This is a genomic window from Natronoarchaeum sp. GCM10025321 (genome assembly GCF_042663585.1).
Lineage (GTDB): Archaea > Halobacteriota > Halobacteria > Halobacteriales > Natronoarchaeaceae > Natranaeroarchaeum.
The window spans coordinates 2,946,885-3,035,204 of record NZ_JBHTAN010000006.1 but is presented as its reverse complement, the minus strand read 5'-3'; the positions used below and the strand labels follow the sequence as shown (position 1 = coordinate 3,035,204).

The following is an 88,320-nucleotide window of genomic DNA, read 5'->3' as shown; positions in this document are numbered from 1 at the left end:
GTCTCGTCCAAGATAGATTGTTTCAGCTGCACGTCCTCGCTATGTTCCTCGATTCGGTCTTCGACCCTGTACTTGATGTCTTTCGGGTCGTCAGTGTTTCGCGGGTTGTATGGGGCGACTGGCACGACCCCTGCGGCCAGCAGGTGGTCGTGCCAGTCGAGGATGTCGTAGGCGCTGTCTCCAAGCATCCAGACCGCGTACGTGACGCGCATCGCCGTCTCTTTATCTGCTTGTTTGGCCTGTGTGAACTCCGCTGCTATCGGGATCTTTGCGCCGGTCGAGATGATCGTACAGCCGAAGCCGTAGTAGTACTCCTCAGCCGTTGGATCGTAGTTCCATGACGCCGCGTCGTTGTATTGAATCGCTTCAACGTGTGTCGAATCGATGGAGTACGTGGAGTCGAGCAGGCCGCGGGCGGCGGCCTGCTCGACGAGTCTGTCGAAGACATCGTCGATAACTTGTTCGAGGTCAGTGAGAAAGCGGTCAATGGTGTCTCTGGATGGCGGTTTGTCGAGTCCGCAGTAGTACCAGACAAGGCCGTTCTGAAGTTCTCGTGTAACCGGGCGTGTACCGTACACATCCTCGTAGTAGCAGTGCAGAAAGCCGCGAAAGAGATCTGGTGGCTGGTAAACTCGTGTTCGCCCCCTCGAAGCGGGGGCGAACACGTCGTACTCCAGCAGAAACTCGAACTCAAGATGTTCAAACAGCGGCACTGTCTCGATAGCCGCGACATTCAAGAAGTCGTCTACCGAAGCTACATCTTGCAGGGTTGCGCTTGTGTTGGACACACTTCGCGCACCCTGCTGCTTCGTACGTGACGCTTTCTATGACACGCTCAATTCAGTCTAATAGTCTCTTTCGTGAACGACGCCGCTGATACCACCGAACTGGAATGACAATAAGAAAACCAGCGGCGAGAATCGGAAAGATAGCCTCTACAAATCCTTCTTGAGTTGCTGGGGTTCCTACCCACATTGCATACGGAACTGTACAGGCGAAACTCACGAGAAGTAATAAACCAACTGTTGAAAGACTAAAGAAAGACTGTTGATGCGCAGGCGTTTTCGATGTATTACTTTCCTCCGCCCGTTCTTCAGTTTCCTTGGATTGGGACTGGATAAGTGATCCGTCTGATGCGACATCTGGAGACCGGTCATCAATGATTTCTTCACTCTCCGGGGTTGTTCCCATCACCTGTGCATCAACCGTTTCAAACTCTTCTCGAATCCGTTCGCGTGTGGAGATGCGTTCAAATGGGGCCTCATCTCTCTCTGTCTGGATTTGGCCGTCGTTCTTAGACTGAGTTTCCTGTTCTTCTTGAATTGGCTCCCATCCGTTTTCCAACCCGATACACTCGTGTTTTTCGGGCAGGCGATGATCTATACAGAATGGGTCTTTACAGTATTTACATTGGAATGGCATGTCCACCTCAGTTGAACAAATCGCACACTCTACAGGCATTACTAAGCGCAAGACATAGCGATTAGTTAAAAATTCGGTAAATTAGAGCCAGTCTACCTTCCCTCTTTCTCGCTGCTGGGCTTCCGGCGAGTACGTCCCGCGGTAGTGCTCCAGAAACGTCTCCAGATCGTTCCAGCCGCCCCAGTCGCAGACGAGCAGTGCGTCGACGTCGGCGCTGGCGAGCGCGGTCGCCCAGGTGCGCCGGAGATCGTGAAAGCCGAGGTGGTCCCACCCTTCGTCGCCGGTTTCGTCCTGGAGGCGATCGGCGGCGTTCTGGATCCAGCGCCGAAGTGACCGAGTGCTGGTCACGTCGAGCAGCGACGAGTTGGCGCTGGCGTCGCGAACGTCGTCGATCGTGCGGATGGTCGTCGCAAGATCCCGCGGAACCGGCGTTTCGCGGTACTGGTCGCCTTTCCCGTGCCAGACCCGGAGCACGGTCCCGGCGTCGGTGTCGACGACATCCTCGGGAGCCACGTCGAGGACCTCATGGGATCGGAGCCCGCAGCGAGCGCCGAGCCAAAAGGCGATCCGCTGCTGGGTGCCGTCCGCCTGAGCGATTAGTTGATCAACTTCGGTCTGACTGAGCCAGACCTTCATGTCGTCTCTGTGAGCGTGGGCTTTCAGGTTCATGTCCGAGTAGCCTGTAACCCGGACGGCCACACGGGAGGTAAAGGGGTTTTCGGTGGGGGTGGGAAGGGTGATCGGGGCCGAATACGTCCGACTTTCAGAACGTTTCCGGACGCTATTTTCGGGTCGTTTAGACTGAAATACGCGGTAAGTAGGTTTGCGAAGCCATCAAGAAGATCCTCGGTCTCTTATCGTCTTTTATATAGTAGACACTTTTATGCTCTCATCCCAAAAGACCGATAATGGTAGAACGACCCGAGGCGCAGTTTGCCGCAGACACGACGCGCCAAGCGACTACCGCAGATCTCCGTACTGAACTCGGGTCTCATAATCTCACACGCCACCTCGCGCTCTTCTATCGGTCAAACGAAGCCCAGTTGGCTGCTACCACAGCCTTCCTCGTCGAGGGCCTCCAGTCTGGCCACCGCTGCATCTACCTGCTTGATGTCAATACCGCTGCCGACATCAAATCTGCACTCCGGAGAGCCAATATCGATGTCGAGCAACGCATCGACGCTGGCGATCTCGTCATTCGAGATGCCGAGGAAGTCTACCTCGAATCCGGCTTCGACCCTACAAAGATGATCAAGACCCTCGAAACCGAAGCCAACGTCAGCGTCGAAGACGGCTACGACGGGTTGTGGCTCGCCGGCGAGAACTCGTGGTGTTTCCACACCGAGCAGTCATTCGACCATGTCCTCGATTTTGAAGCGGACTTCGATGCCGCCTGCCCGAATCTCCCGGTCACCGCACTCTGCCAGTACGACCTCAAACGGTTCAATGAGACATCGGCCGCAAAAGCTCTCCGAACGCACGAACAAATCATCTACCGCAACCAGCTCTGTAAGAACCCCTTCTACATCCCACCCGAGGACTATCGCTCAACCGGTAGCCCGGAGTTGAATGCGCAACTAATGCTGGAGCAAGCGTACTCGCTGACGAGCGCACGCCGCGACATCAACGAACGCGAACAACGGTTAGGTATCGTCAACCGCGTCCTCCGGCATAACATCCGCAACGATCTGAACCTCGTAAGGGGGACGCTCAAACTGATAGACGAGGAGGAGTCGTTGTCCGGCGAGAGTCACCAGCAACTTGCAACTGCCATCGAGCATGCTGAGTCGGTCGTCGAGATGGCGGAGAAAGCCCGCTACATTCAACAAACAACAGGCGATACGACGGTCGAGCCACAGCAGCTTGGCCCCCACATCAAGACAGCCATCGAAGAAGCGACAGCCGAATATTCGGCTGCCGACGTCCAGTTTTCCGGAGCGAATGAAGTGACTGTGCTTGCTGATGAGAATCTCGACATCGCGTTGCGTGAAGCCATCGAGAATGGGATTGTCCATCAGGACACGGACTCCCAAACTGTTGTTGTCTCTGTCTCGACACCAAGCGAAGACACGGCCCAAATCGAGATTCAGAATGAAGGGGCAATTCCGGACGTGGAACGGTATTCGTTGGAGAAGGGTGAAGAGACCCCACCAGAACATTCGAGCGGGCTTGGCCTCTGGCTAATCAAATGGGTCGTCGAGAACGCGCACGGGTCAATCGAATTCCCAGACTCAAGCGCAGGCGAAGCACGCCTACAGATCGAATTATACCGGGTTCCCTCATAGGGGAAGCCGTTACGGGATAGTCCGGACACACGTGAGGACGAAGTCCAAAGTAGCGTTTCGTCAAGAGCGTGGATTACTACGCTGTCCGTTCAGTCGGTCGTCTGTACGTACCGAAGCCAAATTCTCGACTTTCCCTCTCTTTCCGGACACCTCACAACGACCGGAACTTTCCGTACAGCGCGTCGGCGGCCTCACTGGAGAGGTAGATATTCTTCTCGCTGGCGGTGACCGACTCGCCTGCGACGTCTTCGATCAGGTTTGCTAACTCCTGGAGGTATGCCTCGGATCGTTCCTCACGAAAGCCCATCACGAAACGCTCGCCTTGGGGTGTCTGGCGGTTCCGAATGTAGACGTCGACGAACTCGTACCGGAGTTCGTCCGAGACGTCGTCGAGATACTCCGGCAGCGAAAACGCCGATTGGTCGCTCTTTTCGCCCTGTGGCGCACCGAGTACGACGAGTGCTCGCCCGAGGACGCTGGCGTGGTCCGTGGGCACGATCTCGGTTGCTCTGTCGGATTCGTCCGCTCGCTCGCGTCGCCAGTCGATATCGAGCGTGTCCAGCGCGTCGGTCACGCGCGGTTCGGTCGCGTCGTCGACGGCGAAATGCGGGACGAAGGTCTCTCTGGAGATCGAGCCGCCCGAGAAAATCCACGCGACGAGCTGGTTCAGCGCCGCGAACTCCTCGGAGTCGACGCCCTCGAACCACCCGCGCTGCTCGGCGACTTCGACGGCGCGGGCGGGATCGGGCTTTGCGCCGTTCTGCCACGCGCGGATTCGACCGCGCGGCATCTCCCATTCGACGCGAGCGCGCTCGATCCGCTGTCGGGATGCCGGGCGGCGACGTCGAGATACACCTGATAGTCTTCGACGGCGTCCCAGGGCTCCGCCCGTTTCTGCACGTTATAGGTCCGCGCAAGCGATTTCGGCGTTAATTTAGTTGTTATTATTTACTTATAATTTACATGCTGTCTGGGTTACAACTGTGATGTAATATTTCATATCTGGCTTAAGTTTTATTACGGATGAATGTATTCTCTTGTGTAACGCCGACAGCACGCGAAAGGACAGGCGAGGAGGGGTGTCAGATCCCATGAACCCCTTGCCTCATCATATCACACGGACGTGTCTGATATGAATCCTTTGGCGGAAATCGGCGCAAACAACCTACAAAGTACACACAATGGATTTCAAGAAACTACTCGAAACGGACGACGACGAACGCGCGGTCTCGCCGGTTATCGGCGTGATTCTAATGGTTGCAATCACAGTAATTCTCGCGGCCGTTATCGGTGCGTTCGTGATTGGTATCGGTGATGATCAGCAAGAAGTCCCACAGGCTGTTGGGATTGGGATCAGACCGGCGAGACAGGCTCCGATTCAGTAACGCTATCACATCAGACCGGTGATACAATATCTAACAGCAATCTTGAGCTCCAGTTCTCCGGTACTGCAACTGACGTATTCGACAATAGCGGCGACATCGACACAGGACCGTTTGGTAATAGTGATGTGAGTGCTGGGTCTTCTGTTGAACTCAACTTTAGCTTCACCAATGACTACGCCACTGATGCTGAGAATGAAACACTAACGCTCTCTTGGGAGTCTGATTCGGGTGGAGATTCCTCAGTGCTGACTTCCTGGGATCTATAAATATGGATATGAAAAATATGCAATATTCTGATGAGGACCGAGCAGTATCTCCTGTGATAGGAGTTATACTAATGGTCGCTATCACTGTAATTCTTGCCGCTGTTATTGGTGCATTCGTGATTGGTATTGGTGACGATCAACAACAAGTTCCGCAAGCCAGCTGGGACTTCGATCAAAGTACGGAAAATTTCACTGACGCAGCACCGCACTCCTCGAATTTAACTGTTGTTGATATTTCACATCAAACTGGTACTACAATTGACGAAAGTAACATCGACGTCACGGTGAATGGTGATACAGCATACGGTATTACGCCTCAGACAGGTCCTTCTGATGATGATGTCAAAGAAGTCTGGTCCAGTAGTGGAGATATCAGTGCTGGAAATAGTGTACAGGTAGTCTTTGCATCCGGAGAAGACTTGGATGATACGTTCGCTGTCGACTACGAAGACGGACCTGACCAAATTAATCAAGTAACCGACGGGACAGACACGTACAATGAGGAAGGGCTCTCATCAGGAGATACCATCCGAATTGTTTGGGAATCTGACGACGGGGCAGACTCGTCCGTCCTTCAGGACTACACCGTCAGCTAACCGGACCCACCACAGTCCGTTCACACGCAAATGACTCACTTTTTTTCAGACGCCGACGCCCAGTCGAGCGCAATCGGCACCATCCTGCTCGTCGCGATAGTCGTCATCCTCGCCTCAGTCCTCGGCATCTTCGCCATCGATCTGTACCAGAGCGCTGGAGACGTCGAAGAGACGCCGAATGTGCGCTTCGACGTCGAGCAGTACGGCGATGGCGACCAGCAGGTCCGCCTGTACCATATGACTGGGAACACGGTCGAGGATGTCGAGACGCTCTCGGTCGTCGTCGACGGCGAGACGGTAAGCGACAGCGGCGCGGACTGGTCGGACTCAGCCGACGGCTTGCGCTCACAGAGTTCGCTATACATCGCCGCCGACGGCAGTGGGAGCTACCTGACTGACGACAGAGCGTCGATCAGCGGTAGTCCCGAAGCCCTCACCGCGGGCACCGAAATCTCGGTGATCTGGAACAGCGCCGACACCAACTCGTCGGCAACGCTGTTCGAGTACGAAGTCGAAAAACGATAGCGCTCTCTACTCTCTCAAAATCCGCAAGCTACAGCTATACTCGCCGAGGACGCGGTTGATGTTCGGCGTCGAGGTCGCCACACGATGTCCGAAGCGGTGCGATTACAGCGCACCTGCTGGAGGACATTCCGGTGGAGATCGTGAGCGAGCGGTGTGACGTGAGCCGCGACGTGCTCGACCGCCACTACGACCGCCGGACTGAGCGCGAGAAGATGGAACAGCGCCGAAACCACCTTTCGACGAACTAACAACCATGATAGCACATAGTTCCCCCACGGAGTACGGCGATTCTGAGGACTATAGGACCCGAGCGGGCCCATGTTTTTGCGACGTCATTGCGAACAGCGTGAGCAACGGTTCGGAGCGGCTTCCCGCTTCGGTGAGCAAATCGGTCATCTCGATCGGATTGAGTTCAGACTGTGAGCGCTGCCAGACCGGTTAGATCGTTCCTCTTCCAGTCGATATACTACAATCAGTTTTTGAGCCAAGGGGGATATTAAGTATCAAGCAACAGTACCGATAGACATGTTGTCGAACCTGACTGACGATCAAAAGTTCGATCTGACCATTGCCGCTGGGGCCTTCATCGCGCTGTACTGGGTTTTGTACGTCAATCCGTTGACTGGGGAACTGCTGGGTCTGGTGCTCGGGACGCTGCCAGTCCTCGGTGGCGTGTATCTGTACGTCGAACCGGAGCAGTATATCGTCCAGAGTCTGGCTGGGATAGCGGCAGTTGCACTCGGCGGTGCTGCCCCGGCAACGGTCCTCTATCAAACGCCTGCTGGCGACTGGCTAGTCGGGAGCCAGCCACTCCCGCTGGCGCTCGGAATCATGCTGCTGGTGGTCATCACGACACTCGTCGGTCGGCGATACGTGCAACTGGCCGTTAGTTCACGCGACACCTCTCCTGCCTGAATCGGAACTCGAACTCCGGTAGCCCCGGACGAACTCCTGACGATCCAGCAGACCAGTTGCTACTGACCGATCAAACGGGGCGGCAGGACGTGCCCGCCCGCGAGAGGTGGCGTGCCCGATGCCCACAGTACTGCCGAACGCGAGGATACACGTTAGATCTGACAAGCAAGCAACCACTGACACGGTACGTCAGTAAATCGTAAAGAACCGTTGCTGGATCCGGTCGCGAGCGCACCAGTAGAACAGACTCACGGTCACAAGCGAAGCGACGATCCCCAAATTGGGAGCACTCGTGTTCGGCAAAAAGTAATCGTTATACGGTATGCGTTCCACCTCCCGAGTATGCAACGACGAGCAGCGGCCGGCTATGTTGCCCTCTTTCTCGTCATCGCGGTCGGAGCGTATGGACTCGCCGCGACAGCCGAGAGTCCCGAGATATCGCTTGAAGACCCAGAATATGACGCGACAGTGGGCGACCAGTTCGAGGCCGAAGGCCAGACGTACACGCTTGCCGAAGTAACGATTGAAGAAGGTGCCCCCGTTGGGACGCTGGAGTGGAACATCACCGAGGACCAGAGCGAAACCTGGGCCGATGGAGATGAGATAGAGTATCAGGGAGGGGATTACGAGGTGCTCGTCTCGAACGAGACCGATGCCTCCGAGTTCACGCTCCGTGAGGTACCCGGTGACGATGTCGAAGTGACCGGTGAGGGTGACGACCGCATCATCCGCGTCCAGGAGGACGGGGAAGAACAACTGATTCCCATCGACGAGTACGAACCACTCGACCGCCAGACGTTCGCCGAAGGCGACGGTATCGAGTATCAGGAGTTCAACGCTACCGTCGGCGAAGTGGCAGAGGAGGAAGTAGTGATAGAGTGGAGCGAGCAGGTCACCGAGGATCTCACTGTCCGGGAGGGGCTAGAGGTCGTCCAGGTTTCGGAGAACCAGACGTACATGGCCCACTTCACCGCCGAGGACCGACTACAGCTAACGTCGAACAAAGAGTTGTACAACGAAGAGGCCGACAGAGTCGCCTACTTCGAGGAGCGGACGAACGGAATGACCGTCGCGACGATCATCTCCGGACTCGCCGCCCTCCTGCTCGTCGCGATGGCGTACCTGCCGCGCAAGGAGTAACCGCGTAGAGCGTCGAAATCGTTTTTATCTTCCGGAGTCCGGGACCGGCATGTCGGTGCAGTAGCTTCTTGCGCAACCGTCGACGATCCAGTACGCACAGTCTCCAAATGCAACTATTGGTCGAGTATACACTTGACCGGGCATTGGAATGAACGGCGGTCGGGGAACGAGAGAGGATAGGAGATATTGAATCCGGTACCAGATCTCACACCGTACGGTCCGATGTGGTTCAACTGCTTCCTGCCGGTTCACTCACCCCTTGTTGTCACTCGGCGGTTCGTTGCACGGGCCGGGAGGGAGTTGAACCCTCGACCGTCTGGTTAAAAGCCAGACGCTCTCCCTAACTGAGCTACCGGCCCTACACAAACCGGTTGGGGGAGGGGCAATTAAACCCTTATGATGCACGGCGGGGATCAGCGTTCCCTGAATTCGCGGTCGAGGGCACGATGGGCGAGGTGATCGGGTGAGATCCCCTCGTTTGCGGCACGCCGTCGAAGTTCGCGGTAGACGTGCGGCGGCAGTAACAGCGAGACTTCGCCGAGCTGGATTCCGTGCCCGTCAAGTGCTTCCTTCACGCTCTGGCCGTCATTGACGTCGCTGGCGAGCGTGCGGATCTCACGGACTGTGAGGTCGTTGTCGAGCGCCGCCCACGCGAGGTCGAAGCGGGCGGTGCCGCTCACCCGTGCAATGTGTTTCGCGGCTGTCGGCGCGATATGACCCATCGCGACGTGTCGCCGGATCGACTGTGGGAGGTCGTGGACGCGTGCCCACTTGCGAATAAACGCGACCGTCGCCTCGCCGCCGGCGCGTTCGGCGGCGATCTTGTAAGAGCCTTCGCCTCTGACGAGTGCCGCACACGCCGCTGCACCGCGGAGCATGTAGACGTTGTCGGCCGCGCCGGCCGTGTTTCCGGCGAACGCGGCGACAGTCTCGGCCGCACGGTCGAGGCTCTCGGGATCGTCGGGATCGAAATGGACCGCCTCGTCCGCGTGCTCTCCAGTGACTTTCGCATCGCCCCGAACCACAGGGTTACCAACTGGCTCCTCGCGGTCTGCCGGTGGCGCGTGGGGACCGCTCTCGGAGCGATAACGTTCGTTTCGCTGGTCTTCCGACCAGTCAGCAGTCATTGTAACACTGTAACGTCGGCACCGCAAAAAACCCTCCTACTCGGGCAACCCGACAGGTGTCAGACTAGAGGGAGACGCTACTCCTCACGCTGCTCGGAGAGGTGCTCCCAGATCTCCGTACAGCCAGCCCCTTCCTCGACGTCCGCGAGGTGATCGTCGTCCGATTCTTCCTCAGTATCGTCTCCATCTTGCGCTTTGAGTTCGCTCATTGGGAGACCACCGAGTCTCGTTCGTAGAGTTCCGGCGCAACGTCTGCTGACGTATGCTGTTGGTTCGATACTCGATCAACGCACGAGTCGTCTGTCATCGTCTATGCTTTGTAACGGTATCTCCTTAAAAGAGCGCTCAGCAACAAACCCTACCCGAACTCCCGATTAGCAGAAATCCTTTCCGGTATCACGGACGAAGCGATCCGGGTCAAATGCGGCCCCTGCTGTCGGTTTTTCGGTATTTGTATCGTCACAGCTCCGGTAAGCATTGTTGTCGGCGAGGGCCTAAGGTAGACGGGTGATCTGTAGGCACCTATGGTAGTCTCCGTGCGGACGCTCGACGACGGTGCCTGGATCAGCATCAACGATTCGCGAGCCGTCGGTGTGAGCCAGATCTGGCCGATCGCCCGCCACGATTTCTGTGGGTGCGAGACCGCACACCTGCTTCTGGAAGCGTTCTACGATGTCGGGGTCGACGGCCGTCGCATCGTCGCGGGCGTCGTCGGCCAGTGTATCGACTGTGGAACCGAAGGGTCGATCGATACGTTACCGGTCGGCCGGGTCGTCGAGGGCGAGTTCTCCGCGTACGAACCCGGACAGGTGCAGTCACTGCTCGAACCAGTCGAGGGAGTCACCGAGGACGAGCATCGCCTCTCGGGGCGATTCTAGCACGGATCGGGACCCCAGGCCGTGACACGTGACGCCACAACAGGCAATCCTTTCTGGTACACTGTAGATGGGGGGAGAACTGACGCGAGGCAGTGGCGTATATGAAGAGGGGTCTTACTGAGCCCATATGCCAACTGACGTCGAAAAATGGAAAAGCGAGGTCTATGGAAACGAGATCAGGGAACATCTGGAGCAGTTCGCGGAAGACGGGTGGGAGTCGATCCCCGACGAGGAACACGACGCGTGGTTCGAGCGGTTCAAATGGTGGGGCCTGTATCACCAGCGGTCCGGGCAGGAAAGCTTCTTCATGATGCGAATCGGGACGCCGAACGGCGTACTCGAACCCGGCCAGACGGAAGTCGTCGCCGAGATCGCAAACGAGTACGCGACCGGCCCGGCATCGAATCCCGAGTTCGGCAACGCCTACGTCGACTGGACGACGCGCCAGTCGATCCAGCTCCACTGGATCAAACTCGAGGACGTCCCGGAGATATTCGAGAAACTCGAATCTGTCGGGCTCTCGACCCAGCAGGCCTGTGGTGACTCCTGGCGGAACATCGTCGGTAACCCGATGGCCGGCAAGGCCCCCGAGTTCGTCGACGCGCTGCCGGTCATCATGGAGCTCAACGAGCGGTTCAAGGGCAACGAGGACCACTCGAATCTGCCGCGCAAGTGGAAGGTGTCGGTCACCGGCGCACCGGACGGCTCCGGACAGGGTGACATCAACGACCTCGCACTCGAACCGGCGTTCAAAGAGGTCGACGGCGATGAGGTCCGCGGGTTCAACATCCGCGTCGGTGGCGGCCTCTCGCGAAACGAACCGCGCCTGGCCCGCGAACTCGACGTGTTCACGCGACCGGAGAACGCTGCGGACGTCGCCGGCGGCATCTCGTCGCTCTTCCGCGAGCACGGCGACCGAGAGAACCGCTACAACGCTCGCGTCAAGTTCCTCATGGACGAGTGGGGCCCGGAGAAGTTCCGCAACGTGCTCCAGGACGAGTTCGTCGACTTCGAGCTAGAGACCGCAGGAACGGACCTCCGCGAGCAGTACACCTACAACGCCGGCGGCGACGAGCACGGTGACCTGATCGGTGTCCACGAACAGCGCGACGATAACTACTACGTTGGACTCAACGTCCTCGTCGGGCGGATGGGTGCCGACGACACCGCTGAGTTGGCCCGTGTCGCCGAAGAGTACGGTTCGGGCGAGGTGCGGGTCTCCCAGCGACAGAACGTCATCATTCCGGACGTCGCCGAGGAAGACCTCGACGCGCTCCTCGAAGAGGACCTGCTCGAACGTTACTCGCCGGACCCCCATCCGTTCATGCGCGGTTCGGTCGCCTGTACGGGCACCGAGTTCTGTTCGCTCTCGATCGTCGAGACGAAGAACCGCCAGGTGCGGTTCGCCCGCTGGCTGAAGCAAAACGTCGAACTGCCCGAGGGCGTCGAGGATTTCCACATCCACCTCTCGGGCTGTACGGCGTCGTGCGCCCAGCCCCAGATCGCCGACATCTCCCTGCGCGGCATGAAGACGCGCAAGGACGGCGAACCGGTCGAAGCACTCGACATCGGCCTCGGCGGCGGCCTCGGCGAGAACCCGCAGTTCGCACAGTGGGTCGCCGAGCGCATCCCGGCCGACGAGGTTCCGGGCGCTATCGAGAACCTGCTCGATACGTTCGAGTCCCAGCGCGAGGGCGGCGAGACGTTCCGCGACTTCATCGCGCGACTGGACGAGGACGCCCTCGACGACATCGTCGAACCCGAGGAGACGAGTTACGAGGATCCGTACATGCACAACACGAAACGGACCTGGTACCCGTACGCAGAAGACGACAGTCTCGATTCGAGTCCGGCACCGGCCGACGATTAGAGCGAGATCCGGGCGGAGCGAGGATCTCGTTACGGCGAGCGGGGAGGAACGACCCGCGAGAAGCAAGGTCTGAGCGTAGCGAAGACCTCGTTGTAGCGAGCGGGGCTATGCCCCGCGAGCAGCGCGGTCTGACCGGACCGAGACGGCGACCAAACGGGACGGCTCAGCGTCGGCCGCCAATCACTTTCGCGGCCGTCAGGACGGGGTCCCACGTGGTGTTGAACGGCGGCGCGTAGGCAAGGTCGTAGTCGGCGAGGTCGTCGACGGAGAGTCCCTCGGTCACTGCCCCGACGAGCGCGTGGCTTCGGTGGACCGCACCCTCGCCGTACTCGGAGGCGAGGCTGCCGCCCAGCACGCGTCCGGACGGCCGGTCGATGGTGAGCGTCACGCGGACCGTCCCACCGTCGGGGTAGTAGCCGGCCCGGGATTTCGCTTTGATCGTCTCGGTCATCGGATCGAAGCCGGCCGCACGGGCCCGGTCGTGGTCGAGGATACCCGTCCGTGCCGCCTCCATCTCGAACGCTTTGACCGCTGCCGTGCCTGCGACGCCGCCGCCCTCGGTCGGATCTCCTGCGACCGTCTTCCCGATTGCTCGACCGTGTCGGTTGGCAGTGAGCGCCAGCGGAACGTACACCGGGTCGCCGGTGATAACGTGCTCGGCTTCCGCACAGTCGCCCGCGGCGTAGACGTCGTCGAGGTTCGTCTCGCGGTAGGCATCTGTTTCGATGGCTCCCGTCTCGCCGAGTTGGATACCGGCGGCCTCGGCGAGGTCAGTGCGCGGTCTGACGCCCGTCCCGACGAGCACCATGTCGACCGGAACCCGCTCGTCGTCGGTGACGACTGCCTCGACCCTGTCGTCGCCGGCAAGCGTCTCGACTTCCGCTCCGAGATAGACCGCGACGTCCTGCTCGACGAGATGGTCGAGTACGGCCTCGCTCGTCGCTTCGCTGAACTGTTTGAGGATCCGGTCGCCGCGCTGGAAGAGGTGGACCTCGAACTCGTTTGCGGCGAGCGCTTCGGCCATCTCGACGCCGATGTATCCGCCGCCGACGATACCGACCGGCCCGCTACAGGTCTCCAGGAACTGACAGGCCGGGCCGCTATCCGGCTGTTGGAGGTCCCCCTCAGCGCGTGCCCGGCCGACGTACTCCCTGAGTTCCGTCCCGTCGGACATCGAACCCAGCGTGAAGACGCCGGGGGACTCAAGCCCGTCGATCGGCGGTGTGACCGCTTCGGAACCGGTCGCGACGAGGAGGTGGTCGAAGGGCTGGACCACGTCTCCGCCCTCGCTACGTGCCGTGACGACGCGCTCGTCCCGATCGATATCGACGACCTCGTGACCGATGCGAAGATCGATATCCCGCTCCTCACAGAACTCTTCGGGGGTGACCGAGACGAGGTCGTCGAGCGACTGAATTTCGCCCTTGATGTAGTATGGGAGCCCACAGGCGCCGTACGAGACCCACTGGCCCTTCTCGAAGACGACGACATCTATCTCCGGGTCGTCGCGTTTCGCTTTACTGGCTGCTGACATGCCGGCGGCGTCCCCGCCGACGACAACGAACGTTGACACGGAGAACATATCGCAGAGCCAGCATATAAACGAACCGTGAGTGTGCGATACGAGTACCAACTCGGCCGCAGGGGGCCCGTCGAAGTTGCATCCGAGAGGCACATCGGCCACAGCTATTTGCCATCCGCAGTCATCGATCCGAAACATGGGGGAGACAACAGAGAGCTACGAGGTTATCGTCGTCGGCGGGGGGCCTGCCGGGATGACGGCGGCGCTGTACAGCACACGACTCGGACACGACACTGCCGTCGTCAGCCGCGGCGGCGGTCGCGCAGCGATGATGCAGGAGGTCCATAATCTGCTGGGCGTGACCGAAGAGACCAGCGGGGCGGAGTTCCTCGGCATCGGCCAGGAGCAACTCGAAGGCTACGGCTGTGATATCCACCGTGACATGGTGACCACCTGTTCACGGACCGAGGAGGACCGAATCTATCTTTCGGGAAACACTGGGACGTACGCCGCAGAGCAGGTCGTACTGGCGACCGGATTCAACGACGTCCGTCCCGAACCGCCGCTTCCGCGCACCGGCCGCGGTCTTCATTACTGTCTCCACTGTGACGCACACATGTTCGTCGACAGGTCGGTGTACGTGATGGGACACGGCGAAAGCGCCGCTCACGTCGCCGCGCTCATGCTGAACTTCACCGACGAAGTCGACCTGCTTACCCGCGGGAACGATCCCGAGTGGAGCGAGGAGACAGCCGAAATGCTGGAGGGCCACCCGATCGACATCGTCCACGAGGACGTTACCGGCATCCAGAACGGCGAGGACGGCTGGCTGAAAGCCATAGAGTTCGAGGACACCGTGGGACCACGTCCCACGAGCAGCCGGACGGAGTCCGACGACGGAACCGTCCGGGAGTACAGGGGCGGATTCGCGATGTACGGGGCAGAGTACAACAACGGTCTCGCCCGGGAACTCGGCTGTGAGATCAACGAGGACGGAACGATCGAGGTCGGCGATCACGGCCAGACCTCAGTCGAAGACGTCTACGCCGTCGGCGACTGCACGCCCGGACACAACCAGATCCCGGTAGCGCTCGGCCAGGGTGCGAAAGCCGGTATCGACATCCACTTTCAGCTCCGGGATTTCCCGCGGGACCCGGAAACCATCGAGGAGCAGGGACCGGTGCGCTCCGAGGAAGTGCCGGGCATCCCCGACGAACTGCTCGAACAGGCCGTCGATTTCCATACGTACGGGGAGTGAGACGGGGCGGATCGTGGAGTAGCGTCGACGGCCCACTCAGGCAACTGGTAGTCGGGCAAAGCAGTAGGTCCTGCAGTCCAACGCTCTATATATGTCAGCTCTCTCGCAGTCGGCAGTGCTGGAACGGACAGCCTTCTCACGTTCTCGGCTCGACGCGCTTGCCGGCCAAGTCCGAACGGTCGGCGACCGATCCTCGCTCGACGTCAGAACGCCCGCAACCGACGAGGTGGTGGGCACAGTCCCGGCCTGCGAGGCGGCGGATGTCGCCGCCACGGTCGAACGGGCACGGGAGGCCCAGACCGCCTGGGCGGAGCAGTCCGCCGAGGAGCGAGCGGCAGTGCTCTATCGGTTTGCGGACCTCGTGCTCGACCACCGCGAGGAACTGCTCGATGCGATTCAGATAGAGACGGCAAAAGCACGCGAGGACGCCTTCGAGGAGGTGTTAGACGTCGTCAACACCTGCGCGTACTACGGGAAGGAGGGACCGGAAATGCTCGAGGATCAGGATCGCTCCGGTCCCGCACCAGGGCTTACGAGCGCGATAGAGACCTTCGAGCCGCTCGGCGTGGTCGGCGTGATCAGCCCGTGGAACTACCCGATCACGCTCTCGACGACTGACGTGTTGCCCGCTCTGGTCGCTGGCAACGCCGTCGTCTGCAAACCCGACGAACGGACGCCCTATGCGACGCTCATGCTGGCCGAACTCCTCGAGGAGGCTGGACTCCCCGGAGACGTGCTTTCGGTGGTGACCGGCGAGGGGAGCGTCGTCGGCCCGGCGCTGATCGACCGCGTGGACTACGTCGCGTTCACCGGCGGGACCGAGACGGGCCGGACGGTCGCCGAGCAGGCCGGGCGGAACCTGATCGACTGCTCGCTGGAGCTAGGGGGAAAGAACCCGATGCTCGTTCTCGACGACGCCGATATCGACGACGCGGCACGGGGCGCAGCGAACGGCGCGTTCACGAACGCCGGCCAACTCTGTCTCGCGCCCGAGCGGATCTACGTCGACCAGTCGGTCTACGACGAGTTCCTCGACGCCTTCGTCGGCGAGACGCGGAAACTCTCGCTCGGCGTCGAGGTCGGCTACGACGGTGACGTCGGGTCGCTGATCGACGGCCGACAGCTAGAGCGAGTCCAGCAACACGTCGAGGGGGCCGTCGAAGACGGCGCGTCGGAGCTCACCGGCGGCCGCCACCGGCCCGACGTCGGGCCGTTCTGTTACGAACCGACGATCCTCGAAGGCGTAGCTCCGGACTCGCAGGTGGCCTGCGAGGAAACGTTCGGGCCGGTCGTCTCGGTCCATCCCGTCTCCGGCGTCGACGAGGCGGTCTCGGCCGCCAACGACACCGAGTACGGTCTGAACGCGAGCGTCTACTCGGCGGATACTGACCGCGGCCGGGATGTCGCCCGCCGGATCGACTCCGGGACCGTCTGCGTCAACGATCCCTACACCGTCGGCTGGGCGTCGATGGACTCGCCCATGGGCGGGTTCGGTGACTCGGGATTGGGGCGGCGACACGGCCTCCCGGGGCTCCGGCGGTACGTCGAGTCGCGGACGATAGCGACCTCCGGCGTCGGCCCGCTCGAACCGCCCGCGCGACTCCCGAAGCGCTGGTTCGTCCGACTGACCGCCAGCGCGATGCGCCTGCGGACCCGAATCGGGCGGTGGTTGCCGTGAGCGATCCACGCGTTCTGCTCACCGGCTTTCCGGGCTTTCTGGGCTCGGCACTCGTCGAGCGCCTGCTGGAGCGCGGTGACGGCCCGGTCGCCTGCCTCATCCAGTCAAAATACCGCGAGACTGCGGAGCGACGGGCCGCAAACCTCGCCGAGAGAAGCGACGAGGACGAGCCGATCCGGCTCTACGAGGGTGACATCACGGAGCAGGAGATAGGTCTGGAAGACCCCGCTGAGACGTTCGAGAGCGTCGAGGAACTGTATCACCTCGCGGCGGTCTACGACCTCGCCGTCGATGCCGACCTCGCCGAGCGCGTGAACGTTCAGGGGACCGAGAACGTCCTCGACGTCGCCGAGATGCTCGACCTCGAACGGTTCCACTACGTGAGCACCTGCTACGTCAGCGGGCGCTACGACGGCGTGTTTACCGAGGCGCACCTGCAGGAGGGCCAGTCGTTCAACAACCACTACGAAGAGACGAAGTACCGGGCGGAGGTCGCCGTCCAGGAGCGAATGGCGGCGGGCCTCCCGGCGACGGTCTACCGGCCCGCAATCGTGGTCGGAGACAGCGAGACTGGTGAGACCGAAAAGTACGACGGCCCCTACTACCTGCTCTCTTTGCTACTCGCTCAACCGGAGTGGCTATCGCTATCGTTCGCAGTGCCGGGGTCGGCCGACGCCGAGTTGAACGTCGTCCCGCGGGACTTTGTCGTCGACGCCATCGCCACCATCGGGACGCAAGACGGCGCTATCGGCGAGGTCTACCATCTCTGTGATCCCGCGCCGCTCCCCGTTACCGAGTTCGTCGATGCGCTCTCGGCGGCTGCCGGCCACCGTACCGTCACGGTTCCCACGATCAAGCCGGTCGCACGGTCAGCCGCGCGGTGGCTCGACTCGCGGGGGATCTCGATAGAGCCCGCGACCCTCGAATATCTCGACCATCCGACCCGGTATAGCTGTCCCAACACTCGGCGGGCACTGGCGGGGACCGGGATCGAAGCGCCCCCGTTCGAGTCGTACGTCGACCACCTCGTCGCGTTCGTGAAGACGCATCCAGAACTCGGCGACGACGCGATGGTCTGATCGCCACCCGGAGTACCTCGTCACGGGAACCGCTCACAATGTTTATAACAACTGGCAAAGAGTATTGAAACGAACCAGGTGTGAGCGTGTGTCACGAGTAAAAACGGTCGACGAGATTCGCGCGGCGTTCCCCGAAGACGCCAGTATACTGATTACTGGCGCGTGTCCCGAAACCATCGGGTCGCTCCCCCGGGAACTCCTCTCCAGTGCTGTCGGAGATGACCAGGGCGCTGTCGTCATCACCACGAAAGACGCCGCAGAGCACGTCCACCGACAGTTCGAGCGGGCAAGCGAGTTCGCCTCGACGTCGAAGCTTGCAGTCGTCGACGCCACGCCGAAAGACCGGCGACACGCTGAACCGGACGAGAACGTCTGGAAGACGAGCTCTCCGGTCGACTTCGGCGGCGCAATGCTCGGTCTGCGGCGCGGCTACGAGTCGCTCGCGCTGGAACACGATACGATCCATCTGCTGTTCGACAGTCTAACCACTCCACTACTCTCCGCAGATTCGATGACTGTGCTTCGGTACGCCCATCAGGTGATGCTCGAGGAGGCTCCAGATCCGGACTTCAGCTATTCCCGGTCTGCACGAACGTCACGGGCGAGCGCGACGTCAGCAAACTCAAGCATCTCTCCGAGAGGATGATCGAGGTCAGAAAGCGTGGCGGGGAACGACAGGTCCGACTTCATGGACTGCGCGAGGCTTCCGACGAGTGGTTCACCCTGCCGGAGCACGATACCAACGCAGGTGTCGCTGGGCTGGTCTGAGCGGCAGTCGTTCCCAGGAATCGAGGAGTCGCCGAATGTTTTTCCCCACCCGAAGCCACCGTCAGGTATGGACGAATCGGAACGTGAGCAGTTGCTCAAGCAAATCAACAGACAGAGCGCGACCATCGGCGCGAAGACGCCGGACACGATCACGGTAAACGGCGAGGAACTCGACCTCCAGGAGTTCATGATGGAGACGCGCCGCGTCGAGGGGGTCCCGGACGAAGCGAAAGAACTGGTTCTCGACACGAAGCGCGCGCTGAAAGCAGAGCGAATGGAACTCGTCGACCGACTGGAGACCGAGGAGATGTCCTACGAGCACGGCAAGGAGATAGCGGACACCATCGTCGGCATCGACCGTGCGCTGAACGCGCTCAACAGCCTGCGCGGCCGTCGGTACGGCCAGCGCTCCCGGTCGGTGAACGTGAACGATCACAAGCAGTGGCTCGATTTCCTGAAGTCGGTGTCCAGTTGACGCCCGGAGGACTAGCCGGAGCCCCAGGGAAACACGTTCCTGAGGTCTCTGAGGAACGGTCCCGGATCGTCGAGACAGAGGTAGTCGAAGTTGGGCTGGTCGTACACCGACTGTGCGACATCACGGGCGGCCTGCCGAAACCGCGGCGGGTCGACGAGCGGAAACTCGTCCCGGAGGACACTGTGAAGATGGACGAGTTCCCCGCGGAGCAGGTGTGTCGCGACGCCGTCCTCGTACGATGTCGACCCGTTTACTGATTCACCACCCGCGATCTGCCAGAACAGATGGGGAAAGTCCAGTCCGGCAGCGATCGGACAGGCGAGCGACAACCAGAACCGAGGGTTGACCTCGAGCAGCGTGAACTCCCCGGTGCGCTCGTCCTTGACGAACTGCACGGATGCTGGGCCGTTCCAGTCGAGCGCGTCGAGGACCGCCGTGCCAGCAGTCTCCAGGTCCGGGATCGAGACCGTCTCGCGGCAGACGCTGGTGCCGCCGCTGTACTTGTAGGCCCGGAGCTGATGTTTCCCGCAGGTCGCGACTGGCTCGCCGTCGTCGTAAAGCGCCCAGAGCGCATACTCCGATCCTGGAACGTACTCCTGGACGATGGGCTCGTGGCCCATCCGTTTGCGGATGCTCTCCCGATCCGGCTCGACGCCTGGCTGGAGCAGCGTCGCCGATCCGGTACTTTCGAGCCGATCCGGACTCGTCGTTCCCTCGTACTCGTCGGCCAGTAACACCAACCGCGGCTTGACGATCTGGTGTCGCTCCCAGTCGTCGACCTCGCCGAGCAGTCGCGTCTCCGGCACAGCCACACCTGCGTCGGCGGCTGTCTCCACCAACCGGGACCGGTCGTGGACGGTCCGCAGCATCTCGAAAGAGGGGAAGGTGGGCAGCATCTGCGCCTCGAACGCCGATTCGTTCCGTGCGAGCGTGAACACGTCGACTTCCCGCATCGGCGCGACAGCCCTGACGTCTGCTCGCTCCGCGAGCGCAAGGAGGGCATCGCGATACCCCGCACGATCTTCCATCGGATCGGGCACGATCCGGCGTTCCGTGGCGTACTGTGAAGCGAGCGCGGGTGCGGTTTCTGACTCGGAGATCGCGATGGTACGGATTCCCCGCTTGCCGAGCGCGCGGAGACAGGCAACCGAGCTTGCACCCCCCTCAGGCACGACTACCGTGTCTCCGAACCTGCGTTCATCTTGCATCTGATTACTGCTGTTTTGATATTTGTTGCTTGAGGGTAGTTTGTTGGTACCGGATAGTTGCAGGTTACTCACAGGCCGCGTAGTCGTGGCAAACCACTCACGAAAAAATCTCGGCAAAAAAGCCGCGACTCCCTCGGGACGACTCACACCGTTCGTCGCCCACCGCTCGCCGCGGTGCTACTCCTCGAAGACGAACCGCCCGTCCTCTTGCACCGTTTCGCCGTCGACTTCGATCCGCGAATCCTCGCTCATGTCGACGATCATATCGACGTGGACCGCGCTGTCGTTCTGCTCGTTGTCCTCGCCGACAGTGTCCTCGTAGGCGCGTCCGACCGCCATGTGGACGGTGTCGCCCATCTTCTCGTCGAACAGCATGTTGTCGGTGAATCGGTCGATGTCGCGGTTCATGCCGATGCCGAGTTCGCCGAGATAGCGTGCGCCCTCGTCGGTTTCGAGGACCTCCGTCAGGACCTCCTCGTTCTTTTCGGCGGCGTGGTCGACGACTTCGCCGTCCTCGAACTCCAGATAGACGCCCTCGACCTCGCGGCCCTGATGGTAGAGCGGTTTGTCGAACAGCACTTCGCCCTCGACGCTGTCGGCGACCGGCGCGGTGAAGACCTCGCCGCCGGGGAGGTTCTTTTCGGCGTAGTCGTTGAGGACGGGGTTGCCGGCGATAGACATCGTGACGTCGGTGGTGTCACCGCTGACGATCCGGACCTCGTCGGCCGGTTCGAGCAGGTCGACCATGTTGGCCTGGAACTCCCGCTGTTCGTCCCAGTCCTTGTTGACAGCGTCCCAGACGAAGTTCTCGTAGCCCTCGGTGGAGAGTTCCGCGAGTTGGGCGTTCGAGGGGGCGGGGTACTGGGTGAGACACCAGCGCTTGGACAGTCGCTCGGCGGTGATCGGCTTCTGTGCGCGCCGGTAGGCGGCGTTGGTTTCGGCGTCGACGTCGCTGGTCTCGGTGGCGTTCTCGTTCGCCCGGATCGAGATGTAGACGTCGGTCTCGTCGATCAGGGCCTCGGTGTGGCCCGGCGTCTCGAAGTCGTCTACCTCGCTCGCACGGAGGTATGCGCGCTGGGCGCGGTCGTTGCTGGAGAGGCTGATCGGGTTCGCACCGATGTCGCCGATCACTTCGTGGAGGGCGACGACCAGGTCCGAGGCGACCGGCGGGGCGACGATGACGACGTCGTCGCCTTCCTGCAGGTCGACCGAGTGGTGTGCGATGACCTCTGCGTGTTCACGGATTCGCGGATCCATACAACGAACTCGCGGGCGAGGTGAAAAACCGTTTACGTTTTCGGCGATGGACTTCGAGTATGATCGATCTCCGCAGCGATACGGTGACGACACCGGACGACTCGATGCGAGCGGCCGCCGCAGATGCCGAGGTCGGCGACGACGTCTACGAGGAGGATCCGACCGTCGCCGAACTGGAGTCCCGGGCCGCCGATATCACTGGGTTCGAGGCCGCGCTGTTCGTGCCGAGCGGGACAATGGGGAACCAGATTGCTGTGCGCGTCCACACCGAACGCGGCCAGGAGGTGCTCATCGAGGGACAGAGCCACGTCTACAAGTGGGAACTGGGTGGACTGGCCCAGCACTCGCAGGTCCAGACGCGGACGATAGACGGCGGCGAGCGGGGGATTCCCTCGCCCGATGCGATCCGCGCCGGCTACGTCGAGAAGGACCTCCACCGGCCCGGCACCGGACTGCTGACGCTAGAAAACTCCCACAACAGCAGAGGCGGCATTGCCATCGCGCCCGAGGCCATCGACGCCGCCGCCGAAACCGCAGAAGAACTCGGTGTCCCGGTCCACCTCGACGGCGCGCGACTGTTCAATGCCGCGACCCACCACGATGTCCCGGCCGAACGGATCACCCGGAACGTCGATTCGGTGATGTTCTGTCTCTCGAAAGGGCTTGGCGCACCGATCGGTTCGATGCTCGCCGGAAGCGAGTCGTTCATCGCCGAGGCACGCAGGGTGCGAAAGTTGTTCGGCGGCGGCATGCGACAGGCCGGGATCATCGCCGCCCCGGGACTCGAGGCACTGGCGAACCGGGAGCGACTCCACGAGGATCACGAGAACGCCCGCCTGCTCGCCGAGGAACTGGCGGGAATCGAGGGCCTCGACGTTCAAATGCCCGAGACCAACATCGTCCTGGTCGGGACGGGCGCGCTCGGACTGAGCGCCGCGGCGTTCTGTTCGGCACTCGAAGAGCGTGGCGTCCGGGCGAGCGAGTTCGGCGAGACGACTGTCCGGTTCTGTACGCATCTGGATATCGACCGCGAAGCTATCGAGACGGCCGTCGGCGTCGTAGAGGACGTCACCACGGCGACCTGAGAGAGCAGCGATTCAACGACGCGAATCGTCGATGCCGTCTTTGAACGACATCACAGTCTTACGGAAAAGCAGGAAAAAGAACAGGAAGAGGCCGACGAAGACCCCGACGAGGCCGAGGAAAAACGGATCTGTGTACATACTATCGGATTCAGGAGGCGCGGACAAATGCGTTTCGGCCCGTACTGCACAAAGTTCTTTCCGTTCGACTGTTGACACGGTAGTATGGCTGATCTACTACCCTCCATCCCCGACACCTCGTCCGTCGATGACGGCGAACCCAGAGTGGTTGGGATCGACAGCGAGGAGGCCGACGATGTTCTCGCTGCGCTCTCCTCGAACACGGCCCGACAACTTCTGACGGCGCTCCACGACGACCCCGGCACCCCCTCCGATCTGGCCGACCGGATCGATACCTCCCTACAGAACGCCCAGTACCACCTCGGCAATCTGGAGGACGCGAACGTCGTCCGAGTGATCGATACAGCCTACTCCGAGAAGGGCCGCGAGATGAACGTCTACGGGCCGACCGACCAACCGCTCGTCGTCTTCGCCGGCGACGAGTCGAAAGAGACCGGACTCCGCGCGGCGCTCAAGCGACTGATCGGCGGCATTGCTGCCGTCGCGGGTGCAAGCCTGCTCATCCAGGCGATTGCTGGCAGTGGGCTGTTCGACTCGGCGGCCAACGACGGCCAGCAGTCAGGAACTGATGGAGAAGCGACCGAAGACTCCGGACAGATCGGTACCGCGAGCGAAGAGGATTCGGGCGCGGCCGACGCCGATCCGACGGCCGCCGACGGCGACAGTCTGGATATCCCCCTGATCGAGGACGATTTCGGGCTCCTCGATGGAGCAGGACTTCCGCCGGGCGCGCTCTTTTCGCCGGCGGCGCGACGGTGATGCTCGCGTGGTTCGTGATCTGGTACGTCCGAATTCACCGGGTGTAGGCCATATCCGGCCGAAAGCGGTGGGGATTTGGACGCGATTACGATAACTAAAGCCGTTGTTTGACTCTACGATGGCTATTTTTCCCCGGTACTCGTAGCCGTAAGTGCGTCCGTTCCAGAGGACGTAGATGCCTGCCAACCGAACCGCAATGCGGTCGGTCCGATCGGTCTGCCCCTGCCATCGATGGACCGCCCGCGGCCGCCCGTCTGCCCCGCCGCCCGCAGCCCTCCACTTTGCGGCTCGCGCCCTGTGCCGCGACCCTCTCTCGGCGCGATGTTCGCGAGGCCGTCGCGGTCATGCATCTGTGGTCCGTCCCCGCTGGCGCTTCTACGGCTCGATCCTGAACTCCTCGAAGACGGTTCCGTCCGGCTGGCAGAGTCGACCAGCCAGCTCCGCATGGCCCGGCCGATTACCGCGAGGGTCGGCGTGACTCCCGGGGTTGAGCAGTGTCAGTCCATCGGCGTCGACGACCGACGGCTGGTGTGAGTGCCCCGAGACGACCACGTCGGCCTCGCGCTGGCGGCCGAACAGCGAGAGCGCGGTCGGGCCGCCGTCGCGGCGATGGGTCACTGCAAAGCGAACCCCCTGATACTCGACGGTGCGGGCCGTCGGAAGCCGGTCCCGCACTGCCATGCTGTCGGCGTTCCCGTGGACTGCGTCTAGACGTCGTGCCTCCTCCTGAAACGCCTCGAGCGCGCTCGGCGACGTGAAATCGCCCGCGTGAATCACGCGGTCGGCCTCCCGAACCGCCTCCAGCGTGCGGCCAGTCAACGCGTGCCCGTCGTGGCTGTGTGTATCCGAACAGATAGTGAGCATACCCCGGTAGACGGACGGGACCGAAACCTGTCTTTCGACTCGGCGCGACGAGAATGAGAAGGTCCATCACCCCCGGCCAAAAACGGGCGCGTATGCCGACCGAGGGCGAGGGCAGTCCGCTCGACCATGCCGACGAGGTGCTCGCTACCTTCGGCGACGCGACGCCGAAGACTGCCGAGACAGTCGCCGAAGAGACCGGGCTAGATGTCGAGACGGTGCGGGCGACGCTCTCGGCGCTGGTCGAGCGCGACGCGCTGTCACACAAAGCGGTCCACGGGAACGACGATGCCGAGCGACGGCTTACGAGCGAGGAGCTTTCGGACCTCGCCGTCGACCTGTGGTATCTGCCCGCCGACCGGGTCGCCGGCGGCACCGTCGTCGTTACCATGGAGGACGAGGAGGCGGTCGAAGCCGCACTCGACGAACTGTCGTTCCCGGGCGCGAGCGACCTGATGCGCGAGTGGCGGCGAGACGCCGTGCGGGCCGCCTACGAGTATCTGCACGATCGTCACTCGGCCACTGATGCGGACTTCGTCGAGGAGGTCTACCCGACTCAGCCGGCGGGCTACGCTACCGGCGAGGCGTGGTGGGACTGCGTCGCTCCGCGACTTGCCGAACTCCCGGACGTCGAATCCGACGACGGGGAGTGGCGCGTCGACACCTAGAACTCTACTGCACCGATCCAGCGCTCCTGGCTCGCTTCACAGTCGAAATCGACGTGATACTCCCGGCAGGACGAGTGGAGACGGTCGCCACAGACGCATTTGGCCGACTCTGTACGTCGGAGGTGCCCGCCACACGCGGTACAACGAGGCATAACGTGTTATCGTATACCACACAGTATAGTAAACGCTTGCAAAAGACGGGTTAGAGACACATAGTCGTGGTTTCAAATCGGGCCGACTGCGTGCTGAACAGGGAACGGGCTCTCCCGAACGGCGGTTGCGGAACTGTTTTACTCTCCGCGGAGCGACGTGCGAGTAATGAGTCAACTGGAGGAGGCGTACCGCCTCGAGTATTTCGAGGAGGAAGACTTCGTCCGCAAGCAGTGTCCGGAGTGTGGCGTTCACTTCTGGACGCGCGATCACGACCGCGAGACGTGTGGCGAACCCCCGTGTGGCGAGTACTCTTTCATGGAGGACACTGGCTTCGACGAGGAGTTCAGTCTGACCGAGATGCGCGAGACGTTCCTCTCGTACTTCGAGGAGCACGATCACGAGCGGGTCGAACCGTACCCCGTCGCAGCGAACCGCTGGCGGGACGACGTTTTGCTCACGCAGGCGTCGATTTACGACTTCCAGCCGCTGGTAACCAGCGGTGAGACGCCGCCGCCGGCGAACCCGCTCTGTATCAGCCAGCCCTGCATCCGAATGCAGGATATCGACAACGTGGGCAAGACGGGCCGGCACACGATGGCCTTCGAGATGATGGCCCATCACGCGTTCAACACGAAAGAGGAGGTCGACGAGGACGAGTACGCCTATCACGGTGAGGTCTACTGGAAGGACGAGACCGTCGAGTACTGCGACGGCCTCTTCGAGGCGGTCGGCGTCGATCTGGACGAGGTCGTCTACATCGAGGACCCGTGGGTCGGCGGCGGTAACGCCGGGCCGGCAATCGAGGTCATCTACCGCGGCGTCGAACTCGCGACGCTCGTCTTCATGTCGCTCGAACAGGACCCCGACGGCGAGTACGAGATGAAAGACGGTAACACCTACTCGGAGATGGACACCTACGTCGTCGACACCGGCTACGGGCTGGAACGCTGGACGTGGGTCAGTCAGGGGACTCCGACCGTCTACGAGGCGGTCTACCCCGAGACGATCGAGTTCCTCAAAGAGAACGCGGGGATCGACCACACCGACAAAGAGGAATCGATCGTACAGGAAGCCTCGAAACTCTCGGGCAAGATGGACATCGACGAGGCCGAGGACGTCGAGGCCGCGCGCGGCGAGATCGCCGAGTCCGTCGGCGTCGACGTCGCGGAACTGGAGTCCTTGCTCGAACCGCTCGAAGACATCTACGCTATCGCCGATCACTCGCGGACGCTGGCGTACATGCTGGGTGACGGAATCGTCCCCTCGAACGTCGGCACCGGCTATCTGGCACGGATGGTGCTTCGCCGAACGAAACGACTGGTCGACAGCGTGGGCGTCGACGCCCCCTGACGAACTGGTCGACATGCAGGCCGAGCGACTCGACTACGAGAACCGCGATACGATCCGGGACATCGTCCGGACCGAGGTCGAAAAGTACCGCGAGACGCTCGACCGGGGCTCCCGACGCGTCGAACAGCTCGCCGAGGAGTACAGCGAGAAGGGCGAGCCAGTCCCGACCGAGGAGCTGATCGAACTGTACGACTCTCACGGCATCCAGCCGGACATGGTCCAGGAGATCGCCGACGAGAAGGGTGCGACTGTCGAGGTACCCGACGACTTCTACAGCCTCGTCGCCGAGCGACACGACGACGAGAGCGCGGGCGATCTCGACGCCGAGAGTATCGACGACCGGTTCGAGGACCTCCCCGAGACCGAGAAGCTCTACTACGACGACCAGCAGGGCACCGAGTTCGAGGCGGTCGTGCTCGACGTCTTCGAGCGCGAGGAGGGCTACGACATCGTGCTCGATCAGACGATGTTCTACCCTGAAGGCGGTGGCCAGCCGGGCGATGTCGGGACGCTGTCGACCGACGACGCGACGGTGACGGTGACCGACACCCAGAGCGAGAACGGCGTGATCCGCCACCGGACCGACGACCCGCTCAACCGGGGCGCGATGGTGCGAGGACAGATCGACGGGGCACGCCGCCGACAGCTAATGCGTAACCACACGGCGACCCACATCGTCATCCACAGCGCGCGACAGGTGCTCGGCGAGCACATCCGGCAGGCCGGCGCACAGAAAGGCGTCGACTCCTCGCGAATCGACCTGCGCCACTACGATCGGATCGACCGCGAGGACGTCAAAGAGATCGAACGGGTCGCCAACCGACTGGTGATGGAAAACCACTCCGTCACCGAGGAGTGGCCCCATCGCAACGACGCACAGGAAGAGTACGGTTTCGACCTCTATCAGGGCGGGATCCCGCCGGGAGAGCAGATCCGGCTGATCCACGTCGAGGACGACGTACAGGCCTGTGGAGGCACTCACGTCTCCCGGACCGGCGAGATCGGTTCGATCAAGATCCGCAATGCAGAACCCGTGCAGGACGGCGTCGAGCGACTCGTCTTCTCGGCCGGCGGGGCAGCGATCGAGGCCACACAGGAGACCGAAGACGCGCTCTACGAGGCCGCCGAAATCCTCGACGTGACGCCGACCGAGGTGCCGGAGACGGCGGAGCGCTTCTTCACCGAGTGGAAAGAGCGCGGCAAGCGCATCGAAGCGCTGCAGGAGGAACTCGCCGAGGTGCGCGCCAGCGGTGGGTCGGACGCCTCCGAGTTCGAGTTCGACGACGTGACGGCGGTCGTTCAGCGTCTCGACGGCGGCGTCGACGAACTCCGGGCGACGGCCAACGCCATCGTCGACGAGGGGAAAGTCGCAGTGATCGGCAGTAGCGCGGACGGTGCACAGTTCGTCGTCGCCGTCCCCGACGACGTCGCAGTCAACGCGGGCGAAGTCGTCAGCCAGCTAGCCAGTGAGGTCGGCGGCGGCGGTGGCGGCCCACCGGACTTCGCACAGGGTGGCGGCCCCGACACGGAGGCCCTCGACGACGCGCTGGCCAGTGCACCGGACATCCTCCAGCAGGTCCAGGACGCCTGAGATGGAGCTAGAGACGAGAGCCGAATACGACGCGCTGGTCGACGAGATCGCAGCCAACGCCGAGGACCAGGCCACCCCACCGACCAACGAGGACGTCTGGGCGAGTGTGAGCGACGTGGTGCCGAAGCTAACCGGGGCAGTCTGTGATCGCGTGCTCGACCTCTCGACGAGGGTGCCGGACGACGAACTCGTCGACGAGGTGACCGCCGCCCGCGACTCGACCGCGGCGGAGACGAAGCGCGCGGAGGCGGTGACAGTGCTCGTCCAGGACGTCGAGACGCGCCTCCGCTGCGGAGCGGCTGAGCGGCCGGCAAGCCGCCTTCCGGTTGGGATTCGAGACGCCGGTTTTTAAGACCGTCCGGCGAACAGCCATGGCCATGAACCGGTTTCGTCTGCGAGGGCTCGTCGTCACCATCATCGCAATGGTGCTTGCGTCGCTGTCGTACGCGGCCATCTCGGCGAGTCTTCCTTACGGAATCACGCCCGCGACAGCGGACGCTATCGGACTCTCGCTGATCGTCGTCCCGGTCGTCTTTTTCGGCGCGCTGGCAACTGGCGGGTTCCCGTTCAGGGAGTATCAGGAAACAAAGGGGATCGGCGGGATGCTCGCAGACGGAGCCATCATCTTCGCCGTCTGTCTGCTCGCAACTGGGCTAACCGCACAGACTGTGGGCCTGGTCGGTCTCGGCAGTACCGGCCGACTGGTCGTGCTGGGTGGGATCGGCTACCTGACGGCCTTCGGCGTCTTCAGTGCACGCAATCTGGAGTTCTACGACCCCAACAGGTGACTGTATGAGACGACGGCGGCCGGTGATATTTCCGGCTTCACACCCAATCGAGAGACGATGGGAGTCAAGGTCAGACCGGCGCGACGGGAGGATCTGCGTGCGGTCCAGCGGCTCGTCAGCGACTCGTGGCGCGTCGCCTACGGCGACCTCCTTCCGCCGGACGCGCTCGCCTTCATCGCCGACGAGGAGCGGTTCCAGCCGATCGAGTCGCTGGAGTACGCACTCGAAAGCGACGATATGGACTTTCTGGTCGCGCTCGTCGACGGCGAGGTAGTCGGCGAGGGCCAGTTCGCTACCGGCTCCGAGACGCACGCCTTCGTCTCGCCCGAAGACGACGAGGTCCAGTTACAGTCACTGTACGTTGCGCCCAATCACTGGCGCGGGGGGATGGGGTCACGGCTTGTCGAGGCAGGCTTCGATACCGTTCGCGACGATGCCGACGCAGTGCTCGTCGAGGCGCTTGCCGAAAACGACGACGCCAGACGGTTCTACCGGTCGATGGGCTTCGAGAAGACGGGCGACCGCATCATCAGCCTGTTCGGACTGCCCTACCGCGCGACGATCATGCGCCGACCGTTCAGGACGGCGTAACCGTGATCTGCTGTTTGCGGTCGATTGCCAACTCCAGCTCCTCCGCAATGGCGCTTCCCCGCGAGACCTGCACTTCGCCGCCGCGGCCTACCGTCGCGGTGAAGAGGTACTCGCCGTCCGCTTCGACTTCGACCGTCTCGCCGGCCTCGCCGTCGACCGGAATCACGATGTGGCGCGAGGTGATCTCGGGCTTGACGATCTGTCCTGATCGGTCCGAGGCGGCGGGTGTGGTGCCGCCCGCGTCGCCGCTTTCGTTGGGGCTACTGTTTGGCTTCTCGTCGTGGGTGCGCACGTCGATATCGATTCCCAGGCGGTTCTCGACGTCCTGGATGCGGCCACCACCTTTGCCGATGACCGTGGAGATGTCCTGATCCTCGACGTAGACGACCGCCGTGTTGGGGCTCTTGAGGTCGACGTCGACGTGGCCCTGTGCGATCGAGCGGATCTCCCGTTCGATCTCCTGGCGTGCGATCCGGTCGACGCCGGTGGACTCTTCTTCCTCCTCGTCGTTGAGCGGGACCGTGACGACCTGCCGATTGAAGGTGTAGATCTCGTAGGCGGGTTCGCCCGTCTCGAAGTCGTTGATGACGATGACCGGCCGCGCGAGGTCTTCCTCCATCAGGCCGTGAGGGACCTTGACTTCGGTCGTCACGTCGTAGACGGTGTGGACCTCGCCGGCCTCGATGTAGACGACGGTGTCGACGACCTGCGGGATCATCCCGAGTTCGACCCGGCCGACGAGTCGCTGGAGCGCGTCGATGGCGCGGGTCGCGTGGACGACGCCGATCATGCCGACGCCGGCCAGTCGCATGTCCGCGAACACCTCGAAGTCGTCGGTTTTGCGGACCTCGTCGTAGATGGTGTAGTCGGGGCGGACCATCAGCAGTGAGTCGGCCGTCAACGACATCTGGTCGTTGAGTTCGGTGTACTGGGTGATCTCCGGGCCGACCTGCAGGTCCCGCGGTTTCTCCATCGTCTTGACCGAGTAGTCGCTGCCCGAGAGGAACCGGGCCACCGCCTGCGCGAAGGTGGACTTCCCCGCGCCGGGCGAACCGGAGATCAGGACGCCGCGCTGTTGTTCGAGTAGCCGGTTACGCAGTTCGTCGTCGTACTCGTAGTCGTCCAGATCGGTCTGGACGATGGGGCGCACGGCGGTAATCTCGATCCCGTCCGAGAACGGCGGCCGGGCAAGGGAGATCCGGTAATCCCGGAACTGGACGATCGTCATCCCCGGTTCGGAGAGTTCGATGAAGCCCTCGGGCGACTCCTTGGCCGAGTTTTCGATCTCGTCGACGTACTCTTTCATTCGCGCCTCGGAGAGAACCTCGTCGCGGATCTCCTCGTAGTGCATCTCGCCGATCTCACCGCGTTTGGCCATCGGCACGACGCCCGTCTTGAGGTGGACGCTCATCGTCAGATCGTCGAAATACTCCTCGATCGTGAGTTCGCCGACGTCCTCGACGCGCGGGGCGATATACTCGACGTCGAGCCCTTTCGCCTCGGCGACTTCGCTCTGGACGATATCGCTGGTGACGAAGGTCGCACCCATGTCGTCGGCCAGATCGCGGATCAGCGCGTCGATTTCGCCCTCGGTGGCGTGACCGCGCTCGACCGCGTCCGGCCGCTCGCCGACGTATTCGAGCGTTATCTCGCCCTCGTCGGCGAACTCGGCGAGACGCTGGAGCTCAGAAAGCCCGTCCCAGCCGCTTTCGACGCCGTCGTTAGCCTGTGCTTCTAGCTCCGCGACGACTGCTTCGGGTATCGAAATCGTCGCCCCGGCGAACTTCCCGTCTTCGACGTGGTCGGACACGCGGCCGTCGATGACCACGCTTGTGTCCGGTACAACGTTCATAGGGTCGCTTTGCTCCCCGTGGTGAAAAGGGTTTCAAGGAGCGGCCGGGATCGCTCAGAGTCGGTGGGCGGGCGGCATGCTCTGTTCGCGCTCCGTGCGTTTGCCGCTGCCGAGCGCCGTCCGGGTCATCCCGCCCAGTCCAACGATTGTGATCAAGAGTACGACCGGTGCGCCGGCGTAGGGAACCAACGCCAGCACCGCCGCCAGCGCCACGCCCACGAGCAGGCCGACCCAGTCGTGGTCGACGCCAAAGCGGGCAACGATGGCGTTCCCGAAGGCAATAAAGCCGATTGCCTGGGCGATGAAGGTCGTGCCGAGGACGAGCAGTGCAAGCGGATAGGCGGCTAGCCAACCCAGCATGATCTGCGAGAAGACCCATGCCGAGGCCCCGAGCAGCGCCAGCAGTACCGCGACAGCGATACCGAACAGCGAGGAGACGAACACGCTCGAACGGGCAGTCCTGATGGCAGGTGAACACCAGTGTGGCAAGAGGGCGAGGACGGCGACACCCATGAACGTGACGACGCTCGTCTGGATGGCGACTCGCTCGAACAGCGTCAGTTCGACGACCGAATCGGTCGGTACACCCTGCGCAGCAGCCACTGAAGGAAGCAACGCCAGCACCGCTACAAGCGCGAATCCCCCCACTCGCCGGTTCATGTTTACCACTTACTGTCCCATTGTAAATAAAGACTTGCTTATGAAAGAAAAGCAGAGAGGTCTGTGACGTGAATGTGCACCCGTGATCGGTCTATAACTGCCTCGCAATCTGAGAGCATGCCGGAGAACTCATGTCGTATCGCGCTCGGCGTACGTCAGTTGCCAGTATGCTGCCTCGTCGAGGGGCGGTCGCCGATGGACCACGAGACCCCGTCGGCCGGTCGCGCGACCAGCGTACAGCGGTGGCCAGAGACCAGCGAGATCGGGAGTCGGTCGTCCGGAAGAAACCCGTAGGTGAGCAACAGATCGTACGGGATCACCGTCCCCGAGATGGCGACGACGTCCGAACTCAGGTGATCGGCCAGTACGGCTTCGAGCGTCGCCGAGAGGCCGCTTCGCCACCGCATCCCGCCGGTCATCGGCACCACTTCGCCAATCTGCGTGATCGTTACGGCATCGTTCGTCCGCCGTGTTCGTGCGATGAGGGCAACTACTGGCTCCCCATCGACGGTCGCCACGTACGTCGACCGAACCCAGACCGGACTGGCAAACCGCCACTCGTAGAACCGTCGCGTCCGGTAGGCGTGAAATCCCGCTGGCTGCCGGCGTTCGTACAGTCGGACGAGTTTGTCGACGTCGAGGCCGGGCCGCGACTCGACGGTGATATCGTCCAGTCTGTCGTCGGCCCCACTGCGGCGGTCATAGTACCGTCTGAGCAGCGGCCCGACAAGCACGGCACCTGCCCTCGCCGGCGGGCTATCGATGTACTCGGTTGCGAGCGACTCGGGGTGTTGCACGCGATAGTGCGTCCGTTTCCGGTCGATCCGTCGCCAGCCGAGGCGCTCGTATCCCGGACGAGAGATCCCGTTCGGGAAATTGAAGTACAGGTCGACATCGGTGTCCTCGTAGTACTCGATGGCGCGTTCGGTCATCCGGGTGAACAGGCCCTGACGACGGTGGTCCGGATGGACCATCGTATCCGTCGGCTGTAGCGCCAGTACAGTGTGATCGTCGACCCGGATCTCGAACGGCATGAAGGGGCGCGCGCCGACGACATCGCCGTCTTTCCGGACGACAAACAGGGGAGTGTGATCGACGTACGGGTTCTGCTGGTACTTCCAGTCGAACCACTCGCCCCCACGGTCACGGTCCCACACCAGAGAGTCGAGGGCAAGGACGCCGTCGCGGTCGGCCGGACGATACTGACGGATCTGGTACTCTGTAACGGCGTCGCTCTCCATTAATAAGTTCCAATCCAGTGAGCCACATAGTAATCCTCGGCATAGTCGACGGGCGGAGACGATGATCGATGGATGGGAGCGGGTATAGCCTGAGCTATTGGTACGGAAAACTCTCCTACCAGCAGAGATCCGAGGGTAATCAATACGTTTTAGAGACAAACCGGTTAGAGCGAACCGCCGGTAGCAGGAGATTGATAGGCGATGACACGAATAAACGGGTATGGCAACGGATGCAGCCTCCGAGACTGAGCCGGCAGAGTACGAGGCGTTTCTCGAACGGGTCCAACGGTACACCAACGTGGGGAACGCCGCAGGCGTCCTCGGGTGGGATCAGGAGGTCATGATGCCCGAAGGCGGGACACCCGCTCGCTCGCAACAGCTATCCGCACTTTCGGCGGTCAGCCACGAACTACTGACCGACGAGGAGACCGCCGATCATCTGGATGCGCTCGAAGACGCCGAACTCGACGACGAGCAGGCCGCGGTGATACGCGAGGTCCGCCGGGAGCACGACCGGGCGACGAGCGTCCCCACCGAACTGGTCGAGGAGATATCCCGGACGACCAGCGAGGCCCATCCCAAGTGGAAGCAAGCGAAGGAGGAAAACGACTTCTCTATCTTCGCGCCGACGCTCGAAACGTTGGTCGAACTCAAGCGCGAGTACGCCGAACACGTCGACCCCGACGCTGACCCCTACGCCGTCCTCTTCGCGGAGTACGAGCCATATCTCGACCTGGACACGGCCGACCGCGTCCTGACGCGTCTCAAAGAGGAGCTAGTGCCCCTGATCGACGACATCGCCGACTCCGAGGCCGACCTGGCGACGGACGCGTTTGCGGGGGAGTTCCCCGAAGACGAACAGGAGTCGTTCGTCCGCGACGTGCTCGACGAACTGGGCTACGACTGGGACCGCGGACGCCTCGACACCGCGCCCCATCCGTTTTCCTCGGGGACGCAGTTCGACGCGCGCGTCACGACGCGCTTCAACGAGACCGACCCGCTCGGCGCACTAACGAGCACGATCCACGAGTTCGGCCACGCCACCTACACGCAGGGACTGCCTGACGAGCACTACGGGACGCCGCTGGGCCAGTCGCGTGACCTCTCGGTCCACGAGTCCCAGTCTCGATTCTGGGAGAACCACGTCGGCCGCACGAAAGCGTTCTGGGAGCTGATCCTTCCGGATATGAAGGCCCAGTTCCCTCAGCTAGAGGACGTCACTGTGGAGGACGCCTACGAGGCCGCGAATCAGGTGTACGACGACAACCTGATCCGGGTCGAAGCGGACGAACTGACCTACCACATGCACATCATCATCCGCTACGAGGTCGAGCAGGCGCTGATCAGCGGCGACCTCGCAGTGGAGGACGTCCCCGAGGTCTGGAACGACAAGTACGAGGAGTATCTCGGGATCCGGCCCGAAACCGACGCCGAGGGCTGTCTGCAGGATATCCACTGGAGCCACGGCAGTTTCGGCTATTTCCCGACCTACTCGCTGGGGAGCGTGCTGGCCGCCCAGATAGACGCGACGATGCGCGACGAACTGGATGTCGACGCGCTGGTTCGTGACGGCGAGTTCGACGAGATCATGACGTATCTCAACGAGAACGTCCACGGCCATGGCTCGCTGTACACCACCGACGACCTGATCGAGGAAGCGACCGGCGAGGCGTTCACCGCCGATTACTTCGTCGAGTACGCCGAGGAGAAGTTCGGCGAGCTATACGACGTCTGAGCAGGGGACCTGTCCGGCGTCAGCGTTTAGCCGTCCGACCCCATACGTGGATTCGATGAACGTCGTCTCCTTGCTTCCCTCCGCGACGGAGATCTGTTACGCCCTCGGTATCGAGCCAGTCGGCGTCTCCCACGAGTGTGACGTGCCGCCCGAGGCGGCCGAGCAGCCATCGATCAACTACGCACACGTCGATCCGGAGGCGAGCAGCGGAGAGATAGACGCGCAGGTACTCGAAGCCGAGCGCGAACACGGCGGCGTCTACGGCATCGACGTCGAGGCGCTGGAGCAGGCCGACCCGGACCTCATCGTCACGCAGGGGATCTGTGACGTCTGTGCGGTCGACGAGGTGCTCGTCGAGGACGCGGTGGCGGATATCGACGCCAACTCCGAGATACTGACGACCGACCCCCACAGCGTCGGCGACGTGCTCGACGACATCGAGACGGTTGGCGAGGCGACTGGACGCGGCGAGCGGGCCGCCGAACTGGTCGCCGATCTGGAGGCCCGAATCGAGCGCGTCCGGACCGCAACGGCCGAGGTCGAGGAGCGCCCCGAAGTCGCCATCCTCGACTGGCTCGACCCGGTGATGGTTGCGGGCCACTGGGTACCCGAAATAATCGAGTGGGCCGGCGGCGAGTACGGCCTCGCCGATCCGGGCGACCGGTCGACGCCGCGCGAGTGGCGACAGATCCGCGAGTACGATCCGGACGTCCTGATCGCGGCCCCCTGTGGCTTCGAACTCGACCAGACAGCCGAGAACCGAACCGACCTGACAGAGCGGCCCGGCTGGGAGGACCTCCGTGCAGTGAGGCAGGGTCGCGTCCACGCGATGGACGGCCACAACTACGTCAACAGGCCGGGCCCGCGTCTCGTCGACACGCTCGAAGCCCTCGCGGGCGTGCTTCACCCGGACATCGTCGATATGCCCTCGGACGACGTCGTCTCGTCTTTCGAACGGCTCCACGACGCCACCCCAAGAGAGCCGTGATCGAACTCGAACGGTCGGTCTACGACGGACTGATCGACCACGCGCGAGCGGCTGCACCGAACGAGGCCTGCGGCATCCTCGGCGGACACGTCGACGAGGACCGTGCTCGGGTGACGTCCCGGCATCCGACCGAAAACGTCGCGGAGCAGCCACGAGCCGAGTATTTGATCGATCCCGAACAACAGTTGGCGCTGTTCGAGCGGATCGAAGCGGCCGGCAAGTCCATCGTCGGGTTCTACCACTCGCATCCGAGGGGCCCGACGGCTCCGAGCGAGACGGATCGGAAACACGCTGCCTGGCCGGGAAAATCGTACGTTATCGTCGCCATGGACGGCGGGCCGTTCGTGGGCTCCTGGCGGTGGCGAGCCACGGCGGAGCGGTTCGAGGCGGAACCGGTGCAGGTGGACTAACCTCGGCATACCCGACCCGTTCTCGGGGGCGACTACAAGCCTTTTTGACGCCGACGCCCCTCCAAAGAGGTATGAGCGATCTGACTGCGACGATCCACACGAACCGCGGCGACATCGAAGTCGAACTGTACGACGAGAAAAAACCGAACACGGTCGAGAACTTCGTTGGCCTCGCCACCGGCGAGAAGGAGTGGGAAGACCCCGAAAGCGGCGAGACGGTCGAGGACGAACCGCTGTACGACGACGTGGAGTTCCACCGCGTCATCGACGACTTCATGGTCCAGACCGGCGACCCGACCGGGACAGGCCGAGGCGGCCCCGGCTACACCTTCGACGACGAGTTCGACGACGACCTCTCGCACGACGGTGCGGGCGTGCTCTCCATGGCGAACCGTGGCCCCGACACCAACGGCTCACAGTTCTTCATTACGCTGGATGCCCAGCCACACCTCGACGGGAAACACTCCGTCTTCGGCCGCGTCGTCGACGGGATGGACGTCGTCGAGGAGATCGCCGACCTGCCGACCGACCGCAACGACAAGCCACAGGGCGAAGCCGTCATGGAATCCGTCACGATCGAAGAGTAGCACCGCACACTACGACACTGATCGGCGGATTCCGAGCATCGCCCACCACGAGAAGACGACGCAGGCGATAGCAAAGCCCCACCAGATCGGCGGGGGCGTCACCGTCTGGTAGGTCGCCACGCCGACCAGTGCGACGAAGCCACCGAGGGCCGTCGACCACGCGCCGAGGAATCGCCCTGACTCCGCCGCGTTCTCACGTCGCTCAGTCCCGAGTCCGTCGAGCAACCGGAACCGGTCGCCGAAGCCGAGCGCACAGCCGAGCACTACCATCGAGACGCCCGTAAATGTGAACACGCCGGCGGCAACCGTTTTCGGTGCCCAGTCGTAGGCGTCGCCGAGCACGACGCCAAGAATAAAGCTCACACCGCTGATCGCACTCACGACCCCCGCCATGGGTATCTCGGATACCCACGCGAAGGCGCTACCGGCGAGGAGGAGGGCCGCACCGACCGTCAGCAGGGTCATCGACATACTACGGGAAGTATACTGTCAGCGATTAAACGTTTTGGGGTATTCATTAGGGATCGGGCGCGGGCTACGGGGCCGCGCGGACCGTAAGCCGAAAGACGATCCAGTTCGTTCGAGTGAGTAATGAGCGATCTGGATGCCGAACTGCAGGATCCGACGTCGTTCGGTGACAGCAACGCACCCCCGACGGAGGAGAAGCCCTACAAGATCATCTTCGACGCCAGCGCGTGTTTCGGCGCGGGCAAATGCGCCGAGGTAGCGAGTAACTGGGAGATGGACATCAAAAGCGGAATGGCAAGCCCCCGATCCTACTACATCGGCGAGGACGACCTCGACGAGAACGTCAGCGCGGCGGAGGCCTGCCCGGCGAACAAGGGCGATGGCTGTATCTACGTCATCGACCGGCGCACCAGCGAAGAGGTCGCACCCGATCCCCACGGCGACGGCACCCTCAGCCTGGAGCGGTGACCAACCGCAAGACTGTAAACCGCCGGGCCAGTTAGCTACGAGCGCAGCGAGGGAGTAGCCAAGCAGGCCAACGGCGCGGGTCTTAAGAACCCGTCTCGTAGGAGTTCCTGGGTTCAAATCCCAGCTCCCTCATTTCCGTATTTTCATTTGTACGAGAGAACTGCGGACAGATCGCTACGAGAGAGCGATCAGAACTCGATGAGCGCACTCACTGGTGCGTCGGTCCGCTCCCGAGCGCGCTCGATACCGTCGTCGCCGACCGCGATCAGGGTGAAGACGCCGCCGATCTCAGCGCCGGCGCGTTCGGCGATATCGAGCAGGAGTTCCTGGGTCTCGCCCGAGCGGATGAGGTCGTCGACGACCAGCACGGTGTCGCCCTCGTTGATCGAGCATGCCGGCAGGTAGTAGGTCAGTTCGATCCCGGACTGAAGCCGCTGGCGGGACTCGATGAAGTCCTCGACCGCGGTCTCTTTGGACTGTTTCGCGTAGGCCGAGCGCCCGCCGTAGTAACTCGCGATGGCGGCCGCAAGCGTGATGCCGTCGGTGGCCGCCGTGAGCACGACGTCCGGCCGGTCGAACTCGAAGGACTCGGCCGCGACCGGGGCCGCGAGATCCAGAAAAGACTGATCGAAGACGATAGAGGAGTTGTCGACGTAGCCCTCCTCGTCCGTTTTAACGCGGTCTTCGAGTTCCGCCGCCAGCGCGTCGCGGCCGACGCCGGAGACGACCTCTCGGGCACGGTCGTCGCTCGGCAGGACGTGACCGTTGACGTACCGGTTGAGATCGCCGGCCGGGAGTCCGGTGAGTTCGGCGAGTTCGTCGTACGTGCGCGTCTCCTTGAGCATACGGAGAACCGAAACCGCGCGCAACTGGAGGGCCGCCTTCTCTGCTCTGTTCATACGACCTATGCACGGTTCCACAAGTATGGTGGTTACGATACTGACGGGGGGGCTGATGTCCACGAACGTGGATCTCTCAGCGTGCATACCTGTAAACTGACCGCGAGAAAGGCTCGCCGAAAAGCGTCAGTCCGCGAGGAAGTCCGGTTCGATCCGCTTTTCGTCGCGTTCGGAGCGCAGGTGATCGCGGAACGTCTCGATTTCGACGTCGTACTCCTGGTCCTCGAAGCGGTCACGAACCGAGATGTTGCCGTCTTCCTCCTCGTTGTCGCCGACGATGATCATGTAGGGCACGCGGTCGTCGTGGGCCGCGCGGATCTTGCGCTCGATGGTGCTGTCGCGGTCGTCGACCTCGGCGCGGAACTCGTCGAACTCGTTTTTGACGCGGTGGGCGTAGCCGAGGTTCGCGTCGCTGATCGGCAGGACGCGGACCTGCTCGGGGGCGAGCCACAGCGGGAAGTTGCCCGCGAAGTGCTCGATGAGCACCATGAAAAAGCGCTCGTAGCTACCGTAGAGCGCGCGGTGGATCATCACCGGCTTGTGGTCCTCGTTGTCCTCGCCGACGTAGGACAGGTCGAAGCGCTCGGGCATGTTGAAGTCGAGTTGGACGGTCGGGCCGTCCCAGCGGCGACCGATCGCATCCTCAAACCCGAAGTCGATCTTCGGGCCGTAGAACGCGCCGTCGCCCTCTTCGACGTCGTACTCGATCGATCGGCTTTCGAGGACGCTCTCGAGTTGTGACTCGGCGCGGTCCCAGATCTCGTCGCTTCCGACGCTCTTCTCGGGCCGGGTCGCGAGCGCCACGTCGTACTCCAGATCGAAGGTGGTGAGCACGTCGTCGATCATGTCCATGATCTGTTCGACCTCCTGACGGATGTCGTCGGGCCGGACGAACAGGTGACCGTCGTCGATGGTGAACGCCCAGACTCGTGAGAGGCCGGAGAGTTCGCCACGCTGTTCTTTCCGATACACTTTGCCGTTCTCGGCGTACTTGATCGGCATGTCCCGGTAGGACCACGAGCTATCGTCGTAGATTGCGGCGTGGCCCGGGCAGTTCATCGGCTTGAGACCGTACTCGTCCTCGCCGACGTCAAAGACGAACATGTCGTCCTGATAGTTCTCGTAGTGGCCGCTCTTCTCCCAGAGGTCGGTCTTGAACAGGTGTGGCGTCTCGACGTACTCGTAGCCGGCGTCGAGGTTCAGATCGGCGACGAAGGACTCCAGTTCGCGCAGGATCGTCTTCCCCGGTGGGTGATAGAGCGGCAGGCCGGGGCCGGTGACCTCCTGGATCGAGAACAGGTCCATCTCCGCACCGATCTTGCGGTGGTCACGGCGTTCGGCCTCGCGCTGGCGCTCGTGGTACTCCTCCAGTTCCGCTTCGCTCTCGAAGGCGGTGCCGTAGACGCGAGTCTGCATGGGGTTCTCCTCGTCGCCCCGCCAGTAGGCGGCGGCGATCTCCAGCAGGTCGACCGCCCCGATCTCGCCGGTCGACTCGACGTGCGGGCCGGCACAGAGGTCTTCCCACTCGCCCTGGCTGTAGAACGTGACCGTGTCGTTCTCGTCGGCGAACTCCTCGAGGAGTTCGAGTTTGTAGCGCTGGTCCGCGAGTCGCTCGCGAGCCTCCTCGATCGAGACTTCCTCTCGCTCGATGTCGTAGTCGGCCTCGATGATCTCCTCCATCTCGGCTTTGATCTCGTCCAGGTCCTCCTCGTCGAGGTCGATATCGTCGAAGTCGTAATAGAAGCCCTCGTCGGTTGGCGGACCGATCGCTAGCTGGACGTCGTCGTAGAGCCGTTCGACGGCCTGTGCGAGGCAGTGCGAGGCCGAGTGGCGCATCACGCGCAGCGCCTCGTCGGAGTCCTCGGTGACGATCTCGATCTCGACGCCGTCGTCGTGGATCGGCTCGTGCTTGGAGACGAGTTCCCCGTCGATCCGACCGGCGACAGTGTCGCGGCCGAGGCCGGGCCCGATCTCGTAGGCGACGTCCTCGACGGTCGCGCCACGCTCGACGCTAAGTTCGGAACCGTCGGGCAGTACTACCGATATTTCGTCCGCTGAATCTACATCCTGAGACATTGGTGCACCTCCGGCTGGTCGGTGGTGACCAGCGAGAGAATCGGCAGGCGGGAGTTGTAGTTAGTTACGGGCGAGCGCCCGGCCTGTAAAGCAGCCACCTGCCATCTGTATCCTGTGCTACTGCGGGATCCAGTAAAAGGGTTGTGATACAGTAGTTCGACGTATCCGGTAGTCGCGCCCTCATCCGGTCGTGTCCGGCAGTTCGACTTCGTCGGGATGTGGCATCCAGAGCAGATCAATCGCGATACCGAGCGTGAGCGGGATGCCGATAACGACGACCAGAGCGGTCGTCCGATCGCCCGCCGCGGTACCGATACCGAACGGGCCGCTCAGCAGCATCGTCGACACGACCAGCAGTAACGGGATGAGAAGCGCCGCGTACAGCGCTGCCCCCACCGAGTCGTCAACCGGATGCGGAAAAAGCGCGTGGCTATCGCCGCAATCGCCGTGTGGACGGTCAGGAGAATGCCGTAGCCGATCACCGTGCTCACTGCGACCATACCCGGGGTAGTCGCTGCTCGGTCTTTGTCCTGTCGGATACCGGCGAGCGATCCCGGGACCGGGGTAACGGTTTTGCCGGGAGCGAGCAACTGTGAGGTATGCACCGGGCTATCGGCGAGCGGGACGTCGCGGAGACAGCGGTGACCGAAGCCGAGGCGGTCGACCTCTACCGAGAGATGGTTCGCGCGCGCCAGTTCGACGACCGGGCGCTCGCGCTCCAGCGCCGTGGCTGGATGAGCGGCTATCCACCGTTCCGTGGGCAGGAAGCGACACAGGTGGGCGTCGCCCACGCCATGGAAGCGACGGACTGGCTCGTCCCGACGTACCGCTCGAACGCTACCCAGATAGCTCGCGGCGTCCCGATGAGCGACCTGTTCGCGTTCCGAAAGGGCTACGCGGAGTTCCAGTCCGGGCATGAGGTTCCGGTCTTCCCGCAGGCCGTCCCCATCGCGACCCAGTTACCCCACGCCGTGGGCCTCGGGATGGCCACCCAGTACCGCGACGACGACCACGCCATCCTGACGCTCTTCGGCGACGGCGCGACGAGCGAGGGCGATTTCCACGAGGCGATGAACGTCGCGGGCGTCTTCGACGCGCCGGTCGTCTTCTGCTGTGAGAACAACGGCTGGGCCATCTCGTTGCCCCGCGAGCGCCAGACGGCAAGCGAGACCATCGCACAGAAGGCGACCGCCTACGGCTTCGAGGGCGTCCGCGTCGACGGGATAGATCCTATCGCAGTCGCCGAGACCGTCGCGGACGCGCTGGCGACGGCGCACGACACCGGCCCCGTTCTGATCGAGAGCCTGACCTACCGCCTCGGCGCGCACACGACCAGCGACGACCCGTCGCGATATCGCGACGACGAAGGGGATCTCCCCGAGTGGCGCACGACGGATCCGCTGGAGCGCTACGAGACGTATCTCCGCGAGCAGGGGCTTCTCGACGACGAGACGGACGAGGAGATCCGTGCGGACGCCGAAGCGGCTGTCGACGACGCCATCGAGCGCGTCGAGGCGATGCCAGACTCGGAGCCAGACGAGATATTTGACTCCGTCTACGAGCGGCTTCCGGCCGAGCTACAGCGCCAGCGCTCGGCGGTGGTGTCGGCCGCAGACACTGAAGGAGAATAACTAGACACTCACTCGACGAACTGCGCTAGCTGCGTTCGCCGCCGTTCGAGGTCGACTGCTGGCTCCAGCGAGGGATCAGTAGCGAGGCGGTCGATCACCAAGAAGACGTCCGTCCCCTGCGTTTCGAGCCAGTCGACGAGCGACTGGATCGAGTCGCGGTTGTGCACCAGCGAGTCGAGCAGGTGAACGAGCACGGCGACGCCGACCGCGCTCTCGGCGTCGGCAGGGAACGCACCGCTGATCGAGGTGAAGTCGGGACTGTCGGTCGCGTATGCGTCTGTTGGGGCGATCGAGAGACAGGTAGAACAGATCGCGATCCGGTCCGCATCGTCGGGGGCATGCTGACGGACGGTCTGGGGGACGGCAACGACGACCGTCGATTCGCCACACGCCGAACAGGCCATATCAGTCGCTTGCCTGTGCTTCTTCGAGCGCCGCGGCCTCGGCTTCGGCTTCCGCCTTCTCTTCGGCTTCTGCCTCTTCCTTTTTCTCCTTGATCTTCTTCATGCGGAAGATCTCTTCGCGCTCCTGCTCTTCGAGTTTCTGCTCGATATACTCCTGATTGGTGTACAGGTCGGGCAGGAGCTTGAACTCCAGGGCGTTGACGCGGCGTTTCGTCGTCTCGATTTCGTCGAGCATCTTCTTCATCGCCGTCTCGACCTCCGCCGCGAGGATGATCGATTCGAGCAGTTCCTCGTAGGACTCCGCGACCTCGTCGATGCGCGAAGACGTGCCGAGAACGCCGTAGCCACGCTGGTCGAGGCTCTTTTTGACGCGCGTCGACTCGATCTGCGGGACGACGACGCCCATGATGTTTTTCGACTCCGTGGTGATCTCGGGGTGTTCCTGGAGCGCGGCTGCAGCGCCGCGAACGGCCACGTCGCCTTCCATCGCGCGAGCCATGTTGATCGTCTTCTGGGCCGCCTCGTAGTCCGCTTCCATATCCTCTCGGACGTCCTGGGCCTGGTCGAGGATGTCCATGAACTCCATAATGAGCCCGTCACGCTTCTTTTCGAGCGTGTCGTGGCCCCGTTCGGAGAGCTCGATGCGATCCTCGATCGCCATCAGGTTCTTCCGAGTGGGCTTGACGTCTTTGGCCATTTGCTCCCTTCTAACGAACCCAGCCGGATAACTGTTACCAGATTCGACGGCGTCACCCGGCAATGCGGTAGCTCCGAGCGAAACCGTTTTGTCCCGAGAGCGGGAGCGCACAGTCGATGAGTAGCCGATTCGGGGCCGACGAAGCCGGACGCGGACCGGTGCTGGGATCGATGTTCGCCGGTGCCGTCGCAGTCGACGAGCCGGACGACCTGTCGGCGGGCGTCGCCGACTCCAAACGGCTCACGCGGGAGCGCCGCGAAGAACTGTTCGAGCGGATGGCGGCAGACGACCGCGTCCGGACTGCCGCCGCGGAGGTCCCGACCGAACGGATCGACGACCCCGGGACGGACATGAACACGCTGACCGTCGAGGCACAGGTCGAGGCGATTCAGGAAGTCGCGCGAGCGGGTGACAGCGGCATCGTCGACGCCTGTGACACTTCCGAAACGCGGTTCCAGGGACGCATCGAGGACGCGCTCCCGTTCCGCGCGGACGTGCTGGCCGAACACGGCGCCGACGACGAGTACGCCATCGTCGCCGCGGCGAGCATCGTCGCCAAGGTCGCCCGCGACCGGCACGTCGACGCGCTCGCGGAGCGATACGGCCCGGTCGGGAGCGGCTACCCGAGCGATCCGACCACTCGCGAGTTCCTCGACGCCCACGTCGCCGAGCACGGAACCCTCCCGGAGTGTGCGCGGGAAAGCTGGCAGACGTGTGCGGATCTGCTCGCCGAGGCCGAGCAGACCGGACTGGACGGGTTCTGAGCTACCGGTAAAACGGCTGTCGCGACCGATCACCACTGTGCTCGCCGATCCCCGGCATTGGCGGGAGAGTGCGCTTGTGCGCGGAGTCGAGATACATCTCCGCGACGTCCTGGGCGGTCTCGACGGGAACGTCGACCCTGTCGGCAGCCGTCTCGACGTCGCACTCGCGGTCGATCAGCAGTCTGAGCAGGCGATCCAGCGTCCCGTAGCCCGCGCCGATCTCCGATTCGTCGGTCTGGCCCGACCAGAGGCCGCCAGTCGGCGGCTTGCTGATAATCCGCCGCGGCACGCCGACGTGCGCGGCCAGCGAGCGGACCTCCGTCTTGTACAGATCCCCGAGCGGGAACAGATCGGCCGCACCGTCGCCGTACTTGGTGTAGTAGCCCAGCAGTAGCTCCGAGCGGTTCGACGTGCCCAACACCAGCAAGGATCGGGTGTTCGCCGCGTAGTACGCGGAGAGCATCCGTAGTCTGGCGAGGACGTTGCCGGTCGCCACACGATCGGCGTCGGCCTCGAAATCGGCTCCGACAGTCTCCTCGAACGCCTTGAGCAGGGGTCTCAGCTGTATCTCCTGAAACTCGATCCCGAGGCCGTCCGCAACCGTCCTGGCCTCGGTGGCGTGGACGCTATCGGTCTTGCTGGCCGGCAGTCCGAGGCCGAGTACCCGGTCACTTCCCAGTGCCTCGACGGCGAGCGTCGCGGTCAGCGTGGAGTCGATCCCGCCGCTCATCGCGACGACGACTCCCTCCGTGTTCGCGTCGACGACGGTCCGGCGGACGAACTCGACGACCTCGCTGCGCGCCGCTTCAAGCCCGTCACTGTCCGACAGAAACATCGGCCCGTCGCTATCCCCCAGATACCGCTCGAACGTGGTGTCGTCGCCAACTAACATGGATGTATGGTCACCTGTTCTCAAGAGAAGCCAACAATCTAGAGATATTTAGACCCAACGCTTGAACAACTAGTAGAATAAGGAGAGATGGGTGTGTGGATCAGAACCGAAGGTAGACTGCGGCGGCTACCGCTCCGTCTTGACCCGTCGGAGGATGCTCCCGTAGGCCGGGCGGGTGACGAACACCCCGATCAGCACACCGATGATGGTGATGATCGCGAAGCCGCGCAGGTCCCCAAGCGAGAGGAACGCGAGCGGACTCATCGCGATGATGGTCGTCGCGGCGGCCGCGCCGATGACCCAGAACGCTTTCCGGAACCGGGTATCGAACACGCGCTGGGAGGAGACATCGCCCTCGGCCATCACTTCGTCGGCGATGATGATCAGGTCGTCCACCCCGGTCCCCACGACGGCGATAAACCCGGCGACGTGAGAGAGGTCGAGCGGTAACTGGATCGCTGCTGCGAACCCGAGGAGGAGGAGCACCTCAGAGAGCGCGGTGAGCGACATCGGTGCGGCGACACGCGGATCACCGTAGCGGAGGAACACCATCAGCACCACCGTCAGCACGGCGAGCACGCCGGCAAGCAGGGCGTAGCTTTTGAACTGACTGGCCCGGTCCGAGGTGATGGTCTGACTGGTCCCCTCGTCGAGATCCAGCGTCGTCGGCAGGCTCCCGGCTTCCAGGCTGACCTTGATGTCCTCGGCAGTCTGGCGGTCCGGCGACGTCGCGACGAACGTCGGGTTGTTCACCCACGTCCCGTCGTTGAACTGCTGGGCGAGACCCGGCTGCATCCCGAGACCGCTGATCGTCTCCCCGTCGAGGTCGATCAACTGACAGTAGCCGTACGGCGGGTCGGTCTGGTCGACCGGAGCACAGCCTGCCTGGACGCCCTGATCGGACGTGATCCCGGTCTCGACCAGCGTATTCATGTACTCCGGCGCGGCGTCGTCCGTCACGACGACCGGAACCCGAAACTGGGTCCGGCCACCGGCCTGTTCCTCTTCGATGGTCGACACCGACCTGATGTCCTCGGGTGTGAGCACGACCTGTTCCTCGTAGCCCGCCTCGTTGTCGGCGGGGTAGTGAGCGACGATTTCGACGAGGTTCTGATCGCGGATCAGTTCGCGCAGTTCGGCGGTCGACGTCCCGGGCGACTGCACGACGATGTAGTTCTGGCCGCCAGCGTTGTCCTGGCGAACAGTCCCACCGTCGAAGCCGGACTCGCCCATCCGACTGTCGAGGATATCGATCATCGACTGGCGCGTTTCGGCCGTTACGCCGTTTCTAACTTCCGTGTCCTCGCCAGCATAGCCGGCGTTCTCGACTGCGAGTACCAGATCATCCTCGCTGACGTCCGGGTGGAACACCTCGACGGTCCGGTCCTGAACGCTGTCGCCGCTGACGCTCGCAGAGACTTCTCGCTGTGCGAGGTCTAGACTCTCGTTATTGGCGACGAGTTCCTCGTGCACCGCCGATTCGACCTCGCCGTTGAGTTCCGAAGTCGTCTGTCCCCCACCGGCGTCGATACTAATGCCTTCGGCGGTCATCCCGATCACCGGCGCACGAACGCGTGCACCGCCGGAGAGTTCGATACCGTACTGGATGTTCGACCAGCTAGCGGTCGTCTCGCCCTGTTCGCTCTCCCCGAGCGAGTCGCCGAAACCCGCCCCGGGGACGAACAGGAAGAAACACGATATCCCGATCAGCGAGGCGAGCATCAGGACCCGCCAGTTGTTGCGGATCTTGTCGCGCACGCTCATCGGTTGATCCCCTCGAACTTGTACCAGCGAAGTAGACTCAGATTGAGCATGTACGTGTTCATCAGATCAGCCAGCAGTCCGACCACGAGCACGAGGCCAATCTGCCACAGGATTCCGATCCCGAAGATGTAGGCGACGACGGTGAGGACCGCCATCGCGGACATCGACGTCACGGTCATCGTCACGCCGGTCTGCATGGCGCGGTAGGTGCTCTCGTAGAAGTCGCCGCTCCGGCGCAGGACGTGGTTGTTCAACAGGATGTCCGAGTCGACGCTGTACCCGATCAGCATCAGCAGGCCAGCGACGGTTCCCAGCGACAGCGGTATCCCGAGCACGTTCATGACTGCGACCGGGATCACGATGTCCGAAAAGGCGGAGATGACGATGGCGATGCTCGGAACGAACGTCCGGAACAGGGCGAACGCCAGCGTACCCATCCCGACGAAGGCGATGACGATACCGTACAGCGCTGTCCGCTGATTGTCGCCCCCGAAGCTAGCCGAGAACGTGCTCGCCTCCTGGACGACATCATCGTTCCCGTTAGCCGGGGTCAGGTCTGCTTCGGCCTGTTGTTCGATCCCCTCCGCATCGTCGGACCTGAACTCCAGGATATACTGATTGGAGGTCCCCGTCGTTCTAATGTTCTCTACCTCTTCGTTGAACGCCCCCTCGATAGTACTCCGGTCGTCAGTCGTCTCGATTGTAAGTTCCGTTCCACCAGCGAAATCAATACCTAACGTGGCGGGTGCGCCGGTAAACACCCACCAACCGATAACGACTGCAAGCGCGACCGCCAACACGGCCAACGGAACGGCCGCCAGTTGGCGATTCGTGTACCGGTCATAATCGATCTCCGGTACATCGAACTGTCTCATATGCCCGTGTCTCTGCGTGGCCCCCGAATAAGTTTTCTCATCTCGTCCCGGGCCCGTCTCCGGAATACGCCGTCGTTAAGCAGTCTAGGGCGGGTCTCACGCCTGAACGTACGGTAGTTCGACGGTCGGCATCGAGAGCAGCCAGAGCGAAATCATCGTGTACAGCACCATCACGGCGACGAAGGGGATCTGGCTTCGGATCGCCTGGAGACGGCCGGGGAACAGGTCGAACGACGTCGCGTGAGCGACCCAGACAGCGAGGACGTGCCCCGCGAGGACGAAGGCGACTTCGAGCAGGTCGACCCACGCCGGAAGCACGACCTGAGTGAACGCGGGCGGGGCAGGCGGTGAGAGGGGGTTCGTGACCGCGGTCCACAGCGACGGACTCAGCGCGATAAAGAAATTGAAGTAGTGAGCGAGATGGTAGCCCGCCGCGATGGCGAGCAGCGGCGGCGCGAACCGAAGGCCGAGCGTCCGGACGGACAGGTACGTCTCCGCGCGGCGACGCGCGAGGCGGGACGCGAGTCTGTACAGGCCGAGAAAGAGTCCATACCCTGCCACGAGCAGGAGTAGGTAGGCCGCAAGCGGTGGTACCCCCGCTTCGACGAGCGACTCGACCGTCGAGACGCCCGGGGAAGTGACGACCAGCCCGCTGAACGTCAGTTCCCAGACGAGCAGGACGACGAAGGCGACGCCGGAGCGGTCGGCGAGCAGTTCCGACTCGCCCAACCGAGCGCCCGGCAGGCGCAGCGACCAGCCCTCCTCGCCGCGCTGGAGCGGCCCGACAGCACCGTAAAAGCGGAACCACAGCGAGAGCGGATCGGCATGCCGGAACCAGGTCTCGGGCGAGAACAGCACTGCACCGGCCAGCGTGTACAGGCTGTAGCCGAGGACACCCCACGCCAGTACCGCGGGCGCTTCGGTGACCGGGGCGATCACCTCGACCCAGATCAGGGCGAGCAACGCAGCGACCGCGGGCCACTGGCCCACGTCGGGATACTCGACAAACCCGTTGGGCAATCGTTCGGCGACGCGCCGCCAGGGGTTGATCGTCGGCCAGGGGTTGCCGACGAGATACGCGACCATCGTCAGCCCCGACCGGATGCCGACGAAGACGAACAGGACGGCGAAACTCGCGCTTCCGAACGGTGGCCCGGTGAAGCCGGTGTAGACGACGAGGACGAGCGCGAGCGCCGAGAGGACCGCGCCGGCAGCGCCGACAGCCGCGAGCACCGTGTCACTGTACGGAACTATGGGGCGTTTCGACCACGTGTGATAGGAGCCGACGAACTGCCGGTCGGTCATCAGCATCGAGAGCATCGCGGAGGCGGCAATCACCGCCCCGCCCGTGAGCAAGAACAGCCACGTCGGCACTGCGACGTCGCCGCGCTGGCCCTCCAGTCCCGCGACGACGTTCGAGGCAGCGACGACGTCGACCAGGGCCAGCAGAACCAGCCCTAGCCCACCGAGAGCGACTGTAAGCCGGACTCGTCTGGACGGAGCGGGGAGAGACATCTGTGGAAAACGTGTGATTCGACCGGTATTTAGCTGTCGTCTCGACGTGACGGATGCTGACGGGTTACTCCAGCATCGACTCGCTGTGGCCGTAGGTCGCCAGCACGAGCACGGTCGTATACTCCTCGTGGGCGGCCTCGGCCTCGACGACCCGCGTTTCGGGCTCGCCGAACGTCCAGTCGCGGAGCGTCTGGCCCGCATCGAGTCCGTCGAGAACGCGCTTGCTCGTCATCTCGGCGGGGACGCGGTCCGCGGCCTCGTAGAACAGGCCCGGTCCCTCGGCTGATCGCACCCAGCCGAGGCCGGCGCTGATCGACTCGCCCGCGGTTGCGGTCGCCCGACCCTGGACGACCGTCAGGCGGTTGCCCGGCGGACCGAGGTAGGGCGCAGTATCTGCGACTTCGATTTCGGCCTCGGCGGGAATCATCGAGGAGACGGTGACGAGATTGTAGTTGTGAACGCCGGCATCGGCCAGCGCGGCGTCGTACGACGCCATCTCGGTGGGGCCGTCACCGACGCCCCAGACGATCCGAATCGTGTCCATACCGGAACGAGGTGACCGGGCCGATAAGGCGTTACGATCCCTGCCCGGCGTCGTCCTCGCTCACACTGTTCTGTGCGACGCTGACGCTGCGAGTCCCCTCCCGGCCGCGCTCGGTCATCGAGACCGTCGTGGGAGTGCTCCCGGCGAATTCGATCGTCAGCCGGTAGTCGTCGACCGACTCGTCGGCAGTACACGCCCCGTCGGCGTCATCGACCTCGACGTCTTCCACGGTGAGATCGAGTTCCGAAGCGTCGGCGTCGTAGGAGAGGTCAGTGACGCCAGTCGTCTTGCAACTGCTTGAGCCGACGACGAGCGTCCCTTCGATGGTGACCGCGTCCTCGATGCTGATCTCGGGCGACTCGCCGACCGCCGCCAGGCTTCCACGGTCGACCTCGAGGGAGGTATCGTCGATTCCCTCCGGCGGCGACTCGACGGTGGTGGGTCCATCCCTGGATCGGTCCCGAACGCCGTCACGACCGACAATGATCTCGCGGCGCGCATCCCGGAGGTCTTCGACCGCCCGGACGGTCTCGGGGACGCTCTCGTCGAACCGGGCGGTGAGTTCGTACGACTCGCTCGAGATGTCGTCCGTGCAGTTGCGAGGTTCGTCCTCCGGCGAGTCGTCCTCGGCCTCGGCGTCCTCGAGGACCACGTCGAGACGCGCCGCGTCGGCGTCGTAGTCGACCGTCGTCGCGGCAATCGTCTTACAGCTACTGGAGCCGATCAGCATCCGCCCGGTGACGGTAACGGCGTCCTCGCCGAACTCGACACTGGGATACTCGTCCGGTTCGGCGGAACTGTCCACGCCGACTGCCAGATCCCAGTCGGCGAGTGCCCCCGCGACAGCGTCTTCATCGCCATCGGATCCGTTCTCCGGTTCGGGGTCGCCGTTTTCGTCGCCGACGGGGGTACGGTCCTCGATACAGCCAGCGGTCGTCGCCAGCGCACAGCCGACCACTGACAGCAGTCTCCGTCGTTGCATACCCGAGACAAGACGCCGACTACTTCTAAAGCCGTTGATAAATGAAACGCGCGTTTGAGCTATCGACGATTCAGTCCTGGGAGAGGAGCTGAGGGCGTGCTGCCTCCTCGTCGGCGGGGCCACCGAGTTCGATCCGGTCGCAGTCGTGACAGACCCCAAGCCCCTGAACGTTCGTGAGCAGCGCGCCACACTCCGAACACCGTTCCGGTACCTGTGTGGCGCGGTCGGCATCGAACGAGAACAGATCGATATCGCCAGTTCTGAGGGCCGCAATTGCGTCAGTGACGCTGTACTGTTCCTCACTGCGCGAGTGCGGGAAGACGTTTGCAAGCCGGTTGTCGGCGTACACTGCGAGACACATGATCGGCGTCCGAAGGATCGTTTTCGTCTCGTTCGTGAACGAGGACGTGGTGGTGCGAACGTCGAAGGGCGGGCGAATGCTCACGTCTTGCTCGTCGGCCCAGGCCTCCATCTTTCGGAACTCCTCGATTGCCTCTGCGTACGGCGTCTTTTCGGAGAGCGTTATCTTGTCGGGCCACGCATGTATCGAAAGTGAATCGACCTTCCCGGCCGATTCGAGCTGCTGGACGGTATCGATCTTTGCATCTATCGGATCCAGTAGCTGTGCGGGACGAACGTAGACTGTGACTGATAGTGGTTCAGTTACATCTTTCATCGGATAGTCCCCACGGGGTGTAAAATTCGACCGAAGCCGGTATAACGGTAGTTATGAAATAGTCCGGATTCGCCTTCCGTAGAGGTTCGTATGTGAGTAGAGTACCTCCCCGTGCGTCCCAGACGGGCAACAGACAGTTGCCGATCAGGCAGTCAGAAACAGGGGGAGATGACCCGACGCGGGGGCGTCAGTACGCGTAGTCGACGTAGCCCGGCGACGTGATAGCCTCGCCCGCGCCGTCGTCGTCCGCAAGCTTGTCGATAGCGGCCTCGAAGTCCGCCATTCGGACCTCCGTACGGTCCTCGCGGATGGCGAACATGCCCGCCTCCGTCGCGAGGCTGGCCATCTCGGCACCGCTGTGGCCTTCGGTGTCGCCCGCCAGTTCGGTGAAGTCGACGTCATCTGCAAGGTTCATCCCACGGGTGTGGATCTGCAGGATCTGCTCGCGGCCCTCGAAGTCCGGTTCGGGCACCTCGATGAGGCGGTCGAACCGGCCGGGGCGCAGAATCGCCCGGTCGAGCATGTCGAAGCGGTTCGTCGCGGCGATAATCCGGACCTCGCCGCGGGCCTCGAAGCCGTCCATCTCGCTCAGGAGCTGCATCATCGTCCGCTGGACCTCGGCGTCGCCGGAGGTCTTCGATTCGGTGCGTTTGGCCGCGATGGAGTCTATCTCGTCGATAAAGATGATGGCGGGTTCGCGCTCGGTCGCCAGCTCGAAGAGATCACGGACCAGTCGCGAGCCCTCGCCGATGAACTTCCGGACGAGTTCGGAGCCAGCCATCTTGATGAAGGTGGCGTCGGTCTCGTTGGCCACCGCTTTGGCGAGCATCGTCTTGCCGGTCCCCGGCGGACCGTAGAGCAGGACGCCGCTCGGCGGCTCGATCCCGGCTTCGCGGAACTTCTCGGGGTTGATGAGCGGCTCCTCGACGGCCTCGCGCACCTCTCGGATCTGCTCGTCGATGCCGCCGATGTCGCCGTAGGTCACGTCGGGAGACTCGTCGACCTCCATCGCCTGTGCACGCGCGTCGGTCTCGCCGTCGAGGATCGTCTGGATCCCGAAGGAGTCGTTGACCGCGACGCGGTCGCCGGCGGCCAGGTCGTCCTCCATACTCGGGGGGAGTTCGGTGAGAACCTCCTGGTTATTGCCGTGCTGTTTGACGATCGCTTCGCCGTCCGAGAGCTCTTCGACCGTCGCGATGTACAGCGACGACGTCTTGAGCGCCTCGTTCTCACGTTCGAGGTGGTCCGCTTCCGTGCGGAGTTCCTCGCGCCGTTCGTCGGCCGAGTCGAGCTGTTCCGTCAGCTCATCGTTCACCTGCAGTATTTCGACGAAATGCTCCCGTAACGCCTCGAGACGCTCGGAATCGGACATGTCGGGGTCTAAATCGAGCCGGGGGCGATCCGGAAGAGAGGGGCTGTGCGCCATTAGTATGAACGTTTGTCGCCCACGTTAAAAGTGCCTTTTGGGTCCGGTAGCACTGTCCAGAACCGAAGGGCTGGAGCCGTCGCCTTCACGGAGATTGCGACAACCGTACGCGGACAGCAAAAGGAATGGACCGAGAGAGCGAGCCGTCTATCCTTCCATACCGCCGAAGGACAGTCCGCTCTCGACGTACCGCTGGCTGAAGAAGTAGATCGTCGCCACCGGGAGCGCATAGATCAGTGCGAACGCCGAGAACTGCCCCCATGGCGTGCTGAACTCGTCGACCAGGGAGTACAGCCCCACCGAGAGCGGGTGTTTGTCCGCGCTCAGCAGGATCTGTGCCAGGATGAACTCGTTCCAGCCCGCCAGGAAGACGAAGATGAACACGACTGCGAGGCCTGGCTTCGCTAGCGGGAGGATGATCTCCCAGACAACGCGCCACCGCGAGGCGCCGTCCATGATCGCCGCCTCCTCGTAGGATTCGGGGATGTTGTCCATGAACGTCTTCAGCAGCCACGTGTTGAACGGGATCGCTCCCGCCGCGTACAGCGCGGCAACCGCGAGGTAGCTATTCAGAAGCCCAAGCTGGTTGAACACAACGTAGATCGCGATCAGCGCCGCAATCGAGATCCCGCCGCCAACCTGTGTCAACAGCACGTAGCCGTACAGTAGCGGCTTCCGTCCCATGAACTCCCGCCGCGAGAACGCGTATGCGGCAGGGATGATCAGAAGCATCGAGAACACGACTGTCGGGACGACCAACTGGATACTGTTGGCCAGATACGAACTCATGAAGCCTTCCCACCAGCCGACCGTTGGTGCGGAACCGGGGTACGGGTCAAAGAAGAACCCGGACTCCTGGACCAGCCACTCGAACGCGCCGAGGTTCCACTCGGACGGCGAGGCGAAAAAGCCCTCCTGGTACAGGCTCGCCGCGCCCGTGCCAGCCGCCAGCGCTACGTTGATCATGTAGTACAGCGGGAACAGCAACACGACCAGCAGCAAGACTGCACCGAGGGTCGCGCCCGCGGTCAGTCCGACTTCGCGATAGGACGCCCGGCCGTCGCGGAGCGCCCGCACCGTATCGACGAGTTCGCGCGCCGCCCTAATCGGTGCCTTTGCGCCGTGAACCACGTCATCCTTGATATCACCAAGGATGTTTTTACTCATGCTCATTGTTCCGAGAGTCCCTCCGCGAGTTGACCTTTTCTAACGTTGATCCACATGAAGACCCCGATGAAGATCAGGGCGATCACCATGATCGCCGCACCGATCCCCATTCGTGGGGGCGACTGGAACGCTTCCCGGTAGCCGTAGAGCAGAATGAACTCGTTAGTACGCGAGGGGCCACCGTTGTTGAAGATGAAGGGCACGAGGAACTGCTGGAACGAGGTCGCACCCGTCAGGATCGACGCGAACCAGACCGGCCGTTTGATCGCCGGCAGTGTCACGTGGACGAACCGCTGCAGATAGCCTGCGCCGTCGACTTTCGCCGCGTCGTGAAGTTCGCCCGAGACGTCCTGCAGCGCGCTCACGATGATGATCAGCATGAACGCGTACGCCAGCCACAGTTCGGTGACGACGTAGGACATGAACGCCAGCCACCGATCGAAGAAGAAGCCGATCGGTTCGGGGTTCCGGCCGAGGAACCCGGCGACGCTGATGTACACCTCGTTGGCGATACCGTAGCGGGCCGGACTGAACATCTGTCGCCAGACAGTGATGGTGAAGACTGGCGGTAGACCCAGTGGGATAATCGCCAGCGCTCGCATGTAGCGCTTGCCGCGGACACGGTCGTGTGTGAACACAAGCGCCAGCGAGACACTGAAGATGATCTTCAGCACGACGCTGACGAAGACGAACAGCCAGGTGACACCCATCGATGTCCAGAACTGGCCGTCCTGCACGAGTTGCGAGTAGTTACTGAGCGCGATGAAGTCGTACGTGCCCCGGATCAGATCCTCCGCACCGCCTGCGTTGGTGAACGAGAGGAAGACCAGGTACATGATCGGGTAGAGCATGAAGATCCCGTAGGCAAGCAAGCCTGGAAGGACCAACAGCCCCGCCTGATCCTCTTTCGAGGGCAGACGCTGTGCTAACCAGGACCGGTCGGCGTTTTCACTGGAAAAACTCATAAAGAAATGTGGTGTTGAGGGTTACTCTTCGGATTCGGACCAGCTGTCTCGGATCGCGTCGGCCGCCTCCGAGAACTCGGTCTCGATGTCTCCATCCGCAGTGAGGACTTCCGTCATTGCGTCCTCAAGCGGGCCCCAGACCTGGTTCATGCGGGCGTCGATCGGCATCGGGATACCCTGGTCGAAGGCGCTCTTGAACGTGGCGACTTGCGCCGGAAGGGCGTCCTGATCGATGGAGTCAAGCACAGGAATGTAGGAGTGTTCCTCGGCGTAGTGCTTGACGACCTCCTCGTTCGTGGTGAACCATTCGGCGAACTCGATCGCCGTGGCCTTTCGATCCTCGTTCTCGGACACAATATCCGAGAAGAACCAGACGTCGATCCCGTTGAACGGGGTGAACTCGCCGCCCTCGACGGACGGAAGCTCTGCAATCTCGAAGCTAGCTCCCTGGTTGTTGAAGTCACCGACAGCCCAGGGACCGTTGAAGTGAAGCGGCGCGTTGCCGTTCACGAACGGCGGGATCTGTGATTCGTACGTGGTATCGGCCGGCATGTACTGATACAGCTCGCGGGCGAGTTCCATTCCCCGGATCATACCGTCCTCTTCGAGGCCGAGATTGGCCTCGCCGTTCTCGTCGACTTCGAGAACGCGGGACCCGAATGCCTGAAGCGCGTAGCTGAACGTGTATACGTTGATATCCTGCGTGAACCCGTACTGGCCGTTCTGTGGGTTGTGATGCTCCTCGGCAATGGAGACCATCTCGGAGTAGGTCTCCGGCGGCTCGTCGATGAGATCCGGGTTGTAGAACATCGTCATGGTCTCGCCTGAACCCGGCAGACCGACGACGGCGTCCTCTCCCGGCGGGTGGATCGCTTCCACGGCCGGATCCGAGAACGTCTCCTCGACGTTAATGCTGAGGTCGTCCGAGACGTCCGTCAGGAAGCCACGGTTCCAGTGGGAGCCTACCCAGTCGTGTGCCCAGGGCCACATTTCGGGTCCGTCGCCCGACGCGACGGCCGTCTCGATACGATCCTGAAGTGAGCCCTGAGCCTCGGTGGAGATTACCTTATCGTTTTCCTCCTCGAAAGTGCTGATCCACTGGTCCAGCGACTGCTCCTCTCCCTCGGAGAGATCGTACCACATACTCATGTCGTCCGCAGATCCCTCGTCACCGCCGAGACAGCCCGCGAGTGCACTTGTCGCAACGATTCCGCTCGCTCCTTTGAGTACCGTTCGTCGGTCCATATCCATGGATGAATCAATGATGAATTATAACTTCCTTTATTTAATAGTTGGGATTCGGCTCTCCAGTAAAGATCAGTTAACCATCACGACCGGACGAGGAGGTTCCAAGAACAGACAAGCATTGGGGAGATATTACTAATCATAATAAGATATCAAAAGATTAAAACGGCAGCCAGCAATCCGTATCGAGGGATAGCGGGTTATGAGCGTGGCGAAAAATCCGTTTCCAACATGGATGACCTATTTCGTCACATCTTACGACGTTTGAGTAAGAGTTATACGTTCACACACCGGCACAAATAATAATGGCAAGTATTACAGTGAGGAACCTTCGGAAGGAGTACGATAAAGGGACCGTCGTTGCCGTAGAAGGCCTCGACCTGAACATCAAAGACGGGGAGTTCATCACCGTCGTCGGACCATCGGGCTGTGGTAAAACCACCACCCTGCGCATGATCGCGGGGCTGGAGCCCGCCACGGACGGAACGATCCATATCGGCGACGATGACGTTACCGATCTCCACGCGAAGAACCGGGACGTCGCAATGGTGTTCCAGAACTACGCACTGTATCCGCACAAGACCGTCTTCGAGAACATGGAGTTCGGTCTCCGGATGAGTACCGACCTCTCACCCGAAGAGCGTCGCGACCGCGTCCGTAACGCCGCGGAGATGATGGGTATCGAGAGCATGCTCGGCGACAAGCCCGACCAGCTCTCCGGTGGCCAGAAACAGCGCGTCGCGCTTGGCCGCTGTATCGTGCGGGAACCGGGAGTGTTCCTGTTCGACGAGCCGCTCAGCAACCTCGACGCCAAACTCCGCACCTCCATGCGTACCGAGATCCAGCGGCTCCAGGACGAACTCGGCGTCACCTCCGTCTACGTCACCCACGACCAGGAGGAAGCGATGACCATGGGTGACCGAATCGTCATTCTCAACGAAGGCGAACTCCAGCAGGTCGGCCAGCCCAAGGAGGTCTACCAGAACCCGATCAACGAGTTCGTTGGTGGCTTTATCGGCTCGCCATCCATGAACTTCATCGATGTCGAGGCCACCGCAGTGGGCGACGGCATCCAGCTCTCCGAGATCAATGGCCCGTTCCAGTACAAACTCTCGGGCGAGTACGCCGGCGACCTCAACAGCAGCCTCAGCGGACAGCGGTTCAGGCTCGGCATCCGCCCGGAGAGCGTCAAACCGACCCAGTCAGCAGGCGATCAGTCAGTTACCACTACCGTCGAAGTCGTCGAACCGATCGGCTCGGACAACTATCTCCATCTCGATATCGGCGATGACTTCATCGCACGCGTCGAGGCCGACTTCGAACCGGAGATGGGCGATCAGATCGAGATTACGTTCAAAGAGGATCACATCCATCTGTTCTCACCCGACAATGGTCTCGACGTCCTCGCCACCGACGAACAGAAGGAGAAGGCTACTGCGGCCTAAGTCAGCACTCGACTGATCGGGGATCTAACCCACTGTTTTCTGCCGTTTTTTGCCAGGTGAACGGCTCGCACACACAGTACTTGCTATCGGTTTGCCAGTATAAATCCCGAGTCACAACCACAGTACGAACGTAAGATCGGCTTTTGATCTGCAGGCAGTTCGAGAATGTGCACGACTGCGCCACGCACGACGGGGGCCGAGTCAGTCGTCCGCGGCCATTGTCTGCTGAGCCTCGTTCAGTTCCATGGCGGCGAGTTCGGTCTCGGTCGCGAGTCGAAGCGCGTGAGGCCACCCGAGCGGCGTTGCACTGTCGGGCGTCCCGTCGTCGAACACCTGCTCGGGGAGATACGTGGAGTCGAGACAGAGCGAGCCACCCGGGCGGATCGTCGTCATGAGATCCAGCGCACAGTCGGCCATCTCGGAGGCTGCCGCGCGGTCGTGCTCGTCCAGCAGTCGCGCGAGCTTGGTCGCAGAGTTCGCGCCCCAGGCGGTCGAGACCGTCCAGATCTTCTCGTGGGACTGCTCGCGCATCCGCCATTCGTCGCCCTCGAACCGGATGAGGCCGCGGACATCGCTCCCTTCGGGGTCCCGATAGAGCCCTTCAATCGTCGTCGAGAGATGCGAGACGAGGCGGTCGAGGCGTTGATCGTCGACCTGCCCGACCGCCGCGTAATCGTGGTGGGCCCCGGCGAGGGCCAGGGCGCTAGAGTCCAGTCGCTCGTCGAGTTCGCCGTCTTCGAGACGGATCGCGTAGGCCCCGCGGTCGGGCATCCAGAGGTCGTCGATTCCGTCGTACACCGCGTCGGCCTGCTCGGCCGCGTGATCCGCCAGTTCGTCTTTGACGGGCGAGCGAGCAACGGCGGCGTAGGCGTGGAGAAACGTCGCCGCGGTGTGAGCGAACTGGCCGGTCATGTTCTCCCACGCGTTCTGTGCGGTCTGGGGGAGGCCGGTCCCTTCGAGGGTGTCGTCGAGCCCCTCGACTGCGTCCGCGAGCACCGACTCGATTGCCTCGGGATCCTCCGGGTCGCCGATGCGGAGATACGTCCCGAGGAAGGCAGCGACGCTACCGGTCTGGTCGGCCTGATAGTCGGTGCCCTCCCCGCGGTCGGCGGTGGCCGCGGTGCTGTCGCGGTTCTCGCCAGCCTCGATCCGTCCGTGGGCCCAGCCTGGCGCGAGCGAACCGTCGGACGGCCAGACGCGGTGGGGCCACGTCCCGTCCGGACGCTGGGTGTCAGCGTAGAACTGCGCGCTGGCCTCGTGCCAGGCGGAGAGATCCAGGTCGGTCCGCTGGTCGGTCTCCAGCAGGAAGCGGGAGATTTCGGCGTCGTCGCGGAACCAGGTGTAGCCGTAGCCGCCCGAGTAGGTGTAGGTCGGATCGAAATCCGGCCCTGCGATGCGTGCGCCGGTGTTCGCCGAGAGCAGAGAGAGCACTCGTAGGTCGTCGGTCGATCCGGTCTCGTCATCGAGTCCGGACGTCCAGTCGGGCATCTGTGCCTCGCCCGCCTCGAGCACGGAGTCGGCCGCCGCATACTGCTCGGCGAGGGCGGTCACTTCGTCGAGAGCGGCGTGCTGGCTCGTCTCGGCTATCTCGGTCAGTAGCGAGACGACGGTGACCGATCCGGAGTCGTCGAACGGCACGGTGGCGAAGGCAGTCCCGCCGAGTTTATTCTGCTCGTACCGGCCGCCGTCGACTGCTCGGGGGAACTCGACTGGCCCTGCGCTGTCGAGCACCTCTTCGATCCCCTCGGGGACCTGTCCGAGCAACGTTCCGAAGTCGGTCGAGGCCGCGAGGTAGTCATGCTCGCGGCGGTGATAGACTTCGAGGGCGTCCTGATGAGCGAGTTGGCCGACCCGGGAGGCGGCCGTCTCGGGCGCAAACGTCACCGAGATACAGAGTTCGCCATCCTCGACTCCCTGTGCCTCGACGTTGGTAACGTGCGCGCTATCGAGCGTCAGATCCCGCTGAACGATCGTCACGGTTCCGTCGGTATGCTCGGTTTCGACGACTGCGGTATCCGCCGCGTACTCCTGTCGACGCGTCTCGAACTCGTCGAACCAGGTGATTTCGTCGTCGGCATAGAGCCCGAACTGGAGGGATTCGATCCCCGCGAGTCCGGTCAGTGGATAGGAGAAGTCACGAAGTGAGCCGTCAGGATCGACGTGTACCAGTCGTCCGTCGATACCCGAAAACATTCCCGTCGTCGATCGGCGTTCACCCGGAAACTCTGTCTCGCTGCCGAGTGTCTGTTTGTAATCCCGAAGCGCAGTCCGGAGTTTCATTGCTGGATCAAAAGCCACCCACAAATATAAACATTGTTGAAAAAGTAATTCACATATGCAGCTCCTAAACGGCCCGTACACGAGGTTTTAACAGTTTTAATGGCCCTACTCCGGCGCATCGTCCCCATCACGATCAATTTAGGTAGGTCGAGTGATACCGCCAGCACATGACCAGCGGACCGCCACGAACGACCACGGTCGGAACGGCGATTCAACTCGCGCCACGGGATCCCCAGCCGGACGAGCAGTATGGGTGGACTATCGAGCGCGCGCCGGACGGGAGCATCGCGACCGTCGGTGAGACGCCGGTCGTGGCGTTCGAACCGGACGTCGCCGGCGTCTACGAACTCTCGTTGGCAACTCCCGGCACGCGGACACAGACGGTCCGCGTCTTCGAGGACGACAGACGGCCCGCCAGGTTCGAGCTTCCGATCGAGGAGGCGCCCGTTTCCCCCGATGACGATGCGGACCTCGTGATCCACGGGCCGTTCAACGACCACATGGTCGGCCCCGACCGCCCTCGGCTCGACGGTGACAGCTACGTCTACGAGACCGAACTTCCGCCGGGCGATCATATGCACTTCTTTGGCGAACTCGAGGGCGATGTCCGGGCGGTCCGGGACAAACTTACCGTGCCGGGGCCGGGCCGTCCGCAGGTGCGTCTCGACGCCGAACTCGACGGCAACGAGGCAGTCATCACCGCGACGGCGCGCGCGCCGCCGTCCGACGACTACGGCGACGGTGACGTGACAGTCGAGTTCTACCTGGACGACCGGGACGATGTCGACCGCGAGTCGCTCTCGGTCGAGGGCCACGAGGCACGCATCCCACGGTCGGCCATCGATGGGGAGCTACGGGTTCACGCGATTCCGGTCGCAGAGCGCCACGGCGTCGCCGACTGCGTGCGGATCGATACGGACGAGGGGAGCGTGGCGCGGCCGAACGATCCGCCGGAGTGGGCCCGGTCGTCGACGATCTACGAGATTTTCGTCCGGGAGTTCGCCGGTGGACGACTCGACACTACCTTCGAGCAGATCGAGGACAGACTCCCGTACCTCGACTGGCTTGGCGTCGACTGCCTCTGGTTGACGCCGGTGTTGGAAGGCCCAACCCACCACGGCTACCATATCACCGATTACTTCGATACCGCGAGCGACCTGGGACGCCGCGAGGAGTTCGCGGCGCTGGTCGATGCCTGTCACGAGCGCGGGATCCGCGTCGTCTTCGACCTCGTCATCAACCACACCGGGGCCGATCACCCGCACTTCCAGCTGAGCGCCGCGGGCGTCGACGAGTACCGCGAGTGGTACGACTGGGAGGACGGCGAGGCGGCTCATTACTTCAACTGGTCGTCGATCCCGAACCTCAACTTCGAGTCGCTGGCCGTTCGTCGCCACCTGCTCGACGTGGTCGACGAGTGGGCCCCGCTCGTCGACGGCTTCCGGACGGACGTGGCCTGGGGCGTTCCCCACGGCTTCTGGCGGGAGGTCCGCGAGCGAGTGAAAGAAGAAGACTCCGAGTTCCTCCTGCTCGACGAGAAGATTCCCCACGAACCCGAGTACCACGAGCAGGAGTTCGACCTGCATTACGACACGACGCTGTACCAGCAGTTGCTCGACGTGGGCCGCGGCGACGCGCCCGCGGGGTCACTGCTCGACGTCCCGGATCGGATCGCGGATATCGGCTTTCCCGATCACGCCCTCCAGATGCGCTACGTCGAGAACCACGACGAGGACCGCTACATCGCCCAGTGTGGGGAGGCTGGGCTTCGTGCGGCCGCGGCCGCGACCCTGACGTTCCCGGGCGTCCCGATGCTCTACTACGGCCAGGAGCGCGGGATGGCGGGGCGGCGTGATCCGATGGCGTGGGTCGACGGCGACGACGCGCTGACTGCGTTCCACCGGTCGCTACTCCGAACACGAAACGACGAACGCGCACTTCGTGAGGGCGACCTGACGCGGGTGTCGTGGGATGTCGTCGAGGGGCCGACCGACCGAGTGGTGGCTTTCGGCCGCGAGGCAGGCGTGGACGCTGGCAGTCCCGAAACAGACACTGACGCCCTCACCGTCGTCCTCAACTTCGGAACGAAGCCGGCTATCGTGGAACTCCCGGGCGTCGAGTCGACCGATCTACTCACCGACGAGGACGTCGCCGTGCCCCACGAGGCGGTCTCGGCGTCCGAGACCGGTACACGGGTCCGGGTCGAAGACGCCGTCGTCTGTCGACGAACTGACTAAACGCTGGCCAGACTGCCGGGCAGAGCGGGAGTGTTCGGCCGTTCGAGCGAGGCTCACATCTTTAAGTTGATTGATGAGCAAACACTTCACAGTTAATATGGATGAGAGGGGCCTCGGAGATCTGTTGGAACAGTTCGGTCTGTCCGAAAAGGAGATAGATACGTATCTCGCGATCCTCGAACGCGGTGAGGCGAAGGCGAGCGAGATCGCTGCCGAAGCGGACGTCTCGAAGCGATACGTCTACAGTATCAGCGAAGAGCTCGACGAACGCGGGTTCGTCGAAGTGAAAGACCACGAAGTACCGACGAAGATACGAGCAGTCCCGCCAGAGGACGTTATCGAGAAGCTCTCGGGGACGCTGGAGACGATGGAGCCCGAACTCGAACAGCGGTTCACGAGCACTGAAGAGGACATCAAGCAGTTCGAGGTGATCAAATCGCGCTCGACCGTGCTGAAACGGATCGAGACGCTACTCGAACGCGCTGAGGAGGAGGTGACGCTGATCCTCCCGCCGTCGCTGCTCTCGGCACTCCGATCCAAACTCGTCGAGACGGTCGACCGCAACGTGATGGTGTTGCTCCTGCTGAGCGGTCCCGAAGCCGAGGAGACGCCGGTCGAAGAGCTCGACGGCGTTGCCAGCGCGGTGCGGTCCTGGCAGGCGCGTGCACCCGCGATCATCACCGTCGACGCGCAGTTCGGGCTGATCGCGCCCAACGAGATGCTGACGGCGTCGAACAGCGACGCCAACGCCATCTCGCTCGTCCAGCGCCAGTTGGTGCCGGTCATCGTCGGCTCCTTCCTCGGCAACTACTGGCCGATCGCCAAGGAGCTCTACGTGGGCCAAGAGACCGAACTCCCGCGGACGTTCACGAGCTTCCGCCACGCCGTTCTGCAGGCCGCACTCCGGATGAATCAGGGCGAAGAACTCACGGCAACGGTCAAAGGCCGGACGGTGAGTTCGGAGGACGGACTCGAAACGCTGGAGGGGGAGGTGGTCTCGGTGCGCCAGGGACTGGTCAAACCGGCGACAAACTCCTTCCCGGTCGAGAGCGCGTTCACCGTCGACGCCGACGGCGAACCCGTCTCCGTGGGCGGTAGCGGGGCGTTCATCGAGGACTTCGAGGCCGAAACGGTTCGCCTCTCGGTGGAGTCCTAGAGCAGCGCCTCGAACTCGTCGAGATGCTCGTCGTAGGTCGAGAGCGCCGCCTCGATCGGTTCGGATGAGGACATGTCGACGCCAGCATCGGCGAGCAGTTCGAGCGGGTACTCCCGGGAGCCACGTTCGAGGAACCCGTGATACCGGTCGACCGCTGGCTGACCCTCCTCGAGGATGTCGTTGGCGAGCGCGACGGCCGCGCTGATGCCCGTACTGTACTGGTAGACGTAGTACGCCCGGTAGAAGTGGGGGATCCGCATCCACTCGCGGCCGATCCGATCGTCGATCGCCGCTGGCTCGTAGAACTCCGCTTTGAGGTCGCCGTACAGGCTGTCGAGTCGGTCGGGGGTGAGCGCGCCGCCGTCCTCGACGATCTCGTGGGCCTGATGCTCGAAGTCGGCGAACATGGTCTGTCGGTACAGCGTCGAGCGGAACCGTTCGAGATACTCGTTGAGGATATGTCGACGGAACTGCGGGTCCTCGACCGTATCGAGCAGGTGGCGGGTGAGCAGTGACTCGTTGACCGTGCTCGCCACTTCCGCAGTAAAGATCTCGTAGCTACTGTAGACGTAGGGCTGGTTCTCGCTGGTAAACTGCGAGTGCATCGAGTGGCCGAGTTCGTGGGCCAGCGTGAACATCGAGGAGACGTCGTCCTGATAGTTCATCAGGATGAACGGCTGGGTGTCGTAGGTGCCGCCCGAGTAGGCACCGCTCTGTTTCCCGCGGTTCTCGTAGACGTCGACCCAGCGCGAGTCGAGCCCCTCCGCGACGCGGGACTGGTACTCCTCGCCCAGCGCGCCGAGTGCCTCGACGACGTGCTCGCGGGCGTCTTCGTACTCCAGCGTTGGGCTCTCTGTTTCCGTCATCGGCATGTACAGATCCCACATCTGGAGTTCGTCGACGTCCAGCGCGCGACGTTTGAGGTCGGCGTGGCGGTGGAGTTTGTCGAGGTTCTCGCGGACGGTGTCGACGAGGTTGTCGTACACGTCGACCGGAACGTTCGGGCCGTTCATCGCCGCCTCGCGGGCAGTCTCGTAGTTGCGTGCGCGAGCCAGTTTCACGTCGGCTTTCACGCTGTTGCGGTAGGACGTCGCCACCGTATTGCGGATCCCCTCCCACTCGTCGTAGAACTGCTCGTAGACCTCCCGACGGAACGCGCGGTCGGGGTCTTTCTGCAGGTTCGTGAAGTTCGCCAGCGAGATTTCGACGGCCTCCCCCTCGGGATCTTCGACGGTCGGGAACTCCACATCGGCGTTCGTGAGGATGTTGTAGATCTCGCCGGACGCGCCGGTGACCTCGGAGAGATCGGCGAGCAGTCCCTCGATCTCGGCCGAGCGGGTGTGCTCGCGCATCCGCACCACGTCGTCGACGTAGTGCTCGTAGACCTCCAGATCGGGTTCGGACTCCAGCAGGGCATCGAGTTCGTCGTCGTCGAGCGACTGGAGTTCGGGTTCGAGAAAGCTCGACGCGCTCGACGCGTCGGCCGCAAGGGACTGCGAGCGAGTCGTCATCGCCTGATACTCCTGATCCCGGGTGTCCTCGTCGCGGCGCATTCGGGCGTACGCGGCGATCTGCTGAACCGCCCGCATCACCGACTCGTACAGTTCCAGAAACTCGAGTAACGTCTCCCCGTCCTCGGTGGCCTCACCCTCGTAGCTCGCCAGTTCGTCGACGCGCTCTTCGACTTCCTCGTAGGCTTCCTCCCAGTCCTCGTCGGTCGTATAGATGCTCTCCAGATCCCACTTGTACTCTGCATCGATCTCCGAGCGCTCCGGTACGGAACTCATTCTGGCCCGTAGTTCGGTGTGGGAGGGCAAAATCCTGTTGCCGAATCGGGGCTTTCAGATCGGTTCAGCGCCTCGTCCCCGCCGCCGTCTCGATAACTCGCGCCAGCCCGAGAACGGCGAGATACGTCGCGACGGCGAGCACGAGCGAGAACAGCAGCCAGCCGAACAGCGTCGTCCCGAGGCCCGGATCGAGAAAGAGTGGCTGGGCCAGCCGATAGCCGCCCATTGCGGCCAGCACGCCCGCCGTGATCCGGAGCGACCCGCGCCAGTACCGGCCGAACTCCTCGGGAGAGCGGTCCATGCCCCGGCCGAGGGCGCGGGGTCACTAAGACGTTCCCCTCCGGCGTTACTGTGGCCCGCCTCGACTCTCGCCACCGTCGGGCGCCGACCCGACCCCGCTTGCGAGGTGGCCGGCGACGCGCGCTCCGGTGGCCTGTTCGATGCGGGTCGCCTCGAACACCGTCCGGGCGCTCTCGACCGCATCGGCGTCGACGTCGAGAGAGAGGCCGTCCGGGACCGCCTCGCTCCCCGCGTACGAGACGTCTGTGAGCACCAGCGCCTGGGCCGGTGCGGGCGCGACGCCGTCAGGGCCATCGAGCGGCTCCTCGTCGAGCACGCGTTCGACGTCCGAAAGCGGGCGCTCGCCGGCCGCCACGGACGCGACGAGCGAGACGACCCGGCGGACGAGTTGTCGGCAGAAGCCGCTTGCAGTGAGCGTGAGGACGACGAAGGGGCCGTCGACGGTGAGTTCGGTGTCGAGGTCGCGGACCGTGCCGTCCGCGTCGGGCGTCAGGTTGTGGAAGTCGTGCCGGCCCGAGAGGGCGTCGAGAGCGTCCCGTGCCATCTCGACGTCGGACTCGGGCGCGTGCAGATGGTAGGTGTAGCGGCGCTCTGTCGCGTGATGAGTGGCGTGAAACCCCTCGGGGGTCGACGCACTCGCCCACGCCCGGACCTCGGCCGGGAGTTCGCTGTTGAACGCTCTCGGGGAGAGCCAACCGGGAGCCTCGAACGCGATGGTCTGGGCGAGCGCAGAGACGCCCGCGTCGGTGCGCCCGGCCGCGGCGTATCCCGGCGGTTTCTCGCCCGAGAAGGCGTCGAGCGTGCGCAGGGCGTCGAAGAGGTCGTCCTCGACGGTCGGCACGTCAGGCTGGCGTTGAAAGCCGTAGTAGGGCCGGCCATCGTAGGCGATCCGGTAGGCTCGCATGGAGTGACCGTTGGCGTGGCCGGGATTTACGCGCTGGGATTACCGACCCGCCAACTCGACGTGATCGACCGCTTCCGCGGGCGTCTCGACTGCCTCGACGCCGTCGACGTCGTGCGTGTCGAGTCCCGCGACTGGCCGCCCCGTATCCAGCGCGTGGGCGATCTCCGAGAGCGTCCCCGTGCTCCCGTCGACCGCGACCGCGGCGTCACCGTTCAGGACGACCAGGACGTTTCGGGCGTTCCCCAGCCCCGTCGCAATCGGCGTCGTGACGTACTGGTTGGCTTCCCCGCGGTCCTCGCCCGGCAGGATCCCGATGGTCTCGCCGCCCTCGTCGTGTGCGCCGCGACAGGCCGCCTCCATGACGCCACCCAGGCCGCCACAGACGACCGTGTGTCCCCGCTTGGCGATGACTCTCCCGAGCCGTCTGGCCGTCTCGTACTCCGCATCTTCGACCGTCCCGCCGCCGATGACGCTGACTCGCATAGCTGTCGCTTTCCGGCGGAGACGGAAACCTTCTCTCCCGGAGTCGAACGCTACGACTCCTCGCGCTCGTAGGCCCCTTGCTGCTGTAACTCGCCGTGTCGCCGCAGTATCTCGGGCGTCCGGCAGACGCCGGGCGCGCCGGTGGCCTGCGGAACGGTGCAGTTGTTACAGCTCTCACAGAGTACGCGCGAGGACGCATCGGCGTCGAGCAGACGCGCAGCGAGTCGCGGTTCGGCGTAAAACGGGCGGGCCATCCCGACGGCGTCACAGGCTGGTTGGCCCCCGTTCGCGCCGAGCAACCGATCCATCTGTCCGCGCTCGCGGATACCCCCCTCGGCGAGGACGGGGCTGTCGACACGCTCGCGGACGCGCCGGCAGAACGTCTCGTTCCAGGCCGGTTCGAACTCGAAGCGGCGGGCCTGCAAGCGATTGAGCGCGGCGACGGCGCGGGCCCGATACCGGCTTCCGAACGCCTCGGCGTAGCCGTCCTGGAACCCCTCCATCCCCCACGCGCGGTCGGGATACTCCCCGCGGACGATGCTCATGTCCCAGAACGTCGACGTGACGACGGGGACGAACGCGTCGAAGCCGATGGCGTCGAGGCGGGCCGCGATATCGACGCCGTCGTCGAGCGAGAGATGGCGGCGGACCGCGCGGGGCGCGGCGGTCTCGGCCGGGACTTTGGTGAGAATCGGCACGTCTCCGGCGCGCTCGCGGATCTCGTCGTAGACGAGTTCGAGAAAGCGCGTCCGCGCGGCGAGCGAGCCACCGAACTCGTCGTCCCGCCGGTTGTAAAACGGCGAGAGGAATTGCTGGATGATCCCCATGTTCGCACCGGCGAGATGGATCGCATCGTAGCCGGCATCGACCGCGTAGCCGGCCGAACGGCCGAAGTCCGCCGCGAGGTCGTAGACCTGCTCGGTCGTCATCAGATCGGGGTCGTAAGCGACCACGCCCAGCCGGTCGAGCGCGCGGAGTTGCCAGGGCGGCCGCGAGACGGCCAGTTGGGTGAGGTCCGGGTTGGCGGCCCGGTAGCCCGCGTGCCAGGTCTCCATGCTCCGCAGACCGCCGTACTCTAGCTGGATGGCGATGGTCGCGCCGTGGTCGTGGATCCGCTCGGTGAGCGCGGAGAGGTCGTCGACGAACGCCGGGTCGTGGACCCGGGTCATCCCCGGCGCGGCACACCCCCCCTCCGGCCGGACGATAGTCGCTCCCTGACAGAGCAGGCCGAGACCCGAGGCCGCGCCGGGTTCGAGATCCGCGATCAGCGTTTCGACGGCATCGGGACCGTTGCCCGCACATTCGAGCAAGGGCGCTCGGTACAGCCGGTTCGGGACGGTGAGGTCGCCGATTTGTAGTGGATCCTCGAGCCGCGACATGAGCCGTACTATCGGCGCGGAGGGCTTCAACCCACGGGCAGATCGCCCGGCGAAGTCGACGCCGACTCGGACGGCGAGGAGCGATGCAGAGGGCCAACCGCCAAACGGCGACGGTTGGCAAACCCCTTAACGACGCCGTCCTAACGCCCGCATATGGACACGCGAGAACCGCCACAGACCGACGAGGGCTGGTACGTACTGCACGATCTGCGGACGATCGACTGGGACGCCTGGAACGAGGCCGCGCCGGGCGAGCGCGACCGCGCACTCGAAGCGGGCATCGAGTATCTGGAAGCGGCAGAAGCCGTCGACGACGCCGACGAGGGAGCCTCGGCAGTGTTCACTATTCTCGGCCACGAGGCCGACCTCATGCTGCTCCATCTGCGCCCGACACTGGCCGACCTCGACACTCTGGAGCGCACGTTCGAGTCGACGGCATTCGCCCGCTTTACCGAGCACACTGGCTCGTATCTCTCCGTCACGGAGGCCTCCGGCTACACCGGCGCGGAGGCGTACTTCGACCCCGACCAGGAGGCCGATCCGGGCATCAAAAACTACATTCAGTCGCGTCTGCACCCGGACCTGCCGGACGCCGAGTTCGTCAGTTTCTATCCGATGGACAAACGCCGCGATCCGGAGTACAACTGGTACGATCTGTCCTTCGAGGACCGTTCGGAGCTGATGTCCGGCCACGGCGACATCGGCCGCAGTTACGCGGGCAAAGTGAGCCAGATCATCTCCGGCAGCGTCGGCCTCGACGACTTCGAGTGGGGCGTCACGCTGTTTGCCGACGATCCGACGGACGTCAAGGACCTGCTCTACGAGATGCGTTTCGACCCCTCCACCTCGCGGTACGCCGAGTTCGGCCAGTTCTACTCTGGGCGGCGGTTCAGCCCGGCCGACCTCGACGCCGTACTGGCCGGAGAGCCCGTAAGCGTGGACGACGACGGCGAGACTGCAGTGAGCGACGACCGGGCCGCGACCCCCGAGGATGCCGAGACGGACCATGCCAACGGGTCGACTGACGACCACCTGCCCGCCGAACTCGACCGACTCGGCGTCACCTTCGACGAATCGGAGGGTACCGTACTGGTCGTCTACTCGGACGCACCGACCGACGAGATCCAGTCGGAGGTCGACGGCCTTCGCAGTAACTTCGAGCATTACGACTCGCATCTCGGCACCGAGGTCGTGGATGATGGCGAGGAGACGGCCGTCGTCAGCGGCTGGGAGACCGATCGGGCCGCCGGCATCGCCAGCGGCTTCCTCGAAGAGCTACCGGACGCCACCGGCTATCTGCAGGGTACTCTCGACGGGAGCGAAAACGAGTTCCACCAGATCGGCGAGGCCAGTGAGGGAGACGACCACGGCGAGACCGGGGAGGCTGACGACGAGAACGCCGCCGGCATCCGCGACGAACTCGATGACCACGGCATCTACGCCGGACAGCCCCACGGCGAGGACGTCTATGCGCTGGTGCTTTACTCCGCGGCCGGCGTCGATGAACTCCGCGAGGAAGTCCAGAGCCTGAGCGACGGCTTCGACCGCTACGACACGCACATCAAGACGGCAGTCTACACCAGCGAGGGCGTGAACCCGGCGGTCGTCAGCATCTGGGAGACCGAAGACGCGGCCGATACCGCGAGCGACTACCTTTCCGACCTCCCCGAAATCGTCCGGCAGGCTGGCGACGATGCCGAGACGTTCGGGACGATGGGGATGTTCTACACCGTAAAGCCGGACTACAAAGAGGACTTCGTCGAGAAGTTCGATACCGTCGGCGACCTGCTCGCAGAGATGGAGGGCCACCGCCAGACGGACCTCTATGCGAACGTCGAGGACGACTGTGACATGTTCATCGCTAGCAGGTGGGACTCGAAAGACGACTGCATGGAGTTCTTCCGGAGCGACGCCTTCAGCGACACCGTCGACTGGGGCCGTGACGTGCTGGTCGACCGGCCACGCCACGTCTTCCTGGCGTAGACCGACCCAGTGCGTTTTTGATCGAATCGGGTGGGCGATCCGAATGCTCCGGGCAGCATCTCTGGATATCCTCGGATCGCAGGGCTCAGCACACCGGATCGACGTAACTGTCGCCACTCGATGGTCAAGAACAACCCATTTGTATACAGGAACCGAACTTCCCCCGATGACTGACGATTCTGATGACCGGAAATACTACGTCATCAGTGACCTCCACATCGGCGGCGACGAGCAGCTAGAGGAGGTCGATTATCTCGACGAGCTACTCGCGTTTTTGAAGCGACTAGAGCAGGCCGACGAGGACGCCGAACTGATAATCAACGGCGACGCGTTCGGGCTCTGGGAGATCACGGGCGTCGACGGCATCGAGAAGTTCGACGTGCTCGAAACGAACTACCCCGACCTGTTCGAGCAGTTGCGAGCGACCGGCGAGACGATGCCGATCACGCTGCTTCCGGGGAACCACGATCACGAACTCGCCGCCCACGAGGAGTACGTCGACCGGTTGGCCGAGTACAACGTCACGCTCGAACAGACGCTCTCGACGACGCGGCCGGTGGGCGACCGCACCATCTACTTCGAGCACGGCCACCAGCAGGACCCGAACAACCGGATCGAGGACTTCGGCAACCCACACGCTACGCCGCTCGGGTACTTCTACAACACCCACGTCACAAGCCGGGCCGGCAAGCTTTCGAACCGCGGCCGGTTCAACTGGCTCAAGGACGTCCAGGCGGTGACGCCGACCGAACGGATGCCCAACTGGCTCGTCTCGAAGTACTTCTATCGCGAGATGAACCCCTTCCTGCGGTACGCCGTCATCCCATTCCTGTTGCTGTTCAACATCAGTGCGATCCTCGCGGTGCTTGCGGGACTCGATCTGGCCGGTATCTGGTCGTTCCCCGTCGACTGGAGCCAGGCGATGCTCGGCCAGTTCGGGCAGGCCGGGACCGCAGTCTACCTCCTGCTCTGGGTGAATGCAGTGGTCGCCGGACTCCTGTTGCTGGTCGGTATCCCGCTGTATATCTTCGTCCGGGACGCCAGACAGACAGTCGATCGCTTCGGCGTCTTCGAGACGCCGCTTACCGTCGATCCCGAGAAGCCGTACAAAAGCGCCGCACGGGAGGTTTTCGAGGAAAAGCCGGAGACAGCCGTCTACTGTTACGGGCACACCCACCGCCCGAAGGCCAACGAGGTGGACGGACGCCTGCTCGTCAACACCGGTACCTGGCTCAAGCGCCTCCATCGCCGTGACGTCGTCGCGGGGATCCTCCCACCCGTCTTCGCACCGAGCTATCAGCTCTGTGTCGTCGAGATCGAGGCCACTGAGGAAGGGGTCACCGTCGAGTACGAGGAGATCGAAAAGCCCGATCCGACGAAGGAAGAACTCACCTTCACCGAGCGATTACTCACCTGGAGCAGAGAACCGAACCCGGAACTTCCGGACCCGCCCGTCGTAACCGAGGAGGTGGCGACGCACTCCGAACCCGCCGAGCAACCGACGAGCGACGTACGCTAATCCGACTCTTCGCGCACCATCTCCGGAGACCGGACGCGGATCTCACCACTCGTAGTGACGCTAACAACCAAGTCTGCGGCGACCTGTCGCCCCGTCACCGCCTCCCCTGCGGCGTCGCTGACCGCCTTCATCAGGTCCGGTGCGGAGTCGGTGACTTTGACGCCAGCCTCGTCACAGGCCTCGTAAACGCGGTCTGGCACGTCGTACAGATCCGTCCCGGCGTCGATCTGTACTCGCACCGGTGCGCGGAGCGCCTCGGCGAACGCGATGGTTTCACGGGCCTTGCTGATGTTCTCGCGGCCGCTCGACTCGATACTGGAGACGTTCGCCCGCGAGGTACCCAGTCGGTCAGCGATCTCGGACTGTGAGAGGCCCCGCTCGCGGAGCGCGAGCACCTCTGCCTGCCGGCGCGTGAGTACGCTCGTGTCCTCGTCGAACCCGATGCTATCGAGCAGTTGCTCGCGCTCGCTCATCGCACTGGCTCGCCTCCTCTACCGCGTCCGTTGGTTGCGGGTGGACCGCTGTACGGCGCCATCGTCCGTGCTTCGACCCGCAGTCGCAAAAAAGCACCTCCACGAGTGAGCGGTGTCAACCGCCTCGGGGTCAAGTCGTTCGAGAATCTCCGATTCTCGTGATCACGGAAATCTTCGATTTCCGGACGACCCCGTGGCATCCGCCTCGTACCGCCTGTGAACTGCCGTAGGGGCCACGTTTAGGAGTTCTCACTCCTAACGGCAGATATGGACGAATCCACCGTAGTAGTGACCGGAGCGACGAGCGGAATCGGTAACGCAGTCGCCACTGCCTGTGGCGAGAACGGGGCCTACGTCGTGGCGTGCGCTCGCGACGGCGACGATGTCGCCGAGGTCGTCGGCGAAATCGAGGCCACAGGCGGTACGGCGACTGGCGTCCGGGCCGACGTCCGCGATGAGTTCGACGTCGAGCGATTGCTAGAGACGGCCGCGCGAGTCGGAGAGGACGGCGTCGACTACGTCTTTCCGATCGCCGGAGTCTTCCACGGAGAACCCGGTGAGACACCGATCGACGAGGAGGCCTACTCGACCTACGACGACCATCTCCGGACGAACGCCCGCGGCGTCTTTGCAACGATTACGGAAGCACTCCCGCACCTGACCGACGATGCCCGGATGATCGTCCCCACGGGATCGGTTGCCCGCGAGGCGACGGAGGGCATCGGTTCGTACGCCGTATCGAAGGCGACGGCGGAAGCCATCGCCCGGGCGTTTTCGGTCGATATCGAGCAGACCGTCGGCTGTGTCGATCCGGGACAGGTCGCAACCGATCTGTCGGGGCCCGGCGGCCGCGACCCGGAAGACGTCGCGCCGATGTTTCTGTGGGCGGCGACCGACGCCGATCCGGAGGAACTGAACGGTGCGGTCCTCGGTCTCCGCGAGTGGAAAATGGCGACCCGGTGAGCCGGTTCGGCGACGGGCCAAGAGTGTGGTGACCGTAGTTCAGACCAACAAAACGAACGCGTCGGATGGAGAGTGTTCCACCCGGCGAAAGCGGCCCACCGGCGAGCAATCAGGCACCCCCAGTAAGCAGTTACATCACCAGTGAGCAATCGGCACCGATCAACTACAGCTCTCGCTCGCTGTCGGGGTTATCGAGTTCCCAGAGATACTCCGGCAGGAACGCGTCGAGTTCCTCGATCACACGGCGCTCGCTGACGTTCAGGCCCTCACAGTGTTCGTGAGCGGAGTCGCGGATATCCACGTAGAGGTCGCCGTCTTCGAGCGTGACGGAGAGGGGGAACACCGAACAGCGCGCCGGCTTCCAGTCGTGTTCGTCGTGGAGCGCACAGAGACCGTCCTCGCGCAGGAAGTAACAGGCCGCGCCGTCGTCGGCGACGTGCTCGTCACGGTCTTTCTCCTCGCGCCGGACGAAGTCGTGGCCCTGAAACTGGGTCGTCGACTCGTTGAGACTCTCGCGCTCGGCGAGTTCGAGGAAGTCCTTGTCGTACAGGAGGACGCCGTGCTGACAGCACCAGGTACACTCGTCGACGCACTCGAAGGTGAGGTCGGGGTCGAACTCGACGATCACCTCTCGGTCGGGATATACTTCGACACGCTCGCCCGCTTGGTCGGTCGACACTGACACAGCGTTCGGGCGGCGCGTGTAAAAGCGCGACGCCTCGGGTGGTATGAGAGCCTTTCCCTGTTGTGACCCCTGTCTGTATCCAGCCAGTACTCCCCATACGTAAAGAATTACACTGGTAATTATACACGTACTAGGTCAACCTATTCATATTATACATTCAGACCTAAGTTTATATTCGAGTTTCCCGTCAGCAGTAGATAGACATGAGCCAGACCGCCACCACAACGTGGACTGACCCCTCGTGCTGTCCGTTCTGCGATTCGGATTTGGCCGACCCCGGAGCGGGATTCATCGACCACATCCACACCAGCCCCGAGTGCCAGACCGAGTTCGAAATGTGGCGCTCGAATATCGCCGGCGATATGGGAGGCGAGTGGAGCGGATGAGTCTCCAGCGCCCAGCGGCGAGAAACCAGACGCCCGAAGCCGAGCCACTCCCGGCGGAGCTCGAGACTCCAACGGCCAAACTCGTCTATATGACGCTCGACGGCGACGTTCCCTACACCGTCGACGAACTGAGCGAGCGACTCGGCATGCAAAAACTCGTCCTGTTCGAGACGCTTCGGACGCTCGAATCGAAAGGGCTCGTCGACACTGACGACGGGTGCTGTACGGCGCTGTAGCCGAGAGAACCCCTTCGAGCGGTCGGTGCATCACCGTCTTTTCACAGGTACGTTCCGATCAAGCAAGAACAAAAATCAGCGACTGCGTCGGAGCGCTATCCGGTGTTTTTCATCCCTGCCGCGATCCCCTTGACCGTCAGGCGCAGGGTTCGTTCCTCCAGATCCGTGCGGTGGGTCTGGGAGAGCAGGTGCGTCTGGAGCAGGTTGAGCGGATCGACGTAGGGGTTACGCCGGTCCAGACTCTTGCGGAGCCAGTCGCGATCGATCGTGTGACTGCGGCCGGCGATCTCCAGCACGAGGTCGGAAACACGCTCGTACTCCTCGGTGATGCGGGGGAAGAACTGCTCTTTGAGTTCGGGATCCGCGAGGTCGGCGTACTCGGCGGCGATGTTCATGTCGGTCCGGCCGACCGCCATCGCAGCGTTGTCGAGCATCGTCTGGAAGAACGGCCACTCGTCGTACATCTCCTGAAGCGTCTCGATGTCGCCGCCATCTTCGAGGTAGGCGTCGATCGCGGTCGCAAGCGAGTACCATCCCGGCAGGATACAGCGGGCCTGCGTCCACGAGAACACCCACGGGATCGCCCGCAGGTCCTCGACCTTGCGCTCGCCCGAACGGGAGGCCGGGCGAGAGCCGAGGTTCAGGTTCTCGATGACGCCGATGGGGGTCGCCTGTCCGAAGTACTCGACGAAGCCGTCGGTATCGAGGAGGTCGCGATACTCCTCACGGGCAGCGTTGGCCATCAGCCCCATCGCCTCGATCCACTCCTCTTCGACGTCCTCTCGGGGCTGCTGGAGGGATCGCTTGCGGGCACGCAGTTGCGCGTTGAGCATCTGCTCGATGTTCCGCTCGGCGATGCGCGGGTTGGAGTACTTCTCGGCGATCGCTTCGCCCTGCTCGGTGAACTTGACCTGCCCCGTCACGGTACTGTTTGGTAGCGCGAGCAACGCGTCGTTCATCGGTCCGCCACCACGGGAGATCGAACCGCCGCGGCCGTGGAACAGCCGCATCGTAACATCGAAGTCGTCACAGATCTCGCCGAGGTGGATCTGGTTCTCGTACAGCAACCAGTTCGCGGCGAGGAAGCCGTTCTCCTTGTTCGAGTCGGAGTAGGCCAGCATGATCTCCTGGGTGTGGTTCCGAGCCTCCAGCACCTGCGTGTAGGCCTCGTTCTCGAACAACGTCCCCATTATGTCCCGAGCGCCCGAAAGCGCGCTCTCGGTTTCGAGCAGCGGGACGATATCGAGTCCACAGTGACCGGGCAGTTCGATGACATCGGCCTGATCGGCGAGGAACAGCACTTCGAGCACGTGGCTCGGCTCCTCGGTCATCGAGATGGCGTAGGTGTCGATTGCCTGGATCCCGAACTCCTCCTGCCAGTCAGCCAGACAGTCGAACCGTTCGAGGACGCGCGCCGCAGTGTCCGAGACGCCCTCCTGGTTCGACACGTCGACGACGCGTTCGTCCTGCAGGACGGACTCGGTGAGCACCTCGAGGCGCTCGCCTTCGTCCATCGACTCGTAGTCGATACCTTCGCGGGCGAGCGCCTCGGTGACGGTCTCGGTGTGCTGTTGCTGGTGGTCTCGCAGATCCAGGCTGGCCAGCGTGAAGCCGAACGTATCGACCTGTCGCGCCAGCGGGTCGATGTAGGCTTCGGCGACGGAGTTGGCACCGTTCGCGCGCAGGCTCTCGGCGATGACTGCCAGGTCCTCTTCGAGTTCGGAGACGTCATCGTAGCCGCCGGGTCGGACGTCGCCGACACGGTTGAGTCGCTCGCGCATGAGCTTTAGCTTCTGGCGGTACGGCTCGTTCGGATAGCGCTCCTCGACCTCTTCGGTGATGCCGGGGAGACGTTCGCGGTCGACCGCGAGGGACTTCTCGAAGCGTTCGCCGACGGCGATCCGGGTGCCGTCCTGGCTGAGCACGCGCGAGAGACTCTTTAGCTGGTCGCGGTACCGGCCCAGTACGACCCGGCGCTGGCGCTCTAGGGTGTTCGTCGTGACCTCGGGCGTCACGAAGGGGTTGCCGTCGCGGTCGCTCCCGGCCCACGAGCGGAACTCCACGAGTTTCGGGACGTCTATCTCCTCACCGAGTTCGGCCTCGAAGGCGTCTTCGAGTTCGTCGTACACTTCGCCGACGATGTCGAACAAGGTGTTCTCGAGATACCACTGGACGTTGCGAGCCTCGTCCTCGGGTTCGGGCCGCCGGTCGCGGACCTGCGGCGTCTGCCAGAGGCTGGTCACCTCGGCGTCGATGTCGCGTTCGACCTGGCCTTTCTCCTTGTTGGTGAGTCGGCGCTCGTCGAGCGTTTCGAGGTGGTTCGAGACCGATCGAAGCTTCGATTTGACGGTCTTTCGCCGGGCCTCGGTCGGGTGAGCGGTGAACGTCGGCTCGATGAGCACGTCGTCGAGGACCTGTTGCATCATCTCGTCGTCTAGCTCGTCTAGCTCCTCGGCGGCCGTTTCCAGGCTGTCTTCGAGGTCCTCCTCGTGAGAGCCGGTACGGATCGCCCGGACGCGTTCCCGCTCCTCGGCGAGGTTGATCAGCTCGAAGTAGGTCGTGAAGGCTCGGGCGACGATGCTCTCGCGTTCGGGGGTCAACCCGTTGAGCTCCTCGTGAAGCGTTTCGCGCGAGTCTAACTCACCATCTCGGTAATCGATAGCGGACGTACGGAGCGTCTCTACAGTCTCGAAGGCTTCCCGGGACGTCTGGTTCTCCAGAACGTCGCCGAGCAGTGCACCGAGTTCCCGCACGTCCTGTCGGACGTCCCTGTCGTGCAATCGCATATCTCACGCATATCCCCCCGCTGATTAAAACGCTCCGGAACTCACCAACGATTTGATGGATATGCAACTAGTTGCCGAATAAGCAACAAAAAAAGATACTAGTCGTGAGACGCAGTCAGGCTTCGAGGATGTAGCGGTTCAGCAGAGCGTTGAGTTTCTCCTCGCGGCCGGACTCGGGATGGGGAACGTCGTTGTCGAGGGTGTACTCCTCGAGGTCGGCGAGGTCGACGTCGCCGTCGACGATCCGCTGGCCGATGCCTTCGTCGTAGCTGCTGTAGCGGTCCTCGACGAACTCTTCGAGTTCTCCGCTCTCTTTGAGTGCGTGGGCCGCTTCGAGCGCACGAGCGTAGGTGTCCATGCCGGTGATGTGGCCGTGGACGAGGTCGACAGGCTCGAAGGACTCACGTCGTAGCTTCGCATCGAAGTTGATTCCGCCCGGCGAGATGCCGCCGTCCTGCAGGAGCTCGTACATCGCGAGCGTGTGATCGCGGAGGCTGAATGGGAACTCGTCGGTGTCCCAGCCGACCAGTTTGTCGCCCTGATTGGCGTCGATGCTGCCGAGGATGTCGTTGGTTCGCGCGTAGCGCAGTTCGTGGGCGAACGGTCGGTCGGCGAGCGTCGCGTGGTTGGTCTCGATGTTGAGCGTGAACCGATCGTCCAGATCGTACTTCTGGAGGAACGCGTGGATCGTCGCCGCGTCGTGGTCGTACTGGAACTTCATCGGCTCTTTGGGCTTGGGTTCGAGCATCAGCTGACCCTCGAAGCCGATGTCGTCGGCGTGGTCCGCGACCATCGTCAGGAAGCGAGCGACGTTGTCCTGTTCGAGGCCCATATCGGTGTTCAGGAGCGTCTTGTAGCCTTCACGGCCGCCCCAGAGGCAGAACCCTTCGCCACCCAGCTCGTTGGTGACTTCTAGCGCCTTCTTGACCTGTGCGCCGGCGTGGGCGAAGACGTCCGCGCTCGGCGAACTCGCCGCACCGACTGCGTACTTGGGTTCGGCGAACAGCTCTGCGGAGCCGAAGAGGACGCCGATGCCCGTCTCGTCGATCTTCTCTTTGATCAGCGGGACGATCTCGTCGAGGTACTCGTTGGACTCCTCGATGCTGTCACCGCGCGGGGCGAGGTCCCGGTCGTGGTAACAGAAGTACTCGATGCCGAGCTTGTCGAGAAGCTCGAAGTTGGCCTCGATCCGTGCACGGGACTTCTCCATCGGATCTTCGATATCATCCCAGGGCCGCTGCATGGTCGGCGCACCGAACGGGTCCGAGCCGTCGCCGGTAAACGCGTGCCAGAAGGAGACTGCAAATCGCAGGTGTTCCTTCATCGTCTTGTCGCCGACATGTTTGTCGGGGTCGTAGTAATCGAACGCAAGCTCCTCGTCGGAGTCGGGGCCCTGATACTCGATATCCGGGACCTCCGGGAAGTATTCGGTCATACAATTACACAAATTCGTCGTCCGCCCTTATAAGATGTGGTAATTTTACTTCAAAATGAGAATGGGGGTTGTGAGGGCACTCAGTTGTACTCACGCCAGCGATGGCCGCATTCCTTGCACTTGAAAAAGCGCGTCGGCGGTTCGTCCGCGGAGCCGGTCTGTTTGATCGTGTACCAGGCCACGTTGTGGCCGCACTCGTCACAGTGGACGTCAGACCGGGTCGGTTTTCCCTCGAACTCCGCACCCTCCTCGGTCTCGATCAGTTCGTCGCCGCTCTGCTCGGTCGTCGAGACGAACTCCGCCGCCAGTTCCGCGTCCTGCTCGTCGGTCGCGCCGCAGTCGTCGTTCGAGCAGACCATCCGGTCGCCCGTAGAGCGCATCATCGAACCGCACTCGTCACAGAACTGCATACCAGAGACTACGGCGAGCGCCCGGAAAAGCTACTCGCCTTCGGGATCGAACTCGCCGACTGCGATGTCTTCGGCGACTTTCGGGCAGTTCCGGACCGTGAACTGCTCGACGTCGACCATGTCGACGATGTCGGTGCCCTCGTGGGCGCAGGCCACCTCCGGTGGTTCGGAGAAGTACTCACAGCGTTCGCAGTACGTCGACGTCGCGACGACGTGCTCTACGGTTTCGAGATCACGCTCGATCGAGATCCCGCCGGTTTCTAACTCCTCCCAGACGAGGTCACTGTCGAGGTCGCCGACGTTCTCGGAGACGAACAGGTCGTCGTACTCGCCCTCGTCGTGGTCGTCGCTTCGTCGCCCGACCTTCGCGGCGAGTTCCCCGAGTGGTGCCTCACTGTCGGTGTCGCCAGTACTGTGATCGGTCCCCTCCTCGCTGTCCGGCCGAGTTACGGGCAGGTCGTCGTGGGGTTCGGGCGGCAGGTCGTCTCTGGACTCGGGCGGCAGGTCCTCGTTGGATTCCTCCGACTCCTCGTCGCTCTCAGTCGAGTCACGCATCGGCGTCACCTGGCGGTTCCCACTCCGGGGCGGCCCGCTCGCTCTCGGTCTCGAAGGCGTCGTCTATCTCCTCGGCGAGTTCGTCCGAGACGCCGACGGCTTCGGTGAGTGCGGGAGGATCGCCGGTTTCGAGGGTGTTCGCGTTGAAAAACCGCTTGCCCGGTGAGACGTCGACGAACCGCTCCATACACTGCGGACAGTTCGGTCGCGTCAGCAGGCCGAGATCGACCGACGCCGAGCAGGCCGCACAGTCGGCCGTCCGGATCCCCTGCTGGTTGGCGGCGCGTTTCAGTTCGTCGACACCGTCGCGTCTTGCTCGCTCGGCCGCGACCGCCTCGACCTCGGAGCGGAGTTCGATCACTGCCCGCGCGAGCACGTCGAGACGGCGCTCGGCGGTCTCGGTCTCCTCGGTAAGATAGGTGAGAATCTCCTCGTAGTTCTCGAAGCCGGTCGAAAGCGAGTTCTCGACCTCGTCGATGCGCTCGCCAGCCGACTGGGCCCGGCGCTCGGCCGCCACGACGCGCTGTTCGGCTTCGTCGAGCCGACTCAGAAGCTCCCCGTGGTCGTGATCATCGGCTGCCTTCGCGTCGGTTTCGCGTTTGAGTTGGATCACACGCTTGCGAACGTCCTCGATCAGGTCGCGGACCGTGTCGTCGAGCGTGTCGAGTCGCGTATCCAGTTCACCCTCGGTGACTGCTCGCCCCTCACCCGACGCATCCGCCGGGTCGACTGGGGTGTCGCCTGCCGAGAGCTGTCGGTGTGCGGCGAGGAGTCGTCGGGCGACGGTGTCGGCGTCGTCGTCGGTCCCGGCTGCTACCTCCTCTAGCCAGTCGTACACGTCCCCGGAGAGGTCGATCGTCGCCTTCTCGCCTCTCGAATCCTCGCTCGCCATTCACCTCCACTTGTTAAAGCAGCGTCTTAATAGTTCGGTGGCGCGATACGAATAGTTCAGCGATATGTCGTTTCGGGATTATCGGATCTTCCGCACGTCGCTGATGTCGAACCCACTGTCGCCGATATCGGTCTCGAACCGGACGATGTTCTCGTCTTCGAGGCGGGAGAGCACGCCCCGGAACTGCTTGACGACCATCGTTCGGTCGCGCTCGCTCCCGCCGCTCTCCCACTCGAACATGAAGGTCCCATCCGTCGCGGCCATCAGTCGGCCGAGTTCGGTGTCCGAGAGGGTATCGAGCGTGACGAGCAGGAGGATCAGGCCGTCCCACTGGTTTGCCGCCTTCTTCAGTCCCTTCAGCAGGAGGGTGATGTCCGTCCAGTCCATCACCGTCCCCGACGCGCTGATCAGGTCGGTCACCGAGTCGATCACGACAAGGCTCCCCTCGGCGTGTTCGTTCAGATAATCACCCATCGCGTCGAGCACGTCGTCGGTGTCGGTATCCTGCCCGAGCGAGGTGATGCTCCGGGTCCGCTCGGAGTACCACTCCGGTGGCACCGGACTCAACTGGAAGTACTCCGTCGAGAAGTCCTGAAAGTCGATCGGCTCCGTTCCGCTCTCGACCAGTTCGGATTCGAGCGTATAGCCCATCTCCTCGACGAGCGGCGACTCCGCAGTCGTAAAAGAGAGATAGCGGATCTCGTCGGGCAGTTCGGCCTGGTCGTCGAGGTCCCCGTAGTACAGATCGAACAGATCCTCGTCGGAGCGAGCAAGCCCGTTCATGACAGCGCTGGTGTAGATGAACTCCCGGGCGCCAGCCCCGACCTCGCCGGCCAACAACACGACGCTTCCCGAGGGTGCGCCGCCGCCGATCGTCCTGTCGAACCGCGAGATACCGAACGGGATGCGCGACATACCTGCATCTCTCCCTCCGCTGTGTTAGGCATTACGCCAACTAGCCGTCGATCGTCGCCCCCCGGTTCCGCGGCGCGGCAATCAGCACCTCGCCGTCGACGTCGGCCACGTCGAGTGCGTCTCGACCGGCCGCCCGTGCGCTCTCGACGGCGTCGACGTCGGTGAGACCGTAGACGGTCGGGCCCCACGAGGACTGTCCGACGCCGTCCAGCACCGGATGTGTCCGGAGTGCCTCGACGATGCGCCCGACCGGCGGCCGGAAGACCCCACCCTGCGCGTCGGTGTACCACGCGCCGTTAAGTCGCCCGATTTCCGCGACAGCAGCACCGAACTCGCGGCGACGCCCCATCGCGGCCGCCGGCAACAGGCGGCGCGTCAGTACGGCGCTGATCTCGTCTGCCAGCGACGGATCCGCCGACTCGACCACCGAGCGCATGCTGGCCTCCTCGTCGTCGCCGTTCCGGCCCGGTTCGGCGTCGGGGAGGACGAGGACGAACCGCCAGTCCTCGGGGAGTTCGTGGCGGGCAGTCACTGGCGGCACGGTCCACTCGCCGTCGGCCGGCCGATCCGTCGTGAACTGGCTGGTCGGGTGGCCGCCGTCGACCAGGAAGCCGCCGGACTCGAAGCCCGCAACGCCGATACCGCTTCGCCCGCCCCGACCCAGCGCCGGCGCCGCCTCCCGGACATCGACCGACCGCTCGTGGGCGGCCGCCGTCGCGGCGTAGACGGCGAGGGCGAGTTGCGTTCCGCTGCCCAGACCGACGTGGCGCGGCAGTCGCTCGCGGACAGTGATCGCCACGCCGTCGACGTCGAGCAGCGTGGTCGCGCGCTCGGCGTATGACTCGACAGTCCGCCGGAACGACGTCTCGGAGCCCGTTTCGTCCGTGACGGTGACGCCGACAGCGGGATCACCTTCCACGACGAGTCGGGGAAAATCGAGCGTCGCGCCGATACCGCCGTAGAGTCGGGCGTGCACGAGCGAGAGGTTCCCGAAGCCGAAATGTAGCCGCGCCGCCGTCCGTACCGTCGTCATGCGTCGGGGTATACACCGCGCTGGGATGGGCGTTTCGACACCGGACAGGCGGCAGGCAAGCGGGCGGCCGAAGACGTTCGGATATAGTGACTTAAGGCCCCCGGGACGAACCTACTGGGTATGAGCAAGGAAACCACGGGCGGCGAAAAGGACCCCGACCTTCCGAGCAGTGAAGTGACGGAAGGGGTCGAGCGAGCGCCCCACCGCGCGATGTTCCGTGCGATGGGCTACGACGACGACGATCTGTCGGCACCGATGGTCGGCGTGGCGAACCCGGCGGCGGATATCACGCCGTGTAACGTCCACCTCGACGACGTGGCCGAGAGCGCGTACGACGCCATCGACGAGGCCGACGGGATGCCGATCGAGTTCGGCACGATCACGATCAGCGACGCGATTTCGATGGGTACCGAGGGAATGAAGGCCTCCCTGACCTCCCGCGAGGTCATCGCCGACTCGGCCGAACTGGTCGCCTTTGGCGAGCGGATGGACGGCCTCGTGACCATCGGTGGTTGCGACAAGAACATGCCCGGGATGATGATGGCGATGATCCGCACCGATCTCCCCTCTGTCTTCCTCTACGGCGGTTCGATCATGCCAGGCCATCACGATGGCCGCGAGGTGACGATCCAGAACGTCTTCGAGGGCGTCGGCGCGGTCGCCCAGGGCGAGATGAGCGAGGACGAACTCGACGAGATGGAGCGCAACGCCTGCCCCGGTGCTGGCTCCTGTGGCGGAATGTTCACCGCGAACACGATGGCCTCGATCAGCGAGGCGCTCGGCTTCGCGCCGCTGGGGAGCGCAAGCGCCCCCGCCGAGGCCGATAGCCGCTACGATATCGCCCGCGAGACCGGCGAACTCGCCGTCGAAGTCGTCGAGGAACAACGCAAACCGTCGGACTACCTCACCAAGGACTCCTTCAAGAACGCCATTGCACTGCAGGTCGCGGTCGGTGGCTCGACCAACGCCGTGCTCCATCTGCTCGCACTGGCCGCGGAGGCGGGTATCGACCTCGATATCGAGGAGTTCGACGAGATTAGCCGCAAGACGCCGAAGATCGCAGACCTCCAGCCGGGCGGCGAAAAGGTCATGAACGACCTCCACGAGGTCGGCGGCGTCCCGGTCGTCCTCAACGCGCTCCACGAGGCTGGTTTGCTACACAGCGACGCGCTGACGGTCACCGGCAACACCATCGGCGAGGAACTCGACGCGATGGATCTCCCCTCGATGGAGGAACTCGACGTCGACTATCTCTACTCCGTCGACGAACCGAAAAACGAACAGGGTGCGATCCGCATCCTCACCGGCAATCTCGCGCCCGACGGCGCGGTGCTCAAAGTCACGGGCGAGGAGGACCTCCGCCACGAGGGCCCCGCCCGCGTCTTCGAGAACGAGGAAGAGGCCATGAAGTACGTCCAGGAGGGCCACGTCGAGTCCGGCGACGCCATCTGCATCCGAAACGAGGGGCCACAGGGCGGCCCCGGCATGCGCGAGATGCTCGGCGTCACGAGCGCGGTCGCCGGTCAGGGCCACGCCGAGGACGTCGCGCTCTTTACTGACGGGCGCTTCTCCGGCGCGACGCGCGGCTTCTCGATCGGTCACGTCGCCCCCGAGGCGGCGGTCGACGGCCCGATCGCCGCTCTCGAAGACGGCGACATCGTCACCATCGACGTCGAGGAGCGAACCCTCGCCTTCGACGTCTCCGAGGAAGAGATCGACCGCCGCCTCGACGAACGCGAGGAACCCGAACCCAACTACACCAACGGCGTTATGGCCAAATACGGCCAGCTATTCGGCTCGGCGGCCAACGGCGCGGTGACGAACCCCGGCGCGAAAGACGACTAGCGACGCCGCGATTCCTCCATCAGTTCCTTACCGGATTCGGACGTCGAGACACGTCTCCGCGTCCGGGTCGGCGAAGCGATACCGAACCGGACGCCTATCGACGTCGAACAGGCGAACCGTAACGACTAGCCGGCGACCGTCCGAGAGCGTCGCACGGCAGACCGGGCCGACACTGGTCACCACCAGATACGGCGGTGCCGGAACCGGTGTCCCGGCCACCGACTCGTCGATTGCCGCCGCCCCGGTGTGGAGCATCGCCAGCAACTCCCCTCGCAGTTTCCGTTTGCCGATCAGTGCGTTGAGTGGGCGGGAGACGGCGGCTGACTCGGAGACGTCCTCCTGCGGTAGCGCACGCGCGACGGTCTGCCCGCTGTCGATCACGGCCTCAATCGTCTCTCCGTGGGTGTCGAGGAGGCGACGCCGAACGGCACCGTCCATCGCTGATCGTGCGTGCTTTTGATGGCTGATCTTACAAATACCCGGTTCGACCATCCACACCCATCTGGCGGAGACTAAAGACCAGGCGGCGGAAGCCGGAGCCAGATCTTGATGTCCGACACTTCCGGAGCGAGCTAGCACACCCTCCGTCCAGCAACCCGTTTTATGTTGGCCGGTGGACTACTGTTGCTCATGAATACGGTCCACCGCTTCGCCATAGCTGCCGGACTGGTCCTCGTCGCGGCGATTGCGAGCCTCCTCGCCGCACCGGAGCTCCCCGACCAGCTCATCACCAACTGGGACGCCGCGGGCGAGCCCAACGGAACGATGTCGACGACGACGGGACTGTGGCTCATTCCCGGGATAACGGCCGGACTCCTCGTGCTGTTCGCCCTCGTGCCGCGGATCGACCCGCTCCGGGAGAACATCGCGGCCTTCCGGGCGTACTACGACTGGTTCGTCGTGGTGTTTAGTGCGTACATGACGCTAGTCCACGCCGGAATTCTCGCGTTCAACCTCGGCTACGAGTTCGACTTCACGCTGGTCATACTCGCCGGGACGGTCCCGCTGTTCTACTACGTCGGTGTCGTCCTCGAACAGGCCAAGCGCAACTGGTTCATCGGCATCCGGACGCCCTGGACGCTGAGCGACGACGAGGTCTGGAACCGGACGAACGCGCTCGGAGCCACGCTGTTCAAACTCACCGCGCTCGTGACGCTGATCGGACTCGTGGTCGGCTACGCGAGTGGACAGGGCGAGTACGCGCTGTACGCCGTGCTGGTCCCGTCGCTCCTGACCGCTTTCGGCACTGTCGCGTACTCGTACTACCTGTATCGGGAGCTAGACGAGGCGGGCACGTCCAGCGAAGTCGGGCTCTGAGGGAACGACGGACTCGTCGGTGGCGTCTCACGCACCGGTGAGTAGCCCGATAGCCTCAGGTTGGACGAGTCCCAACTCGAACTCATGGAGAAGACGATTCCGGTAACGGTCGTTTCCGGAGCGGAGGAGACGACCATCCAGGTCGAACCCGGCGCAAATCTGCGCGATGCACTGCTGGAGCGCGATTTTCCGGTCTACGGGACGGTTTCGCAGTACGCCAACTGCGGCGGTCGGGGGCTCTGTTCGACCTGTACTGTCGAGGTCGACCCAGCGCCGGAGCCGACGCACTGGCACGACGCTGCTGCGGTCCGCTTCGGCTATCCCCGCCTCTCCTGCTGTATCGACGTCGAGGAGCCGATGCGGGTCAGACTACTGGACAAGCACGTCTGGGGACAGGTGTTTCCGCGACAGTTGAGCGAGGAGTGAGGTGGAAGATAGTGGTCGAGGGCACGATGGGAGTGAGTGAACGCCACGCGTTCACGAACATCGGCTGACGTAGTCAGCCGGGAGTGAGCAAACCCGGAGGGTTTGCGATCTACATCGTGCCCGTGAACGACTGAAAGGAGTGAACGGGCACGATGGGATTCAGACCGGAGCGAGACTCGCTTCGCTCGTCTCGCAGGGCTCGAATCACTGAGCCGCTTCACTTGTCGCGTCCGCTCGTCGCAGAAGTACGGGCACGATGGGATTCGAACCACGCCCGAGAACCTGCGCTCCGCGCAGAACCTCGGTCTAGTTCGATTCCCTGAGCCGCTTCACTCGTCGCGTTCGCTCCTCGTAGAAGCGGGCACGCTGGGAGTGAGCAAACCGGAGGTTTGCGAACATCATCGTGCCCGCGAATGACCGCAGGGAATGAGCGGGCACGATGGGATTCTGAACCGGAGCGAGACTCGCTTCGCTCGTCTCGCAGGGCTCGAATCCATCTCTGTTCGTACTTTGTTCCTCGCGTTCGCTCGTCGCAAAAGTACGGGCACGATGGGATTCGAACCCACGACCGTCGGATTAGAAGTCCGACGCTCTATCCGGACTGAGCTACGTGCCCTCACCCACTCGTAACCGGGCGGCTTTCAAAAGCGATTGGGTTTCCCGACGAGAACGGTCAGCATTATGCCCACGGCGACGAACCACCGAACGATGGGACTGTTCGACAGCATCCGGAGCGTGCTGGGAATCCGCGCCGAGCGGGACGCGACGAGCGACGCCGACCCGGACGACCTGTTCGGGATGAGTACCGCCTACGTGACGATGGAGGCGAATCTCGGGTTCGAGCCGACGGGCCACGCGGCGCTGTGTTTCGGCGACGTCAACAGCCACGAGTTCGCGGGCACCGTCAGCGACGTCCGAAACATTCTGGCGACCAGTGAGGCCGAAACGGGCACCGTCTCGCGTTTCGTCGACGACGACCACGGCTACCGCTGGGTCGTCTTCGAGGACGACGGTGACTTCGAGGATCTGGTGACGAACGTCTACTTCGCGGCGGACACCTTCATCGAGGAGGGGTACGGATCGCGCCTGCTCGCGGCCGTCTTCGCGTTCGAGCGCGACGGGCAGCCGGGCGACTGGATCTACTCGTTCCGGCGGGGGAGCTTCTATCCGTTCGCGCCGAAGCCGAACGCCTCCCACGAGCGGGACAACCAGATCGAACTCAAACTCCAGAGCGTCCTCGACGGCGAGCTAGATGTGGAGTCGGACAAGGAGTACTGGTACCCGCTCTGGCCGAGTGACGGGCGACATCCGTGGGAGTAGCGGGGGTCAGTCGATCGATCGGAACGGGAGCCGCGCCACACCGTCGACGAAGGGGCGCAGGGCGTCGTCGCGGTCCACGCCCGCAGGCGTGATCAGGTCGACGACGTTCGGGGGCGTCCCGTTGATCTGACCGCTGCCAAACGTCCAGTCGGTCGCCTCCGTGGTGGTCTGACGAACGTCGTACTTGTTCTTGCCATCGTAGCCCGCGACCAGCGGGACGAGTTCGACCTCCCGGAGGTCGGGCAAGTCGTCCTTGCTGACCCAGACCAGCACGGCGTCACGGTCGGTGAGCACCTCCGCGCCGCCAGTGCCGACCAGCGAACCGTGGCCCGTCTCGACGCTGACGAGCCCCTCGGGTCGTGCGAGTACCCGACGCTGGTACACCGACTCGAACGTGGCGTTGACTCCGGCGGCGGCGTTGAGCGCTCCGTACCCGGTGTCGGGGTCGCGGACGTACACCTGCGGGAACTGGAGCGAAAAGCCCCGCTTGCGGTTCCAGACGTTCTCGATCGCGTCGAACTCGAAGACGAACTGGTAGCTATCGGCGAACTCGCGGACCTCGAAGCGCCGGAGGTCAAAACACGCCTCGGAGAACGTCTCG

87 protein-coding genes, 3 tRNA genes and 2 pseudogenes (1 of these 92 cut by a window edge) are annotated in these 88,320 nt (G+C 63.2%); 42 read left to right on the top strand and 50 right to left on the bottom strand.

What is annotated here, in order from left to right:
* From ACFQL3_RS18480 to ACFQL3_RS18470, 3 genes are all read right to left on the bottom strand, one after another.
* The coding region (locus ACFQL3_RS18480; protein ID WP_377056994.1) for a transposase at positions 1-788 on the bottom strand (788 nt) is incomplete at its 3' end.
* Positions 789-840: 52 nt separating this feature from the next.
* Positions 841-1,461 (bottom strand): AN1-type zinc finger domain-containing protein, encoded by a 621-nt coding sequence (locus ACFQL3_RS18475; protein ID WP_377051057.1) that lies wholly within the window; start codon positions 1,459-1,461, stop codon positions 841-843.
* 42 nt (positions 1,462-1,503) lie between these two features.
* Positions 1,504-2,091 carry a tyrosine-type recombinase/integrase gene (locus ACFQL3_RS18470; RefSeq protein WP_377051071.1) on the bottom strand — a complete coding sequence of 196 codons (588 nt, stop codon included), beginning with the start codon at positions 2,089-2,091 and terminating at the stop codon, positions 1,504-1,506.
* 239 nt (positions 2,092-2,330) lie between these two features.
* Here ACFQL3_RS18470 and ACFQL3_RS18465 point away from each other — a divergent pair, with 239 nt between their 5' ends.
* On the top strand, positions 2,331-3,707 hold the full coding sequence (locus ACFQL3_RS18465) for an MEDS domain-containing protein (protein WP_377056991.1): 1,377 nt from the start codon (positions 2,331-2,333) through the stop codon (positions 3,705-3,707).
* Between the two features lie 151 nt (positions 3,708-3,858).
* On the opposite strand, the gene ACFQL3_RS18460 is transcribed toward ACFQL3_RS18465, so the two are convergent.
* On the bottom strand, positions 3,859-4,497 hold the full coding sequence (locus ACFQL3_RS18460) for a hypothetical protein (protein WP_377051053.1): 639 nt from the start codon (positions 4,495-4,497) through the stop codon (positions 3,859-3,861).
* A 391-nt stretch (positions 4,498-4,888) separates the two neighbouring features.
* On the opposite strand from ACFQL3_RS18460, the gene ACFQL3_RS18455 reads away from it, so the two are divergent.
* The 6 genes and pseudogenes from ACFQL3_RS18455 (at position 4,889) to ACFQL3_RS18430 (ending at position 8,534) form a co-directional block, all read left to right on the top strand.
* The gene (locus ACFQL3_RS18455; protein ID WP_377056989.1) at positions 4,889-5,092 is read left to right on the top strand and encodes a type IV pilin; all 204 of its coding nucleotides are present in this window, start codon (positions 4,889-4,891) and stop codon (positions 5,090-5,092) included.
* A gap of 268 nt (positions 5,093-5,360) precedes the next feature.
* A complete protein-coding gene (locus ACFQL3_RS18450; RefSeq protein WP_377051049.1) occupies positions 5,361-5,954 on the top strand; it encodes a type IV pilin in 594 nt (197 codons plus the stop codon).
* 30 nt (positions 5,955-5,984) lie between these two features.
* Complete coding sequence (locus ACFQL3_RS18445; RefSeq protein WP_377051047.1) at positions 5,985-6,479, top strand: type IV pilin; 495 nt, start codon at positions 5,985-5,987, stop codon at positions 6,477-6,479.
* Between the two features lie 59 nt (positions 6,480-6,538).
* Positions 6,539-6,727: pseudogene (locus ACFQL3_RS18440) on the top strand (site-specific integrase); the annotation flags it as partial.
* Positions 6,728-7,004: 277 nt separating this feature from the next.
* Positions 7,005-7,394: a hypothetical protein gene (locus tag ACFQL3_RS18435; protein ID WP_377051179.1), complete on the top strand. Its 390-nt coding sequence runs from the start codon at positions 7,005-7,007 to the stop codon at positions 7,392-7,394.
* A 342-nt stretch (positions 7,395-7,736) separates the two neighbouring features.
* Entirely contained in the window at positions 7,737-8,534 is a 798-nt protein-coding gene (locus ACFQL3_RS18430) for a hypothetical protein (protein ID WP_377056987.1), read from the top strand.
* 285 nt (positions 8,535-8,819) lie between these two features.
* Here the strand turns inward: ACFQL3_RS18430 and ACFQL3_RS18425 are convergent.
* The 3 genes from ACFQL3_RS18425 to ACFQL3_RS18415 form a co-directional block, all read right to left on the bottom strand.
* Positions 8,820-8,893: transfer RNA gene (locus ACFQL3_RS18425), tRNA-Lys, on the bottom strand.
* Positions 8,894-8,947: 54 nt separating this feature from the next.
* Positions 8,948-9,661 carry a DUF7119 family protein gene (locus ACFQL3_RS18420; protein ID WP_377051174.1) on the bottom strand — a complete coding sequence of 238 codons (714 nt, stop codon included), beginning with the start codon at positions 9,659-9,661 and terminating at the stop codon, positions 8,948-8,950.
* 77 nt (positions 9,662-9,738) lie between these two features.
* A complete protein-coding gene (locus ACFQL3_RS18415) occupies positions 9,739-9,870 on the bottom strand; it encodes a hypothetical protein (protein WP_377051172.1) in 132 nt (43 codons plus the stop codon).
* A gap of 315 nt (positions 9,871-10,185) precedes the next feature.
* On the opposite strand from ACFQL3_RS18415, the gene ACFQL3_RS18410 reads away from it, so the two are divergent.
* The gene (locus ACFQL3_RS18410) at positions 10,186-10,539 is read left to right on the top strand and encodes a hypothetical protein (RefSeq protein WP_377051170.1); all 354 of its coding nucleotides are present in this window, start codon (positions 10,186-10,188) and stop codon (positions 10,537-10,539) included.
* Positions 10,540-10,666: 127 nt separating this feature from the next.
* Positions 10,667-12,409 (top strand): nitrite/sulfite reductase, encoded by a 1,743-nt coding sequence (locus ACFQL3_RS18405; protein WP_377051168.1) that lies wholly within the window; start codon positions 10,667-10,669, stop codon positions 12,407-12,409.
* 163 nt (positions 12,410-12,572) lie between these two features.
* On the opposite strand, the gene ACFQL3_RS18400 is transcribed toward ACFQL3_RS18405, so the two are convergent.
* A complete protein-coding gene (locus tag ACFQL3_RS18400) occupies positions 12,573-13,991 on the bottom strand; it encodes an FAD-dependent oxidoreductase (RefSeq protein ID WP_377051166.1) in 1,419 nt (472 codons plus the stop codon).
* Between the two features lie 136 nt (positions 13,992-14,127).
* On the opposite strand from ACFQL3_RS18400, the gene ACFQL3_RS18395 reads away from it, so the two are divergent.
* The 6 genes from ACFQL3_RS18395 (at position 14,128) to ACFQL3_RS18370 (ending at position 19,189) form a co-directional block, all read left to right on the top strand.
* Positions 14,128-15,189, top strand: coding sequence for an NAD(P)/FAD-dependent oxidoreductase (locus ACFQL3_RS18395; RefSeq protein WP_377051164.1), 1,062 nt, complete (start codon positions 14,128-14,130; stop codon positions 15,187-15,189).
* Positions 15,190-15,280: 91 nt separating this feature from the next.
* Entirely contained in the window at positions 15,281-16,867 is a 1,587-nt protein-coding gene (locus ACFQL3_RS18390; RefSeq protein ID WP_377056985.1) for a succinic semialdehyde dehydrogenase, read from the top strand.
* Positions 16,855-17,946 carry an SDR family oxidoreductase gene (locus ACFQL3_RS18385; RefSeq protein WP_377051162.1) on the top strand — a complete coding sequence of 364 codons (1,092 nt, stop codon included), beginning with the start codon at positions 16,855-16,857 and terminating at the stop codon, positions 17,944-17,946. The genes ACFQL3_RS18390 and ACFQL3_RS18385 overlap by 13 nt, the downstream gene beginning before the upstream one ends.
* Before the next feature lie 88 nt (positions 17,947-18,034).
* The gene (locus ACFQL3_RS18380; protein WP_377056983.1) at positions 18,035-18,592 is read left to right on the top strand and encodes a DUF7504 family protein; all 558 of its coding nucleotides are present in this window, start codon (positions 18,035-18,037) and stop codon (positions 18,590-18,592) included.
* Entirely contained in the window at positions 18,589-18,714 is a 126-nt protein-coding gene (locus tag ACFQL3_RS18375) for a hypothetical protein (protein WP_377056981.1), read from the top strand. The genes ACFQL3_RS18380 and ACFQL3_RS18375 overlap by 4 nt, the downstream gene beginning before the upstream one ends.
* A 67-nt stretch (positions 18,715-18,781) precedes the next feature.
* Positions 18,782-19,189: a DUF5788 family protein gene (locus tag ACFQL3_RS18370; RefSeq protein WP_377051158.1), complete on the top strand. Its 408-nt coding sequence runs from the start codon at positions 18,782-18,784 to the stop codon at positions 19,187-19,189.
* A gap of 11 nt (positions 19,190-19,200) precedes the next feature.
* On the opposite strand, the gene ACFQL3_RS18365 is transcribed toward ACFQL3_RS18370, so the two are convergent.
* Positions 19,201-20,397, bottom strand: a complete 1,197-nt coding sequence (locus ACFQL3_RS18365; RefSeq protein ID WP_377051156.1) for an ATP-grasp domain-containing protein — start codon at positions 20,395-20,397, stop codon at positions 19,201-19,203.
* Between the two features lie 177 nt (positions 20,398-20,574).
* Positions 20,575-21,654, bottom strand: coding sequence for an aminopeptidase (locus ACFQL3_RS18360; protein ID WP_377051154.1), 1,080 nt, complete (start codon positions 21,652-21,654; stop codon positions 20,575-20,577).
* 59 nt (positions 21,655-21,713) lie between these two features.
* On the opposite strand from ACFQL3_RS18360, the gene ACFQL3_RS18355 reads away from it, so the two are divergent.
* Complete coding sequence (locus tag ACFQL3_RS18355) at positions 21,714-22,739, top strand: threonine aldolase family protein (protein WP_377051152.1); 1,026 nt, start codon at positions 21,714-21,716, stop codon at positions 22,737-22,739.
* Positions 22,740-22,751: 12 nt separating this feature from the next.
* On the opposite strand, the gene ACFQL3_RS18350 is transcribed toward ACFQL3_RS18355, so the two are convergent.
* On the bottom strand, positions 22,752-22,877 hold the full coding sequence (locus tag ACFQL3_RS18350) for a hypothetical protein (protein WP_377051150.1): 126 nt from the start codon (positions 22,875-22,877) through the stop codon (positions 22,752-22,754).
* 84 nt (positions 22,878-22,961) lie between these two features.
* On the opposite strand from ACFQL3_RS18350, the gene ACFQL3_RS18345 reads away from it, so the two are divergent.
* Positions 22,962-23,636: an ArsR/SmtB family transcription factor gene (locus ACFQL3_RS18345; protein ID WP_377056979.1), complete on the top strand. Its 675-nt coding sequence runs from the start codon at positions 22,962-22,964 to the stop codon at positions 23,634-23,636.
* A gap of 375 nt (positions 23,637-24,011) precedes the next feature.
* On the opposite strand, the gene ACFQL3_RS18340 is transcribed toward ACFQL3_RS18345, so the two are convergent.
* A complete protein-coding gene (locus ACFQL3_RS18340; RefSeq protein WP_377056977.1) occupies positions 24,012-24,500 on the bottom strand; it encodes a metallophosphoesterase in 489 nt (162 codons plus the stop codon).
* Positions 24,501-24,592: 92 nt separating this feature from the next.
* On the opposite strand from ACFQL3_RS18340, the gene ACFQL3_RS18335 reads away from it, so the two are divergent.
* The 5 genes and pseudogenes from ACFQL3_RS18335 (at position 24,593) to ACFQL3_RS18315 (ending at position 29,638) form a co-directional block, all read left to right on the top strand.
* Positions 24,593-25,165, top strand: a complete 573-nt coding sequence (locus tag ACFQL3_RS18335) for a hypothetical protein (protein WP_377056975.1) — start codon at positions 24,593-24,595, stop codon at positions 25,163-25,165.
* A gap of 318 nt (positions 25,166-25,483) precedes the next feature.
* Positions 25,484-28,259: pseudogene (alaS, locus tag ACFQL3_RS18330) on the top strand (alanine--tRNA ligase).
* 1 nt (position 28,260) lies between these two features.
* Positions 28,261-28,611 (top strand): hypothetical protein, encoded by a 351-nt coding sequence (locus ACFQL3_RS18325; protein WP_377056973.1) that lies wholly within the window; start codon positions 28,261-28,263, stop codon positions 28,609-28,611.
* Between the two features lie 25 nt (positions 28,612-28,636).
* Positions 28,637-29,047, top strand: a complete 411-nt coding sequence (locus ACFQL3_RS18320) for a hypothetical protein (RefSeq protein WP_377051138.1) — start codon at positions 28,637-28,639, stop codon at positions 29,045-29,047.
* Between the two features lie 57 nt (positions 29,048-29,104).
* Positions 29,105-29,638 (top strand): GNAT family N-acetyltransferase, encoded by a 534-nt coding sequence (locus ACFQL3_RS18315; protein ID WP_377051136.1) that lies wholly within the window; start codon positions 29,105-29,107, stop codon positions 29,636-29,638.
* Here ACFQL3_RS18315 and ACFQL3_RS18310 read toward each other — a convergent pair.
* The 3 genes from ACFQL3_RS18310 to ACFQL3_RS18300 form a co-directional block, all read right to left on the bottom strand.
* Positions 29,625-31,490: a PINc/VapC family ATPase gene (locus tag ACFQL3_RS18310; RefSeq protein ID WP_377051134.1), complete on the bottom strand. Its 1,866-nt coding sequence runs from the start codon at positions 31,488-31,490 to the stop codon at positions 29,625-29,627. The two genes, ACFQL3_RS18315 and ACFQL3_RS18310, sit on opposite strands and share 14 nt — an antisense overlap.
* A gap of 54 nt (positions 31,491-31,544) precedes the next feature.
* A complete protein-coding gene (locus ACFQL3_RS18305; protein WP_377056971.1) occupies positions 31,545-32,150 on the bottom strand; it encodes a hypothetical protein in 606 nt (201 codons plus the stop codon).
* 155 nt (positions 32,151-32,305) lie between these two features.
* Positions 32,306-33,391 (bottom strand): GNAT family N-acetyltransferase, encoded by a 1,086-nt coding sequence (locus ACFQL3_RS18300; protein ID WP_377056969.1) that lies wholly within the window; start codon positions 33,389-33,391, stop codon positions 32,306-32,308.
* Between the two features lie 220 nt (positions 33,392-33,611).
* On the opposite strand from ACFQL3_RS18300, the gene ACFQL3_RS18295 reads away from it, so the two are divergent.
* From ACFQL3_RS18295 to ACFQL3_RS18280, 4 genes are all read left to right on the top strand, one after another.
* A complete protein-coding gene (locus ACFQL3_RS18295; RefSeq protein ID WP_377056967.1) occupies positions 33,612-35,126 on the top strand; it encodes a carboxypeptidase M32 in 1,515 nt (504 codons plus the stop codon).
* Between the two features lie 55 nt (positions 35,127-35,181).
* Positions 35,182-36,114, top strand: coding sequence for a cobalamin-binding protein (locus ACFQL3_RS18290; RefSeq protein ID WP_377056965.1), 933 nt, complete (start codon positions 35,182-35,184; stop codon positions 36,112-36,114).
* Complete coding sequence (locus ACFQL3_RS18285; protein ID WP_377051124.1) at positions 36,111-36,524, top strand: desampylase; 414 nt, start codon at positions 36,111-36,113, stop codon at positions 36,522-36,524. The genes ACFQL3_RS18290 and ACFQL3_RS18285 overlap by 4 nt, the downstream gene beginning before the upstream one ends.
* 71 nt (positions 36,525-36,595) lie before the next feature.
* Entirely contained in the window at positions 36,596-37,111 is a 516-nt protein-coding gene (locus ACFQL3_RS18280; protein ID WP_377056963.1) for a peptidylprolyl isomerase, read from the top strand.
* A 9-nt stretch (positions 37,112-37,120) separates the two neighbouring features.
* Here ACFQL3_RS18280 and ACFQL3_RS18275 read toward each other — a convergent pair whose 3' ends face one another.
* The gene (locus ACFQL3_RS18275) at positions 37,121-37,582 is read right to left on the bottom strand and encodes a hypothetical protein (RefSeq protein ID WP_377056961.1); all 462 of its coding nucleotides are present in this window, start codon (positions 37,580-37,582) and stop codon (positions 37,121-37,123) included.
* Between the two features lie 120 nt (positions 37,583-37,702).
* Between ACFQL3_RS18275 and ACFQL3_RS18270 the strand changes: the two genes are divergently transcribed.
* Together ACFQL3_RS18270 and ACFQL3_RS18265 are read left to right on the top strand one after the other, a co-directional pair.
* Positions 37,703-38,047: a ferredoxin gene (locus ACFQL3_RS18270; RefSeq protein WP_377051120.1), complete on the top strand. Its 345-nt coding sequence runs from the start codon at positions 37,703-37,705 to the stop codon at positions 38,045-38,047.
* Between the two features lie 48 nt (positions 38,048-38,095).
* Positions 38,096-38,179: transfer RNA gene (locus ACFQL3_RS18265), tRNA-Leu, on the top strand.
* A 56-nt stretch (positions 38,180-38,235) separates the two neighbouring features.
* On the opposite strand, the gene ACFQL3_RS18260 is transcribed toward ACFQL3_RS18265, so the two are convergent.
* From ACFQL3_RS18260 to ACFQL3_RS18250, 3 genes are all read right to left on the bottom strand, one after another.
* Positions 38,236-38,946 (bottom strand): phosphoribosyltransferase family protein, encoded by a 711-nt coding sequence (locus tag ACFQL3_RS18260; protein ID WP_377051118.1) that lies wholly within the window; start codon positions 38,944-38,946, stop codon positions 38,236-38,238.
* Positions 38,947-39,072: 126 nt separating this feature from the next.
* Complete coding sequence (gene thrS, locus ACFQL3_RS18255) at positions 39,073-41,022, bottom strand: threonine--tRNA ligase (RefSeq protein WP_377051116.1); 1,950 nt, start codon at positions 41,020-41,022, stop codon at positions 39,073-39,075.
* 180 nt (positions 41,023-41,202) lie between these two features.
* On the bottom strand, positions 41,203-41,418 hold the full coding sequence (locus tag ACFQL3_RS18250; RefSeq protein WP_377056959.1) for a hypothetical protein: 216 nt from the start codon (positions 41,416-41,418) through the stop codon (positions 41,203-41,205).
* Between the two features lie 203 nt (positions 41,419-41,621).
* Between ACFQL3_RS18250 and pdhA the strand changes: the two genes are divergently transcribed.
* Positions 41,622-42,653, top strand: a complete 1,032-nt coding sequence (gene pdhA / locus ACFQL3_RS18245; protein WP_377051111.1) for a pyruvate dehydrogenase (acetyl-transferring) E1 component subunit alpha — start codon at positions 41,622-41,624, stop codon at positions 42,651-42,653.
* An 8-nt stretch (positions 42,654-42,661) separates the two neighbouring features.
* On the opposite strand, the gene ACFQL3_RS18240 is transcribed toward pdhA, so the two are convergent.
* Together ACFQL3_RS18240 and ACFQL3_RS18235 are read right to left on the bottom strand one after the other, a co-directional pair.
* A complete protein-coding gene (locus ACFQL3_RS18240) occupies positions 42,662-43,057 on the bottom strand; it encodes a DUF6276 family protein (protein WP_377056957.1) in 396 nt (131 codons plus the stop codon).
* A gap of 1 nt (position 43,058) precedes the next feature.
* A complete protein-coding gene (locus ACFQL3_RS18235; protein ID WP_377056955.1) occupies positions 43,059-43,754 on the bottom strand; it encodes a V-type ATP synthase subunit D in 696 nt (231 codons plus the stop codon).
* Positions 43,755-43,870: 116 nt separating this feature from the next.
* On the opposite strand from ACFQL3_RS18235, the gene rnhB reads away from it, so the two are divergent.
* A complete protein-coding gene (gene rnhB / locus ACFQL3_RS18230) occupies positions 43,871-44,518 on the top strand; it encodes a ribonuclease HII (RefSeq protein ID WP_377056953.1) in 648 nt (215 codons plus the stop codon).
* A 1-nt stretch (position 44,519) separates the two neighbouring features.
* Here the strand turns inward: rnhB and ACFQL3_RS18225 are convergent, their stop codons facing one another.
* The 11 genes from ACFQL3_RS18225 to ACFQL3_RS18175 form a co-directional block, all read right to left on the bottom strand.
* Complete coding sequence (locus ACFQL3_RS18225) at positions 44,520-45,410, bottom strand: NAD+ synthase (RefSeq protein WP_377056951.1); 891 nt, start codon at positions 45,408-45,410, stop codon at positions 44,520-44,522.
* A gap of 126 nt (positions 45,411-45,536) precedes the next feature.
* Positions 45,537-47,174 carry a preprotein translocase subunit SecD gene (locus ACFQL3_RS18220; RefSeq protein ID WP_377056949.1) on the bottom strand — a complete coding sequence of 546 codons (1,638 nt, stop codon included), beginning with the start codon at positions 47,172-47,174 and terminating at the stop codon, positions 45,537-45,539.
* Positions 47,171-48,049 carry a protein translocase subunit SecF gene (gene secF, locus ACFQL3_RS18215; protein WP_377056947.1) on the bottom strand — a complete coding sequence of 293 codons (879 nt, stop codon included), beginning with the start codon at positions 48,047-48,049 and terminating at the stop codon, positions 47,171-47,173. Before secF ends, ACFQL3_RS18220 begins: the two co-directional genes overlap by 4 nt.
* A 96-nt stretch (positions 48,050-48,145) precedes the next feature.
* Positions 48,146-49,564, bottom strand: coding sequence for a hypothetical protein (locus tag ACFQL3_RS18210; protein ID WP_377056945.1), 1,419 nt, complete (start codon positions 49,562-49,564; stop codon positions 48,146-48,148).
* A gap of 64 nt (positions 49,565-49,628) precedes the next feature.
* Positions 49,629-50,108 (bottom strand): pyruvoyl-dependent arginine decarboxylase, encoded by a 480-nt coding sequence (locus tag ACFQL3_RS18205; RefSeq protein WP_377056943.1) that lies wholly within the window; start codon positions 50,106-50,108, stop codon positions 49,629-49,631.
* Between the two features lie 31 nt (positions 50,109-50,139).
* Entirely contained in the window at positions 50,140-51,090 is a 951-nt protein-coding gene (locus ACFQL3_RS18200; protein ID WP_377056941.1) for a hypothetical protein, read from the bottom strand.
* A 70-nt stretch (positions 51,091-51,160) separates the two neighbouring features.
* A complete protein-coding gene (locus ACFQL3_RS18195) occupies positions 51,161-51,766 on the bottom strand; it encodes an HTH domain-containing protein (RefSeq protein WP_377056939.1) in 606 nt (201 codons plus the stop codon).
* Positions 51,767-51,953: 187 nt separating this feature from the next.
* A complete protein-coding gene (gene pan2 / locus ACFQL3_RS18190) occupies positions 51,954-53,192 on the bottom strand; it encodes a proteasome-activating nucleotidase Pan2 (protein ID WP_377056937.1) in 1,239 nt (412 codons plus the stop codon).
* A gap of 147 nt (positions 53,193-53,339) precedes the next feature.
* The gene (locus tag ACFQL3_RS18185) at positions 53,340-54,365 is read right to left on the bottom strand and encodes a sugar ABC transporter permease (protein WP_377056935.1); all 1,026 of its coding nucleotides are present in this window, start codon (positions 54,363-54,365) and stop codon (positions 53,340-53,342) included.
* Positions 54,362-55,324: a carbohydrate ABC transporter permease gene (locus tag ACFQL3_RS18180; RefSeq protein ID WP_377056933.1), complete on the bottom strand. Its 963-nt coding sequence runs from the start codon at positions 55,322-55,324 to the stop codon at positions 54,362-54,364. Before ACFQL3_RS18180 ends, ACFQL3_RS18185 begins: the two co-directional genes overlap by 4 nt.
* Positions 55,325-55,345: 21 nt before the next feature.
* Positions 55,346-56,569 carry a sugar ABC transporter substrate-binding protein gene (locus tag ACFQL3_RS18175; RefSeq protein ID WP_377056931.1) on the bottom strand — a complete coding sequence of 408 codons (1,224 nt, stop codon included), beginning with the start codon at positions 56,567-56,569 and terminating at the stop codon, positions 55,346-55,348.
* 305 nt (positions 56,570-56,874) lie between these two features.
* Here ACFQL3_RS18175 and ACFQL3_RS18170 point away from each other — a divergent pair, with 305 nt between their 5' ends.
* Positions 56,875-58,014 carry an ABC transporter ATP-binding protein gene (locus ACFQL3_RS18170; RefSeq protein ID WP_377056929.1) on the top strand — a complete coding sequence of 380 codons (1,140 nt, stop codon included), beginning with the start codon at positions 56,875-56,877 and terminating at the stop codon, positions 58,012-58,014.
* 201 nt (positions 58,015-58,215) lie between these two features.
* Here the strand turns inward: ACFQL3_RS18170 and ACFQL3_RS18165 are convergent, their stop codons facing one another.
* Positions 58,216-60,294, bottom strand: coding sequence for a glucan 1,4-alpha-glucosidase (locus ACFQL3_RS18165; protein ID WP_377056927.1), 2,079 nt, complete (start codon positions 60,292-60,294; stop codon positions 58,216-58,218).
* Positions 60,295-60,461: 167 nt separating this feature from the next.
* Here ACFQL3_RS18165 and ACFQL3_RS18160 point away from each other — a divergent pair, with 167 nt between their 5' ends.
* Positions 60,462-62,531, top strand: a complete 2,070-nt coding sequence (locus tag ACFQL3_RS18160; protein WP_377056925.1) for an alpha-amylase family glycosyl hydrolase — start codon at positions 60,462-60,464, stop codon at positions 62,529-62,531.
* 97 nt (positions 62,532-62,628) lie between these two features.
* On the top strand, positions 62,629-63,687 hold the full coding sequence (locus ACFQL3_RS18155) for a TrmB family transcriptional regulator (RefSeq protein WP_377056923.1): 1,059 nt from the start codon (positions 62,629-62,631) through the stop codon (positions 63,685-63,687).
* Here the strand turns inward: ACFQL3_RS18155 and pepF are convergent.
* The 5 genes from pepF to ACFQL3_RS18130 form a co-directional block, all read right to left on the bottom strand.
* Positions 63,684-65,474, bottom strand: coding sequence for an oligoendopeptidase F (gene pepF / locus ACFQL3_RS18150; RefSeq protein ID WP_377056921.1), 1,791 nt, complete (start codon positions 65,472-65,474; stop codon positions 63,684-63,686). The two genes, ACFQL3_RS18155 and pepF, sit on opposite strands and share 4 nt — an antisense overlap.
* Positions 65,475-65,538: 64 nt before the next feature.
* Positions 65,539-65,775 carry a hypothetical protein gene (locus tag ACFQL3_RS18145; protein ID WP_377056919.1) on the bottom strand — a complete coding sequence of 79 codons (237 nt, stop codon included), beginning with the start codon at positions 65,773-65,775 and terminating at the stop codon, positions 65,539-65,541.
* Positions 65,776-65,820: 45 nt separating this feature from the next.
* Entirely contained in the window at positions 65,821-66,678 is an 858-nt protein-coding gene (truA, locus tag ACFQL3_RS18140) for a tRNA pseudouridine(38-40) synthase TruA (RefSeq protein ID WP_377056917.1), read from the bottom strand.
* A gap of 39 nt (positions 66,679-66,717) precedes the next feature.
* Entirely contained in the window at positions 66,718-67,161 is a 444-nt protein-coding gene (locus ACFQL3_RS18135) for a TIGR00725 family protein (RefSeq protein ID WP_377056915.1), read from the bottom strand.
* Positions 67,162-67,211: 50 nt separating this feature from the next.
* Positions 67,212-68,540, bottom strand: coding sequence for an NADH:flavin oxidoreductase (locus ACFQL3_RS18130; RefSeq protein WP_377056912.1), 1,329 nt, complete (start codon positions 68,538-68,540; stop codon positions 67,212-67,214).
* 153 nt (positions 68,541-68,693) lie between these two features.
* On the opposite strand from ACFQL3_RS18130, the gene ACFQL3_RS18125 reads away from it, so the two are divergent.
* Positions 68,694-70,523, top strand: coding sequence for a heme-binding protein (locus ACFQL3_RS18125; protein ID WP_377056910.1), 1,830 nt, complete (start codon positions 68,694-68,696; stop codon positions 70,521-70,523).
* A 166-nt stretch (positions 70,524-70,689) separates the two neighbouring features.
* The gene (locus ACFQL3_RS18120; RefSeq protein WP_377056908.1) at positions 70,690-72,042 is read left to right on the top strand and encodes a metallophosphoesterase; all 1,353 of its coding nucleotides are present in this window, start codon (positions 70,690-70,692) and stop codon (positions 72,040-72,042) included.
* Here ACFQL3_RS18120 and ACFQL3_RS18115 read toward each other — a convergent pair.
* Complete coding sequence (locus tag ACFQL3_RS18115) at positions 72,039-72,515, bottom strand: Tfx family DNA-binding protein (protein WP_377056905.1); 477 nt, start codon at positions 72,513-72,515, stop codon at positions 72,039-72,041. The genes ACFQL3_RS18120 and ACFQL3_RS18115 overlap by 4 nt on opposite strands.
* 267 nt (positions 72,516-72,782) lie before the next feature.
* Here ACFQL3_RS18115 and ACFQL3_RS18110 point away from each other — a divergent pair, with 267 nt between their 5' ends.
* Entirely contained in the window at positions 72,783-73,478 is a 696-nt protein-coding gene (locus ACFQL3_RS18110; RefSeq protein ID WP_377056903.1) for an SDR family NAD(P)-dependent oxidoreductase, read from the top strand.
* A 163-nt stretch (positions 73,479-73,641) separates the two neighbouring features.
* Here the strand turns inward: ACFQL3_RS18110 and ACFQL3_RS18105 are convergent, their stop codons facing one another.
* On the bottom strand, positions 73,642-74,157 hold the full coding sequence (locus ACFQL3_RS18105; protein ID WP_377056901.1) for a hypothetical protein: 516 nt from the start codon (positions 74,155-74,157) through the stop codon (positions 73,642-73,644).
* 209 nt (positions 74,158-74,366) lie between these two features.
* Here ACFQL3_RS18105 and ACFQL3_RS18100 point away from each other — a divergent pair, with 209 nt between their 5' ends.
* Both ACFQL3_RS18100 and ACFQL3_RS18095 read left to right on the top strand, forming a co-directional pair.
* The gene (locus ACFQL3_RS18100) at positions 74,367-74,549 is read left to right on the top strand and encodes a DUF7501 family protein (protein WP_377056899.1); all 183 of its coding nucleotides are present in this window, start codon (positions 74,367-74,369) and stop codon (positions 74,547-74,549) included.
* Complete coding sequence (locus tag ACFQL3_RS18095; RefSeq protein WP_377056897.1) at positions 74,546-74,785, top strand: TrmB family transcriptional regulator; 240 nt, start codon at positions 74,546-74,548, stop codon at positions 74,783-74,785. Before ACFQL3_RS18100 ends, ACFQL3_RS18095 begins: the two co-directional genes overlap by 4 nt.
* Positions 74,786-74,880: 95 nt before the next feature.
* Here ACFQL3_RS18095 and ppc read toward each other — a convergent pair whose 3' ends face one another.
* The 7 genes from ppc to ACFQL3_RS18060 all read right to left on the bottom strand — a co-directional run bounded on the left by ppc (position 74,881) and on the right by ACFQL3_RS18060 (position 82,811).
* Positions 74,881-77,571, bottom strand: a complete 2,691-nt coding sequence (gene ppc / locus ACFQL3_RS18090; RefSeq protein ID WP_377056895.1) for a phosphoenolpyruvate carboxylase — start codon at positions 77,569-77,571, stop codon at positions 74,881-74,883.
* A gap of 115 nt (positions 77,572-77,686) precedes the next feature.
* Positions 77,687-79,006, bottom strand: a complete 1,320-nt coding sequence (xylA, locus tag ACFQL3_RS18085; RefSeq protein ID WP_377056893.1) for a xylose isomerase — start codon at positions 79,004-79,006, stop codon at positions 77,687-77,689.
* Positions 79,007-79,086: 80 nt separating this feature from the next.
* The gene (locus ACFQL3_RS18080; protein WP_377056891.1) at positions 79,087-79,416 is read right to left on the bottom strand and encodes a transcription factor S; all 330 of its coding nucleotides are present in this window, start codon (positions 79,414-79,416) and stop codon (positions 79,087-79,089) included.
* Positions 79,417-79,446: 30 nt separating this feature from the next.
* The gene (locus tag ACFQL3_RS18075; protein WP_377056889.1) at positions 79,447-79,971 is read right to left on the bottom strand and encodes a hypothetical protein; all 525 of its coding nucleotides are present in this window, start codon (positions 79,969-79,971) and stop codon (positions 79,447-79,449) included.
* Positions 79,964-80,863 carry a hypothetical protein gene (locus tag ACFQL3_RS18070; protein WP_377056887.1) on the bottom strand — a complete coding sequence of 300 codons (900 nt, stop codon included), beginning with the start codon at positions 80,861-80,863 and terminating at the stop codon, positions 79,964-79,966. Before ACFQL3_RS18070 ends, ACFQL3_RS18075 begins: the two co-directional genes overlap by 8 nt.
* A 78-nt stretch (positions 80,864-80,941) precedes the next feature.
* Positions 80,942-81,778, bottom strand: a complete 837-nt coding sequence (locus ACFQL3_RS18065) for an RAD55 family ATPase (RefSeq protein WP_377056885.1) — start codon at positions 81,776-81,778, stop codon at positions 80,942-80,944.
* A 40-nt stretch (positions 81,779-81,818) separates the two neighbouring features.
* Positions 81,819-82,811: a beta-ribofuranosylaminobenzene 5'-phosphate synthase family protein gene (locus tag ACFQL3_RS18060; protein ID WP_377056883.1), complete on the bottom strand. Its 993-nt coding sequence runs from the start codon at positions 82,809-82,811 to the stop codon at positions 81,819-81,821.
* A 120-nt stretch (positions 82,812-82,931) separates the two neighbouring features.
* Here ACFQL3_RS18060 and ilvD point away from each other — a divergent pair, with 120 nt between their 5' ends.
* The gene (ilvD, locus tag ACFQL3_RS18055; protein ID WP_377056881.1) at positions 82,932-84,656 is read left to right on the top strand and encodes a dihydroxy-acid dehydratase; all 1,725 of its coding nucleotides are present in this window, start codon (positions 82,932-82,934) and stop codon (positions 84,654-84,656) included.
* 27 nt (positions 84,657-84,683) lie between these two features.
* On the opposite strand, the gene ACFQL3_RS18050 is transcribed toward ilvD, so the two are convergent.
* On the bottom strand, positions 84,684-85,094 hold the full coding sequence (locus ACFQL3_RS18050; RefSeq protein WP_377056879.1) for a hypothetical protein: 411 nt from the start codon (positions 85,092-85,094) through the stop codon (positions 84,684-84,686).
* Between the two features lie 192 nt (positions 85,095-85,286).
* Here ACFQL3_RS18050 and ACFQL3_RS18045 point away from each other — a divergent pair, with 192 nt between their 5' ends.
* Both ACFQL3_RS18045 and ACFQL3_RS18040 read left to right on the top strand, forming a co-directional pair.
* Entirely contained in the window at positions 85,287-85,973 is a 687-nt protein-coding gene (locus tag ACFQL3_RS18045) for an SdpI family protein (protein WP_377056877.1), read from the top strand.
* A gap of 84 nt (positions 85,974-86,057) precedes the next feature.
* A complete protein-coding gene (locus ACFQL3_RS18040) occupies positions 86,058-86,399 on the top strand; it encodes a 2Fe-2S iron-sulfur cluster-binding protein (RefSeq protein ID WP_377056875.1) in 342 nt (113 codons plus the stop codon).
* A 541-nt stretch (positions 86,400-86,940) separates the two neighbouring features.
* On the opposite strand, the gene ACFQL3_RS18035 is transcribed toward ACFQL3_RS18040, so the two are convergent.
* Positions 86,941-87,015 (bottom strand) — tRNA-Arg (locus ACFQL3_RS18035).
* 92 nt (positions 87,016-87,107) lie between these two features.
* Here ACFQL3_RS18035 and pspAB point away from each other — a divergent pair.
* The gene (pspAB, locus tag ACFQL3_RS18030) at positions 87,108-87,719 is read left to right on the top strand and encodes a PspA-associated protein PspAB (protein WP_377056873.1); all 612 of its coding nucleotides are present in this window, start codon (positions 87,108-87,110) and stop codon (positions 87,717-87,719) included.
* A 6-nt stretch (positions 87,720-87,725) separates the two neighbouring features.
* Here pspAB and ACFQL3_RS18025 read toward each other — a convergent pair whose 3' ends face one another.
* Positions 87,726-88,320, bottom strand: the 3' portion of a protein-coding gene (locus ACFQL3_RS18025) for an alpha-amylase family glycosyl hydrolase (RefSeq protein ID WP_377056871.1). The gene runs 2,444 nt beyond the window's last position; 595 of the gene's 3,039 nt are visible here — the last part of the coding sequence; its start codon lies beyond the right edge, outside the window; it ends in the stop codon at positions 87,726-87,728.

Bases quoted from the DNA above. Each gene is read 5' to 3' on its own strand.
- ACFQL3_RS18275 (WP_377056961.1), bottom strand. From the start codon at position 37,582: ATGTCGATGACCCTGCTGACGGTCGGTGCGGCCCTCCTCCTCGCCGGT.
- ACFQL3_RS18320 (WP_377051138.1), top strand. From the start codon at position 28,637: ATGAACCGGTTTCGTCTGCGAGGGCTCGTCGTCACCATCATCGCAATG.
- ACFQL3_RS18170 (WP_377056929.1), top strand. From the start codon at position 56,875: ATGGCAAGTATTACAGTGAGGAACCTTCGGAAGGAGTACGATAAAGGG.
- ACFQL3_RS18395 (WP_377051164.1), top strand. From the start codon at position 14,128: ATGGGGGAGACAACAGAGAGCTACGAGGTTATCGTCGTCGGCGGGGGG.
- ACFQL3_RS18450 (WP_377051049.1), top strand. From the start codon at position 5,361: ATGGATATGAAAAATATGCAATATTCTGATGAGGACCGAGCAGTATCT.
- ACFQL3_RS18365 (WP_377051156.1), bottom strand. From the start codon at position 20,397: ATGCAAGATGAACGCAGGTTCGGAGACACGGTAGTCGTGCCTGAGGGG.
- ACFQL3_RS18075 (WP_377056889.1), bottom strand. From the start codon at position 79,971: ATGCGTGACTCGACTGAGAGCGACGAGGAGTCGGAGGAATCCAACGAG.
- ACFQL3_RS18040 (WP_377056875.1), top strand. From the start codon at position 86,058: ATGGAGAAGACGATTCCGGTAACGGTCGTTTCCGGAGCGGAGGAGACG.
- ACFQL3_RS18475 (WP_377051057.1), bottom strand. From the start codon at position 1,461: ATGCCTGTAGAGTGTGCGATTTGTTCAACTGAGGTGGACATGCCATTC.
- ACFQL3_RS18405 (WP_377051168.1), top strand. From the start codon at position 10,667: ATGCCAACTGACGTCGAAAAATGGAAAAGCGAGGTCTATGGAAACGAG.
- ACFQL3_RS18345 (WP_377056979.1), top strand. From the start codon at position 22,962: ATGGCTGATCTACTACCCTCCATCCCCGACACCTCGTCCGTCGATGAC.
- ACFQL3_RS18280 (WP_377056963.1), top strand. From the start codon at position 36,596: ATGAGCGATCTGACTGCGACGATCCACACGAACCGCGGCGACATCGAA.
- ACFQL3_RS18060 (WP_377056883.1), bottom strand. From the start codon at position 82,811: ATGACGACGGTACGGACGGCGGCGCGGCTACATTTCGGCTTCGGGAAC.
- ACFQL3_RS18335 (WP_377056975.1), top strand. From the start codon at position 24,593: ATGCCGACCGAGGGCGAGGGCAGTCCGCTCGACCATGCCGACGAGGTG.
- ACFQL3_RS18455 (WP_377056989.1), top strand. From the start codon at position 4,889: ATGGATTTCAAGAAACTACTCGAAACGGACGACGACGAACGCGCGGTC.
- ACFQL3_RS18225 (WP_377056951.1), bottom strand. From the start codon at position 45,410: ATGTTAGTTGGCGACGACACCACGTTCGAGCGGTATCTGGGGGATAGC.
- pan2 (WP_377056937.1), bottom strand. From the start codon at position 53,192: ATGGCGCACAGCCCCTCTCTTCCGGATCGCCCCCGGCTCGATTTAGAC.
- ACFQL3_RS18400 (WP_377051166.1), bottom strand. From the start codon at position 13,991: ATGTTCTCCGTGTCAACGTTCGTTGTCGTCGGCGGGGACGCCGCCGGC.
- ACFQL3_RS18080 (WP_377056891.1), bottom strand. From the start codon at position 79,416: ATGCAGTTCTGTGACGAGTGCGGTTCGATGATGCGCTCTACGGGCGAC.
- ACFQL3_RS18415 (WP_377051172.1), bottom strand. From the start codon at position 9,870: ATGAGCGAACTCAAAGCGCAAGATGGAGACGATACTGAGGAAGAATCG.
- ACFQL3_RS18165 (WP_377056927.1), bottom strand. From the start codon at position 60,294: ATGAAACTCCGGACTGCGCTTCGGGATTACAAACAGACACTCGGCAGC.
- ACFQL3_RS18430 (WP_377056987.1), top strand. From the start codon at position 7,737: ATGCAACGACGAGCAGCGGCCGGCTATGTTGCCCTCTTTCTCGTCATC.
- ACFQL3_RS18220 (WP_377056949.1), bottom strand. From the start codon at position 47,174: ATGAGCGTGCGCGACAAGATCCGCAACAACTGGCGGGTCCTGATGCTC.
- ilvD (WP_377056881.1), top strand. From the start codon at position 82,932: ATGAGCAAGGAAACCACGGGCGGCGAAAAGGACCCCGACCTTCCGAGC.
- pdhA (WP_377051111.1), top strand. From the start codon at position 41,622: ATGCACCGGGCTATCGGCGAGCGGGACGTCGCGGAGACAGCGGTGACC.
- ACFQL3_RS18185 (WP_377056935.1), bottom strand. From the start codon at position 54,365: ATGAGCATGAGTAAAAACATCCTTGGTGATATCAAGGATGACGTGGTT.
- ACFQL3_RS18460 (WP_377051053.1), bottom strand. From the start codon at position 4,497: ATGCCGCGCGGTCGAATCCGCGCGTGGCAGAACGGCGCAAAGCCCGAT.
- ACFQL3_RS18370 (WP_377051158.1), top strand. From the start codon at position 18,782: ATGGACGAATCGGAACGTGAGCAGTTGCTCAAGCAAATCAACAGACAG.
- ACFQL3_RS18420 (WP_377051174.1), bottom strand. From the start codon at position 9,661: ATGACTGCTGACTGGTCGGAAGACCAGCGAAACGAACGTTATCGCTCC.
- rnhB (WP_377056953.1), top strand. From the start codon at position 43,871: ATGAGTAGCCGATTCGGGGCCGACGAAGCCGGACGCGGACCGGTGCTG.
- ACFQL3_RS18465 (WP_377056991.1), top strand. From the start codon at position 2,331: ATGGTAGAACGACCCGAGGCGCAGTTTGCCGCAGACACGACGCGCCAA.
- ACFQL3_RS18115 (WP_377056905.1), bottom strand. From the start codon at position 72,515: ATGAGCGAGCGCGAGCAACTGCTCGATAGCATCGGGTTCGACGAGGAC.
- ACFQL3_RS18175 (WP_377056931.1), bottom strand. From the start codon at position 56,569: ATGGACCGACGAACGGTACTCAAAGGAGCGAGCGGAATCGTTGCGACA.
- ACFQL3_RS18130 (WP_377056912.1), bottom strand. From the start codon at position 68,540: ATGTCGCGGCTCGAGGATCCACTACAAATCGGCGACCTCACCGTCCCG.
- xylA (WP_377056893.1), bottom strand. From the start codon at position 79,006: ATGACCGAATACTTCCCGGAGGTCCCGGATATCGAGTATCAGGGCCCC.
- ACFQL3_RS18295 (WP_377056967.1), top strand. From the start codon at position 33,612: ATGGCAACGGATGCAGCCTCCGAGACTGAGCCGGCAGAGTACGAGGCG.
- ACFQL3_RS18290 (WP_377056965.1), top strand. From the start codon at position 35,182: ATGAACGTCGTCTCCTTGCTTCCCTCCGCGACGGAGATCTGTTACGCC.
- ACFQL3_RS18125 (WP_377056910.1), top strand. From the start codon at position 68,694: ATGGACACGCGAGAACCGCCACAGACCGACGAGGGCTGGTACGTACTG.
- ACFQL3_RS18145 (WP_377056919.1), bottom strand. From the start codon at position 65,775: ATGGACCGCTCTCCCGAGGAGTTCGGCCGGTACTGGCGCGGGTCGCTC.
- ACFQL3_RS18065 (WP_377056885.1), bottom strand. From the start codon at position 81,778: ATGTCGCGCATCCCGTTCGGTATCTCGCGGTTCGACAGGACGATCGGC.
- ACFQL3_RS18235 (WP_377056955.1), bottom strand. From the start codon at position 43,754: ATGGCCAAAGACGTCAAGCCCACTCGGAAGAACCTGATGGCGATCGAG.
- ACFQL3_RS18360 (WP_377051154.1), bottom strand. From the start codon at position 21,654: ATGGATCCGCGAATCCGTGAACACGCAGAGGTCATCGCACACCACTCG.
- ACFQL3_RS18070 (WP_377056887.1), bottom strand. From the start codon at position 80,863: ATGGCGAGCGAGGATTCGAGAGGCGAGAAGGCGACGATCGACCTCTCC.
- pepF (WP_377056921.1), bottom strand. From the start codon at position 65,474: ATGAGTTCCGTACCGGAGCGCTCGGAGATCGATGCAGAGTACAAGTGG.
- ACFQL3_RS18325 (WP_377056973.1), top strand. From the start codon at position 28,261: ATGGAGCTAGAGACGAGAGCCGAATACGACGCGCTGGTCGACGAGATC.
- ACFQL3_RS18180 (WP_377056933.1), bottom strand. From the start codon at position 55,324: ATGAGTTTTTCCAGTGAAAACGCCGACCGGTCCTGGTTAGCACAGCGT.
- ACFQL3_RS18375 (WP_377056981.1), top strand. From the start codon at position 18,589: ATGATCGAGGTCAGAAAGCGTGGCGGGGAACGACAGGTCCGACTTCAT.
- ACFQL3_RS18355 (WP_377051152.1), top strand. From the start codon at position 21,714: ATGATCGATCTCCGCAGCGATACGGTGACGACACCGGACGACTCGATG.
- ACFQL3_RS18445 (WP_377051047.1), top strand. From the start codon at position 5,985: ATGACTCACTTTTTTTCAGACGCCGACGCCCAGTCGAGCGCAATCGGC.
- ACFQL3_RS18435 (WP_377051179.1), top strand. From the start codon at position 7,005: ATGTTGTCGAACCTGACTGACGATCAAAAGTTCGATCTGACCATTGCC.
- ACFQL3_RS18305 (WP_377056971.1), bottom strand. From the start codon at position 32,150: ATGAACCGGCGAGTGGGGGGATTCGCGCTTGTAGCGGTGCTGGCGTTG.
- ppc (WP_377056895.1), bottom strand. From the start codon at position 77,571: ATGCGATTGCACGACAGGGACGTCCGACAGGACGTGCGGGAACTCGGT.
- ACFQL3_RS18205 (WP_377056943.1), bottom strand. From the start codon at position 50,108: ATGGACACGATTCGGATCGTCTGGGGCGTCGGTGACGGCCCCACCGAG.
- ACFQL3_RS18160 (WP_377056925.1), top strand. From the start codon at position 60,462: ATGACCAGCGGACCGCCACGAACGACCACGGTCGGAACGGCGATTCAA.
- ACFQL3_RS18240 (WP_377056957.1), bottom strand. From the start codon at position 43,057: ATGGCCTGTTCGGCGTGTGGCGAATCGACGGTCGTCGTTGCCGTCCCC.
- ACFQL3_RS18350 (WP_377051150.1), bottom strand. From the start codon at position 22,877: ATGTACACAGATCCGTTTTTCCTCGGCCTCGTCGGGGTCTTCGTCGGC.
- thrS (WP_377051116.1), bottom strand. From the start codon at position 41,022: ATGTCTCAGGATGTAGATTCAGCGGACGAAATATCGGTAGTACTGCCC.
- ACFQL3_RS18340 (WP_377056977.1), bottom strand. From the start codon at position 24,500: ATGCTCACTATCTGTTCGGATACACACAGCCACGACGGGCACGCGTTG.
- ACFQL3_RS18390 (WP_377056985.1), top strand. From the start codon at position 15,281: ATGTCAGCTCTCTCGCAGTCGGCAGTGCTGGAACGGACAGCCTTCTCA.
- ACFQL3_RS18410 (WP_377051170.1), top strand. From the start codon at position 10,186: ATGGTAGTCTCCGTGCGGACGCTCGACGACGGTGCCTGGATCAGCATC.
- ACFQL3_RS18200 (WP_377056941.1), bottom strand. From the start codon at position 51,090: ATGCAACGACGGAGACTGCTGTCAGTGGTCGGCTGTGCGCTGGCGACG.
- ACFQL3_RS18045 (WP_377056877.1), top strand. From the start codon at position 85,287: ATGAATACGGTCCACCGCTTCGCCATAGCTGCCGGACTGGTCCTCGTC.
- ACFQL3_RS18100 (WP_377056899.1), top strand. From the start codon at position 74,367: ATGAGCCAGACCGCCACCACAACGTGGACTGACCCCTCGTGCTGTCCG.
- ACFQL3_RS18120 (WP_377056908.1), top strand. From the start codon at position 70,690: ATGACTGACGATTCTGATGACCGGAAATACTACGTCATCAGTGACCTC.
- ACFQL3_RS18135 (WP_377056915.1), bottom strand. From the start codon at position 67,161: ATGCGAGTCAGCGTCATCGGCGGCGGGACGGTCGAAGATGCGGAGTAC.
- ACFQL3_RS18470 (WP_377051071.1), bottom strand. From the start codon at position 2,091: ATGAACCTGAAAGCCCACGCTCACAGAGACGACATGAAGGTCTGGCTC.
- secF (WP_377056947.1), bottom strand. From the start codon at position 48,049: ATGAGACAGTTCGATGTACCGGAGATCGATTATGACCGGTACACGAAT.
- pspAB (WP_377056873.1), top strand. From the start codon at position 87,108: ATGGGACTGTTCGACAGCATCCGGAGCGTGCTGGGAATCCGCGCCGAG.
- ACFQL3_RS18270 (WP_377051120.1), top strand. From the start codon at position 37,703: ATGAGCGATCTGGATGCCGAACTGCAGGATCCGACGTCGTTCGGTGAC.
- ACFQL3_RS18210 (WP_377056945.1), bottom strand. From the start codon at position 49,564: ATGTCTCTCCCCGCTCCGTCCAGACGAGTCCGGCTTACAGTCGCTCTC.
- ACFQL3_RS18315 (WP_377051136.1), top strand. From the start codon at position 29,105: ATGGGAGTCAAGGTCAGACCGGCGCGACGGGAGGATCTGCGTGCGGTC.
- ACFQL3_RS18300 (WP_377056969.1), bottom strand. From the start codon at position 33,391: ATGGAGAGCGACGCCGTTACAGAGTACCAGATCCGTCAGTATCGTCCG.
- truA (WP_377056917.1), bottom strand. From the start codon at position 66,678: ATGCGAGCCTACCGGATCGCCTACGATGGCCGGCCCTACTACGGCTTT.
- ACFQL3_RS18050 (WP_377056879.1), bottom strand. From the start codon at position 85,094: ATGGACGGTGCCGTTCGGCGTCGCCTCCTCGACACCCACGGAGAGACG.
- ACFQL3_RS18195 (WP_377056939.1), bottom strand. From the start codon at position 51,766: ATGAAAGATGTAACTGAACCACTATCAGTCACAGTCTACGTTCGTCCC.
- ACFQL3_RS18310 (WP_377051134.1), bottom strand. From the start codon at position 31,490: ATGAACGTTGTACCGGACACAAGCGTGGTCATCGACGGCCGCGTGTCC.
- ACFQL3_RS18110 (WP_377056903.1), top strand. From the start codon at position 72,783: ATGGACGAATCCACCGTAGTAGTGACCGGAGCGACGAGCGGAATCGGT.
- ACFQL3_RS18095 (WP_377056897.1), top strand. From the start codon at position 74,546: ATGAGTCTCCAGCGCCCAGCGGCGAGAAACCAGACGCCCGAAGCCGAG.
- ACFQL3_RS18155 (WP_377056923.1), top strand. From the start codon at position 62,629: ATGGATGAGAGGGGCCTCGGAGATCTGTTGGAACAGTTCGGTCTGTCC.
- ACFQL3_RS18260 (WP_377051118.1), bottom strand. From the start codon at position 38,946: ATGAACAGAGCAGAGAAGGCGGCCCTCCAGTTGCGCGCGGTTTCGGTT.